At 72.2% G+C, this 115,343-nt stretch carries 97 protein-coding genes, 3 tRNA genes and 5 pseudogenes (2 of these 105 running past the window's edge); 82 read left to right on the forward strand and 23 right to left on the reverse strand.

Annotation, left to right across the window (positions count from 1 at the left end; translation table 11 throughout):
• The 7 genes from ligA to D7M15_RS21775 all read left to right on the forward strand — a co-directional run.
• On the forward strand, positions 1-978 hold the end of the coding sequence (gene ligA, locus D7M15_RS21745; RefSeq protein ID WP_121519035.1) for an NAD-dependent DNA ligase LigA. The gene continues 1,206 nt to the left of window position 1, outside the view; only the last 978 of its 2,184 coding nucleotides appear in the window; its start codon lies off the left edge, out of view; its stop codon occupies positions 976-978.
• A 325-nt stretch (positions 979-1,303) separates the two neighbouring features.
• Positions 1,304-3,406, forward strand: coding sequence for a bifunctional diguanylate cyclase/phosphodiesterase (locus D7M15_RS21750; RefSeq protein ID WP_240649709.1), 2,103 nt, complete (start codon positions 1,304-1,306; stop codon positions 3,404-3,406).
• 249 nt (positions 3,407-3,655) lie between these two features.
• Complete coding sequence (gene gatC, locus D7M15_RS21755; RefSeq protein WP_121519037.1) at positions 3,656-3,952, forward strand: Asp-tRNA(Asn)/Glu-tRNA(Gln) amidotransferase subunit GatC; 297 nt, start codon at positions 3,656-3,658, stop codon at positions 3,950-3,952.
• Positions 3,949-5,451 carry an Asp-tRNA(Asn)/Glu-tRNA(Gln) amidotransferase subunit GatA gene (gene gatA, locus D7M15_RS21760; RefSeq protein ID WP_206337402.1) on the forward strand — a complete coding sequence of 501 codons (1,503 nt, stop codon included), beginning with the start codon at positions 3,949-3,951 and terminating at the stop codon, positions 5,449-5,451. Before gatC ends, gatA begins: the two co-directional genes overlap by 4 nt.
• Positions 5,448-5,702, forward strand: coding sequence for a hypothetical protein (locus tag D7M15_RS21765; protein WP_121519038.1), 255 nt, complete (start codon positions 5,448-5,450; stop codon positions 5,700-5,702). Before gatA ends, D7M15_RS21765 begins: the two co-directional genes overlap by 4 nt.
• 15 nt (positions 5,703-5,717) lie before the next feature.
• Positions 5,718-7,226 carry an Asp-tRNA(Asn)/Glu-tRNA(Gln) amidotransferase subunit GatB gene (gatB, locus tag D7M15_RS21770; protein WP_121519039.1) on the forward strand — a complete coding sequence of 503 codons (1,509 nt, stop codon included), beginning with the start codon at positions 5,718-5,720 and terminating at the stop codon, positions 7,224-7,226.
• Positions 7,227-7,509: 283 nt separating this feature from the next.
• Positions 7,510-8,805 carry an ATP-binding protein gene (locus D7M15_RS21775; protein WP_127201782.1) on the forward strand — a complete coding sequence of 432 codons (1,296 nt, stop codon included), beginning with the start codon at positions 7,510-7,512 and terminating at the stop codon, positions 8,803-8,805.
• A 54-nt stretch (positions 8,806-8,859) separates the two neighbouring features.
• Here D7M15_RS21775 and D7M15_RS21780 read toward each other — a convergent pair whose 3' ends face one another.
• On the reverse strand, positions 8,860-10,020 hold the full coding sequence (locus D7M15_RS21780) for a PQQ-dependent sugar dehydrogenase (RefSeq protein ID WP_121521197.1): 1,161 nt from the start codon (positions 10,018-10,020) through the stop codon (positions 8,860-8,862).
• A 180-nt stretch (positions 10,021-10,200) separates the two neighbouring features.
• Positions 10,201-11,208, reverse strand: a complete 1,008-nt coding sequence (locus tag D7M15_RS21785; protein ID WP_121519041.1) for an aldo/keto reductase — start codon at positions 11,206-11,208, stop codon at positions 10,201-10,203.
• Positions 11,209-11,280: 72 nt separating this feature from the next.
• Here D7M15_RS21785 and D7M15_RS21790 point away from each other — a divergent pair, with 72 nt between their 5' ends.
• The 7 genes from D7M15_RS21790 (at position 11,281) to D7M15_RS21820 (ending at position 22,691) form a co-directional block, all read left to right on the forward strand.
• On the forward strand, positions 11,281-12,261 hold the full coding sequence (locus tag D7M15_RS21790; RefSeq protein WP_121519042.1) for a 2-hydroxyacid dehydrogenase: 981 nt from the start codon (positions 11,281-11,283) through the stop codon (positions 12,259-12,261).
• 405 nt (positions 12,262-12,666) lie between these two features.
• Entirely contained in the window at positions 12,667-15,777 is a 3,111-nt protein-coding gene (locus D7M15_RS21795) for an EAL domain-containing protein (RefSeq protein WP_240649417.1), read from the forward strand.
• A 367-nt stretch (positions 15,778-16,144) separates the two neighbouring features.
• Positions 16,145-18,013 carry an acetolactate synthase large subunit gene (locus D7M15_RS21800; RefSeq protein WP_121519043.1) on the forward strand — a complete coding sequence of 623 codons (1,869 nt, stop codon included), beginning with the start codon at positions 16,145-16,147 and terminating at the stop codon, positions 18,011-18,013.
• Positions 18,014-18,032: 19 nt separating this feature from the next.
• Positions 18,033-18,557, forward strand: a complete 525-nt coding sequence (gene ilvN, locus D7M15_RS21805) for an acetolactate synthase small subunit (RefSeq protein WP_121519044.1) — start codon at positions 18,033-18,035, stop codon at positions 18,555-18,557.
• A 118-nt stretch (positions 18,558-18,675) separates the two neighbouring features.
• Complete coding sequence (ilvC, locus tag D7M15_RS21810; RefSeq protein WP_121519045.1) at positions 18,676-19,674, forward strand: ketol-acid reductoisomerase; 999 nt, start codon at positions 18,676-18,678, stop codon at positions 19,672-19,674.
• Between the two features lie 373 nt (positions 19,675-20,047).
• The gene (gene serA / locus D7M15_RS21815; RefSeq protein WP_121519046.1) at positions 20,048-21,637 is read left to right on the forward strand and encodes a phosphoglycerate dehydrogenase; all 1,590 of its coding nucleotides are present in this window, start codon (positions 20,048-20,050) and stop codon (positions 21,635-21,637) included.
• Positions 21,638-21,893: 256 nt separating this feature from the next.
• Positions 21,894-22,691 carry a TetR/AcrR family transcriptional regulator gene (locus D7M15_RS21820; protein ID WP_240649418.1) on the forward strand — a complete coding sequence of 266 codons (798 nt, stop codon included), beginning with the start codon at positions 21,894-21,896 and terminating at the stop codon, positions 22,689-22,691.
• 34 nt (positions 22,692-22,725) lie between these two features.
• Here the strand turns inward: D7M15_RS21820 and D7M15_RS21825 are convergent, their stop codons facing one another.
• A complete protein-coding gene (locus tag D7M15_RS21825) occupies positions 22,726-24,066 on the reverse strand; it encodes a helix-turn-helix domain-containing protein (RefSeq protein ID WP_121519047.1) in 1,341 nt (446 codons plus the stop codon).
• A 167-nt stretch (positions 24,067-24,233) separates the two neighbouring features.
• Here D7M15_RS21825 and D7M15_RS21830 point away from each other — a divergent pair, with 167 nt between their 5' ends.
• The 3 genes from D7M15_RS21830 (at position 24,234) to D7M15_RS28595 (ending at position 27,468) form a co-directional block, all read left to right on the forward strand.
• The gene (locus tag D7M15_RS21830) at positions 24,234-25,160 is read left to right on the forward strand and encodes a proline dehydrogenase family protein (protein ID WP_121519048.1); all 927 of its coding nucleotides are present in this window, start codon (positions 24,234-24,236) and stop codon (positions 25,158-25,160) included.
• A 160-nt stretch (positions 25,161-25,320) separates the two neighbouring features.
• Complete coding sequence (pruA, locus tag D7M15_RS21835; protein ID WP_121519049.1) at positions 25,321-26,952, forward strand: L-glutamate gamma-semialdehyde dehydrogenase; 1,632 nt, start codon at positions 25,321-25,323, stop codon at positions 26,950-26,952.
• 366 nt (positions 26,953-27,318) lie between these two features.
• Positions 27,319-27,468, forward strand: a complete 150-nt coding sequence (locus D7M15_RS28595) for a hypothetical protein (RefSeq protein WP_165906315.1) — start codon at positions 27,319-27,321, stop codon at positions 27,466-27,468.
• 81 nt (positions 27,469-27,549) lie between these two features.
• Here D7M15_RS28595 and D7M15_RS21840 read toward each other — a convergent pair.
• Positions 27,550-29,189 (reverse strand): annotated as a pseudogene (locus D7M15_RS21840) (metallophosphoesterase family protein).
• 140 nt (positions 29,190-29,329) lie between these two features.
• Here D7M15_RS21840 and D7M15_RS21845 point away from each other — a divergent pair.
• Entirely contained in the window at positions 29,330-30,367 is a 1,038-nt protein-coding gene (locus D7M15_RS21845) for a 3-isopropylmalate dehydrogenase (RefSeq protein ID WP_121519050.1), read from the forward strand.
• A gap of 326 nt (positions 30,368-30,693) precedes the next feature.
• The gene (locus tag D7M15_RS21850) at positions 30,694-31,794 is read left to right on the forward strand and encodes a branched-chain amino acid aminotransferase (RefSeq protein ID WP_121519051.1); all 1,101 of its coding nucleotides are present in this window, start codon (positions 30,694-30,696) and stop codon (positions 31,792-31,794) included.
• Positions 31,795-31,869: 75 nt separating this feature from the next.
• Here D7M15_RS21850 and D7M15_RS21855 read toward each other — a convergent pair whose 3' ends face one another.
• The 3 genes from D7M15_RS21855 to D7M15_RS21865 form a co-directional block, all read right to left on the reverse strand.
• On the reverse strand, positions 31,870-32,289 hold the full coding sequence (locus tag D7M15_RS21855) for a hypothetical protein (RefSeq protein ID WP_121519052.1): 420 nt from the start codon (positions 32,287-32,289) through the stop codon (positions 31,870-31,872).
• Between the two features lie 73 nt (positions 32,290-32,362).
• On the reverse strand, positions 32,363-34,159 hold the full coding sequence (locus tag D7M15_RS21860) for an alpha/beta hydrolase (RefSeq protein WP_121519053.1): 1,797 nt from the start codon (positions 34,157-34,159) through the stop codon (positions 32,363-32,365).
• Positions 34,160-34,165: 6 nt separating this feature from the next.
• Complete coding sequence (locus D7M15_RS21865) at positions 34,166-34,684, reverse strand: hypothetical protein (protein ID WP_121519054.1); 519 nt, start codon at positions 34,682-34,684, stop codon at positions 34,166-34,168.
• A gap of 425 nt (positions 34,685-35,109) precedes the next feature.
• Here D7M15_RS21865 and cimA point away from each other — a divergent pair, with 425 nt between their 5' ends.
• The 3 genes from cimA (at position 35,110) to D7M15_RS21880 (ending at position 38,911) form a co-directional block, all read left to right on the forward strand.
• Positions 35,110-36,714: a citramalate synthase gene (gene cimA / locus D7M15_RS21870; protein WP_121521199.1), complete on the forward strand. Its 1,605-nt coding sequence runs from the start codon at positions 35,110-35,112 to the stop codon at positions 36,712-36,714.
• A gap of 324 nt (positions 36,715-37,038) precedes the next feature.
• Entirely contained in the window at positions 37,039-38,604 is a 1,566-nt protein-coding gene (locus D7M15_RS21875) for an acyl-CoA carboxylase subunit beta (RefSeq protein WP_121519055.1), read from the forward strand.
• 103 nt (positions 38,605-38,707) lie between these two features.
• The gene (locus tag D7M15_RS21880; RefSeq protein ID WP_121519056.1) at positions 38,708-38,911 is read left to right on the forward strand and encodes an acyl-CoA carboxylase subunit epsilon; all 204 of its coding nucleotides are present in this window, start codon (positions 38,708-38,710) and stop codon (positions 38,909-38,911) included.
• 129 nt (positions 38,912-39,040) lie between these two features.
• Here D7M15_RS21880 and D7M15_RS21885 read toward each other — a convergent pair whose 3' ends face one another.
• Positions 39,041-39,235: a hypothetical protein gene (locus tag D7M15_RS21885; protein WP_121519057.1), complete on the reverse strand. Its 195-nt coding sequence runs from the start codon at positions 39,233-39,235 to the stop codon at positions 39,041-39,043.
• A gap of 546 nt (positions 39,236-39,781) precedes the next feature.
• On the opposite strand from D7M15_RS21885, the gene D7M15_RS21890 reads away from it, so the two are divergent.
• From D7M15_RS21890 to D7M15_RS21955, 14 genes are all read left to right on the forward strand, one after another.
• Positions 39,782-43,501, forward strand: coding sequence for a nitrate- and nitrite sensing domain-containing protein (locus tag D7M15_RS21890; RefSeq protein ID WP_121519058.1), 3,720 nt, complete (start codon positions 39,782-39,784; stop codon positions 43,499-43,501).
• A gap of 9 nt (positions 43,502-43,510) precedes the next feature.
• Positions 43,511-43,924, forward strand: coding sequence for a roadblock/LC7 domain-containing protein (locus D7M15_RS21895; RefSeq protein WP_121519059.1), 414 nt, complete (start codon positions 43,511-43,513; stop codon positions 43,922-43,924).
• Positions 43,925-43,988: 64 nt separating this feature from the next.
• Positions 43,989-44,402: a DUF742 domain-containing protein gene (locus tag D7M15_RS21900; protein WP_121519060.1), complete on the forward strand. Its 414-nt coding sequence runs from the start codon at positions 43,989-43,991 to the stop codon at positions 44,400-44,402.
• A gap of 25 nt (positions 44,403-44,427) precedes the next feature.
• The gene (locus D7M15_RS21905) at positions 44,428-45,000 is read left to right on the forward strand and encodes an ATP/GTP-binding protein (RefSeq protein ID WP_121521201.1); all 573 of its coding nucleotides are present in this window, start codon (positions 44,428-44,430) and stop codon (positions 44,998-45,000) included.
• Between the two features lie 337 nt (positions 45,001-45,337).
• Positions 45,338-48,757: a nitrate- and nitrite sensing domain-containing protein gene (locus D7M15_RS21910; RefSeq protein ID WP_121519061.1), complete on the forward strand. Its 3,420-nt coding sequence runs from the start codon at positions 45,338-45,340 to the stop codon at positions 48,755-48,757.
• A gap of 10 nt (positions 48,758-48,767) precedes the next feature.
• Positions 48,768-49,181, forward strand: coding sequence for a roadblock/LC7 domain-containing protein (locus tag D7M15_RS21915; protein ID WP_121521203.1), 414 nt, complete (start codon positions 48,768-48,770; stop codon positions 49,179-49,181).
• 132 nt (positions 49,182-49,313) lie between these two features.
• Entirely contained in the window at positions 49,314-50,015 is a 702-nt protein-coding gene (locus tag D7M15_RS21920) for a DUF742 domain-containing protein (RefSeq protein ID WP_121519062.1), read from the forward strand.
• Positions 49,996-50,583 carry an ATP/GTP-binding protein gene (locus D7M15_RS21925; RefSeq protein WP_121519063.1) on the forward strand — a complete coding sequence of 196 codons (588 nt, stop codon included), beginning with the start codon at positions 49,996-49,998 and terminating at the stop codon, positions 50,581-50,583. The genes D7M15_RS21920 and D7M15_RS21925 overlap by 20 nt, the downstream gene beginning before the upstream one ends.
• A gap of 189 nt (positions 50,584-50,772) precedes the next feature.
• The gene (locus tag D7M15_RS21930) at positions 50,773-51,534 is read left to right on the forward strand and encodes a fumarylacetoacetate hydrolase family protein (RefSeq protein ID WP_121519064.1); all 762 of its coding nucleotides are present in this window, start codon (positions 50,773-50,775) and stop codon (positions 51,532-51,534) included.
• Positions 51,527-53,062, forward strand: coding sequence for a glutamate--tRNA ligase (gene gltX / locus D7M15_RS21935; RefSeq protein ID WP_121519065.1), 1,536 nt, complete (start codon positions 51,527-51,529; stop codon positions 53,060-53,062). Before D7M15_RS21930 ends, gltX begins: the two co-directional genes overlap by 8 nt.
• A gap of 191 nt (positions 53,063-53,253) precedes the next feature.
• Positions 53,254-55,137 carry a bifunctional serine/threonine-protein kinase/glutamate ABC transporter substrate-binding protein gene (locus D7M15_RS21940; protein WP_121521205.1) on the forward strand — a complete coding sequence of 628 codons (1,884 nt, stop codon included), beginning with the start codon at positions 53,254-53,256 and terminating at the stop codon, positions 55,135-55,137.
• 199 nt (positions 55,138-55,336) lie between these two features.
• Positions 55,337-55,408 (forward strand) — tRNA-Gln (locus D7M15_RS21945).
• Positions 55,409-55,433: 25 nt separating this feature from the next.
• Positions 55,434-55,506: transfer RNA gene (locus D7M15_RS21950), tRNA-Glu, on the forward strand.
• Positions 55,507-55,530: 24 nt separating this feature from the next.
• Positions 55,531-55,603 (forward strand) — tRNA-Glu (locus D7M15_RS21955).
• Between the two features lie 200 nt (positions 55,604-55,803).
• On the opposite strand, the gene ndgR is transcribed toward D7M15_RS21955, so the two are convergent.
• Positions 55,804-56,535 carry an IclR family transcriptional regulator NdgR gene (gene ndgR / locus D7M15_RS21960; RefSeq protein ID WP_121519066.1) on the reverse strand — a complete coding sequence of 244 codons (732 nt, stop codon included), beginning with the start codon at positions 56,533-56,535 and terminating at the stop codon, positions 55,804-55,806.
• Between the two features lie 155 nt (positions 56,536-56,690).
• Between ndgR and leuC the strand changes: the two genes are divergently transcribed.
• The 4 genes from leuC (at position 56,691) to D7M15_RS21980 (ending at position 59,872) form a co-directional block, all read left to right on the forward strand.
• The gene (gene leuC, locus D7M15_RS21965) at positions 56,691-58,133 is read left to right on the forward strand and encodes a 3-isopropylmalate dehydratase large subunit (protein WP_121519067.1); all 1,443 of its coding nucleotides are present in this window, start codon (positions 56,691-56,693) and stop codon (positions 58,131-58,133) included.
• 5 nt (positions 58,134-58,138) lie between these two features.
• Positions 58,139-58,732 carry a 3-isopropylmalate dehydratase small subunit gene (gene leuD, locus D7M15_RS21970; protein ID WP_121519068.1) on the forward strand — a complete coding sequence of 198 codons (594 nt, stop codon included), beginning with the start codon at positions 58,139-58,141 and terminating at the stop codon, positions 58,730-58,732.
• A 113-nt stretch (positions 58,733-58,845) separates the two neighbouring features.
• The gene (locus D7M15_RS21975; RefSeq protein WP_121519069.1) at positions 58,846-59,133 is read left to right on the forward strand and encodes a hypothetical protein; all 288 of its coding nucleotides are present in this window, start codon (positions 58,846-58,848) and stop codon (positions 59,131-59,133) included.
• Between the two features lie 91 nt (positions 59,134-59,224).
• A complete protein-coding gene (locus D7M15_RS21980; RefSeq protein ID WP_121519070.1) occupies positions 59,225-59,872 on the forward strand; it encodes an HU family DNA-binding protein in 648 nt (215 codons plus the stop codon).
• 288 nt (positions 59,873-60,160) lie between these two features.
• Here the strand turns inward: D7M15_RS21980 and cofC are convergent.
• Positions 60,161-60,829, reverse strand: a pseudogene (cofC, locus tag D7M15_RS21985) (2-phospho-L-lactate guanylyltransferase); the annotation flags it as partial.
• A 129-nt stretch (positions 60,830-60,958) separates the two neighbouring features.
• Between cofC and D7M15_RS21990 the strand changes: the two are divergent.
• The 3 genes from D7M15_RS21990 (at position 60,959) to D7M15_RS22000 (ending at position 64,185) form a co-directional block, all read left to right on the forward strand.
• Positions 60,959-61,843, forward strand: a complete 885-nt coding sequence (locus tag D7M15_RS21990) for a lysophospholipid acyltransferase family protein (protein ID WP_121519072.1) — start codon at positions 60,959-60,961, stop codon at positions 61,841-61,843.
• Positions 61,840-62,841, forward strand: a complete 1,002-nt coding sequence (locus D7M15_RS21995; RefSeq protein WP_121519073.1) for an NAD(P)H-dependent glycerol-3-phosphate dehydrogenase — start codon at positions 61,840-61,842, stop codon at positions 62,839-62,841. The genes D7M15_RS21990 and D7M15_RS21995 overlap by 4 nt, the downstream gene beginning before the upstream one ends.
• Positions 62,842-63,048: 207 nt before the next feature.
• The gene (locus D7M15_RS22000; RefSeq protein WP_121519074.1) at positions 63,049-64,185 is read left to right on the forward strand and encodes a D-alanine--D-alanine ligase family protein; all 1,137 of its coding nucleotides are present in this window, start codon (positions 63,049-63,051) and stop codon (positions 64,183-64,185) included.
• 60 nt (positions 64,186-64,245) lie between these two features.
• Here the strand turns inward: D7M15_RS22000 and D7M15_RS22005 are convergent, their stop codons facing one another.
• Positions 64,246-64,779: a DUF3515 domain-containing protein gene (locus tag D7M15_RS22005; protein ID WP_121519075.1), complete on the reverse strand. Its 534-nt coding sequence runs from the start codon at positions 64,777-64,779 to the stop codon at positions 64,246-64,248.
• A gap of 20 nt (positions 64,780-64,799) precedes the next feature.
• Positions 64,800-65,033, reverse strand: a complete 234-nt coding sequence (locus D7M15_RS22010; protein WP_121519076.1) for an Lrp/AsnC ligand binding domain-containing protein — start codon at positions 65,031-65,033, stop codon at positions 64,800-64,802.
• 137 nt (positions 65,034-65,170) lie between these two features.
• Between D7M15_RS22010 and D7M15_RS22015 the strand changes: the two genes are divergently transcribed.
• Together D7M15_RS22015 and thiD are read left to right on the forward strand one after the other, a co-directional pair.
• Complete coding sequence (locus D7M15_RS22015) at positions 65,171-66,157, forward strand: thiamine-phosphate kinase (RefSeq protein WP_121519077.1); 987 nt, start codon at positions 65,171-65,173, stop codon at positions 66,155-66,157.
• 150 nt (positions 66,158-66,307) lie between these two features.
• Complete coding sequence (gene thiD / locus D7M15_RS22020) at positions 66,308-67,132, forward strand: bifunctional hydroxymethylpyrimidine kinase/phosphomethylpyrimidine kinase (protein WP_121519078.1); 825 nt, start codon at positions 66,308-66,310, stop codon at positions 67,130-67,132.
• Positions 67,133-67,265: 133 nt separating this feature from the next.
• Here thiD and rpmB read toward each other — a convergent pair whose 3' ends face one another.
• A complete protein-coding gene (rpmB, locus tag D7M15_RS22025; protein ID WP_027751466.1) occupies positions 67,266-67,451 on the reverse strand; it encodes a 50S ribosomal protein L28 in 186 nt (61 codons plus the stop codon).
• A 150-nt stretch (positions 67,452-67,601) separates the two neighbouring features.
• Here rpmB and D7M15_RS22030 point away from each other — a divergent pair, with 150 nt between their 5' ends.
• From D7M15_RS22030 to mutM, 9 genes are all read left to right on the forward strand, one after another.
• A complete protein-coding gene (locus tag D7M15_RS22030) occupies positions 67,602-69,425 on the forward strand; it encodes a DAK2 domain-containing protein (RefSeq protein WP_121519079.1) in 1,824 nt (607 codons plus the stop codon).
• A 60-nt stretch (positions 69,426-69,485) separates the two neighbouring features.
• On the forward strand, positions 69,486-71,741 hold the full coding sequence (gene recG / locus D7M15_RS22035) for an ATP-dependent DNA helicase RecG (RefSeq protein ID WP_121519080.1): 2,256 nt from the start codon (positions 69,486-69,488) through the stop codon (positions 71,739-71,741).
• Between the two features lie 106 nt (positions 71,742-71,847).
• A complete protein-coding gene (gene rsmD, locus D7M15_RS22040) occupies positions 71,848-72,444 on the forward strand; it encodes a 16S rRNA (guanine(966)-N(2))-methyltransferase RsmD (protein ID WP_121519081.1) in 597 nt (198 codons plus the stop codon).
• A 26-nt stretch (positions 72,445-72,470) separates the two neighbouring features.
• Positions 72,471-72,950: a pantetheine-phosphate adenylyltransferase gene (coaD, locus tag D7M15_RS22045; protein WP_240649711.1), complete on the forward strand. Its 480-nt coding sequence runs from the start codon at positions 72,471-72,473 to the stop codon at positions 72,948-72,950.
• Positions 72,951-73,010: 60 nt separating this feature from the next.
• The gene (locus D7M15_RS22050; RefSeq protein WP_121519083.1) at positions 73,011-74,201 is read left to right on the forward strand and encodes a cell division initiation protein; all 1,191 of its coding nucleotides are present in this window, start codon (positions 73,011-73,013) and stop codon (positions 74,199-74,201) included.
• A gap of 96 nt (positions 74,202-74,297) precedes the next feature.
• Positions 74,298-74,993: a YceD family protein gene (locus tag D7M15_RS22055; protein ID WP_121521207.1), complete on the forward strand. Its 696-nt coding sequence runs from the start codon at positions 74,298-74,300 to the stop codon at positions 74,991-74,993.
• Positions 74,994-74,995: 2 nt separating this feature from the next.
• A complete protein-coding gene (gene rpmF / locus D7M15_RS22060; protein ID WP_121519084.1) occupies positions 74,996-75,169 on the forward strand; it encodes a 50S ribosomal protein L32 in 174 nt (57 codons plus the stop codon).
• 19 nt (positions 75,170-75,188) lie between these two features.
• On the forward strand, positions 75,189-76,019 hold the full coding sequence (rnc, locus tag D7M15_RS22065; RefSeq protein WP_240649419.1) for a ribonuclease III: 831 nt from the start codon (positions 75,189-75,191) through the stop codon (positions 76,017-76,019).
• 6 nt (positions 76,020-76,025) lie between these two features.
• Entirely contained in the window at positions 76,026-76,961 is a 936-nt protein-coding gene (gene mutM / locus D7M15_RS22070; protein WP_121519085.1) for a bifunctional DNA-formamidopyrimidine glycosylase/DNA-(apurinic or apyrimidinic site) lyase, read from the forward strand.
• On the opposite strand, the gene D7M15_RS22075 is transcribed toward mutM, so the two are convergent.
• The gene (locus tag D7M15_RS22075) at positions 76,879-77,787 is read right to left on the reverse strand and encodes a CAP domain-containing protein (protein ID WP_121519086.1); all 909 of its coding nucleotides are present in this window, start codon (positions 77,785-77,787) and stop codon (positions 76,879-76,881) included. The genes mutM and D7M15_RS22075 overlap by 83 nt on opposite strands.
• A 132-nt stretch (positions 77,788-77,919) precedes the next feature.
• Here D7M15_RS22075 and D7M15_RS22080 point away from each other — a divergent pair, with 132 nt between their 5' ends.
• From D7M15_RS22080 to ftsY, 5 genes are all read left to right on the forward strand, one after another.
• Positions 77,920-78,237, forward strand: coding sequence for an acylphosphatase (locus D7M15_RS22080; protein ID WP_121519087.1), 318 nt, complete (start codon positions 77,920-77,922; stop codon positions 78,235-78,237).
• A 342-nt stretch (positions 78,238-78,579) separates the two neighbouring features.
• A complete protein-coding gene (locus D7M15_RS22085; protein ID WP_121519088.1) occupies positions 78,580-78,789 on the forward strand; it encodes a hypothetical protein in 210 nt (69 codons plus the stop codon).
• A 247-nt stretch (positions 78,790-79,036) separates the two neighbouring features.
• Entirely contained in the window at positions 79,037-82,630 is a 3,594-nt protein-coding gene (smc, locus tag D7M15_RS22090; protein ID WP_121519089.1) for a chromosome segregation protein SMC, read from the forward strand.
• A 257-nt stretch (positions 82,631-82,887) separates the two neighbouring features.
• A complete protein-coding gene (locus D7M15_RS22095) occupies positions 82,888-84,315 on the forward strand; it encodes a sugar porter family MFS transporter (RefSeq protein WP_121519090.1) in 1,428 nt (475 codons plus the stop codon).
• Between the two features lie 93 nt (positions 84,316-84,408).
• On the forward strand, positions 84,409-85,608 hold the full coding sequence (gene ftsY, locus D7M15_RS22100; protein ID WP_121519091.1) for a signal recognition particle-docking protein FtsY: 1,200 nt from the start codon (positions 84,409-84,411) through the stop codon (positions 85,606-85,608).
• Between the two features lie 110 nt (positions 85,609-85,718).
• Here ftsY and D7M15_RS22105 read toward each other — a convergent pair whose 3' ends face one another.
• A complete protein-coding gene (locus D7M15_RS22105; RefSeq protein ID WP_121519092.1) occupies positions 85,719-86,414 on the reverse strand; it encodes a bifunctional DNA primase/polymerase in 696 nt (231 codons plus the stop codon).
• A 262-nt stretch (positions 86,415-86,676) separates the two neighbouring features.
• Here D7M15_RS22105 and D7M15_RS22110 point away from each other — a divergent pair, with 262 nt between their 5' ends.
• The 7 genes from D7M15_RS22110 (at position 86,677) to D7M15_RS22140 (ending at position 95,574) form a co-directional block, all read left to right on the forward strand.
• Positions 86,677-88,320: a hypothetical protein gene (locus D7M15_RS22110; protein WP_121519093.1), complete on the forward strand. Its 1,644-nt coding sequence runs from the start codon at positions 86,677-86,679 to the stop codon at positions 88,318-88,320.
• 168 nt (positions 88,321-88,488) lie between these two features.
• Positions 88,489-89,778: an ammonium transporter gene (locus tag D7M15_RS22115; protein WP_121519094.1), complete on the forward strand. Its 1,290-nt coding sequence runs from the start codon at positions 88,489-88,491 to the stop codon at positions 89,776-89,778.
• The gene (locus tag D7M15_RS22120; RefSeq protein WP_121519095.1) at positions 89,775-90,113 is read left to right on the forward strand and encodes a P-II family nitrogen regulator; all 339 of its coding nucleotides are present in this window, start codon (positions 89,775-89,777) and stop codon (positions 90,111-90,113) included. Before D7M15_RS22115 ends, D7M15_RS22120 begins: the two co-directional genes overlap by 4 nt.
• 1 nt (position 90,114) lies before the next feature.
• The gene (locus tag D7M15_RS22125) at positions 90,115-92,559 is read left to right on the forward strand and encodes a [protein-PII] uridylyltransferase (protein WP_346428822.1); all 2,445 of its coding nucleotides are present in this window, start codon (positions 90,115-90,117) and stop codon (positions 92,557-92,559) included.
• Positions 92,560-92,656: 97 nt separating this feature from the next.
• On the forward strand, positions 92,657-94,213 hold the full coding sequence (ffh, locus tag D7M15_RS22130) for a signal recognition particle protein (protein WP_121519097.1): 1,557 nt from the start codon (positions 92,657-92,659) through the stop codon (positions 94,211-94,213).
• 55 nt (positions 94,214-94,268) lie between these two features.
• Positions 94,269-94,784: a GNAT family protein gene (locus D7M15_RS22135; RefSeq protein ID WP_240649420.1), complete on the forward strand. Its 516-nt coding sequence runs from the start codon at positions 94,269-94,271 to the stop codon at positions 94,782-94,784.
• Between the two features lie 148 nt (positions 94,785-94,932).
• Positions 94,933-95,574: a hypothetical protein gene (locus tag D7M15_RS22140; RefSeq protein WP_121519098.1), complete on the forward strand. Its 642-nt coding sequence runs from the start codon at positions 94,933-94,935 to the stop codon at positions 95,572-95,574.
• 110 nt (positions 95,575-95,684) lie between these two features.
• Here D7M15_RS22140 and D7M15_RS22145 read toward each other — a convergent pair whose 3' ends face one another.
• Positions 95,685-96,587, reverse strand: coding sequence for an SAM-dependent methyltransferase (locus D7M15_RS22145; protein WP_121519099.1), 903 nt, complete (start codon positions 96,585-96,587; stop codon positions 95,685-95,687).
• A 438-nt stretch (positions 96,588-97,025) separates the two neighbouring features.
• On the opposite strand from D7M15_RS22145, the gene D7M15_RS22150 reads away from it, so the two are divergent.
• The 13 genes and pseudogenes from D7M15_RS22150 to D7M15_RS22210 all read left to right on the forward strand — a co-directional run.
• Positions 97,026-97,691 (forward strand): hypothetical protein, encoded by a 666-nt coding sequence (locus D7M15_RS22150; RefSeq protein WP_206337403.1) that lies wholly within the window; start codon positions 97,026-97,028, stop codon positions 97,689-97,691.
• A 243-nt stretch (positions 97,692-97,934) separates the two neighbouring features.
• Positions 97,935-98,387 carry a 30S ribosomal protein S16 gene (gene rpsP, locus D7M15_RS22155; RefSeq protein ID WP_121519101.1) on the forward strand — a complete coding sequence of 151 codons (453 nt, stop codon included), beginning with the start codon at positions 97,935-97,937 and terminating at the stop codon, positions 98,385-98,387.
• Between the two features lie 2 nt (positions 98,388-98,389).
• On the forward strand, positions 98,390-98,629 hold the full coding sequence (locus D7M15_RS22160; protein WP_121519102.1) for an RNA-binding protein: 240 nt from the start codon (positions 98,390-98,392) through the stop codon (positions 98,627-98,629).
• An 85-nt stretch (positions 98,630-98,714) separates the two neighbouring features.
• The gene (gene rimM, locus D7M15_RS22165) at positions 98,715-99,236 is read left to right on the forward strand and encodes a ribosome maturation factor RimM (protein WP_121519103.1); all 522 of its coding nucleotides are present in this window, start codon (positions 98,715-98,717) and stop codon (positions 99,234-99,236) included.
• Positions 99,233-100,138, forward strand: coding sequence for a tRNA (guanosine(37)-N1)-methyltransferase TrmD (trmD, locus tag D7M15_RS22170; protein ID WP_121519104.1), 906 nt, complete (start codon positions 99,233-99,235; stop codon positions 100,136-100,138). Before rimM ends, trmD begins: the two co-directional genes overlap by 4 nt.
• A gap of 131 nt (positions 100,139-100,269) precedes the next feature.
• Complete coding sequence (rplS, locus tag D7M15_RS22175; protein ID WP_121519105.1) at positions 100,270-100,620, forward strand: 50S ribosomal protein L19; 351 nt, start codon at positions 100,270-100,272, stop codon at positions 100,618-100,620.
• A 45-nt stretch (positions 100,621-100,665) separates the two neighbouring features.
• Positions 100,666-101,409: a signal peptidase I gene (gene lepB / locus D7M15_RS22180; protein WP_240649421.1), complete on the forward strand. Its 744-nt coding sequence runs from the start codon at positions 100,666-100,668 to the stop codon at positions 101,407-101,409.
• A gap of 154 nt (positions 101,410-101,563) precedes the next feature.
• Complete coding sequence (gene lepB, locus D7M15_RS22185; protein WP_240649422.1) at positions 101,564-102,556, forward strand: signal peptidase I; 993 nt, start codon at positions 101,564-101,566, stop codon at positions 102,554-102,556.
• The gene (lepB, locus tag D7M15_RS22190; protein ID WP_240649423.1) at positions 102,549-103,376 is read left to right on the forward strand and encodes a signal peptidase I; all 828 of its coding nucleotides are present in this window, start codon (positions 102,549-102,551) and stop codon (positions 103,374-103,376) included. Before lepB (D7M15_RS22185) ends, lepB (D7M15_RS22190) begins: the two co-directional genes overlap by 8 nt.
• 74 nt (positions 103,377-103,450) lie before the next feature.
• Positions 103,451-104,188 carry a signal peptidase I gene (lepB, locus tag D7M15_RS22195; RefSeq protein WP_121519106.1) on the forward strand — a complete coding sequence of 246 codons (738 nt, stop codon included), beginning with the start codon at positions 103,451-103,453 and terminating at the stop codon, positions 104,186-104,188.
• Positions 104,189-104,227: 39 nt separating this feature from the next.
• The gene (locus tag D7M15_RS22200) at positions 104,228-104,551 is read left to right on the forward strand and encodes a DUF2469 domain-containing protein (protein WP_121519107.1); all 324 of its coding nucleotides are present in this window, start codon (positions 104,228-104,230) and stop codon (positions 104,549-104,551) included.
• Between the two features lie 265 nt (positions 104,552-104,816).
• Positions 104,817-105,191, forward strand: coding sequence for a YraN family protein (locus tag D7M15_RS22205; RefSeq protein WP_121519108.1), 375 nt, complete (start codon positions 104,817-104,819; stop codon positions 105,189-105,191).
• Positions 105,191-105,904, forward strand: a pseudogene (locus tag D7M15_RS22210) (magnesium chelatase domain-containing protein); the annotation flags it as partial. The gene D7M15_RS22205 and the pseudogene D7M15_RS22210, both read left to right, overlap by 1 nt.
• A 51-nt stretch (positions 105,905-105,955) precedes the next feature.
• On the opposite strand, the gene D7M15_RS22215 reads toward D7M15_RS22210, so the two are convergent.
• The 4 genes from D7M15_RS22215 to D7M15_RS22230 are packed head-to-tail and all read right to left on the reverse strand — an operon-like array spanning position 105,956 to position 110,783.
• Positions 105,956-106,855, reverse strand: coding sequence for a hypothetical protein (locus tag D7M15_RS22215; RefSeq protein WP_121519109.1), 900 nt, complete (start codon positions 106,853-106,855; stop codon positions 105,956-105,958).
• A gap of 51 nt (positions 106,856-106,906) precedes the next feature.
• A complete protein-coding gene (locus D7M15_RS22220) occupies positions 106,907-109,330 on the reverse strand; it encodes a hypothetical protein (RefSeq protein WP_121519110.1) in 2,424 nt (807 codons plus the stop codon).
• Complete coding sequence (locus D7M15_RS22225; RefSeq protein WP_121519111.1) at positions 109,327-109,659, reverse strand: helix-turn-helix transcriptional regulator; 333 nt, start codon at positions 109,657-109,659, stop codon at positions 109,327-109,329. Before D7M15_RS22225 ends, D7M15_RS22220 begins: the two co-directional genes overlap by 4 nt.
• On the reverse strand, positions 109,656-110,783 hold the full coding sequence (locus D7M15_RS22230; RefSeq protein ID WP_240649424.1) for a tyrosine-type recombinase/integrase: 1,128 nt from the start codon (positions 110,781-110,783) through the stop codon (positions 109,656-109,658). The genes D7M15_RS22225 and D7M15_RS22230 overlap by 4 nt, the downstream gene beginning before the upstream one ends.
• A gap of 169 nt (positions 110,784-110,952) precedes the next feature.
• Between D7M15_RS22230 and D7M15_RS22235 the strand changes: the two are divergent.
• The 3 genes and pseudogenes from D7M15_RS22235 to D7M15_RS22245 all read left to right on the forward strand — a co-directional run.
• Positions 110,953-111,876 (forward strand): annotated as a pseudogene (locus D7M15_RS22235) (ATP-binding protein); the annotation flags it as partial.
• 145 nt (positions 111,877-112,021) lie between these two features.
• A pseudogene (locus D7M15_RS22240) lies at positions 112,022-112,711 on the forward strand (DNA-processing protein DprA); the annotation flags it as partial.
• Positions 112,712-112,965: 254 nt separating this feature from the next.
• Positions 112,966-113,298 carry a hypothetical protein gene (locus tag D7M15_RS22245; RefSeq protein WP_121519113.1) on the forward strand — a complete coding sequence of 111 codons (333 nt, stop codon included), beginning with the start codon at positions 112,966-112,968 and terminating at the stop codon, positions 113,296-113,298.
• Positions 113,299-113,335: 37 nt separating this feature from the next.
• Here the strand turns inward: D7M15_RS22245 and D7M15_RS22250 are convergent, their stop codons facing one another.
• The 3 genes from D7M15_RS22250 to D7M15_RS22260 form a co-directional block, all read right to left on the reverse strand.
• Positions 113,336-114,277 carry a hypothetical protein gene (locus tag D7M15_RS22250; protein WP_121519114.1) on the reverse strand — a complete coding sequence of 314 codons (942 nt, stop codon included), beginning with the start codon at positions 114,275-114,277 and terminating at the stop codon, positions 113,336-113,338.
• Positions 114,274-115,011 carry a TauD/TfdA family dioxygenase gene (locus D7M15_RS22255; protein ID WP_165906316.1) on the reverse strand — a complete coding sequence of 246 codons (738 nt, stop codon included), beginning with the start codon at positions 115,009-115,011 and terminating at the stop codon, positions 114,274-114,276. Before D7M15_RS22255 ends, D7M15_RS22250 begins: the two co-directional genes overlap by 4 nt.
• Before the next feature lie 243 nt (positions 115,012-115,254).
• Positions 115,255-115,343, reverse strand: partial view of a DUF6262 family protein gene (locus tag D7M15_RS22260; RefSeq protein ID WP_240649425.1) — the 3' portion only. It continues 454 nt past the right edge of the window; only the last 89 of its 543 coding nucleotides appear in the window; the start codon falls outside the window, past its right edge; it ends in the stop codon at positions 115,255-115,257.

Genomic DNA, 115,343 nt, shown 5'->3' on the forward strand with positions numbered 1-115,343 from the left:
GACGGCACCGAGCGGGAGTTCGCGATGCCCGCGGAGTGCCCCGACTGCGGCACGGAGCTGCGCCCCATGAAGGAGGGCGACATCGACCTCCGCTGCCCCAACGCCCGCTTCTGCCCGGCCCAGTTGCGCGAGCGGATCTACTACCTGGCGGGGCGCAAGTGCCTGGACATCGAGCACTTCGGGTACGTGGCGGCGACCGCCCTCACCCAGCCGCTCGCCCCGTCCGAGCCGCCGCTGAGGGACGAGAGCCAGCTGTTCGACCTGCTGCTGGAGGAGCTGCTGCCGATCCGCTCGCACGTCCTGGACCAGGACAGCGGTCTGCCCAAGCGCGACCCGGAGACGGGTGAGGAGAAGGTCGTCACCTTCTTCGCCAACAAGGAGGGCGAGCCGAAGAAGAACACCCTCGCCATGCTCGACGCCATCCAGGCCGCCAAGCAGCGGCCACTGGCCCGCGTCATCACCGGGCTGTCGATCCGTCACGTCGGGCCGGTCGCGGCGGAGGCGCTCGTACGGGAGTTCCGCTCCCTCGACCGCATCGCGGCGGCCGACGAGGCCGAACTGGCCGCCGCCGAGGGCGTCGGGCCGACGATCGCCGCGTCCCTGAAGGCGTGGTTCGCGGAGGACTGGCACCGGGAGATCGTGGAGCGCTGGCGCGCCGCCGGGGTCAGGATGGAGGAGGAGCCGCAGGAGGGCGAGGAGGGGCCGCGTCCGCTGGAGGGCGTCAGCGTCGTCGTCACCGGCACGCTCGCCGCGCACACGCGGGACGGCGCGAAGGAGGCGCTCCAGCGGTTGGGCGCGAAAGTGAGCGGAGCGGTCTCGAAGAAGACCGGATTCGTCGTTGTGGGCGAGAACCCTGGCTCGAAATACGACAAGGCAGTCCAGGCGAAAGTGCCGATTCTGGACGATGAGGGTTTCGAGAAGCTCCTCGCGGAGGGCCCGGACGCGGCGCGGGAGGCCGCACTTCAGCCACCCGAATAGCGCCCGGCGGACACTCGTTCGGACGTGTGTGCGCCCGAACGCCCGTACAGGGAACGCCTGGTGGGACCGTACGCCGTCCACCTCCGCGAACGGTCCCCGCGGGCACCTCCCGTACCCGTACGGCGCATAGCAGATGGCGACCCGGGGCCGGTCCGCATTGAGGCAACCCCGGCCGATCGCTGCCCCTGACAGCGACCCCCGCCTACTGTTGACGTGTGAGCCTGTCGTGGCGGCGTCAGGTGCGGACGTGGTGAGAGGGACGGGCATGCAGGAATCCCGCGGTGCCGACGCGACGCCATGGCTGCACCGGCTCGTGTCGGCCAGGATGCCCGGGACACGGGTGGCGATCGTCGCGTTCGCGGCGCTCGCGCTCGCGGCCGGTGCGTACCGAGCGCTCGACCAGCATCGCGCGCTCTTCCCGGACGGCACGGTGGGCTGGTCGTTCGCGGTCCTGACCGGAGTGATCGTCGGCCATCTGGTGACCCTGGGCCGGGACCGGTGGTGGGGCGGCACCGGCTCCGGCGCGGCGCTGACCCTGGCCATCCTCCTGCTGTACGGCTGGATGGCCGCGACGCTGGTGTCGCTCGCGGTCGTGCTGCTCGTCGGCGGCGCGCGCCGCCGACGATGGCGGCAGGCGCTGGTGCACGGCGCGGTCGACATCGTCGGCATCGGCGGCGCGGCGCTGACGCTCGCCGCGTTCGGCACCCGCCCGTCCGTGGAGAGCCCCTGGGAGCCCGGCTCCTGGAGTCTCGCCGCGCTGCCCGAGGTCGGCGCGGCCGCCCTGGCGTACCTGGTGCTGACGCGCACCCTGATCTGGTACGCGTTCGCCGGACCCGCCGCCGCCTTCGCGACGGTGGCGCGCACCGCGCTCGTACGTCAGGCGCTGGTCGCCGTCGCGGTGTTCGGGATCTCGCCGCTGATCGCCGTGGTCGCCGTGCACAAGCCGCTGCTGCTGCCGCTGTTCGCGGTCCCGCTGATCGCCCTCGACTCGACGCTGTGGATCGCGCGGGCGCGGGCGGAGGAGCAGCTGCGCGACCCGCTCACCGGGCTGCCCAACCGGCTGTGGCTGATGGAGCGCGCGTGGTCGGCGCTGGACGACGCGGACCGGGCGGGTACGCGTTCCGCCCTGGTGCTGATCGATCTCGACCGCTTCCGTTCCGTGAACGACACCCTCGGCCATCTCGCGGGCGACCGGCTGCTGTTGCAGATAGCGGACCGGTTGCGCACGGCGCTGCCGCGGGGCGCGGAGGCGGCGCGGCTGGGCGGCGACGAGTTCGCGGTGCTGCTCCCGGCGACGGACTCGACGACGAGCGCGCAGCGCGTCGCCCGTTCCCTGGTCTCCGCCCTCGGCTCGCCCCTGGACCTGGACGGGCTCACGCTCGTACTCGAGGCCAGCGCGGGCGTCGCCGTCTTCCCCGAGCACGCGCTGGAGGCGGAGGGCCTGCTGCGGCGGGCGGACGTCGCGATGTACGAGGCGAAGCGCGACCGTACGGGCGTCGAGGTCTACGAGGCGGCCCGCGACGGCAACACCCCCGACCGGCTCGGCCTCCTGGCCGACCTGCGGCGCGCGCTCGACGCGGGCGAGGTGGAGCTGCACTACCAGCCGAAGGTCGGCTTCGACGGCCGCGTCGCCGGGCTGGAGGCGCTGGTGCGCTGGACGCATCCGGAGCGGGGCAAGGTGCCGCCCGACGAGTTCATCGCGATAGCCGAGACGTCGGGCCTGATGCCGCAGCTGACGGAGTACGTGCTGGAGACGGCGCTCGGCCAGGTCGCCCACTGGCGGCGGAACGGCCTCACGGTGCCCGTCGCAGTGAACGTCTCGCCGCGCGACGTGCACAGCCCCGGCTTCGCCGGTTCCGTCGCGGCCCGGCTGGCGCGACACGGAGTGCCGCCGGGCGCGCTCCAGTTGGAGATCACCGAACACGTCCTGCTGGAGGACCCGCAGCGCGCCGCCGACACCCTGGCGGGGCTCACCGGGCACGGCGTGAAGATGTCGCTGGACGACTTCGGCACCGGCTACTCCTCGCTGGTGCACCTGCGGCGGCTGCCCGTCAGCGAGCTGAAGATCGACCGCTCGTTCGTGGCACGGCTGGCCGTCGACGCCGAGGACGCGGAGATCGTCCGCTGCACCGTCGACCTCGCGCACTCCCTCGGACTCCTCGTGGTCGCCGAGGGCGTGGAGGACGACGAGACCTGGGAGCGCCTGCGCGACCTGGGCTGCGACGCCGTGCAGGGCTGGCTGGTGGCCGCCGCCATGCCCCCGCCGGAGGCGACGGCCTGGCTGCGGTCCCGCGCCGCGGGCCGCGGCACCGTACGGGCCACGACACCGCCCGCCGCCCCCGCGCCCGAGGGGGCGCCCGCCGCGCTGGAGGCCGGACCCGCCGTACCGGCCCCGGCCGAGGAGGGCGCGGACCAGCCGGTGACCTGAGCGCGGCCGGACCTGTGCGCGACCGGCTCCGCCCACCACCGGAACCGCCCCGCCCGCCCCGGTGGCGGCGGGGGCGCACCGGTACGCGTACGGTCCCCGTACGCGTACCGGCCGACCAAACCGTTTCGCGGCCCGCTCCCGCGTCCCCATAGGATTGGCCGGGCACCCGGAGCCGGGACGTCCGCACCGGACGGCCGCGCGCACCGAAGCGCACCGAGAAGAACGCCCGCACTCACCCATGAGGACCGCATGCCTGGCATCACGCGCGAGGAGGTCGCCCACCTCGCACGGCTGGCACGTCTGGAGCTGAAGGCCGAGGAGCTCGACCACTTCGCCGGACAGCTCGACGACATCATCGGCGCAGTCGCCGCCGTGGCGGATGTCGCCGACGAGGACGTACCGCCCACCTCCCACCCGCTGCCGCTGACGAACGTCATGCGCCCCGACGAGGTCCGCCCGAGCCTGACGCCCGAGCAGGCGCTGTCCGGCGCACCGGCCCAGGAGCAGCAGCGTTTCAAGGTGCCGCAGATCCTGGGAGAGGAGTGACCGAGATGAGCGATCTGACGAGGCTCACGGCCGCCGAGACCGCGACGGGCATCGCCTCCGGCGCGTTCTCCGCCGTCGAGGTCACCGAGGCCCACCTGGCCCGTATCGAGGCCGTCGACGAGAAGGTGCACGCCTTCCTGCACGTCGACCGCGAGGGCGCCCTCGCCGCCGCGCGCGCCGTGGACGCCAAGCGCGAACGCGGCGAACGGCTCGGCCCGTTGGCCGGTGTGCCGCTCGCGCTGAAGGACATCTTCACCACCGAGGGCATGCCCACGACGGCCGGTTCGAAGATCCTGGAGGGCTGGGTCCCGCCGTACGACGCGACGGTGACGCGCCGCCTCCGGGAGGCCGACGTGGTCATCCTGGGCAAGACCAACATGGACGAGTTCGCGATGGGCTCCTCCACGGAGAACAGCGCGTACGGCCCGACCGGCAACCCCTGGGACCTCACCCGTATCCCCGGCGGTTCCGGCGGCGGTTCGTCCGCGTCCCTCGCGTCGTTCCAGGCGCCGCTGGCCATCGGCACGGACACCGGCGGCTCCATCCGCCAGCCCGCCGCCGTGACGGGCACGGTCGGCGTCAAGCCGACGTACGGCGGTGTCTCCCGCTACGGCATGGTCGCCTTCTCCTCGTCGCTCGACCAGGCCGGGCCGTGCGCCCGCACGGTGCTGGACGCCGCGCTGCTGCACTCCGTGATCGCCGGGCACGACCCGATGGACTCGACGTCCGTCGACCAGCCCGTCCCGGACGTGGTCGCGGCGGCGCGCGAGGGCGACGTACGCGGTATGCGCGTCGGCGTCGTCAAGGAGTTCCGCGGCGAGGGCTACCAGTCGGGCGTGATGCAGCGCTTCGACGAGTCCGTCGCGCTGCTGCGGGAGCTGGGCGCCGAGGTCGTCGAGGTCTCCTGCCCGTCGTTCACCAAGGCGCTCGCCGCGTACTACCTGATCGCGCCGAGCGAGTGCTCCTCGAACCTGGCGCGCTTCGACGCCATGCGCTACGGCATGCGGATCGGCGACGACGGCACCCGGTCCGCCGAGGACGTCACCGCGATCACCCGCGAGGCGGGCTTCGGGGACGAGGTGAAGCGCCGGGTGATGCTCGGCACGTACGCGCTCAGCTCCGGCTACTACGACGCGTACTACGGCTCCGCCCAGAAGGTGCGCACCCTCATCACCCGTGACTTCGCGCGGGCCTTCGAGAGCGTGGACGTGCTGGTCTCGCCCACCACGCCCACCACCGCCTTCCCGATCGGCGAGCGCGCCGACGACCCGATGGCCATGTACCTCGCGGACCTGTGCACCATCCCGTCCAACCTGGCGGGGAACGCCGCCATGTCGCTGCCGTCCGGGCTCTCCCCGGAGGACGGGCTCCCGGTGGGGTTGCAGATCATCGCCCCCGCCATGGCAGATGACCGGCTCTACCGTGTCGGTGCGGCGGTCGAGGCCGCCCTCCAGGCACGTTGGGGACACCCGTTGATCGAGGAGGCACCGTCGCTGTGAGTGGAAAGCTGGAGAAGGCCAAGGGCTTCAAGAAGTCCCGGGCCGGCATGTACGTGTCCATCGCCACCTCCCTCTTCGGCGTGGTCGGCACGGTGAAGCGCGGCAGGCAGGCCCGCGACGAGGGCGACACGCTGCAACTGCTCGACGTCGCCGTCACGGCCGCCGGTATCGCGACCAGCGTGGCGCTGCTCCTGCGGGAGCTGCGGCGGCTGGACGTGGTGGACGACGTCGTCGACATCCTCGACGACTGAGAGGCGAGAGAATCCGTGACCGTCACTGAACTGGTCTCGTACGAGGACGCGTTGGCCTCCTACGACCCCGTCATGGGCCTGGAGGTCCATGTCGAACTCGGCACCAGGACCAAGATGTTCTGCGGCTGCTCGACCGGCCTCGGGGCCGACGCGAACAGCCAGACGTGCCCCACCTGCCTGGGGCTGCCCGGCTCGCTGCCCGTCGTCAACGCGACCGGCGTCGAGTCCGCGATCCGCATCGGCCTCGCGCTGAACTGCGACATCGCGGAGTGGTGCCGCTTCGCGCGGAAGAACTACTTCTACCCGGACATGCCGAAGAACTTCCAGACGTCGCAGTACGACGAGCCCATCGCGTACGACGGTTACCTGGACGTGCAGTTGGAGGACGGCGAGGTCTTCCGGGTCGCCATCGAGCGCGCCCACATGGAGGAGGACACCGGCAAGTCCACGCACGTCGGCGGCGCCACGGGCCGCATCCAGGGCGCCTCGCACTCGCTGCTGGACTACAACCGGGCGGGCATCCCGCTGATCGAGATCGTCACCCGGCCCATCACCGGCGCGGGCGCCCGCGCGCCCGAGGTGGCGAAGGCGTACGTGGCGGAGCTGCGCGAGCTGATCAAGGCGCTCGGCGTCTCCGAGGCCCGGATGGAGATGGGCCAGATGCGCTGCGACGTGAACCTGTCGCTGCGGCCGCACGGCAGGGAGAAGTTCGGCACCCGTTCGGAGACGAAGAACGTCAACTCCCTGCGTTCCGTGGAGCGCGCGGCCCGGTTCGAGATCCAGCGGCACGCCGCGGTGCTCGACGGCGGCGGCACGATCGTGCAGGAGACCCGCCACTTCCACGAGGAGGACGGCTCCACCACGTCCGGCCGGGTCAAGGAGGAGGCGGAGGACTACCGCTACTTCCCCGAGCCCGACCTCGTACCCGTCGCCCCGTCCCGCGAGTGGGTCGAGGAGCTGCGCGCCGCCCTGCCGGAGCTGCCGCGGCTGCGCCGGAACAGGCTGCGGGAGGAGTGGGGCATCTCGCCGTTCGAGATGCAGTCCGTGCTCAACGCGGGCGCCGTCGGCCTGATCGTCGCCACGACCGACGCGGGCGCCCCCGCCGACCAGGCCCGCAAGTGGTGGATGGGTGAGCTGGCCCGACGCGCCAACGAACACGGCACCGAGCTGGCCGACCTCCCCATCACGCCCGAACAGGTCGCCCGCCTCTGCGCGTTGGTCGCGGAGGGCTCCCTGAACGACAAGCTGGCCCGGCAGGCCATCGAGGGCGTGCTCGCCGGTGAGGGCGGTCCGGACGACGTCGTCGCGAAGCGCGGCCTGAAGGTCGTCTCGGACGAGGGCGCGCTCGGCGCGGCCGTGGACGCGGCCATCGCGGAGAACGCGCCGATCGCGGACAAGATCCGCGGCGGCAAGGTCGCGGCGGCGGGCGCGCTCGTCGGCGCGGTCATGAAGTCCACACGCGGGCAGGCGGACGCGGCGCGCGTACGGGAGTTGATCCTGGAGCGGCTCGGCGTCGAGGGCTGACGCGGACGACACGCGCGGCGCGGCGGGCCCGTACGAGGGCCCGCGCACGTACGCGGGGGAGGGCGGCACCGTTCCGGCGGGGCCGCCCTCCCGGCGTGTGCGGACCGGGTACGGGCGCGGGCCGCGTACGGCTCCCGAACGGCCCGTCCACGACCCCGTGTTCGGCGGCGACGCGGGCGGCCGGGAGTCCGCGTCGGGGACGGGGGTCTCACGGGAGGGTGCCCGTTCCGACTACGGTTGCCCACGGCAGATCCGTACGCAGGCTCGCCGGGGAGGCGGAATCATGATCACCCGTATCGAGATCGACGGGTTCAAGTCCTTCCTGGGCTTCGAACTCGACGTCCACCCGTGCACCGTCCTGGTGGGCGCGAACGGGGCGGGGAAGTCCAACCTGCTGGCCGCACTCGACCTCGTACGGCAGACCGTCGCCACCGGCTTCCCCGTCACGCCCGGCCGGGACGCGCCCCTCGCGCCGCGCCACCTCTTCCACCGGGCCGACGGACGGTCGTCCGCCGTGATGAGCATCAAGGTCGGCATGATCGTCCCGTCCGCCGACGGGCCCCTGCCGATGGTCGTCTGGCTGGAGGTGGAACGGGCCGAGGCGCCGCGCTCGCCCGGCGCCGCCCCGGCGCTGCGCGGCAGCGTGTGGGTCAGCAGCATGGAACGCACCGGTTGGATGCGGCGCTTGGGCCTCCCCGACGAGCTGCGGACGGCGCTCGCGGAGGCGCGCGAGAGCTTCGTACGGCGCACCGGTACGGAGTGGGTGCCCCTCGACGGCACGCAGGCGCCCACGGCGGGCCGCGGCCGACCCGGTGACGGCGAACTCCTCCAGCTCCTGCACCGCGAGTGCGAGACCTGGCAGCCCGTCACCCTCGACCCGGCGGCGATGCGCCGCGCCTCCGGCGGCAGCGAACTGGCCCCGCTGCTCGCCGACGGCGGCAACCTCGCCGCCGTGCTCCACCGGCTCGGCACCGAGCCGGAGCCCGGCCTGGAGGCGGACCTGGCGGCGCTGGTCCCCGAGGCGACCGGCGTACGGGCGCTGTTCGACGACCGGCGCGGCGAGTACGACTTCGACGTGCGCGTCCGCCACCAGGGCTGGACGTCGCCGCCCATGCTGGCGGGCGGCACCCTGCGGGTCCTGGCGCTGCTCGCCGCCTGGCGCGACGACACCCGCGCCGGGCTGCTCGCCGTGGAGGAGCTGGAGAACGGGCTGCACCCGACGACGCTCGCCGCCCTCGTACGGCTGCTGCGGAGCGGCGTCGACGACTGGGCCGACATGCCCGCGCGCGCGGCCCACGTGAGCGGCTTCCGGCAGCTGCTGGCCACCACGCACTCCCCGGCGCTACTGTCGGCGCTGCGGCACGACACGACGGGCAACCTGGTGTTCCTGGAGCAGGCCCCGCCGCCCGGCCACGGCCCCGGCGCGGACACCGGCGACGGCGCGGACGCGCCCAGCGGCCCCACCGTGACGCGGGCGCACCCGCTGCGGGACCGGCGGCCCGGCGAGGACCCCGGCGAGACCGTGTCGAGCGAGCAGGTGCGGCAGCTGCTGGAGCGGATGGGGCAGACGGTCGTCTGACGGCGGGCGCCCGTGCCCGTACGCCGTACGGGCACGGGCGCGGCGCCGTCCCGCTCAGGTCACCTTCACCTTCAGGATGCGGTCGTCCCCCTTCTCCGGGGTGCCGCGCGAGTCCGTCTCGTTCGTCATCACCCACAGCCCGTCGGCGCCGTCCGAGACCACCGCGCGCAGCCGCCCGTACTCGCCCTCCAGGAACGCCTGCGGCTCCGCCACCGGCTTCGCGCCCTTCAGCGGGACGCGCCAGAGGCGCTCCCCGCCGAGACCCGCCAGCCACACCGAGCCCTTCGCCACGGCGATGCCGCTCGGTGAGGCGTCGGACGTGGGCCACTGCTCGACGGGGTCGACGAACCCGCCGCCGTCGCCCTTCTCCGCCTTGCCCTCCGCCTCCGGCCAGCCGTAGTTCCCGCCGGGCCGTACGAGGTTCAGCTCGTCCCAGGTGTCCTGGCCGAACTCCGCCGCCCACAGCCGCTTGTCCGCGTCCCAGTCCAGACCCTGCACGTTGCGGTGCCCGTAGCTGTAGACCACCGAGTCCGACTTCGGGCTGCCGTGCCCGACCGGCTCGCCGTCCGGCGTCATCCGCAGGATCTTGCCGCCCAGGGACTCCTCGTCCTGCGACTGCTCCCGGTCGCCCGCCTCGCCCGTACCCGCGTACAGCATCTTGTCCGGCCCGAACGCGATCCGCCCGCCGTTGTGGATCGCGCCCTTCGGGATGCCCTTGAACACCGTGTCGGGCGCCCCGAGTTGGCTGCCCGGCTCCTTCCCCGCGTCGTACAGCATCCGCACGATGCGGTTGTCCGAGGCCGTCGTCACGTACGCGTACACCATGTCGTCCGTGCCCGCCCGCACGGCGATGCCCAGCAGGCCGCCCTCCCCGCCGGGCGCCGCGCCGGGTACGGAGCCCAGCTCCGTCTTCTTCCCGCTCTTCCCGTCGACCCGCAGGATCCTGCCCGTGTCCCGCGAGGACACCAGCAGGTCGCCGTCCGGCAGCGCGGCCATGCCCCAGGGCGAGTCGAGGCCCGTCGTCACCGTCCGCTCCACCTTCACGGAGCCCTTCGGCGGCGCGCCGGTCGCGTTCCCGTCCGGTTTCCCGGAGGCCGTGCCGTCCGCCGACGGACCGGGTGACCTCTCGCCGGAGCCGTCCCCGGAGCCCCCGTCCGACGAGCAGCCCGCCGCGAACAGCGACCCCGCCACGAGCGCCACCGCGGCCGCCCGCAGGGGCCGTACGGGCCGTACGGACAACGGTTGCCTGAGCACGATCAGCGCCTCCCGAATTCGCCAACACCCCACCGGTACGGGCCGTACCACGTCACCGCGGCCGCACCCGTACCTCCCAGCACACCACACCCGGGGGCCGCGCGGCCCGTACGGACCGGTGCCCGCCGGGGGCGCGGGCCGTCAGTCCCACGAGCCCTGCGCCTCCGGCAGCGCCCCTATCTCCGCCAGGTCGCCCACCGTCAGCAGCAGTTGGGCCGCCCGCGCGTTCTCCACTGCCCACGCCGCCTTCTTCGTCCCCGGCACCGGAACCACGTGCCGCCCCTGCGCCAGCAGCCAGGCCAACGCCACCTGCGCCGGGGTCACGTCCCCGTGCCGCGCGGCGATCCGCCGCAGGCACGCCACTATCGGCTGGTTCGCGGCCATCATCTCGGCGGTGAAGCGCGGGTGCCGCGCCCGCACGTCGTCCGGCTCGAAGCCGCTGCCCGGCGTCAGCGTGCCGGTGAGGAAACCGTTGCCCAACGGCATCGCCGCGAGGAAGCCCACCCCGCGCGTCTCGCACCACGGCAGCAGCGTCTCCAACGCCTCCCGCGACCACACCGACAGCTCCGCCTGCACGCTGCTGACCGGGAACACCTGCTGCACGCGCTCCAGTTGGCGCAGCGTCGTCGCGTGGATCGACGCGTCCGTACGCCGGTCCGCCCGCCGGTCGGCCCGCGCTCCCATGGCGCACAACCCCAGCGCGCGCACCTTCCCGGCCGCGACCAACTCCGCCATCGCGCCCCAGGTCTCCTCCACGGGCACCTCGGGGTCGGGCCGGTGCAGCTGGTAGAGGTCTATCCGGTCGGTCTGGAGCCGCCGCAACGACGCGTCGCACGCCCGCCGCACGTACCCGGGCCGCCCGTTCGCCACGATGTGCTGCTCCCCGGCGAGCAGCCCGCCCTTCGTCGCCACGAACACGTCCGCCCGGCGCTCCCGCAGCACCCGGCCGAGCAGCAGCTCGTTCGTGTACGGGCCGTACATGTCCGCCGTGTCCAGCAGCGTCGTGCCGTGGTCGAGCGCTGCGTGGACCGCCCGCACCGAGGACTCGCCGTCCCGCTGGGACGAGGTGTACCCCCAGCTCATCGGCATGCAGCCGAGCCCGATCGCCCCCACCCCGAGTGCCGCCGCACCGACAGTCCTGCGCTCCACCTGGACGTGCTCCCTCCCGCGAGGCACCCAAAGTAGCGGGTGTCCCCGACAGCCCTCGCATAGCCTCGGGCCATGGCCTCAGTGACATCAGGAACCCCGGGGACCGCCCCCCGTACCGGCGCCGAAGTGTGGCTCCCCGTACCGCCCGACGAGATCGACGGCCTCCCCGACTCCCTCACGTACCGCCACTGGGACGGCGCCGACGACTTCCCCGCCGACCCGGCGGACTGCGCCTTCTACGTCGTCCCGTACATGCGGCCTCCGGAGGTCTGCGTACGCCCCCTGCGGCAGATGACGGGCCTCCGGGTGGTGCAGACTCTCACGGCCGGGGTCGAACACGTCACTCCGGCCCTACCGGATCTGCCCCGGGGCACCCGGTTGTGCAACGCGAAGGGCGTCCACGACGCCAGCACCGCCGAGTTGGCCCTCGCCCTGACGCTCGCCTCGCTGCGCCGCATCCCGGAGTTCGTACGGGCCGAGGGGGAAGGCGAGTGGTTGGCGGGGGTGTATCCGGCGCTCGCCGACCGTACCGTGCTGATCGTCGGCTACGGGGCCATCGGCGCCGCCGTCGAGGACCGGCTGCTCCCGTTCGAGGTGGCGGAGGTGCTGCGCGTCGCACGTACGGCCCGTACGACCGCGCGCGGCGGGGTGCACGCGCTCGCCGAACTACCGCGGCTGCTGCCGTGCGCCGACGTCGTGATCCTCTGCACCCCGCTCACGGAGGAGACGCGGGGCCTGGCGGGGGAGGCTTTCCTCGCCCGGATGAAGGACGGCGCGGTGCTCGTGAACGTCGCGCGAGGAGGGGTCGTGGACACGAACGCGCTGCTCGCGGAGGTGCGTTCGGGGCGGCTGCGCGCGGCCCTCGACGTCACCGACCCCGAACCGCTGCCGCCCGGCCACCCCTTGTGGACGGTTCCGGGCGTACTCGTCAGCCCCCATGTCGGCGGCGCCAGTTCGGCGTTCCTGCCGCGCGCCCGGCGGCTGCTGCGGCGGCAGTTGAACCTGTGGGCCGCGGACGAACCCCTCGGGCATGTGGTTGCCACCGCGGGATGAGTGGGCAGTAATCCTAGTCGTTACGGTCTGTATCGGGGCTATTCCGGTGTGTGACCAACTGGTGTATCGTCCCGACCGGGGAGAAACCAGGACACGAGGGGGGCGACGGGCGAATGCGCGGCCATGGGGCTGCCCATCCAGTGCGGCACGCACCGGGGGGCCTGCACCGCGAACCCGTGCGACGGCCGCCGTCCTGTTGGGGGTGCGATGAGCGTTGAAGGAGCGACTCCGCGACAGAACTGCTGGGGGCGGGCCGACCAGCGGTCGGACGCGCGCGACGGACAGGCCCGGCGGGGCCCGTCCGCGCCGGACGGGGGCCGTACGGGCTCCCGGTTCCGCCTCCCACCGCTCCCCGGGGTCGGGCGGCTCCGGGTCGGCGCCGACGGGCGCGCACGGTCCTGCCCCGTGCCACAGCTGGTGCTCGCCGTGGTCTGCGGCGCGTACGCCACGGGGGCCGCGTTCGGCTGGGGCTCCGAGATGGTCGCGCTCATCATGGGCGACTTCGGGCTGAGCGCCTCGGCGCTGCTCGCCGCCGCCTCCTGCTTCTGGTACGCGAAGACGCACCGCGGCAACCGCTTCCGGCCCGCCTGGTTCCTCTTCGGCCTCTCGTCCGCGATGGCGGGCCTCGGCAACGGCATCTGGGGCTGGTACGAGGTGGTGCTCGGGCGCCCCGTCCCCGTCGCCTCCGCGGCCGACCTGTGCTTCCTGCTGTTCGCGCCGCCCGCGCTGATCGGCCTGCTGGTGCTCGCCAAACGCCCCGTCACCCGGGCGGGTTGGGTCTGCCTCGGGCTGGACGCCTGGCTCATCGGCGGCTCGCTGCTCACCCTGAGCTGGTCCCTGGCCCTGGCGCACACCGACGCCTGGCGCGACGGCAGTCCCGCGCGCGCCGCGCTGAGCCTGGGCTACCCGCTGCTCGACATCGCGCTCGTGAGCATAGCTCTCGTACTGCACTTCCGGAGCACCGGCGCCAGCCGCACCGCGGTCAACACGGCGGTGAGCGCGCTGGCCCTGACGGTGCTCTGCGACGCGCTGTTCACCTTCCCGCTGCTGCACGAGAGCTACACCTCGGGCCACCTGCTGGACGCGGGCTGGTTCGCGGGCTCGCTCATGCTGGCGTGGGCGCCCTGGGTCGGGCGGCGCTCCGGCGCCGAGGCTCCCGAGCAGCCCGTGCCCGCCGAGGCCGGAGCGGACACGCCGCGACCGGAGACGCCGCACCACGGACGTCCGATCGCCAGCTCGCTGGCGGCCCTCACGCCGTACCTCTCGGCCGCCGTCTGCACGCTCGGCATCATCTACAACTCCCTGGACGGCAGCGAGTTGGACCGCGTCGTCCTCTTCACCGGCTGCACGGTGGTGCTGGCCCTCGTCATGCGCCAGGGCATCATGCTCCTCGACAACATCGCGCTGACGCAGGAGTTGGCCCACAAGGAGAACCACTTCCGGTCCCTGGTGCAGGGCTCCAGCGACGTCATCATGATCGCCGCCCCCAGCGGAGCCCTGCGGTACGTCTCGCCCGCCGCCGCCGGGGTCTACGGACGCGACAGCGACTCGCTCATAGGGTCCGAACTGGCCGCCCTCATCCACCCGGAGGACCTCGCGCGGGTCCTGCACGAGGTCCGCCGCTTCCTCGCCGCACCGCCGGGCGCGGGGTCCTCCACCCGTATCGAGTGCCGCTTCCGGCACGGCGCGGGCCACTGGCTCAACGTCGAGTCGACGGTCAACCGCTACCACGGCGGACTGATCTTCAACTGCCGCGACGTCACCGAACGGGTCCGACTCCAGGCGCAGTTGCAGCACAACGCCTCGCACGACGCGATGACCGACCTGCCCAACCGCGCTCTCTTCACCGACCGGGTGCGCAAGGCCCTGTCCGGCCGCCGCGGCGGTGACAGCGAGGCCGCCGTCCTCTTCATCGACCTCGACGGCTTCAAGGCCGTCAACGACACGGTCGGCCACCAGGCGGGCGACGAGCTGCTGATCCAGGCCGCCCAGCGGCTGCGGGAATCCGTACGGGCCGGGGACACCGCCGCGCGGCTCGGCGGCGACGAGTTCGCCGCGCTGATCCTCGGCGACCCGGGCCCGCACCCGGCCGACGAGGCGGCGCGCGAGCACCGTATCCGGGAGATCGCGGACCGGCTGCGACTCCGGCTGTCCGAGCCGTACCGCGTGGCGGGCGCCGAGATGCGCGTCGCCGCCTCCATCGGCATCGCCTTCGCCGAGCCGGGCATCTCCCCGGCCGACCTCCTGCGCAACGCCGACCTGGCGATGTACCGCGCCAAGCAGGCGGGCAAGGCCCGCGTCGAGCTGTACGCGCCGCAGATGCAGACGGACGTGGCCCGTCGGACCGAGCGGGCGGACCAGATGCGGGGCGCGCTGCACCGCGGCGAGTTCGCCCTGCTGCACCAGCCCATCGTGGAGCTGGGCAGCGGCACCGTCACCGGCGTCGCGGCGCAGCCGCGCTGGCGGTCGGCGCAGGGCATCCTCTTCACCCCCGCCGAGTTCCTCCGCACCGACAGCCGCTCCCGAGGTGCCCAACAGGGCGACCGGGCGGGCGAGATGAGCCGCTGGCTGCTGGAGGAGGCCGTCTCCCAGGCCGCCGCCCGGCACCGCGCCGGGATCGACGCGCCGGTGACCGTACGGCTCTCCGCCGGTCGTGTCACCGACCCGTCGCTGGCGCTGAGCCGCGTCGAGGAGCTGCTCGCCCGGCACGCGCTGCCGCCCGGCTCGCTCATCCTGGAGCTGTCCGACAGCGATCCGCGCATACCGCTCGACGAGTTGGAGCAGCGCCTGCACGCGCTGCGGCGCCTGGGCGTACGGATCGCGCTGGACGGCTTCGGCAGCGGGTACGCCGCGATGGCCGCGCTCCGGCGGCTTCCGCTGGACATCCTCTGCCTGGACCGGGGGCTGGTCGACGGCATCGTGGAGTCCGTACGGCTGCGCAAGATCACCGCCGGGCTCCTGCGCATCGCTGGCGACCTGGGCCTGATGTCCATCGCGGACGGGGTGGACCTGCCCGAGCAGGTCACGCTGCTGCGCGCGATGGGCTGCACGCACGGTCAGGGCGCGGCGTTCTCCGGCGCGCTGGACGAGCACCGGCTGCGCCGGGCGCTGGCCCGCGGCGGATACCCGGTTCCCGGCACCGGCCCGGCGGCGGGACCGCTGGCGGGCCCGGTACGGGCGGCGCGGGACCGCAGGGGCGCCGACCGCGCCGCCGCGGAGCGCGTCGCGGCGGACCGGGCGCGGGGCGAGGAGCGCGTACGGGGCGACCGGGCCGCGGCCGAGCGGGTCGGTGCCGAGCGGGTCGGTGCCGGTGTCGGTGCCGACCGCGTCCCGGCGGACCGCGGGCACCCCGACCGGGTGCCGCCGGACCGGGCGGCGGCGGAGCGCAGAGGCGGCGGACGTTCCGTCGTGGTGGCCGGAGGGCTGCCGGTCCGGCGGGGAGGGCTGTCCGGGCCCGACCCCGTGACGCATCCCCCCTTACGCTCAAATGGTGAGACGTCCGTCCCACCAACTTGACACTTCGTGGCCTGCCGGAGGAAGGTCAGTCCCATGCGCACCCGAATTCTCGTACTTGGACAGCGCGTCTGCTGACCGGGACCCCCAAGTCCCGCGTCCCAGCGGCGCGCTCCCCTCGCTTGCCATCCGGCACGGGGGGTTTTTTGTTGCACCAGCACCGGAGCACCACCCGCCGTCCCCACCGCAAAGCAGGCAAAACGGCGCCACGGCAGGACCGCGCCACCGCACCATCCGAAGGCCGCACCACCCGAGCACCGCAGCACCCGAGGACCGCACCACCGCGACACCGCAGCACCGAAAGACCGCGCACCGCGCGCCACTCGCGCGCCACCAGCGTCAACCCTCACTCTCCGAGAAGAGACAGACGATGACCGAGCAGGCCACCGGGGCCCCCAAACCGCAGCCGCGGGCCCGTAGCGGCGGGCACCAGCAACCCGCCACCGTCGAGCAGATGACCGGCGCCCAGTCCCTCATCCGTTCTCTCGAGGAAGTCGGCGCCGACACCGTGTTCGGCATCCCGGGCGGCTCGATCCTGCCCGCGTACGACCCGATGATGGACTCGACCGCCGTCCGCCACGTCCTCGTCCGCCACGAGCAGGGCGCGGGACACGCCGCCACCGGTTACGCGCAGGCCACCGGCCGCGTCGGGGTGTGCATGGCGACCTCCGGCCCCGGCGCCACCAACCTGGTCACGCCCATCGCCGACGCCCACATGGACTCGGTGCCGCTGGTGGCGATCACCGGTCAGGTGGCCTCGCAGGCGATCGGCACGGACGCGTTCCAGGAAGCCGACATCTGCGGCATCACCATGCCGATCACCAAGCACAACTTCCTGGTCACGGACCCCGCCGAGATCCCCCGTACGATCGCGGAGGCGTTCCACATCGCCTCCACCGGCCGCCCCGGCCCGGTCCTCGTGGACATCGCCAAGGACGCGCTCCAGGCCACCACGTCCTTCTCCTGGCCCCCGCAGCAGGACACCCCCGGCTACCGCCCGGTCACCAAGCCGCACGCCAAGCAGATCCGCGAGGCCGCGAAGCTGATCGCGGCGGCCGAACGGCCCGTGCTGTACGTCGGCGGCGGTGTCCTGAAGGCGCGCGCCACCGGCGAGTTGAAGGTCCTGGCCGAGCTGACGCACGCGCCCGTCACCACCACCCTGATGGGCATCGGCGCGTTCCCCGACAGCCACCCGCAGCACCTGGGCATGCCGGGCATGCACGGCACCGTCGCCGCCGTCACCGCCCTCCAGAAGGCGGACCTGATCGTCGCGCTGGGCTCCCGCTTCGACGACCGGGTGACGGGCAAGCTGGACTCGTTCGCCCCGTACGCGAAGGTGGTGCACGCCGACATCGACCCGGCGGAGATCGGCAAGAACCGGGCCGCGGACGTGCCGATCGTCGGTGACGCCCGCGAGGTCATCGCGGACCTGGTCGTCGCGGTCCAGGCGGAGTACGAGTCGCGCCGCGCGGACGGCGCCGCCCCCGACGGCTACCGGGACTGGTGGACGCAGCTGGACCGCTGGCGCGAGACGTACCCGCTGGGTTACGACCTGCCCGACGACGGCTCCCTCTCCCCGCAGCAGGTCATCGAGCGCATCGGCCAACTCGCCCCGGCGGACACGGTGTACGCGGCCGGTGTCGGCCAGCACCAGATGTGGGCGGCGCACTACATCCGCTACGAGCGCCCCGCCACCTGGCTGAACTCCGGCGGCCTCGGCACCATGGGCTACGCGGTGCCCGCCGCGCTCGGCGCCAAGGTGGGCGTGCCGGACCGTACGGTCTGGGCGATCGACGGCGACGGCTGCTTCCAGATGACCAACCAGGAGCTGGTGACCGCCGCGCTGAACAACATCCCGATCAAGGTCGGGATCATCAACAACGGCGCGCTCGGCATGGTCCGGCAGTGGCAGACGCTGTTCTACAACCAGCGCTACTCCAACACCGTCCTGCACGCGGGCCCGGAGGCCGACGGCAAGACGCCGTCGCACGGCACGCGCGTCCCCGACTTCGTGAAGCTGGCGGAGGCGATGGGCTGCGTCGGCATCCGCTGCGAGCACCCGGACCAGCTCGACGCGGTCATCGAGAAGGCCAACTCCATCAACGACCGGCCCGTCGTCGTCGACTTCATCGTCCACGAGGACGCGATGGTCTGGCCGATGGTCGCGGCAGGCACCTCCAACGACGAGGTCATGGCGGCGCGCGGCGTCCGCCCCGACTTCGGCGACGGCGACGACTGAGGATACGGAGACACCACGGATGTCCAAGCACACACTCTCCGTCCTGGTGGAGAACACGCCGGGAATCCTCGCCAGGATCGCGTCACTGTTCTCCCGCCGCGGGTTCAACATCGACTCGCTGGCGGTCGGCGTGACCGAGCACCCCGACATCTCGCGCATCACCATCGTGGTGAACGTCGAGGACCTGCCGCTGGAGCAGGTCACCAAGCAGCTCAACAAGCTGGTGAACGTCCTGAAGATCGTCGAGCTGGAGCCGGGCGGAGCCGTCCAGCGCGAACTCGTCCTGGTGAAGGTCCGCGCGGACAACGCGACCCGCTCCCAGATCGTCGAGATCGTCCAGCTGTTCCGCGCGAAGACCGTCGACGTGTCGCCGGAGGCCGTGACCATCGAGGCCACCGGCGGCAGCGACAAGCTGGAAGCCATGCTCAAGATGCTGGAGCCGTACGGGATCAAGGAACTGGTCCAGTCCGGCACGATCGCCATCGGGCGCGGGGCCCGGTCCATCACCGACCGTTCCCTGCGCGCGCTCGACCGGAGCGCCTGAGACCGCCCGCTCACCCGTACCGCGCCCGCCATACGGTGGGCGGCACCACGTTCGTCCGCGCGCCGAGCCCTTCGAGCACGGACAAGCACCGAGCCAGACAAGCAAGGAGATTCCCGAAGTGGCCGAGCTGTTCTACGACCAAGACGCCGACCTGTCGATCATCCAGAGCCGCAAGGTGGCCGTGCTGGGGTACGGCAGCCAGGGGCACGCGCACGCGCTGTCCCTGCGCGACTCGGGCGTCGATGTGCGGGTGGGTCTGCACGAGGGCTCCGCGTCCCGCGCGCGGGCCGAGGAGCAGGGCCTGCGTGTGGTGACGCCCGCCGAGGCGGTCGCCGAAGCCGACGTGATCATGGTGCTGGTGCCGGACCCGATCCAGGCGAAGGTGTACGAGGAGTCGATCGCCCCCCACCTGAAGGACGGCGACGCGCTGTTCTTCGGCCACGGCCTCAACATCCGCTTCGGTTTCATCAAGCCCTCGACGAACGTCGACGTGTGCATGGTGGCCCCGAAGGGCCCGGGTCACCTGGTGCGCCGCCAGTACGAGGAGGGGCGCGGCGTGCCGTGCATCGCGGCGGTCGAGCAGGACGCGACGGGCAAGGCGTTCCCGTTGGCCCTCTCGTACGCGAAGGCGATCGGCGGCACGCGGGCGGGCGTCATCAAGACGACGTTCACCGAGGAGGCCGAGACCGACCTGTTCGGTGAGCAGGCCGTGCTGTGCGGTGGTACGACGGCGCTGGTGAAGGCCGCCTTCGAGACGCTGGTCGAGGCGGGCTACCAGCCGGAGATCGCGTACTTCGAGTGCCTGCACGAGCTGAAGCTCATCGTGGACCTCATGTACGAGGGCGGCCTGGAGAAGATGCGCTGGTCGGTGTCCGAGACCGCGGAGTGGGGCGACTACGTCACGGGCCCGCGGATCGTGAACGACCAGACCAAGGCCGAGATGCGGCAGGTGCTCGCGGAGATCCAGGACGGTTCGTTCGCGAACAACTGGATGAAGGAGTACAACGCGGGTCTGCCGAAGTACAACGAGTACAAGAAGGCCGACGAGGACCACCTGCTGGAGACCACCGGCAAGAAGCTCCGGAAGCTGATGAGCTGGGTCGACGACGAGCGCTGACGCGCGCACCGGACGGCGGCCCGCCCCGCGCGACCGCCGTCCCGCCGCCCCGGTGCCACCGGCGCCGGGGCGGCGGCGCACGGCGCGTACGAGCGCCGCGCGCACCGGGGGAGCACGCCGCCGGGACGGGCCGTGCGCCCGTGCCCCGGGCCAGGTCACGGACGGGTGACCGGTCCGCCGGAACGGGCGGTGCGCCTCCTCACCGGTGGCTACACTTGCCGGAAACATGCGCGTCACAGGCTCACAGCGTCGTGCGTCTCCACGCGACTGCCAACCGTCCACCGCCTTCGGCCAACGGGACGCGGCCGTCCCTCCTCCCGTGGCTCCGCGCACACGGGCGGTGCCCCCTGGACACGTGAGGACTGAGACCCAAGTGAGCAAGCCCGTAGTACTCATCGCGGAAGAGCTGTCGCCCGCCACGGTGGACGCGCTCGGTCCGGACTTCGAGATCCGCCACTGCAACGGCGCCGACCGTACGGAGCTCCTCGCCGCCGTCGTCGACGTGGACGCCATCCTGGTGCGCAGCGCCACCAAGGTGGACGCCGAGGCCGTCGCGGCGGCCCGCAAGCTGAAGGTCGTCGCCCGCGCGGGCGTCGGCCTCGACAACGTCGACGTGCCCGCCGCCACCAAGGCCGGCGTCATGGTCGTCAACGCGCCCACCTCCAACATCGTGACCGCCGCCGAGCTGGCCTGCGGCCTGCTCGTCGCCACGGCCCGGAACATCCCGCAGGCCAACACGGCGCTGAAGAACGGCGAGTGGAAGCGCAGCAAGTACACCGGCGTGGAGCTGGCCGAGAAGACCCTCGGCGTCGTCGGCCTCGGCCGGATCGGCGTGCTGGTGGCGCAGCGGATGTCGGCCTTCGGCATGAAGGTCGTGGCGTACGACCCGTACGTGCAGCCCGCGCGGGCGGCGCAGATGGGGGTGAAGCTGCTGTCGCTGGACGAGCTGCTGGAGGTCTCCGACTTCATCACCGTCCACCTGCCGAAGACGCCCGAGACGCTGGGCCTGATCGGCGACGAGGCGCTGCACAAGGTCAAGCCGGGCGTCCGCGTGGTGAACGCCGCGCGCGGCGGCATCGTCGACGAGGAGGCGCTGGCGTCGGCGCTCAAGGAGGGCCGCGTCGCGGGCGCGGGCCTGGACGTCTACGCCTCCGAACCGTGCGTGGACTCCCCGCTGTTCGAGTTCGACCAGGTCGTCTGCACCCCGCACCTGGGCGCGTCGACCGGCGAGGCGCAGGAGAAGGCGGGCATCTCGGTGGCCCGTTCCGTGCGCCTGGCGCTGGCCGGTGAGCTGGTGCCGGACGCGGTGAACGTACAGGGCGGCGTGATCGCCGAGGACGTACGCCCGGCGCTGCCGCTGGCGGAGCGCCTGGGCCGGATCTTCACGGCGCTGGCGGGCGAGGTCGCGGTGCGGCTGGACGTCGAGGTGTACGGCGAGATCACGCAGCACGACGTGAAGGTGCTCGAACTCTCCGCGCTGAAGGGCGTGTTCGAGGACGTCGTCGACGAGACCGTGTCGTACGTCAACGCGCCGCTGTTCGCGCAGGAGCGCGGCGTCGAGGTGCGGCTGACCACGTCCAGCGAGTCGCCCGAGCACCGGAACGTGGTGGTCGTACGCGGCACCCTGGGCACCGGCGAGGAGGTGTCGGTCTCCGGCACCCTGAGCGGCCCGCGGAACCAGCAGAAGATCGTCGCGGTCGGTGAGCACGACGTCGACCTGACGCTCGCGGACCACATGGCGTTCCTGCGCTACAGCGACCGGCCGGGTGTCGTCGGCACCGTCGGCCGGGTGCTGGGCGAGGCGGGCATCAACATCGCGGGCATGCAGGTGTCCCGGGCGACCGTGGGCGGCGAGGCGCTGGTGGCGCTCACCGTGGACGACACGATCCCGCAGGCGGTGCTGACGGAGATCGCGGGCGAGGTCGGCGCGACCTCGGCCCGCAGCGTCAACCTGGAGGACTGACCGGGGAGTTCCGGCGCCGGGGGACGGACCGGCGCCGTACGTCCGAGGGCCCGGACCGCGCGGAAGCAGCCGCGCGGTCCGGGCCCTCGCGCGTGCCGCGTTCCGTGCGCGAGGGCGTATGTGGAGGCGGGGCGACCGCTTCGCTCTCACTTCCCCGGGGGCGGATGAATTTCCTCCGCTTGTGGCCTAGCGTCACCGTAGCCGGAGGAAAACCATCCACCTGTGCCTCCGTGCCGGTCGCCAGCGGAGGTGTGGCATGCGTGCGGACGCACAGCAGAACCGCGTACAGATCCTGCGGGCCGCCCGCGAGGTCTTCGCCCACGAGGGCCCGGACGCGCCGCTGGACGAGATCGCCCGGCGCGCGGGCGTCGGCGTGGCGACGCTCTACCGCCGCTTCCCGTCCCGTGACGAGCTGATCCGGGCGGTCGTCGTGGACACCCTGGAGGCGCTGTACGCGGCGGCAGCGCGGGCGGCGGCCGAGGACGGCGACCCGTTCGAGGCGCTGCGGCGCTTCACGCACACGGTGCTCGACCTGCACATCGGCGCGGTGATGCCGTCGCTGGCGGGCCGCTTCGAGACGGAACGGGTGCTGCGGGAGGCGCCCGACGCCGTCGTCCCGTTGCAGCGGCTGATGGCCAGGGCGCAGGAGTCGGCGCTGCTGCGGGCGGACGTGGCGCCGGGGGACGTCGTGTTCATGGTCGTACGGCTGACCCGACCGCTGCCCGGCGGCGGCTTCCCGCAGGACACGGCGCTCGCGCACCGGCAGTTGGAGATCTACGTCGACGGACTACGCCCGTCGGCCGCGTGGCCGCGCCGCGAGAAGCTGCCGGGACCGGCGATCGGCGCGGCCTGGTTCCGGCGCGTCCGCGAGCGGATGGCGGGCGGCACCGGGCCCTGCGTGCCGGAGGGGGACGGCGCGGCGGGCGCCGAGGTGGGCATGACGGGAGCGCGTCCGGCGGGCGCGGTGAACGGGGCGCTGCTGGCCGAACCGGCGCCCGCGCCCGCGTCCGTACCGGCGGGCCCGGCCGACTCCCGCCGCCGCGGGTGCCGTTGACGGCACGCTCCGGCAGCGACCTTACGACGGGGCCCTACGGCGGCCAGGCGTACGTGAGCCGCGCCGCCTTCAGCGCCATGTGCAGCAGCAGCCGGTCGGCGCCCTCGTGCAGGTCGAGGCCGGTCAGCTGCTCCACCCGAGACAGCCGGTAGTAGAGCGTCTGCCGGTGCACGCCCAACTCCGCCGCCGTGCGCCCCGCCTGACCCGCGCGGTCGAGGAACACCTCGGCGGTGACGGCCAGTTCGCGGTGCGCGGGCGTCAGCAGCTTCCGTACGACGGGGTCGGGCGCACCTGGCGCGCCCTCCCGCGCGCCGTCCTCCGTACCGGCGCCGCCCCGGCCCGCCGGGGTCGGGGCGGCGGGCGGGGCGAGTCCGGTGAGCAGCCGGTACGGGCCGACGGACGCCCACTCGGCGACGGGCCCGTAGCGCGGTTCGGCCAGGGCGGCGCGCGCCGAGGCCAGCGCCTCGTGCCAGGCGCCGGGCAGCGCGGCGAGGTCACGCGCGGGCGTACCGATCCCGGCCCCCGCCCCGCCCTCCGCCGCCCCGCCGGGCGCGGCGGACAGCAGCCGTTCGGCGGCCGTCCGCGCGGGGCCGAGGCTGTCGCCCGCGCGCAGCCGCACGAGCGCGGCCAGCGCGGGCGCGTCCCGAACGGGCCCGCGCGGGCCCGTGGTGCCGGGCGGCAGCACGCACCGGGCCAGCACGTTGGGCGGTACGGGCGTCCCCGCCGTACGCCCCGCGTCCGTGCCCGCGCCACCCGTCTCCCCGGCGTCCGTATCCGCGCCGCCCCCACGGTCGCCCCCGCCGCCCGGCCACGGCGCGACCGCCACCAGCGCGAACGGCCCGCCGCCCGCCTGCCCCAGCGCCGTCCGCAACCGGTCCGCCGCCGCCGCGCGGTCCCCGGCCCCGGAGGTGAGCAGCGCCCGCAGCAGCTCGCCCGCCTCCGCGCCCGACCGCGTCTCCGCCGCCAGCAGCGCGCCGATCCGCACGGCGGCGGCCTGCGCCTGCGCGAGCCGTGGGTCGTCGAGGTCGAGGACGCCCTCGTCCAGCAGCCACACGTAGCCGTACACCACGCCCCCGTGCCGTACGGGCAGGCAGATCCGCCCCGTGACGACGCCCGCCGACGGGTCGGGCGGGATGCGGACGGGGCCGGTGGCGCGCGTGATGCCGTAGCTCTCGAACCAGGCGCGGACCGCCGCCGTCGAACGCCGGTGGAGGATCGAGCGCGTACGCACCGGGTCGAGCACCGGCTCGGGGCCGTCGGCGCGGCCCTCGTGCGCGCCGAACGCGATCAGCCCGAAGTCCCGGTTCTCCAGTGTCGCCAGGGTGTCGAGCAGGACGGAGATCTCGTCGACCAACGACTGGTAGTCCTCGCGCATACGCTCCTCGCCCCCGCCCGTTCCGTACTCGCTCCCCATTCTCATACACATGTCTGAGATACGGCACACGGATGCGTGACAGCTGTCGATGGCAGCGGGGCGGCGCTGTCCCTAGGTTTCACGGAGGCTCACCCCGTCGTCCGACCCCGTTTCCGCTGGAGGTGCCCGTGCTGGGTCCCGTGCTCCTCGCCGCCGCGCGCAGCGACGCGATCCGTCGCGCCGTCTCGGCCGCGCCCGTCACCCGGCCGGTGGTCGACCGCTTCGTCGCGGGCGAGCACCTCGACGAGTCGCTGCCCGCCGTCCGCGCCCTCACCGACCAGGGGTTGGACGTTACCCTCGACCACCTCGGCGAGGACATCACCGACCGTTCCGAGGCGCTCCGCAACCGCGACGCGTACCTGGCGCTCACCGACGCCCTCTCCGCCCAGGGGCTCGGCCCGCGCGCGGAGATGTCCGTGAAGCTCTCCGCCTTCGGGCAGGCGCTGCCGAACGGGCACGACATCGCGTACGCGAACGTGCTCCCCGTCGTCGAGCAGGCCGCCGCCGCGGGCACCACCGTGACCCTCGACATGGAGGACCACACCACGGTCGACTCCACCCTCGCCATCCTCGCGGAGCTGCGGAAGCGCTTCCCGCAAACCGGCGCCGTCGTGCAGTCGTACCTGCACCGGACCGAGGACGACTGCCGTGCGCTGGCGGGGGAGGGCTCGCGGGTGCGGCTGGTGAAGGGCGCGTACGACGAGCCCGCCACCGTCGCCTTCCAGCGCAAGCGCGACGTGGACCGCGCGTACGTGCGCTGCCTGGGCATCCTGATGACCGGGGACGGCTACCCGATGGTCGGTTCGCACGACCCGCGGATCGTCGCGATCGCACAGGAGCTGGCGCGGCGCGCGGGGCGGAAGCCGGACGGGTACGAGTTCCAGATGCTGTACGGCATCCGGGCCGCCGAGCAGCTGCGCCTCGTGGCGGAGGGGCACCGTATGCGGGTATACGTCCCGTACGGCACGGACTGGTACGGCTACTTCATGCGCCGCCTCGCGGAGCGCCCCGCCAACACGGCGTTCTTCCTGCGCTCCCTGGCCACCCGGGGCTGAGCGGCCCACCATTGCAGTCGGTCGGCCGGAGAACCCGGCCGCGCCACCCGGAGCGGCGCACCGCCGCGCGTTCCGGACCGCCGTACGACGAGCCCGCCGTACGACCCGAACCGCCGAACCCGAACCGCCGCAACCGAACCGCGAAGGAGACACGGCCGCCATGGACGCTGTGACCCAGGTCCCCGCCCCGTACAACGAGCCGGTGCACACCTACGCCCCCGGCAGCGCCGAGCGCGCGCGTCTGGAGGCGAAGCTCAAGGAGCTGGCCGAGAACCCGGTCGACCTGCCCATGACGATCGACGGCGTGAAGCGCATGGGCGGCGGCGCGCGCGTCGACGTCGTGCAGCCGCACGACCACAAGGCGGTCCTCGGCACGTTCGCCACCGCCACCCGGCAGGACGCGCAGGACGCCATCGACGCCGCGCTCGCGGCCGCGCCCGCCTGGCGCGCGCTCTCCTTCGACGACCGCGCCGCGATCATCCTCAAGGCCGCCGAGCTGCTGGCCGGTCCGTGGCGCGAGACCATCGCCGCGTCCACGATGCTCGGCCAGTCGAAGACCGCGCAGCAGGCGGAGATCGACGCCCCCTGCGAACTGGTCGACTTCTGGCGCTTCAACGTCCACTTCGCCCGCGAACTGATGGAGGAGCAGCCGCTCGTCCAGCCCCAGGGCGTCTGGAACCGGATGGACCACCGGCCGCTCGAGGGCTTCGTCTACGCGATCACGCCGTTCAACTTCACGGCCATCGCGGGCAACCTCCCCACCGCCCCCGCCCTCATGGGCAACGTGGTGGTGTGGAAGCCGTCCCCGACGCAGACCCACTCCGCCGTACTGCTCATGGAGATGCTGGAGGAGGCCGGTCTGCCCAAGGGCGTGATCAACCTCGTCACCGGTGACGGCAAGGAGGTCTCCGAGGTCGCGCTGCCCCACCCGGACCTGGCGGGCGTGCACTTCACCGGTTCCACGGCCACGTTCCAGCACCTGTGGCGGACGGTCGGCGAGAACATCGCGCGCTACAAGGCGTACCCGCGTCTCGTCGGCGAGACCGGCGGCAAGGACTTCATCGTCGCCCACCCGACCGCCGACCCGGCCCTGCTGAAGACGGCGATCACGCGCGGCGCCTTCGAGTACCAGGGCCAGAAGTGCTCCGCCGCCTCCCGCGCCTACATCCCGCGCTCCCTGTGGGAGGGCGGGCTCAAGGAGGAGCTGGCCGCCGAGGTCGACGGGCTGACGATGGGCGACGTGAGCGACCTGTCGCACTTCATCGGCGCCGTCATCGACGACCGCGCGTTCGCCAAGAACAAGGCCGCGATCGACCGCGCCGCGTCCGACCCGACGTGCGAGATCGTCGCGGGCGGCACGTACGACGACTCCGTCGGGTACTTCGTCCGGCCGACCGTGATCAGCTGCACGGACGCCGAGAACGAGGTCTTCAAGCTGGAGTACTTCGGCCCGATCATCGCCGTCCTGGTGTACGAGGACGGGGAGTTCGACGCGATGCTGGAGCAGATGGAGTCGGCTTCCGCGTACGCGCTGACCGGCGCCGTCATCGCCCGTGACCGGCAGGTGCTGGCGGCCGCGTCGGAGAAGCTCCGCTTCGCGGCGGGCAACTTCTACCTGAACGACCGGCCGACCGGCTCGATCGTCGGGCAGCAGCCGTTCGGCGGCGCGCGCGCCTCGGGCACCAACGACAAGGCGGGTTCGAAGTTCAACCTGCTGCGCTGGATGTCCCCGCGCGCCATCAAGGAGACGCAGGTCGCCCCGACCGACTACCGCTACCCGCACATGGGCTGACCGCGTCGCGGGTACGTCCCGCGCTCCGCGGCACCACTGAGGCCCGGCACCCGCTCATCGGCGGGCGCCGGGCCTCAGGCGTGCGCCCCGAAGGGTGCGCGGTGCCGGGTCCGTGACCGTGGTCACAGTGGAGAACCGCAGGTGGGAAGGGGTGCCGTCTCAAATGCTAGGAAGGCCAAGTAAAAGCGAGACATCGGCGCCCACGGCTCTTACCTTGGAATGAGCCGAACGTCTCGCTCCATCGGGCGACTGGCGGACGCGGCACCGTGCGATCGAGCAGGCGACCCCTGCGGCACCGGAGCCCCCGCCCCTTCCGGCGCGTTGAATCCCCCATTTCTCGCACTGTCCTGAAGGAGCTGCTGAACCATGGACGAGACCGCCCGCCGCCGCACCCGTCACGCCGCCCGCCGCAACACCCGCCCCGCCGACCCGCGGAACGCGGACCGGCGCAACGCCGCGGCCGCCCTCCAGCGCGCCCTGGACCGCCGCGACAACGGCGGCTCGACCGGGCACTGACCCGGCCCGCGCCCGTCGCGCCCGTACGGGTACGACGCACGCGCCCGGCGTCCCGTACGGGCCCAGCCCGTCGGCACGCGCTCAGCCCGTCGGCCGGCGCTCGACCGTGAAGTGGTCGACGCGTCGGCCGCTCTGCGCGAGCGCCGTCACCTCCAGCCGCGGGGCCCGCCCCGACGTCCCCGGCCGGGACTCGACGGCCAGGAACGAGAAGCCGGTGTAGCGCACCCGCGACCACTCGACCTCCTCCGTCACCTGCTCGCCCGTCCCCGCCCAGCGGAACGACGGCACGCTGTCGCGCTCCTTCTCGTGCCCCTCGTAGCTGTCGGGCACGGGGAAGTCGTACAGCTTCTTGCCCGCCCCGCCCGCCGTCACGTACACCGTGCCGTCCCGCGCCGGGTCCGTGGTGCCGCCGGGGGGCAGCTTCCGCGTCGCCCGGTGGCCGCGTACGGGGTCGGTGCGCTCGTAGACGTGGTTGTGTCCGTTGATCACCAGGTCCACCCGGTGCTTCTCGAACAGCGGCACCCACTCCTCGCGGACGCCGCCCTCGGAGGCGTGCGTGCTCGTCGAGTAGGCGCAGTGGTGGAAGAAGACGACGACGAAGTCGACGTCCCCGTCCCCGCGCAGCTCGCGCAGCCGCCGGGCCAGCCAGCGGGTCTGGGCGCCGTCCGTGTAGCCCCTGTTGGCGGGGATCTCGTACGACACGTCGTTCGCGTCGAGCGCGACGACGGCGACGTTGCCGTAGCGGAACGAGTAGACGCCCGGCGCCTTCTGCGGGTCCGGGCCGTTGGCCGGGAGGGACCAGCGGGCGGACTGGCCGCCGTAGCCCTCGGGGAGTACCACGCCTCCATGTCGTGGTTCCCGGTCGTCACCATCCACGGCACGCGCGCCGCGACCGGCTCGGTCTGCGCGAGGAACTGGTCCCACACGCGGGCGTCGTACGTGTCCTCCCGCTCGCCGTGGCCCGACTCGTCCGCGTAGCAGATGTCACCGGCGTGCAGGTGGAACGACGGGTTCTGCCCCAGCAGCAACTGGTCGTTGGCCAGCGCCTCGTAGCTCACGCCCTGGTCGCCGAAGGCCGTGAAGACGAACGGCTCGTCCGCCCCGTCCGGCGCCGTCGTGAACGAGCCGAGCGTGCCGAGGCGGTCGGCCGCCGTCGGGTCGAAGCCGTCGTGGCCGACGCCGTAGTAGTACGTCGTCCCCGGCCGCAGCCCGTCGAACGCCGCGTGCAGATGGAACTGCGTGACCTCCGGCAGCTTCCGCGACAGCGCGGGCGTGTGCAGCTTCCGCACCTCCGCCTCGATCCTCCGGTCCAGCTCCCAGGGGCGGAGGCCGATCCGGACGTACGGATTCCGTACGGCGAGGGGGACCTGCCACGCCACCCGCATCCGGGTGCGCGGGTCGTCGCCGAACGCGAGACGGCGCCCGAAGGGGGCCACCAGCGAGCCGTCCACCCGTACCGGCGACAGCGCGGCCGGAGCCGTACCGCCCCCGCCCGTACCGCCCCCGCCCGTACCGCCCCCGCCGTCCGACCCGTCGGAGGTGCAGCCCGCCAGTCCCGCACCGGCCGTGCCCGCGCCCGCCACGGCGAGGCCGCCGGCGCGCAGCAGGCCGCGCCGGGACACGCCGCGTGACGACAGCCGCGCGCGCAGGTACTCGTGCTGCTCCGCCATGCTCATCCGCGCCGCCAACCGGTCCGGAATCCCCATCCGCGGTGTCTCCATGGGAGAAAGCTCGCAGCGCACGGCAACTCCCCGGCGTCGTCGGCGCGTACACGCGGTGAACCACACCCGACCGGCACACGCTCGTCCGCATCGTGGACGTACTTGTGTCACCCCCTGGGACCGGGAGTACGCTCCGCCGCATGGCGCGCAACATCGATCTCGCAGTGATCCCCGGTGACGGCATCGGCCAGGAAGTGGTGGCGCAGGGGCTCAAGGTCCTCTCCGCGGTCCTTCCCCAGGACGTGAAGCTGGAGACCCGGCAGTACGACCTCGGCGCCCGCCGCTGGCACGAGACCGGGGAGACCCTGCCCGACGCGGAGCTGGAGCGGCTCAAGGAGCACGACGCGATCCTGCTCGGCGCCATCGGTGACCCGTCCGTACCCTCCGGCGTACTCGAACGCGGCCTGCTGCTGAAGCTCCGCTTCGCCTTCGACCACTACGTCAACCTGCGCCCCTCGAAGCTGTTCCCCAACACGGCCACCCCGCTGGAGGGCCGCCCGGACATCGACTTCGTCGTCGTCCGCGAGGGCACCGAGGGCCCCTACGTCGGCAACGGCGGCAGCCTCCGCACCGGCACCCCCGCCGAGGTGGCCACCGAGGTCAGCCTCAACACGGCGTACGGCGTGGAGCGCGTCGTGCGCGACGCGTACGAGCGGGCCAAGGCGCGCCCGCGCCGGAAGCTCACCCTCGTGCACAAGAACAACGTCCTGGTGCACGCCGGTCACCTGTGGAAGAACCTCTTCGACCAGGTCGGCCGCGAGTACCCCGAGGTCACCACGGACTACCTGCACGTCGACGCCGCGACGATCTTCTTCGTCACCGACCCGGCCCGCTTCGACGTGATCGTCACCGACAACCTCTTCGGCGACATCCTCACCGACCTCGCCGCCGCCGTCACCGGCGGCATCGGCCTCGCCGCGTCCGGGAACATCAACCCCACGGGCGACTTCCCCTCGATGTTCGAGCCGGTGCACGGCTCCGCGCCGGACATCGCGGGCACCGGCAAGGCCGACCCCACCGCGACCATCCTCTCCGTCGCCCTGCTGCTGCGGCACCTCGGCCACGAGCCGGAGGCCACCCGTGTCGAGGACGCCGTCTCCGCCGACCTGGCGGAGCGGCCCGCGAACCGTACGACGGACGAGACCGGCGACGCGATCGCCGTACGGGTGGCCGGCTAGGAAGTGCCCGGGGAGCCGCCGCGCTCCTCCCGCACCCGCCGCGCCCGGCCCGCCGTACCCCCGCCCCCCGTGGGGGCGCGGCGGGCGGCGGCGCCGTGGGCGCCCATCACCCGACACCCGACCGCCGCCGTCGCCCGTACCCGGGTCGCTGGGCAACCGGGCGGTTGGGTGTCACCATCTATGCAGGACCGCCACCCGCGTCCGTCCCGCGGTCCGGCACACGCCACAATCGACGTGGGCCACCTCGCGGGGGGAAGCTCGGACGTCCTAGTAACGCCGGGACGGCGCGGCGCGGTCCGACACGACACTCAGCGAAGGACGCGCTCATGACGACCCGAATCGACTTCGACCTCAAGCCCTCGGCACAGCCGCTGTCCGCCGCGGAGCGCGAGGCGGTGCTGGCCGACCCGGGATTCGGCCGCCACTTCACCGACCACATGGTCACCATCAAGTGGACCGAGGGCCGCGGCTGGCACGACGCGCAGCTCCAGCCGTACGCGCCGCTCCAGATCGATCCGGCCAACATGACGCTGCACTACGCGCAGACGATCTTCGAGGGGCTGAAGGCGTACCGGCAGCCCGACGGCTCCGTCGCCACCTTCCGGCCCGACGCCAACGCCCGCCGCTTCCAGCGCTCCGCCCACCGCCTGGCCATGCCCGAACTGCCCGTCGAGACCTTCGTCGAGGCGTGCGACCTGCTGGTCTCCACCGACCGCGAGTGGGTGCCCAGCCAGGGCGAACAGTCCCTCTACCTGCGGCCGTTCATGTTCGCCACGGAGGTCGGCCTGGGGGTCCGGCCGTCCAACGAGTACCTGTTCATGGTCATCGCCTCCCCGGCGGGCGCGTACTTCCCGCAGGGCGTCAAGCCCGTCTCCGTCTGGCTCTCCGAGGAGTACGTGCGCGCCGCGCCCGGCGGCATGGGCGAGGCGAAGACTGGCGGCAACTACGCCGCGTCGCTCGTCGCCCAGGCCGAGGCCGCCGCGCAGGGCTGCGACCAGGTCGTCTGGCTCGACGCGCTGGAACGCCGCTACATCGAGGAGATGGGCGGCATGAACCTCTACCTCGTGCGCGGCACGGGCGACGACGTCACCATCGTCACCCCCCAACTCACCGGCACCCTCCTCCCGGGCATCACCCGCGACTCCCTGCTGAGGATCGCGGAGGACCTCGGCTACGGCACGGAGGAGGCGCGCGTCTCCACCGACGACTGGCAGTCGGGCAACGCGGACGGCACCCTCACCGAGGTCTTCGCCTGCGGCACGGCGGCGGTCATCACCCCGGTCGGGCATGTGAAGTCGGCACGCGCGGAGTGGACCGTCGGCGACGGCGAGACGGGCCCGGTGACGAAGCGCCTCCGCGACGCGCTCCTCGCCATCCAGACGGGCCAGGCCCCGGACCCGTACGCCTGGATGCACCGCCTGACCTGACCCGAACCCCGCCGCCCCCGGCCCGTGCCCCGCGCGGACCACGAACGGGCCGGGGACGGGGGCGCGTTGCGGCCGTCATGCCTGCTGGTAACAGGCGGACACGACGGTGACCTCGATCAGGGACGTCTTGTCGCTCTCCTCGCTCTCGGCCAGCAACCTGACGTCCACCGAGTTCTTCCCGTCGGCCGAGTCCGCGACGATCTGCGGGGTTCTCGCCCGACTCCCGTCCGGGCCGTCCTTGACGATCTTCCAGCCCCGACGCGGAAGTTGCTCCCGCAGCCGCTCCATCGCCCCGGCCAGGTCCTTGACCGGCGCACCGTGGAGGCTCCAGGCGTGACGGGCTTGACGGACATCGTTCTCGTCCGGATAGCCCGCACACGGGACCGTTGCCGCCCCGGGCTCGGTGGCCTTTCCCTTGACCGCCAGTAGATCGAAGATCTCACTCGAGGCGTGCTCGACCTGTGCGGTGAACTCCTTCTCATCGCCAACCTGCACTTTCGGTCCTTCCTCCTGCCCGCATCCTGAGAGAACCACGGCTGCCGCGAGTATCGCCATCGCGGTTGTTCTGCTACTCAAGCTCTGCCCTGTCGTCTCGCCCCGTGATGACCGCCGCCTGATTCCTCAGGCTGAGTGATTCCTCGTTCCAGAAACCGCTGTGGTCGGGGGAGTCGGACCGCATGACGTTGCCCCCGAATCGCTCATCCGTCGGAATGATGAAGTCATCCCCGTGTCCGGCGGCCCGCCCGCCCAGTCGTACGGCGTGGTCGTCCCACGCGCCACCCATCGCCCACACGTGTTCCGCACCGATACCCAGGTCCGCGGCGTGGTCCTGCTGAACGCCCGGACTGCCGACGAACAGCATGTCATCGGCCAGGGGCTTGTCCTTCCAGCTCCCTCCGTACGCCGCTTCGCCGATCGTCGTGGACCCGTAGCTGTGGCCGATCACGGTCGTGTGCGCGCCGCCGGTGCGGCCGTCGGAGCCGTCGTGTGCCACACCCGTTCCCTCGAGGAACGAACGCAGGCGCGGCCCCCCGTTCTCGGCGCGCGACCCTTGCGCCGCTTCACGAATCCCGTCAGGAGCGTCGTAGTCGAACCAGAGCACCGTGGAGATCTTCGTGTCCGGTGACATCCTGTTGCTCTCGGTCCAGAGGCGCTCACCGCGTTCGATGTTTCCACCGATCTGGCCCAGGTCCGTTCCTGTGCCGGGGACGAACACCGCTGTGTGGTCGGCGTGATCGGGGTTGCCGTTGGCGAGGATCACCTTGCCGTTCCCCTCGCCGGTGGCGTCGAATCCGAGCAGGTACGCCGGGGGGAGCCCGTCGTTCCCGGTCGCGGCGAAGCGTTCGTCGATGTGGGAGATACCTCGGAGGTTGCGTTCGAGACGATCCTTCCTGGACCCGTACTTCTCCTCCCACTCCCGCACCCGTTCCCGCTGCTCCCGCCAGCCTTGCGCGTCGGAGCCGCCTGGATGGGCGTACAGACCGGGCTTCGGTGGGATGGAGGCCAGTTCCAGCTGGTAGTGGCCCTTCTTCTCCGCGAGCACCGCGCGGTTGGCCTCGTCGCGAACGTCGGCGGGCACTCCGTCCAGCGCGCCGACGGACGCGGGGTACAGGGAGACGTAGTCGGCCTGCTCCTGTGCGCTCAGCCCCTTCCACCACGCGGCGTTGTCCTCGGGGTCCCGTCCCCGGGGAATGTCGCTCTCGTCGAGGTACGGGGTCGCGACCTTCTGTACGGCGCCCTGGTCCCCGTGCACATCGGCCCAGTCCGCGGCACTCACGGTCAGGTCGTTCTGCGCCTTCAACCGGCGGAGCTTCGGTGCCCACCGCTCGTCGGCTTCGGCGGCGTCCGCGAGAGCGCGGCCGATGCGGTCCGCGAACGTCTGCGCCTCGACCCGTTTCGCCTCGGGGTCGGCCAGCGGCACCCAACTGTCCTGGGAGGTCACGCCTTTCTGGCCGAGGAACGGGTTCTCCTCGGACCTCCAGCTGACCGAGCCGTCGGTTCCGTCGACCGTGAACCCCGCGTTCCGAGCTTCCAGTTCAGCCGTTCGGAGCTTCTTCTTCGCGGCCCGCAGTTCCGCGGCGAACGCGTTCAGGGCGGCGCTGATCAGGCCGCACTCCACCTGCGTGTAGTGCAGGCTGTCGGTCAGGCGGGTCAGCCGAGCACGGGCGGCGGAGGCGCCCTCGCCGACCAAGCCCTCGCTCTTGTCCACCGACGACGCTGCCGGATCGGGGAACGTCTTGGCCACGATCTGGTGGGCGAGGCGGTCCTTGGACACCCGTGCGGCGGTGCTCACCGCGTGGTAGCCGTCGGCCGCCTGCTCGAACTCGGCGGGCTTCACCTGCCGCAGCGTTCTGTACGAGAGCACTTCCGGTCACCGTTCCCGGGACGAGTGGCCGCCGGAAGGGTCGTTGCCGACCGGCCTGGTCTCCTCGGCTCGGAATGCCCGCTTGATCTCTTGCTCGTTCCGGTAGTGGTCGCTGCCGGCCTTCTCCAGCTTGCCCGTCAACTCGACGCACTCACGGACGATCAGGTCCAGGTAGCGGTTCCAGGACCTGTGGACGGCCAGCTGCGCCGAGCCCGTACGCAGTTCTGTCACGGCAATGTCCTTCGCGCGCAGGCCCGCCTGGTTCTCGTCCAGTTCGGTCGCCCCCTTCCTGAGGGTGCTCCGCACTCCGCTCAGCCCTTCCGAGGCGCCGCTCCACAGTGTGGTGTCGGATCTCAGCCCGCCACCCGAACCGCCCTTCTCGTGCCAGGAGGGAGGATCGGGCCTCCCCGCCGAGGCGAGTGAGGTCCGCGCGTCCCCACGCTCGGCGTCCCCGTCCTCCGCACCGCCACCGTCGCCGCCCGTGCCGACGAACGTCGAGATCGCCGAGTGGCGCTCGTCTCCCATGCTGGTTTCTCCGTGGTTGTTCGAGTCCGTCACTCCTGGACGCATTCTGGTGGCGCAGCGTACTGGGCGCGTGAGTACGTGTACTCAGACCGTGACGCGCGCCCGCGCCTTCCGCATCGTGAGACGCCCCCGCGTACGCCGTGCCGCGCGTGCCACACTCCGTGCGTGCTCTCGTTCGCCATGATTATTGGTGACAGCGCGCCGGTCCGCAGTGACCGCTGAGCCGCACTCAACCCGAGCGGCAGCGGAACACCGTGTCCCAGACCCGCGCGCAGACCTCTCGCACCCGCGAGGGGTTTTTTCGTTTTCCGGGCCACCGAGCCGGAGGGCGGGGGCGCGCGGTACGAAGGGGGCAAGTGGAGCCGAGTCTTCCGGACGTGGTCGAGTCGTCCGGACTACCGCTCACCGACAGGAGCCAGACCACCATGACGACGGACGTCCCCGGCGACGACTTCCATGTCTTCGACACGACTCTCCGCGACGGCGCCCAGCGTGAGGGCATCAACCTCAGCGTCGCGGACAAGCTGGCCATCGCCCGCCACCTGGACGACTTCGGCGTCGGCTACATCGAGGGCGGCTGGCCGGGCGCCAACCCCCGCGACACCGAGTTCTTCCGCCGGGCGCAGGCCGAGATCGACTTCCGCGCCGCGCGGCTCGTCGCGTTCGGCGCCACCCGCAGGGCGGGCGTACGGGCGGCGGACGACCCGCAGGTCGTCGCGCTCGCCGACGCGGGGGCGCCCGTGGTGACGATCGTCGCCAAGTCGCACGACCGGCACGTCGAACTGGCCCTGCGCACCACCCTCGACGAGAACCTGCGCATGGTCCACGACACCGTCATGTACCTGCGGGAGCGCGGCCGCCGCGTGTTCGTCGACTGCGAGCACTTCTTCGACGGCTACCAGGCGAACGCCTCGTACGCGAAGGACGTCGTACGCACCGCCCACGACGCGGGCGCCGAGGTCGTCGTCCTCTGCGACACCAACGGCGGGATGCTCCCCGCCCAGGTGCAGGCCGTCGTACGGACCGTCGCGGGCGACACCGGCGCCCGCATCGGCATCCACGCGCAGGACGACACGGGCTGCGCGGTCGCCAACACCCTGTCGGCCGTGGACGCGGGCGCCACCCACGTGCAGTGCACGGCGAACGGCTACGGCGAGCGCGTCGGCAACGCCAACCTCTTCCCCGTCGTCGCCGCCCTCCAGCTCAAGTACGGCCGCAAGGTGGTCCCCGACGCCGCCCTGGCCGAGATGACGCGCATCTCGCACGCCATCGCCGAGGTCGTGAACCTCACCCCCTCCACCCACCAGCCGTATGTCGGCACCTCCGCGTTCGCGCACAAGGCGGGGTTGCACGCCTCGGCGATCAAGGTCGACCCCGACCTGTACCAGCACATCGACCCCGAGCGCGTCGGCAACTCCATGCGGATGCTCGTCTCCGACATGGCGGGCCGCGCCTCCGTGGAACTCAAGGGCAGGGAGCTGGGGTACGACCTGACCGGCGACCGCGAACTCGTCGGCCGCGTCGTGGAACGCGTCAAGGCGCAGGAACTGCGCGGCTACTCGTACGAGGCGGCCGACGCCTCCTTCGAGCTGCTGCTCCGCGACGAGGTGCGGGGCGGGGACGCGCCGCGCTTCTTCCGGGTGGAGTCGTGGCGGGCGATCGTCGAGGAACGCCCGGACGGGACGCACGCGAACGAGGCGACCGTACGGCTGTGGGCCAAGGGCGAGCGCGTCGTCGCGACGGGCGAGGGGAACGGCCCGGTCAACGCGCTGGACCGGGCGTTGCGCGGGGGACTGGAGCCGGTCTTCCCGGAGTTGGCGCGGCTGGAGCTGGTCGACTACAAGGTGCGCATCCTGGCGGGCACGCACGGCACGGAGTCCACGACGCGGGTGCTGGTGTCGACGGGCGACGGCAGTTCGGAGTGGTCGACGGTAGGGGTCGCGGAGAACGTGATCGCCGCCTCCTGGCAGGCGCTGGACGACGCGTACACCTTCGGTCTGCTGCGCGCCGGGCTGACGCCGGAGCAGTAGGGGCGGCGGGGGCGGTGCCCGGCGTACGGGCGCCGGGCACCGCCCGATACGGTGGAGTGCGGGCGTGGTGCCGGTGCGCGGGGAGCGCGCAGGATACGGCAGTCACCGTCGATACGGGGTGGGAGCACGCAGATTGCAGGTAGCTGCACACTCTTTGGGGTAACGCTGTGGAAACCCGACAGCTGACCACCCCGACTCTGTGAGGGACCCCTATACCGAACCCCTAGAAAACTGCGGTTCTGTCCAGCGCGGCCATGAAACCGCGACGGAGACTGTGCGGATCTGACGAGGGCAGGAGGGCCCCCCGTTTCGTAGGGTCTATACATGACCGATCTGTCTCAGGACTCCCGCGGCCGAGTGGCCGAGCTGCACGACATCCGTGCGCAGGCCCGTCGCGGGCCGAGCGAGAAGGCCACCGAGGCGCAGCACGCCAAGGGCAAGCTCACCGTGCCGGAGCGGATCGACCTGCTCCTGGACGAGGGGACCTTCCACGAGGTCGGGGGGCTCCGACGGCACCGCGCCACCGGCTTCGGGCTGGAGAGCAAGCGGCCGTACACCGACGGCGTGGTGACCGGCTGGGGCAAGGTGCACGGCCGGACCGTCTTCGTCTACGCGCACGACTTCCGTATCTTCGGCGGTGCGCTGGGGGAGGCGCACGCGGCGAAGATCCACAAGATCATGGACATGGCCATCTCGGCCGGTGCCCCGCTGATCTCGCTCAACGACGGCGCGGGCGCCCGTATCCAGGAGGGCGTCGCCGCCCTCGCCGGCTACGGCGGCATCTTCCAGCGCAACACCCGCGCGTCCGGCGTCATCCCGCAGATCTCCGTGATGCTCGGCCCGTGCGCGGGCGGCGCGGCCTACTCGCCGGCGCTGACCGACTTCGTGTTCATGGTCCGTGAGACCTCGCAGATGTTCATCACGGGCCCGGACGTCGTCCAGGCCGTCACCGGCGCCGAGGTCACGCAGAACGGACTGGGCGGCGCGGACGTCCACGCCGGGACCTCCGGCGTGGCCCACTTCGCCTACGACGACGAGGAGTCGTGCCTGGAGGAGGTGCGCTACCTCCTCTCGATGCTCCCGGCCAACAACCGCGAGAACCCGCCGGTCGTGGAGACCGAGGACCCCTCCGACCGGAGGAACGAATCGCTCCTGGACCTCGTTCCCGTCGACGGCAACCGGCCGTACGACATCCACAAGGTCATCGAGGAGATCGTCGACGACGGCGAGATGCTGGAGGTCCACGAGCGGTGGGCCACCAACATCGTGTGCGTCCTGGCGCGCATGGGCGGCCAGGTCGTGGGCTTCGTCGCCAGCCAGCCGCAGTCGCTGGCCGGCGTGCTGGACATCGAGGCGTCGGAGAAGGCCGCGCGCTTCGTGCAGATGTGCGACGCGTTCAACATCCCGATCCTCACGCTGCTGGACGTGCCGGGCTTCCTGCCAGGAGTCGACCAGGAGCACGGCGGCATCATCCGCCACGGCGCGAAGCTGCTGTACGCGTACTGCAACGCGACGGTGCCGCGCGTCTCGCTCGTGCTGCGGAAGGCGTACGGCGGTGCGTACATCGTCATGGACTCGCAGTCCATCGGCGCCGACGTGACGCTGGCGTGGCCGACCAACGAGATCGCGGTGATGGGCGCCGAGGGCGCCGCGAACGTCATCTTCCGCAGGCAGATCGCCGCCGCCGACGACCCGGAGGCGATGCGGACGCACATGGTCAAGGAGTACAAGGCGGAGCTGATGCACCCCTACTACGCCGCGGAACGCGGTCTGGTGGAGGACGTCATCGACCCGGCCGAGACCCGGGCCGCGCTGATCTCCGCCCTCGGGATGCTCGCCACCAAGCACGCGGACCTGCCGTCGCGGAAGCACGGCAACCCGCCGCAGTGACCCGCGCGCCGCACCACACGGACGCGCCGCACCACACGCACGACGCACGAGGCACGACCGACCCGCACCACCGACCGAACGACCGACAGACGGGGAAATCGCAATGAGTGCTCCCGCACCGCACTTCGTACGGGTGGAGAAGGGGCAGGCCAGCCCCGAGGAACTGGCCGCCGTCACCGCCATCCTGCTCGCCCGCGCGGCCACCCAGCCGGCGCACGACGTGGCCGGCAGGGGCCGCAGCAAGGCCGGATGGCGACGCCTGGAGCGTTCGCCGGGCTTCAGCGCGGCGCACAGCTGGCGGCACTGACACCACCGGACAGCCGTGACGGCGGAGGGCCCGCACACCTTCGGGTGTGCGGGCCCTCCGCCGTCGAATGCCGGTACGCGGTCCGGCGGCGGGCCGATACCCCGGACGGGGGTGTCGGCCCGCGGTGTCTCAGACGCTGCCGGGAAGGTCCACGAGGACGGTACGGCGCGGGTTCGCGGTCTGCGGGGGAAGCTGCGCGGCGCTGCCGGGGGTGCCGCTGACGGGCTCGGCGGGGCGCTCTGTAAGATCGTCGGCATCCTTGAGATGCGCGAGGGTGGTGCGCTGCGGGTTGGCGGTGTTGCGCATGATCATGGTGGTCTTCACGAGGCAGATTCCCCAGCGGGTCGCTTGTCGTTTCCGGGTAGCGTGTAAACCTTGAGGGTAGGCGCGTCATTCCCAGGGATCATGTGACTTAGGCAACTGAATGCGTGTGAGTTTCCTCACTCAGTGATCGCGGAAGCGGCAAATGGCGCACCCGGTACCCTATGGGAAATCGAACATTCAGCCCGAAAGGGGCACCCGTGCGGACCGGGAATCCGGTCGAATCGACGCACCTGTCCAGGACACTCGTACGGGTACGTCCCGTATCGCGGGCAATTTTTTCGACAGCACGTGACCCGGCGTCTGCGTAGCGTCACGCCCGTCACAGGGTTATCCACAGCCCTTGTTGGAGATCCGGCACTGTGCTGGAATTCCACGGACCGCCGAGGACAACAGCCGGCGCGCAGAGGGCGCACTGAAGCGCCACACGGTGGTCACAGGGGACGCGCCGGTCACTCACGAACGCCCAGGGGGCCCGGGACCCCCATGACTCGATACCGTCCCACCGCCGCGCGCGGAGGGACGCCTGGTCCAGAGGTTGCGACGCTAGTGCAGGGACGTTTCAAGAGGAATGGCAGCACGGTGGGGGACCCGGAGCTGCGCGGCTCGACCGACCGTGGCTCCTCTCCTCAGCGTGCCCAGGGGAGCGGCAGCGGGACGAACGCCGCCGCCGCGGACTCCGCCGGCACCACGAGCGGTCCCCCCGGTGACGACACGGGAGCCACGAAGGCCCGGAGCGCCCCGCCCGGCCAGGGGTCCCGGCTCGCCCTGCGCAACTGGCGGATCAGCACCCGTCTGGTGTCCCTGCTCGCGCTGCCCGTGGTCGCCGCGACCACCCTCGGCGGCCTGCGGATCAACGACTCGCTGAACGACGTCGAGCAGCTCGACAACATGAAGCTCCTCACCGAGATGACGGAGCACGCCACGGAGCTGGCCGCGGCGCTCCAGGAGGAGCGCGACAAGTCGGCCGGACCGCTGATCCAGACGGGCAACGAGAAGGACGACTCGGTCGTCGGCGCCCGTGAGGACACCGACCGGGTCCGCCAGGCGTTCAACGAGGCCACCGGCGACATCAACGCCGACGACGCGGTGATGTCCGGCGTGCAGACCACCGTCGTCGACATCACCCGCCAGCTGAACAACATCAAGGAGATCCGCGAGGACGCGTACGACAACCCGGAGTACACCTCGCAGACCGTCGACCGGTACAGCCGGCTGATCGAGTCGCTGCTCGGCCTCTCGCTCGACATGGCGCAGGCCACCAGCAACACCGAGATGATCCAGAGCACGCGTGCCCTCGCCGCGTTCTCCTCCGCCAAGGAGTTCGCCTCCGTCCAGCGCGCGATCATCAGCGCCGGCCTCGCCCGCAAGGACGGCGCCGAGCTGTCCCAGACGGACCGGCTCTACGCGAGTACGGCCATGGCGAGCGAGGACGCCAAGCTCACCACGTTCGGGCAGATCAACGGCGAGGGCGCCGCCGAGCTGCTGAAGCCCCTCGAGGGCGGCATCGTCAACATCACCGCGGCGGACACGTACCGCGACCGCGTGCTGAAGTCCGAGGACGGCATCCGGAGCGAGGAGCGCTCCTACCTGGACTGGTACGACCAGGACAAGAGCAAGATCGAGGAGATGGGCAAGATCGAGGCCACGCTGCTCTCCGAGATGGAGCAGCAGGCCCGCAAGCTCCGTTCGGAGGCGCAGCGCGACGCGATCCTCAACGGCGCGGTCATCTTCCTCGTCCTCGGCATCTCGCTCGTCGGCGCGTTCGTCGTGGCCCGTTCCATGGTCCGCTCGCTGCGCCGCCTCCAGGACACCGCGCAGGAGGTCGCCCGCCAGCGGCTGCCCGAGCTGGTCCGCCAGATGTCCGAGTCCGACCCGCAGGACGTGGACACCTCGGTCGAGTCGGTCGGTGTCCACAGCCGGGACGAGATCGGCAAGGTGGCGTCGGCGTTCGACGACGTGCACCGCGAGGCCGTACGGCTCGCGGGCGAGCAGGCGCTGCTGCGCGGCAACGTCAACGCGATGTTCACCAACCTCTCCCGCCGCAGCCAGGGCCTCATCCAGCGTCAGCTGTCGCTCATCTCCGAGCTGGAGTCCCGCGAGGCCGACCCGGACCAGCTGTCGTCCCTCTTCAAGCTCGACCACCTCGCGACCCGTATGCGCCGGAACGGCGAGAACCTCCTCGTCCTCGCGGGCGAGGAGCCGGGCCGTCGCTGGACGCGGCCCGTGCCGCTCGTCGACGTGCTGCGCGCGGCGGCGTCCGAGGTGGAGCAGTACGAGCGCATCGAGCTCAGCTCGGTGCCGAGCACCGAGGTCGCGGGCCGCGTCGTCAACGACCTCGTGCACCTGCTGGCCGAGTTGCTGGAGAACGCCACGTCGTTCTCCTCGCCGCAGACCAAGGTGAAGGTCACCGGCCACGCCCTGCCCGACGGGCGGGTGCTCGTCGAGATCCACGACACCGGCATCGGCCTCTCGCCCGAGGACCTGTCCGCGATCAACGAGCGGCTGGCGAACCCGCCGACGGTGGACGTCTCCGTCTCCCGCCGCATGGGTCTCTTCGTGGTCGGCCGCCTGTCGCTGCGGCACGGCATCCGGATACAGCTCAGGCCGTCCGACTCCGGCGGTACGACCGCGCTGGTCATGCTGCCCGTAGACGTCGCCCAGGGCGGCGCGCAGGGCCCCAAGGGCAAGCCGGGCGCAGCCGCCGGTGGCGCCCCCGCGGGCGCCCCCAAGGGCACCGGCCTCGCGGCCGCGCTCCAGCGCGAGCCGCGCGGCGGCGTCGGCCAGACCTCACGCCTCGGCGCAGTGACGCCGCGCGGCCAGGTCGGCGGCGGGAGCAAGCGCCCCGCGCTGCCCGGCAGCGGCGGCGGGAGCGGCGAGGAGAAGCCGCAGCAGCCGCAGCAGCCGCAGACCACGCCGGGCGCGGGCCTGCCCGTGCGGCCCCGGGGCGGCGCCCCGGCCGGTGCCGACAGCGGTTCCACGCCCACCGACTTCTTCGGCAACGGCGCCCCGCCGCGCCCTCTCGGCTCGCCTCCCTCGGCCCCCGGCAAGGGCCCGCAGCCCCAGCGCCCGGCGGCCCTGCCCGTACGCGGCGGCGGCCCCGTCGGGGAGCTGCCCGCGTCGACGCCGGGCGGTCCCGGCGACACCGGGGAGTTCCCGCAGCCGACGCAGCCGCAGGGCGGCGCGGGCTCCGGCCCCGGTGACACGGGTGAGTTCCCGCAGCTTCCGCAGGCCCCGCAGCAGCCCGCGCAGCCGCAGTACGGCGGCCCGGGAGACACCGGCGAGTTCCCCCAGGCGCCGTACCCGCAGCAGCAGCCCGCGCAGGCGTACCAGCAGCAGCCCGGCGGTCCGGGGGACACCGCGGAGTTCGCGCGGCCCGACTTCGGCGGTCTGCCGCCCGCTGGTGTCCAGGGCGGCCCGGCCGGTCCGGGCACGGGCGAGCAGCGTCCCAGCTGGGCGACCGGCGACGAGGCGCCGCGCGGCCACGAGGACACGGTCAGCGGCGAGTACCCGCAGCCGGGGTACGGCCGGCAGGGTCCCGGCCAGCCGCCCCAGGGCCAGGGGTACCCGGCGCAGCCGCAGCAGGGCGGCCAGGACCAGGGCGAGCGGGGGCCCGGCGGGTACGCCCAGCCGGACCCGTACGCCGCGCAGACCACCGGCGAGTACGGGTTGCCGCAACTGCCGCAGAACGACGCGGACTTCGGGATACCCGCGGTCCCGCCCGCCGCGGCCGACACGCCGACGCCCATCTTCGAGTCGATGGGGTCGAACTGGTTCCGCGGCACTCCCGCGGCCGAGCCGCGGCAGAGCCCCAACGGCGACGGTTCCCCGCAGCGCGAGCCGGACCCCCTGACCGACCCGCTTCCCGACGTCACCGCCGCGTCCTCGCTGCCGCAGCGTCCGGTCGGGCGCCCCGCGGAGGGCAACGGGAACGGCAACGGCAACGGGAACGGTGCCGGAGGCACCCGGGAGGTCCCGGCCGCGACGTGGGGAGCGTCTCCGAACGACGAGCGCTGGCGGCAGGCGGAGCAGCTGCGCCAGCCCGCCGCGGGCGGTGTCACCACTTCCGGCCTGCCGCGCCGGGTACCGCGCGCCAACCTGGTGGCGGGCACCGCGCAGCAGCAGTCGACGGCCCAGACCGGGCCGCAGGTCTCGCGCGCGCCCGACGATGTGCGTGGGCGACTGACCAATCTCCGCCGTGGTATCCGGCAGGGCCGACAGGCCACTGACGGCCATGGCATTGGCCCCACTTACCAGCAGGAGCGTTAGTTGAGTCCGATGAGCCAGGCGGCGCAGAACCTGAACTGGTTGATCACCAACTTCGTGGACAACACTCCGGGTGTGTCGCACACGGTGGTGGTCTCCGCCGACGGACTGCTTCTTGCGATGTCCGAGGGTTTCCCGCGTGATCGGGCCGATCAGTTGGCGGCTGTCGCGTCGGGGTTGACCTCGCTCACCGCGGGGGCGTCACGGATCTTCGAGGGTGGTCTGGTGAACCAGACGGTGGTGGAGATGGAGCGTGGGTTCCTCTTCATCATGTCTATTTCGGATGGTTCGTCGTTGGCCGTGCTCGCGCATCCGGAGGCCGATATCGGTCTTGTCGGTTATGAGATGGCGCTTCTCGTGGACCGCGCGGGGACGGTGCTGACGCCCGACCTCCGCGCCGAACTGCAAGGAAGCATCCTCAACTGACCGCCAGCTCCCCCCACATGAGCACCCCAGTCCACTCAGACCTCATGCTTCGCACGGAGGAGCCATGACCCCGCCGCCCGCCTCGCCCGGCCCGTACGGTGCCTCGAACCACCACGCACCGTACGGGGCTGAGGGCGACCAGCCGCTGGTGCGGCCGTACGCCATGACCGGTGGCCGGACCCGTCCGCGTTACCAGCTGGCGATCGAGGCGCTGGTGAGCACCAGTGCCGATCCGATGCACCTGCAGGGGCTGCTTCCCGAGCACCAGCGGATATGCCACCTGTGCCGCGAGGTCAAGTCGGTCGCGGAGGTCTCGGCGCTGCTGGCCATCCCCCTGGGCGTGGCCCGGATTCTCGTCGCCGACCTCGCCGAGGCCGGGATGGTGGCCATCCACCAGCCCGGCGGCGGTGCCGAGCCCGGCGGCGCCCCAGATGTGACCTTGCTTGAAAGGGTGCTCAGTGGACTTCGCAAGCTCTAGCCCGCAGACGGGGCAGACGAGTCAGATGGGGTACGGGGCGCCGACGCCCCGTGCCGCCACCTCGGCCAAGATTGTGGTGGCTGGTGGGTTCGGCGTGGGTAAGACGACTTTCGTCGGTGCGGTTTCGGAGATCAATCCGCTGCGTACCGAGGCGGTGATGACGTCGGCGTCGGCGGGGATCGATGATCTGACGCATACGGCGGACAAGACCACGACGACGGTGGCGATGGACTTCGGTCGTATCACGTTGGATCAGGATCTGATTCTGTATCTGTTCGGTACGCCGGGTCAGGATCGTTTCTGGTTCATGTGGGACGACTTGGTGCGTGGTGCCATCGGTGCGGTGGTGTTGGTGGATACGCGTCGGTTGGCGGATTGTTTTCCGGCGGTGGACTACTTCGAGAACAGTGGTCTGCCGTTCGTGATCGCTTTGAACGGGTTCGACGGGCATCAGCCGTATACGCCGGAGGAGGTGCGTGAGGCGTTGCAGATCGGTCCTGACGCGCCGATCATCATCACGGACGCGCGGCATCGGGCGGATGCGAAGAGCGCGTTGATCACCCTCGTCGAACACGCGCTGCTCGCACGTCTCAAGTGATTCGGCTGATCTTCAACCGCCCCCGCCCGTAAGGTACTTGCTGCGGGGCGTCGTCATCTCTGCCATGCTGCCCCGAGTGCTTCATAACATTTCGATACGCGATTTGCACGAGACCAACACGGGCGGCGAGCGGAACACCTCACTCTGCACACGGTTCTATGGTGCTTTGTCGGTTTAGAACGGGCAATGCACGCAATATCGATACTCGCCTGCCATAAATTCCTCGGCACGTCAAGAGTTTGGAAAGAGGTGCCGTGGCGTGCTGGAATTCGGAGAACTCAGCAGTAGCCGCGACCCGACCTGAGTCGGGGCCGAGCGCCGAGAGGTGAGTAGTCGAGTGAGGCGTAGCAGTACGGGCTCTGCCCCGCAGGCGCGTGACGGATCGCGGGGGAACTTCACCCCGCCGTCGCGAGCCGGCGCGGGGCGGGTGGACATGCCCGAGCCGCCCGCCGGCAGCGGTGGCGGCAGCCGTTTAGCGGTACGCAACTGGCGGGTGCCGACCCGTCTGAACGCGATCCTGCTCATCCCCGTGCTCGTCGCGCTCGTCTTCGGCGGCTTCCGCGTGCAGCACACCGTCGACACCTGGAACGACGCCGAGGACGCCCGCCACGTCGCGGAACTCGTCGAGGCGGCGGCCGACTACGCCCACGCCCTGCTCGACGAGCGGGACCGCAGCGCGGAGCCGTTCCTCGCGGGCGATCGCGAAAGCCAACAGGTGAAGGACCTGCGCGCGGCCACGGATCAGGCCAAGCGACGGTTCGACGACCGCGTCGGCGAGATCCCCGACAAGGCGGGCATCCAGCGCAGACTCGCCGCCCTCCGCAAGGCCGAGCCGAGCCTCGGCCCGCTCCGCGCGGCCGCGTACACCGACGAGTTGAGCGGTGCGCAGACGGAGGAGGGGTACGTCCGCATCCAGCACCCGCTGATGGAGTTCGCGAACGAACTCGGCCTGGGCACCGGCAACGTCACCTCCTACGGCCGCTCCGTGTACGCCATCTCCCTCGCGAAGTCCGCCGAGTCCCTCCAGCGTTCCCTCGGCACGCACCTCCTGCTCGACCCCGGCCCGTCACCGGCCGCGAAGAAGAAGCAGCTCACGGCGTTCGCCTCGTACGCCTACCTGGAGAACATCGCGCTGGAGGAGTACATTTCCGGCGCCCGCCCGCAGGACGCCGAGCTGCTGCGCCGCGAGCTGCGTGAGGCGGAGCAGCGCGGCCAGGCGAAGACCGAGGCGGCGCGCGAGAAGGCGAAGGCCGACGACGAGCCGTTCGTCTCCCCGCCGCCCATGAAGGAGATGGTCACGGCCATCGGCAGCGGCGCGGGGGAGAGCAGCCTGAAGCCGCGGGGCGTCACGTCCGAGTCGTGGTTCGCCGCCGCGACGGGCAAGTTCGACGCGTACCGCGCGGTCGAGAAGGAGCTGACGGGCGACGCCGTACGGGAGACCGAGCAGATCTCCGCGGACGCCCGCCGGGACACGTTCGTCAACGCCGCGGTCGTCCTGGCCGCGCTGCTGCTGGCGTTCCTCGTCGCCGGGATGATGGCCCGTTCCATGGGGCGGGCCATGCGTACGCTCCGCGGGGCCGCGCTGGAGGTGGCCGAGCAGCGACTGCCGTCCCTCGTCGACCAGCTCTCGCGGACCGACCCGGGCCGCGTCGACACCCAGGTCCGGCCGATCCCGATAGACAGCCGGGACGAGATCGGGGAGGTCGCCCGCGCCTTCGACCACGTGCACCGCGAGGCGGTACGGCTCGCGGCCGAGCAGGCACTGCTGCGCGGCAACGTGAACGCGATCTTCACCAACCTCTCCAGCCGCAACCAGGGGCTCATCGAGCGCCAACTCGCCCTCATCTCCGAGCTGGAGAACAACGAGGCCGACCCGGACCAGCTCCAGAACCTCTTCCGGATGGACCACCTGGCGACGCGCATGCGCCGCAACGGGGAGAACCTGCTCGTCCTCGCGGGCGAGGAGTCGGGCCACCGGTGGAACCGGCCCGTACCGCTCATCGACACCCTGCGGGCCGCCTCCTCCGAGGTGGAGCACTACGAGCGCATCGAGCTGTCGCCGGTCCCGGAGAACGAGATCCACGGCGCCGCCGTGACCGACCTCGTGCACCTGCTGGCCGAGCTGTTGGAGAACGCCACGTCGTTCTCCTCGCCGCAGACCAAGGTGCAGGTCACCGCGACACGGCTGCCGGACGGCCGCGTGATGATCGAGATCCACGACAAGGGCATCGGTCTGACCGCCGAGGACTTCGCGGACATCAACCACAAGCTGGCGAACCCGCCGACGGTGGACGCCGCCATCTCCCAGCGCATGGGCCTCTTCGTGGTCGGCCGCCTGGCCAACCGGCACGGCATCCGCGTCCAGCTGCGGCCCTCGGGCGAGCAGGCGGGCACCACCTCGCTCGTCATGCTGCCGGAGGAGATCACGCGCGGCGGCGGCGGCGACGCGCAGCCCGCCGAGGAGCAGTTCACGGTCTCCCGGATCGTCCCGGACCAGCCGAACGACCCGCAGACGCCCGCCAGGGGCATCCCGCGGTCCGCGGCCGAGCTGGGCTTCGACGACTCCCGCTACGGCGCCGAGGCGCCCGCGCCCACCGGGCCGCCCGCGCCGGGGAACCTCGACCCGGTCGGGCGCTCGCTCCAGCGCGACGGGCGCCGGGCGGCGCTGGAGGCGCAGCAGCAGGAGCCGTCGCGGCAGCAGGGCGAGCAGAGTGGACAGGCGCAGCCGGGCCACCAGATCCAGCCAGTTCAGCAGGGTCAGCCCGGCCTGCCGGAGGGCCAGGGCCAGTACCAGGGCCAGCTGTCGCACCAGGCGTACCCGCAGCGGTACCCCGGGCCGGACCAGCTTCAGGGGCAACCGCGGGGCCCGGTGCCGCCGCAGGGAGTCCCGCAGCAGCCGCACCCCCCGCAGCAACCCGCGCCGTACGGGTACGACCCGGCGGCCCGGCCCGGCCACCCGCAGGGCTACCCGCAGCCGGGCCACGACGCCCAGCAGCAGGGCTGGGACCCCTGGCAGGCACGGGCGGCCCAGCCCGCCCCCGACGCCGGTGTCAGCCCCCAGCTGCCGCCCGGCGCCGCGACCCCGCAGCCCGACGCCGGAGCCGTCCCGTACGACCCCGCGAGCGGTTACCAGCAGCCCGGATACCCCGCGGACGACTACGCCGGGGCACCCTCCTCGTACGGTGCGCAGCCACCCCAGCCGTCACAAGCGGAATCAGCCGGGAACGTTCCCGACGCCACCCGTGACCGCGTAGGCTTCGACCGTCTGGGCCCCTCCCCGAGCAGCGTTCGCGCCACGACCGGCGCGGGACTGCCTCAGCGGGAGCCCGGACGGCAGCAGCCGGAAGGGGGTCCGAATGCCCAGCAGCAGCCACAAGCGGAACCTCCTGGGGCCGTGCCGTCCGGGCCGCCTCAGCTACCGCGCCAGACAGGTCCGGACCAGCGGGAATCCGTTGATCCGGGGTGGCAGTCGGCCAATGACGAACGGTGGAACCGGGCCAGCAGGCTGCGGCAACCGGAAGCCGGTGGCGTCACCCTGTCCGGCCTGCCGCGACGCGTGCCCCGTGCCAACCTGGTCGAGGGTGCCGCGGAGCAGCAGGCGGCGGGCGGTGCCCAGGTTTCGAGGGCGCCGGAGGATGTCCGTGGGAGGCTGAGTAACCTGCACCGCGGCATCCGCAGAGGACGCACCGCGGGCGAGAACACCCAGAATGACAGACAGGGCTACGGCCCCGGCAGCACCTACGATCAGGAGCGTTAGTGTGAGCCCGATGAGCCAGGCGGCGCAGAACCTGAACTGGTTGATCACCAACTTCGTGGACAACACTCCGGGTGTGTCGCACACGGTGGTGGTCTCCGCCGACGGACTGCTTCTTGCGATGTCCGAGGGTTTCCCGCGTGATCGGGCCGATCAGTTGGCGGCTGTCGCGTCGGGGTTGACCTCGCTCACCGCGGGGGCGTCGCGGATCTTCGAGGGTGGTCTGGTGAACCAGACGGTGGTGGAGATGGAGCGTGGGTTCCTCTTCATCATGTCTATTTCGGATGGTTCGTCGTTGGCCGTGCTCGCGCATCCGGAGGCCGATATCGGTCTTGTCGGTTATGAGATGGCGCTTCTCGTGGACCGCGCGGGGACGGTGCTGACGCCCGACCTCCGCGCCGAACTCCAGGGAACCCTTCTCAACTAGGGCGCAAACATGAGACAGGCCGTGCGCATTGCGTCTCCGCCCCATTAGGGTGCGGGGACGTGGTGTCCGCTCGGATGCTGAGGCAGTAACTGGCAAGTGTGGCCCACGAGTCCGTGAGTCGGAGGAGGAAACGTGACAACGCCCCCAGGCGGTCCGTCGTACGGAAGTGGCCGCGACCAGCAGCACTCCCAGGGTGCACCCCTGAAGCGCTTCAACTTCCCCTCCGCGCCCAGCGAGCACGTGCACGGTGGACGGTCGCAGGAGTCATCTCCCCAGCCGTCGCCCGGTTCACACGCGCAGTCCTCACAGCACTACCAGCCGGGGCCGTTCCCGCAGTCGGGACAGTCCCAGGATGGGCAACAGCCGTACTCGCAGGGTGAGTCGGCGCCACAGTCCCGGTCGCACCAGTCGTCCTCGTCCTCGCGCATCCAGCCGGCGCAGCCGCCCCGGCCCCGCTCGGAGCAGGGCGGTTCGGAAGGCCGGGGCGAGCCGCAGCAGTTGGTGCGGCCGTACGCCATGACGGGTGGCCGGACCCGTCCGCGTTACCAGCTCGCCATCGAGGCACTGGTGAGCACGACCGCGGAGTTCGCCCAGCTCGGGGGTCAACTGCCCGAGCACCAGCGGATCTGCCGGTTGTGCTACGAGATCAAATCGGTCGCCGAAATCTCGGCGCTCCTCTCCATTCCGCTCGGCGTCGCCCGGATTCTCGTCGCCGACCTGGCCGAGGCCGGACTCGTCGCCATCCACCAGCCCGGTGGTGACGAGTCCACCGCCGACGGCCAGCCAGACGTGACACTGCTCGAAAGGGTGCTCAGTGGACTTCGCAAGCTCTAGCGGCGGCGGTGCGGCTGCCCGCTCCACGACCTCGGCCAAGATTGTGGTGGCTGGTGGGTTCGGCGTGGGTAAGACGACTTTCGTCGGTGCGGTTTCGGAGATCAATCCGCTGCGTACCGAGGCGGTGATGACGTCGGCGTCGGCGGGGATCGATGATCTGACGCATACGGCGGACAAGACCACGACGACGGTGGCGATGGACTTCGGTCGTATCACGTTGGATCAGGATCTGATTCTGTATCTGTTCGGTACGCCGGGTCAGGATCGTTTCTGGTTCATGTGGGACGACTTGGTGCGTGGTGCCATCGGTGCGGTGGTGTTGGTGGATACGCGTCGGTTGGCGGATTGTTTTCCGGCGGTGGACTACTTCGAGAACAGTGGTCTGCCGTTCGTGATCGCGTTGAACGGGTTCGACGGGCATCAGCCGTATACGCCGGAGGAGGTGCGTGAGGCGTTGCAGATCGGTCCTGACGCGCCGATCATCATCACGGACGCGCGGCATCGGGCGGATGCGAAGAGCGCGTTGATCACCCTCGTCGAACACGCGCTGATGGCGCGCCTCCGGTAGTCCCCGTTCCGTACGGGCCCGCGCGGCCCGTACGGCCCGGTCCGAGCCCGTCCGGCGTCGCCGGGCGGGCTTGATCCCCTCCCGGGTCCGATCGCCTACGCTGTGCGGGGCTCCCACCGCCCGCGTGCCGGCAGCTTCAGCTCAGCCCGGCCGCACCGTCAGCGTCAGCAGGCCAGAAGGAAACATCCCGTGCGCATCGCCAGATTCTCCCTGGACGGAACCGTCGGCTTCGGCGTCGTCGACGGCGACGAACTCGACATCATCAGGGGCCACCCCTTCGCGGGCGTCGAGCGTACGGACCGCCGTATCCCGCTGGAGAAGGTGCGGCTGCTGCCGCCCGTCCTGCCCAGCAAGGTCATCGGCATCGGCCGCAACTACGCCGAGCACGCACGGGAGTTGGGCAACGAGGTCCCGGACGTCCCGGTGGCGTTCCTCAAGCCGTCCACGTCCGTGGCCGGTCCTGGCGACCCCATCGCGTACCCGGCGTTCTCCTCCGAGGTGCACCACGAGGCCGAACTGGCCGTCGTCATCGGCCGCATGTGCAAGGAGGTGCCCCGCGCCCGCGTGCACGAGGTCGTCCTCGGCTACACCTGCGCCAACGACGTCACCGCACGGGACGTGCAGCGCGCCGAGAACCAGTGGTCGCGGGCGAAGGGCTTCGACACGTCCTGCCCGCTCGGCCCCTGGGTCGAGACCGAACTGGACCCGGCGGACCTGGCGGTGCAGTGCACGGTCAACGGCGAGCAGCGCCAGCTGGGCCGCACCAGCGAGATGGTGCGCTCCGTCGAGGACCTGGTCGTGCACCTCTCCGAGGCGATGACGCTGCTTCCCGGGGACGTCGTCCTCACGGGCACCCCCGCGGGGGTGGGCCCGCTCCACGTCGGCGACGAGGTCGCCGTCACCATCGAAGGCATCGGCACTCTCACCAACAAGGTGATCAAGCGTGACTAACGCGACCCCCGTCCGCGTACGGTTCTGTCCCTCCCCGACCGGCAACCCGCATGTCGGGCTGGTCCGGACCGCCCTGTTCAACTGGGCGTTCGCCCGGCACCACGGCGGTTCCCTGGTGCTCCGCATCGAGGACACGGACGCGGCCCGCGACTCCGAGGAGTCGTACGACCAGCTGCTCGACTCCCTCCGCTGGCTCGGCCTGGACTGGGACGAGGGCCCGGAGGCGTACGCCGCCGACGCGGAGGGTACGGACGGCGGCGCCGTCGGCCCGCACGCCCCGTACCGCCAGTCCCAGCGCATGGACGTCTACCGGGACGTCGCGGAGCGCCTCCGCGCGGCCGGTCACGCCTACCGCTGCTTCTGCACCCCCGCCGAGCTGGAGGAGCGCCGCGAGGCGGCGCGCAAGGCGGGCCGGGCCTCCGGGTACGACGGCGCGTGCCGCGACCTGGACGCGGCGCGGATCGCGGCGTACGAGGCCGAGGGCCGTACGTCCATCGTCCGCTTCCGGATGCCGGACGAGCCGATCACCTTCACCGACCTGGTGCGCGGCGAGCTGACGTTCGCCCCGGAGAACGTCACGGACTACGGCATCGTGCGCGCGAACGGCGCCCCCCTCTACACCCTGGTCAACCCGGTCGACGACGCGCTGATGGAGATCACGCACGTCCTCCGCGGCGAGGACCTGCTGTCGTCCACGCCCCGGCAGATCGCGCTGTACCGCGCGCTCGCGGAGATCGGCGTCGGCAAGGGCGCGACGCCGGAGTTCGGTCACCTGCCGTACGTGATGGGGGAGGGCAACAAGAAGCTCTCCAAGCGCGACCCGGAGTCCTCGCTCAACCTCTACCGCGAGCGCGGCTTCCTCCCGCAGGGCCTCCTCAACTACCTCTCCCTGCTGGGCTGGTCGCTGTCCGAGGACCGGGACATCTTCTCGATGGACGAGCTGGTGGCCGCCTTCGACGTCGCGGACGTGAACGCCAACCCGGCGCGCTTCGACCTGAAGAAGTGCGAGGCCATCAACGCCGCGCACCTGCGCGAGCTGCCCGTCGCGGAGTTCGCGGCGGCCTGCGCGCCCTGGCTGGCGGCACCGTACGCGACCTGGGCGGCGGAGGACTTCGACCAGGCCGCGTTCGACGAGCTGGCCCCGCTGGCGCAGACGCGGCTGACCGTACTGGCCGACATCACGCAGAACGTCGACTTCCTCTTCCTGCCCGAGCCCGTCGCGGACGAGGCGTCCTGGCAGAAGGCGATGAAGCCGGGCGCCGCCGACGTGCTGCGGTCCATCCACTCCCGGCTGGCCGAGCTGGACGGCGGGTCGTGGCGCGCGGAGCCCCTCAAGGAGGCCGTCCTGGCCGCCGGGGAGGCGCACGGCCTGAAGCTCGGCAAGGCGCAGGCGCCGCTCCGCGTCGCGGTGACGGGCCGTACGGTCGGGCTGCCGCTGTTCGAGTCGCTGGAGGTCCTCGGCCGCGAGCGCACGCTGCTCCGGGTGGACGCGACGCTGGCCAAACTGGCGGCGCAGCCCGGGAGTTGAGCCCCGCGGTCGCCGTACCGGCGACACCCCCACCCCGTACCTGTGGCAGAGTCTGGCCGAGCGCCACGGCGGTCCGCGCGGGTGCGCGGGCGGGGAGGCCGGCGGGCGCCGACGCGTGAGGGGGCGGGGCGCGGGTGTCGCGGACGATCGACGGCCGGTTCACTCTGTTGGACCGGCTCGGGGGCGGCGGTATGGGCCTGGTGTGGCGGGCCCGCGACGAGGTGCTGCACCGCGAGGTGGCCCTCAAGGAGGTCCGCCCGCCGGGCCCGGACCTGGCCGAGCACGACCCGGAGGCGGCCCGCACCCTGCGGGAACGGGTGCTGCGCGAGGCCCGCGCGTTGGCGCGGGTCGACCATCCCCACGTCGTCACGATCCACCACATCGTGGACGGCGGCGAGGGCACGTACCCCTGGCTGGTGATGGAGCTGGTCCGCGGCGGTTCGCTCCAGGACCGGTTCGCGCGGGGGCGGTTGTCGCCCGCCGAGGCCGCCGAGCTGGGGCGCGGGGTCCTCGCCGGGCTGCGCGCGGCGCACGCGGCCGACATCCAGCACCGGGATATCAAGCCCGGCAACATCCTGCTGCGGCCCGACGGGCGGCCCGTCCTGACGGACTTCGGCATCGCCGCCGTCCAGGGCGCCACCGCCCTCACGGTCTCCGGGTCGGTCATCGGCACCCCCGACTACATGGCGCCGGAACGGGTGTCGGGCGAGGAGGGCGGCCCGGTCGCCGACCTGTGGTCGCTGGCCCTGACCCTGTACGTCGCCGTCGAGGGCCACCATCCGCTGCGTCGCGGTAACACCCTCGCCACGCTCGCCGCCGTCCTCAGCGAGGACGTACCGCCGTCGGGCCGGGCGGGGCCGCTCGCGAAGGCGCTGTCGGCGGTGCTCGTACGGGACCCGGCGGAGCGCCCCGACGCGGCGGCGCTGGACCGGCTGCTGGCGGAGGCGGAACGGCTGGCCCTGGCCGGTACGGGCACGGGTGCGGGTACGGGTGACAAGGCCGGGGCGGACGGGACGCCCGGTACGGCGGGGGCGGGCGGGGCGCCGCCCTCGGTGACGTCGTACTCGCCCGCGCCACCGCGCCCCGCCTCCCCGCCCGTACCCGCTCCGTCCCACGCGACGCCGTACGGTCCCACGCCGCCGCTCCACGCGCCGTACCCGGCTGCCCCCGGACCGTCCACCCCCGGCCCGCCCGCGCCCGCCGCACGGCGCGGCAGGCGCCTCGGGGCGTACGCGGCCGGGGCTGGGGCCGTGGCGCTCGTGGGCGCCCTCCTCTGGACGCTGCTCCCCGACGGCGGCAGCGGTGGCGGCGACGGCGGGAACGGCGCCGAGGCGGACGGTGAGACGACGGGCGACGGCTCCGGGAAGGTCGAGAAGCTCACCATCGGCGTGAAGAGCGACCAGCCGGGCATCGGCCTCAAGGCGCCCGACGGCACGTACTCCGGTTTCGACGTGGACACCGCCACGTACCTCGCCGAGGCCCTCGGCCGCGGCCCCGAGGACATCGAGTGGCGCGAGGTGAGCGCCGCCCGGCGCGAGGACATGATCCAGAACGGGCAGGTGGACTTCGTCGTGGCCACGTACCTGATGAACGACAGCCGTTCCCGCCAGGTGGACTTCGTCGGCCCGTACCTCGTCGCGCACCAGGACGTGCTGCTGCGCGCCGACGAGTCGGACATCGACGACGCCCAGGACCTGAACGGCAGGCCCGTCTGCGGCATCACCGGGAGCACGCCCGCGCGGAACCTCAAGACGAACGTCGCCCCGCAGGCCGAGGTGGTCGAGCGGAGCACGTACACCGAGTGCGTCGCCGCCCTGAAGTCCGGCACGGTCGACGCCGTCACGACGGACGACGCGATCCTCGCGGGCTACGCGGCGACGGAGCCGCCCGGGACGTACAAGCTGGGCGGCTTCGGGCTGAGCGACGAGCGCTACGGGATCGGGCTGCCGAAGAACAGCCCGTACAAGGAGGACCTCACCGCCGCGCTGAAGAAGATGACGACGGACGGGACATGGGCGAAGGCGCTGAGGAGGAACCTGCCCGCGCTGCCCGTGGAGCCGCCCACGGTGGAGTGACGGGACCGCCGCCGCACCCGCCCGCCACCTGCGCGGCGGGGGCGGCGCGGGGGTGGTGAGGGGCGCCCGGGAACCCGTTTTGGAGCGGGCAGCGCGATCGGGTAATGTTCTTCCTGTCGCCGAACGGGACGGGCCCACAGGGCCGGGACACCGGGAGGCGGTCACCCAGACGGAATCCCCGACAGGGGTTGTGTTTTGGTGGGCTATGGTGTAATTGGCAGCACGACTGATTCTGGTTCAGTTAGTCTAGGTTCGAGTCCTGGTAGCCCAGCGCGATCTCGCTTCACAAGATCGATGCCCCCGTTGTGTAGCGGCCTAGCACGCCGCCCTCTCAAGGCGGTAGCGCCGGTTCGAATCCGGTCGGGGGTACTGGTTCCTCGGAACCTCGCTAGGGCCCCCGTTGTGTAGCGGCCTAGCACGCCGCCCTCTCAAGGCGGTAGCGCCGGTTCGAATCCGGTCGGGGGTACGCGATCGAGTACAACAGGAGCCCTCCTCACGGCAGTCGCCGGAGGAGGGCTTCTTCGTGTCCGCGCCCGTGGGCCGTACGGCCGGTGCGGCCGCAAGTGCCGTACGGGCGCTGTGAGTTCGGCCACGACGGACGGTACGGGCGTCACCGTACGCCGGGGGCCGCCGTACGGGGCCGGGCGCCACGTCCGCTCCGTGCGCTCATATCCCCCCGCCGCGCCGCAGCGACTCGCTGAGCCGCGCCGCCGCGTCCACGATGGCCTGCGCGTGCATGCGCCCCGGGTGCCGCGTCAGCCGCTCGATGGGGCCGGAGACGGAGACGGCCGCCACCACGCGGTTCGACGGGCCGCGTACGGGCGCGGAGACGGACGCGACGCCCGGCTCCCGCTCACCGATGGACTGGGCCCAGCCCCGGCGCCGTACGCCGGAGAGCGCCGTCGCCGTGAACCGGGCGCCCTGGAGGCCGCGGTGCAGCCGCTCCGGCTCCTCCCACGCCATCAGGATCTGCGCGGCGGAACCGGCCTTCATCGGCAGCGTGCTGCCGACGGGCACCGTGTCCCGCAGCCCGGAGAGCCGTTCGGCGGCGGCGACGCAGATCCGCATCTCGCCCTGCCGCCGGTAGAGCTGCGCGCTCTCGCCCGTCACGTCCCGCAGGTGCGTGAGGACCGGGCCCGCCGAGGCGAGCAGCCTGTCCTCGCCCGCGGCGGCGGCCAGTTCGGCCAGCCGCGGGCCCAGGATGAAACGTCCCTGCATGTCCCGCGCCACCATGCGGTGGTGCTCCAGGGCGACCGCGAGCCGGTGGGCCGTCGGGCGGGCCAGACCCGTGGCGCCGACCAGTCCGGCGAGCGTCGCCGGACCGGACTCCAGGGCGCTGAGAACCAGGGCCGCCTTGTCGAGAACACCCACTCCGCTCGACACACCAGTGTTGTCCATGCGTCGATACTCGCGTCTCAGAGTGTGAAACGCAAGTTCACTTCCGGCCCGCACCCGCCAGTCTGGGGTCAGGGCCGCCACCCGGGAAGCGGAAGTACGAGTGGCGGCGAAGCTCCGAGCAGAGGGCGGCGACGTTGCCGTCCGAAGGGATTCCGATGGGACGGACACTTGCGGAGAAGGTCTGGGACGACCACGTCGTCCGACGGGTGGAAGGCGAGCCCGACCTCCTCTTCATCGACCTGCACCTGCTCCACGAGGTGACCAGCCCCCAGGCGTTCGACGGTCTCCGCAAGGCGGGCCGCCCGGTGCGCCGTACGGATCTCACGATCGCGACCGAGGACCACAACACCCCGACCCTCGACATCGACAAGCCCATCGCCGACCCCGTCTCCCGCGTGCAGCTGGAGACCCTCCGCAAGAACTGCGCGGACTTCGGCGTACGGCTGCACCCGCTGGGCGACGTCGAGCAGGGCGTCGTGCACGTCGTCGGACCGCAGCTGGGGCTGACGCAGCCCGGTACGACGGTCGTCTGCGGCGACAGCCACACCTCCACGCACGGGGCATTCGGCGCCCTCGCGTTCGGCATCGGCACCAGCCAGGTCGAGCACGTGCTGGCCACGCAGACGCTGCCGCTCGCGCCGTTCCGCACCATGGCGATCACCGTCAACGGCGAACTGCCCGACGACGTCACCGCCAAGGACCTGATCCTCGCGATCATCGCCAGGATCGGCACCGGCGGCGGCCAGGGCTACGTGCTGGAGTACCGCGGCGAGGCCATCGAGAAACTGTCGATGGAAGCGCGCATGACCATCTGCAACATGTCCATCGAGGCGGGCGCGCGCGCCGGGATGATCGCCCCCGACCGTACGACCTTCGACTACCTGGAGGGCCGCGACCACGCCCCGACGGGCGCCGACTGGGACGAGGCCGTCGCGTACTGGCAGACGCTGCGCACCGACGACGACGCCGTCTTCGACCACGAGGTCGTCATCGAGGCCGCCGAGCTGGCGCCGTTCGTCACCTGGGGCACCAACCCGGGGCAGGGCGCGCCGCTGTCCGCGTCCGTGCCGGACCCGGCCGCGTTCGCGGACGCGGGCGAGCAGCTGGCCGCCGAGAAGGCCCTGGAGTACATGGGGTTGACCGCGGGCAAGCCGCTGCGCGAGATCACCGTCGACACCGTCTTCGTCGGCTCCTGCACCAACGGCCGCATCGAGGACCTGCGCTCCGCCGCGTCCGTCGTCGAGGGCCGCCGGATCGCGGACGGCGTACGGATGCTGGTCGTACCCGGCTCCGTACGGGTCGCGCTCCAGGCCGTCGAGGAGGGCCTGGACAAGGTGTTCACCGAGGCGGGCGCCGAGTGGCGGCACGCGGGCTGCTCGATGTGTCTGGGCATGAACCCCGACCAGCTCAAGCCGAAGGAACGCGCCGCGTCCACCTCCAATCGCAACTTCGAGGGCAGGCAGGGCAAGGGCGGCCGTACGCACCTCGTCTCGCCGCAGGTCGCCGCCGCCACCGCGGTGCTGGGGCGGCTGGCGTCACCGGCCGACCTGTCGACCGGTCCCGGAAATCCGAGCAGCCGCGAGACCGTGGGGGTCTGAGGAACATGGAAGCGTTCACCACGCACACCGGCCGGATCGTCCCGCTGCGGCGCAGCAACGTCGACACCGACCAGATCATCCCCGCGCACTGGCTGAAGAAGGTCACGCGCGACGGCTTCGAGGACGGCCTCTTCGAGGCGTGGCGCAAGGACCCGGAGTTCGTGCTCAACCAGCCGCGGTTCGCGGGCGCCGACGTCCTCGTCGCGGACACCGACTTCGGCACCGGCTCGTCGCGCGAGCACGCCGTGTGGGCGTTGCAGAACTACGGCTTCAAGGCGGTGATCTCGCCCCGCTTCGCGGACATCTTCCGCGGCAACTCCCTGAAGAACGGCCTCCTCACGGTCGTCCTGCCGGACGAGACCGTACGCGCCCTGTGGGAGCTGGCGGAGAGCGACCCGACCGCCGAGGTGACCGTCGACCTCGTCCGCTGCAAGGTCCTCGCGCCGGGCGTCGACGCGGACTTCACCCTGGACGAGAACGCGCGTTGGCGGCTCCTGGAGGGCCTGGACGACATCGGTCTCACCCTGTCGAACGAAGACGCCATCGCTGATTACGAGGCGCGCCGCCCCTCGTTCAAACCGCGGACACAGGCGGCCTGACAAGGGAGTTTCCCGCCACGGAGACGCCGCGCCCCCGGTCCTCGGACAGGGGGCGCGGCGCTTTGTTGGGCGCTCCCGAGGTGACAACTCACCTCAGATGGCACAATCGGTGCATGGAACGCGACGGTCAACTCGATCTCTACGACCGCGTCGCCGCCCGCTTGAAAGACGCACACGCGCGAGTGCGCACGTTGCAAGTCCCGGAGAGCGTACGGGTGGCGCTGACGCGGAAGCTGCTCGTGATCACGGCTGCCGCCAAACACGACCCGGCCGACGCCGTACGGCGTCTGGACCGGCTGATGGCCGACATCGACGAGGAGCGGTTACCCGGCAGACGAGGGGGTCCGGGTGCCGACGGATCTCCTTGCGCGCCGACTTCGTTGCGGCACAAGGGTGATTAGCCCGTTTCGTGTTTGATTTGCGGTATATATCTGCCTACCGTGCGAAAAAGCTTGAACACATTCGTTCCGGCAATGCTCCGAAGGGGAAGACGTGAACAAGGCGCAGCTCGTTGAAGCAATTTCCGATCAGCTCGGTGGACGTCAGCAGGCCGCGGACGCGGTCGACGTCGTACTGGACGCGATTGTCCGCGCGGTGTGCGCGGGCGAGCGGGTGTCGGTCACCGGCTTCGGTTCCTTCGAGAAGGTCGACCGGCCCGCCCGCTACGCGCGCAACCCGCAGACCGGCGAGCGCGTACGGGTCAAGAAGACCTCCGTGCCGCGCTTCCGCGCGGGCCAGGGATTCAAGGACCTGGTCAGCGGCGCGAAGAAGCTCCCGCGGAACGACGTGGCGGTCAAGAAGGCGCCCAAGGGAAGCCTTTCGGGCGGCGGCACGGCCACGAAGAAGGCCGCCACCAAGAAGGCCGCGGCGAAGAAGGCCCCGGCGAAGGCGGTCGCGGCGAAGAAGACCACCGCCAAGAAGACGGTCGCGAAGAAGACCCCCGCCAAGAAGACCACCGCCACGAAGAAGACGGCGGCGAAGAAGACCACCGCGAAGAAGAGCGCGGCGAAGAAGACGACGTCGAAGAAGGCCGCCGCCAAGAAGGCGCCGGCCAAGAAGAGCACCGCCAAGAAGGCGCCCGGCCGGAAGTCGGCGGCGCGCAGCAGGACCGCCAAGAAGACGACCGCCCGCAAGCGTTAGGGCGACGGCCGTACGACACGACGCCGGGCCGGGCTCCCCTCGGGGAGGCCGGCCCGCGGGCGTGTCCGGGCTCTTCGCGAGGGGAGCCCGTCAGAACGTCTGGAGCGTGACGAGCGTGACCCGGCGGCCGTCACCCTCGCCCTCCACCTCGATCCGTACGCGCTGCCCCGGCCGCAGCAGCCGCAGCCCGCCCGCGTCGAACGCCGGGGCGTCGAACGGCAACGGGGTCCCGTCGTCCAGGAGGACGCTGCCGGAACGGGTGTCGGGGTCGTACGTGTACGAGGTCGCCTGCATGGCCAGCAGCGTACGCGCCGCCGCTGCCGCCGAGCAGGCCCCCACTCCCAGCGCGAGCGCCGCCCGCAGGTCGGCCTCCGTGTCGACGTCCTGGCGCGCGCCCGGCACGTCCGCCAGGCCCAGTTCCACGGCGCCGGACGCCAGATGGCGGGCGCGGGAGCCCGGGCCGAAGCGCGGCGCGAGGAGGCGCCCCGGACCCGCGGCCAGCAGCGTCGTGCCGGTGCCCGCGGCGTCCGCGAGGAACGCCCGCGGATGGCCCGCCGCGGCGGCCAGTACCCGCGTCAGCTCCTCGGGCCGCAGCGCGGGCAGGTCCGCGTTGAGCGCCGCGACCGGTGCGCCGGGGGCCACCTCCCGTACGGCCGCGGCCCCGTGGGCGAGCGCCGCGTTCAGGCCGCCCGACGGGACGTCCGGGACGACACGGGCGCCCAGCGCGGCCAGCTCGGCCGCCGCACGCGGATCGTCCGTCACCACCGCCACACCCGCCACGGCGGTCGACGCGACGGCCGCGCTCACCGTGTCCTGGGCGAAGGCGAGGGCGAGGCCCGTACGGCGCGGGTCGTCCGCGTACGCCGCGAGTCGGCTCTTGGCGCGCGCCAGCGGTTTCAGCGGAATGACCAGGCGCCAGCGGGGCGGCGGGAAGCCCGGTGTCTCGTCTTGTCGCATCGGCCCCATTGTCGTCAGCACCCACCGCGCGCCCACGGCACCGGGGTTACGGTGTCCACGACAGCCGAGGTCCGCCGGGAGCGCCGTACGGCTGCGCGCAGCCACCACGCGAGAGGAGATGAGGTCACGGTGTCCCGCCGCAGAATCGGCTTCTGGTACCGCCTCGGAGTGGTAATAGCCAAACCCCCGCTGGTGCTCTTCTTCAAGCGGGACTGGCGCGGAATGGAGCACATTCCGGCCGACGGCGGCTTTCTCGCGGTGATCAATCACAACTCCTATCTCGACCCGTTCTCGTACGCCCACTTCCAGTACAACAGCGGGCGGCTGCCACGCTTCCTGGCGAAGGCGGGTCTCTTCGAGAGCGGCTTCGTCGGGGCGATGATGCGCAACACCGGGCAGATCCCCGTGTACCGCGATTCCGCCGACGCCAACGGCGCTTTCCGCGCCGCCGTACGGGCCGTGCGGGACGGCGAGTGCGTCGCGTTCTACCCCGAGGGCACCCTCACCCGCGACCCGCGGCTGTGGCCGATGGAGGGCAAGACCGGCGCCGCCCGGGTCGCGCTGCTCACCGGGGCGCCGGTGATCCCCGTCGCGCAGTGGGGCGCCCACCGCGCCCTGCCGCCGTACGCGGGCCTCACACGGCTGCGGCTGCTGCCGCGCAGGACGTTGACGGTGAGCGCGGGGCCGCCGGTGGACCTGTCGGCGTTCCAGGTGCCGGAACGCGACGCGGCGGAACGGGACGGCGCCGAGCGGAGCGGCGAGGTGCTGAGCGCCGAGGTGCTGCACGCCGCCACGGACGCCATCATGGACGCGCTCACCCGGCAGCTCGCGGACATCCGCGGCGAGGCCGCGCCTGCCGAAAGGTTCGGCCAACGGGAGCGCGGCGCCGCCGGGGAGCCCGGGGCGCCGGACACGGGGACCACGCCCGCCGGGCGGGCGCAGGACACCGCGCCCACGCGGCGCGAGCAGCGGAACGAACCGGCCGCACAGGCCGACGAACAGGAGAACGCGTGACGCGAGCCGCCGTCTTCGGCACCGGTTCCTGGGGCACCGCCTTCGCGGTGGTACTGGCCGACGCGGGGTGCGAGGTGACGGTGTGGGGCCGTCGACCCGAGATCGTCGACACCCTCAACACCACCCGCGCCAACCCCGACTACCTCCCCGGGGCCCGGCTCCCCGACGGCGTACGGGCCACCGCGGACCCGGCGGAGGCGGCGCGCGGCGCGGAGTTCACGGTGCTCGCCGTCCCCTCGCAGACGCTGCGCGGCAACCTGGAGCGCTGGGTGCCGCTGCTGCACCCCGACACCGTCCTGGTGTCGCTGATGAAGGGCGTGGAACTGGGCACGGCCGAGCGCATGAGCGAGGTCATCGCGGAGGTCACCGGCGCCGGTCCGGACCGCGTCGCCGTCCTCAGCGGCCCCAACCTCGCCAAGGAGATCGCCGCGCGGCAGCCCGCCGCGTCCGTCGTCGCCTGCCGGGACGAGGCGGTGGCGCGGCGGTTGCAGGCGGCGTGCCACACGCCGTACTTCCGCCCGTACACCAACACCGACGTCGTCGGCTGCGAGTTGGGCGGCGCGGTGAAGAACGTCATCGCGCTCGCCGTCGGCATCGCGGACGGCATGGGCCTCGGCGACAACGCGAAGGCGTCGCTGATCACCCGCGGGCTCGCCGAGACCACCCGGCTCGGGCTGGAGATGGGCGCCGACGCGCAGACGTTCGCGGGGCTGGCGGGGATGGGCGACCTGGTCGCCACCTGCTCGTCGCCGCTGTCGCGGAACCACACGTTCGGTACGAACCTGGGCCGCGGGATGACGCTGGAGGAGACCGTCGGGGTGACCCGGCAGACCGCCGAGGGCGTCAAGTCCTGCCAGTCCGTGCTGGACCTGGCGCGGCGGCACGGTGTGGAGATGCCGATCACGGAGACGGTCGTCGGCATCGTCCACGAGGGCACGCCGCCGCTCGTCGCGCTCAAGGAGCTGATGTCGCGCAGCGCGAAGGCGGAGGGCGTCTGAGCCGCCGCGTCCGCTCGCACGGCGCCCGGCCCGTCCGCGTCGCGCCTGACGCGCCGTCAGGAGTACGGCCCCCGTGGTGCGTACGGGCAACGGCCGTACGCGCGGGGCCCACGGTGCGGCGGTGCCGCGCGGCCGGGCGGCGCGGGCCGGAAAACTCCGGCCCGAGGGCTCCCGGACACCCGGGGGCGAAGCGGTAGAGTCTCCGCGATGAGCAGCCACGACCACAGCCACAAGCCCCGCGTCGCCGTCGTCTTCGGCGGCCGCAGCTCCGAGCACGCGATCTCCGTGTTGACCGCCGGTGCCGTGCTGCGCGCCATCGATCGGGAGAGGTACGAGGTGCTGCCCATCGGCATCACCTCGGAGGGCCGTTGGGCGCTGACGGCCGACGCCCCGGAGCGCATGGCCATCGAGGACCGCAGACTGCCGAGCGTGGCCGAGCTGGCCGAGTCCGACACCGGCGGCGTGCTGCTGCCCCTCGACCCGGCCGACCGCGAGATCACCGTCACCGAGCCCGGCCAGGTGCCGAAGGCGCTCGGCGAGGTCGACGTGGTCTTCCCGGTGCTGCACGGCCCGTACGGCGAGGATGGCACGCTCCAGGGCCTGCTGGAGCTGTCGGGCGTGCCCTACGTCGGGGCGGGCGTGCTGGCGTCCGCCGTCGGCATGGACAAGGAGTACATGAAGCGGGTGTTCGCGTCGTTCGGCCTGCCCGTCGGGCCGTACGTCGTGATCCGCCCCCGCGGGTGGGAGCAGGACCCGGGCGCCGTACGCCGGAGGATCGTCGACTTCGCCGGGGAGCACGGCTGGCCGCTGTTCGTGAAGCCGTCGCGGGCCGGTTCGTCCATGGGCATCACCAAGGTCGACGGGCTCGCCGGACTGGACGAGGCCGTCGAGGAGGCCCGCCGCCACGACCCGAAGATCATCGTCGAGTCGCTGCTGCGCGGGCGCGAGATCGAGTGCGGTGTGCTGGAGTTCGAGGACGGGCCGCGCGCGAGCGTGCCCGCCGAGATCCCGCCGGTCCAGGACCACGCGTTCTACGACTTCGAGGCGAAGTACATCGACTCCGCCCGTGGCATCGTCCCCGCCCCCGTGACGCCGGAACAGATGGAGCGCGTACGGGAGTTGGCCGTACGGGCCTTCGACGCGCTGTCCTGCGAGGGGCTCGCGCGCGTGGACTTCTTCCTCGGTGAGGACGGCGAGTTCGTCATCAACGAGATCAACACGATGCCCGGCTTCACCCCCATCTCGATGTACCCGCGGATGTGGGAGGAGACCGGCATCGGCTACGCCGAGCTGGTCGACCGGCTGATCGCGTCGGCACTGCGCCGCGAGACCGGCCTGCGCTGACCGTACGCGCACGCGTACGCCCGCACGTGGCGGCGTCGGCTCCGGGAGGGGCGGGCGCCGTCAGTCGTCGGCGGGGGCGGGCGGGGGAGTGCCGAGCGGCAGCGCGGACCGTACGGCCGCCGCGAGGTCGGTGAGCGCGCCGACCTCGGGCGCGTACGCGTCGGGCACCGTCACCTCCAGGAACGCGGCGCGGTCCGTGGTGGTGAACCGGTAGCCCCCGGCGCGCTGTTCGATGAGCCAGGAGACCCCGTTCACCTCCGCCGCGTCGGACGTGGGGTTGTAATGTTCACTCCCAGGCGTGAGCACCTCGGGCCGCGGCACTCCGCAGCGCAGCCCGATGGTGGGATCGCCCCACGCGGCGGTGAAGTCCGACGCGGGATCGGGCTCCGTACGCTCCTGCCCGTTCACGCGCTCGGGCAGCTTCCCGTGCAGGGCGCGGCAGACCGCGGCGGCCCGCCCGGAGGGGCTGGGGGCCGCCGGTCCCGCACCGCCGTCCGACGGCGAGCAGCCCGCCGCCGCGACCACGACCGCCGTGCAGACGGCGAGCGGAAGCGGGAGCGGCGGGCGTGCCGCGCGGCGGCGTGCGGAACTCACCGAGCGAGCATACGGGGGCGCTACAGATGGACCACGGGGCAGGTCAGGGTGCGGGTGATGCCCTCCACCTGCTGGACCTTGGCGACGACGAGACGCCCGAGGTCGTCCACGGTGTCGGCCTGCGCGCGCACGATCACGTCGTACGGGCCGGTCACGTCCTCCGCCTGCATCACCCCCGGGATCTTGGTGATGAGTTCGGCGACGGTCGAGGCCTTGCCGACCTCGGTCTGGATCAGGATGTACGCCTGTACCACGGAACCTCCAGGGCGGCCACGAGGATCATGGGGGGAAGGGGGACGCTACGGTACCGCGTCCCCGCCCGTGCCGGGGAGACCCGCGGGGGCGGCGGGAACGCCGGGTTGACGATGTCGGATCGTGAAGGGGCTTATCGATGCTGAGTTCTTCCGGGGGACGCTCCCACACCCCCAGCACCGTGGGGGAGTTGGGGGAGTTCGGGCTCATCCGGGAGCTGACCGCCCGGCTCACCACCACGTCCGCGGTACGCGTCGGGCCCGGCGACGACGCGGCGGTGGTGAGCGCGCCCGACCGCCGGGTGGTCGCCAGCACGGACGTCCTCGTCGAGGGGCGGCACTTCCGCCGCGACTGGTCCACCGCGTACGACGTGGGGCGGAAGGCCGCCGCGCAGAACATGGCGGACATCGCGGCGATGGGCGCCGTGCCGACCGCGCTCCTCCTCGGCCTCGTCGTACCGGCCGAACTCGCCGTGAACTGGCCCTCGGAGCTGATGGACGGCATCCGCGACGAGGCGCGGGTCGCCGCCGCCGCGGTCGTCGGCGGCGACGTCGTACGCGGCGACACGATCACCGTGGCGATCACCGCGCTCGGGGACATGCGCAACCAGGAGCCCGTCACGCGCTCCGGCGCGCGCCCCGGCGACGCGGTCGCCGTCACCGGCTGGCTCGGCTGGTCCGCGGCCGGGCACACGGTCCTCTCCCGCGGCTTCCGCTCCCCGCGCGCCTTCGTGGAGGCCCACCGGCGGCCCGAACCGCCGTACCACGCGGGCCCGGCCGCCGCCGCCCTCGGCGCGACGGCCATGACCGACGTGAGCGACGGCCTCGTCGCGGACCTCGGCCACATCGCCGAGTGCAGCAAGGTCCGGATCGACGTGCGTTCCGCCGAACTCGACGTGCCCGCCCAGATGTACGACATCGGCCAGGCTGTCGGCGTCGACCCCCTCCAGTGGGTGCTGACGGGCGGCGAGGACCACGCGATCGTGGCCACCTTCCCGGCCGAGCAGAAGCTCCCCGCGCGCTGGCGCACCATCGGTGAGGTGCTGGCGCCCTCGGCGCTGCCGCACGTCACGGTGGACGGGGCGCCCTGGGACAAGGCCGGGGGCTGGAACCACTTCCGGGACTAGGCGATGTCCGGACTCCCGTACGGGGGCGGCGACTTGGGGCCCGTGACGGTGTCGCGCGGGCGTACGCGCGGGGGCGCGCGCCGGAGGTCCGGAACCGGCGGGCGCGGGGCGCCCGTACGCGCACGCGCGCCGCGCCGTAGATTCGTGCGCATGCCGACACCACCACGTGTGCTGACCGTCGCCGGTTCCGACTCCGGTGGCGGCGCCGGCGTCCAGGCCGACCTCAAGACGATGCTCGCGCTCGGCACGCACGGCATGAGCGTGCTCACGGCGGTCACCGCGCAGAACTCCCTCGGCGTGCAGGGTGCCTGGGAGCTGCCCGCGGAGGCCGTACGGGCGCAGTACCGCAGCGTCGTCGACGACATCGGCACCCAGGCCGTCAAGACCGGGATGCTCTCCTCCGCCGTCCTCGTCGAGACCGTCGCGGAACTCCTCGCGGAGACCGCGGTGCCCGTCGTCGTGGACCCCGTCGGCGTCTCCAAGCACGGCGACGCGCTGCTGGCCGCCGACGCGCTCGACGCCGTACGCGGCCGCCTGCTGCCGCTGGCCACCGTGGCCACTCCCAACCTCGACGAGGTCGCCCAACTCACCGGCGTACGCGTACGGGAGGAGGCGGACCTGCGGCGGGCGGCCGAGGCGGTCCTCGCGTACGGGCCGCGCTGGGCGCTGATCAAGGGCGGCCATCTGCCGCCGTCCGCCGGGCCGTCGGGGAGCGGCGGCGGCGAGGCGGTGGACCTGCTCACGGACGGCACCGAGGAGCACTGGCTGCGCGCGCCCCGGCACGACAACCGGCACACGCACGGCACCGGCTGCACGCTGGCCGCCGCCGTCGCGGCCGGGCTCGCGCACGGGCGGGCGGTGCCGCAGGCGGTGGCGGCGGCGAAGGAGTACGTGACCGGGGCGATCGCCGCGGGCTTCCCGCTGGGCGCGGGCATCGGCCCGGTCGGTCACGGCTGGCGGCTACGGCCCGCCTGAGGGGCGCCGTACGGCGTGCGCCGGGGCGGGGCGTGCGCCGGACTGCGGCGGGTGGGCGCGTGGGCATGCGAAAAGCCGGTCCGCCCGAGGGAGGACCGGCTTCACGGCAGCCAGTGAGGTGGCCGCGCTGACGTCAGCGCGAGACCTTGCCGGCCTTGATGCACGAGGTGCAGGCGTTGAGCCGCTTCGGCGTCCCGCCGACCACGGCACGAACGCGCTGGATGTTCGGGTTCCAGCGGCGCGGGGTGCGGCGGTGCGAGTGGGAAATGCTGTTGCCGAAGCCCGGCCCCTTGCCGCAGACGTCGCAGTTGGCAGCCACGGGATACTCCAAAGACTTCAGATGCGCTTACGGTAAATCCCGGCGTCGCTGGATCATGAGTGACCGGCACAGCCAGGGAGAGGTTCTGCCCGATTCGCACCGGGCAACCGGAGCAGCATACAACGGCCTCTCTCGAACAGCGAAACCAGCATGATCCCCACCCGTCCCAGGAGGACCCACGTGCCGCAACCGCTCGATCCCGCCGCGGTGCGGTCCTGGTGCGCGCTGGCTCTCGACGCGCTCGCGCGGGGGCGCGCGGAGATCGACACGATCAACGTCTTCCCCGTCGCGGACGGCGACACCGGCACCAACATGCACCGCACCGTCGAGGCCGCCGCCACCGCCCTGGAACGCCTGCCCGCCGCGCCCCGTACGGACCGTGCCGGTACGGATGCGGCGGGCGGGGACCGTACGGCCGCCGGGGACCGTACGGCCACCGCGGAGGCCCTCCGCGCCATGGCGCGCGGCGCGTTGGTCGGCGCCTGCGGCAACTCCGGCACGATCCTCGCCCAGTTGCTGCGCGGGATGGCGGAGGCGTACGGCGCGGAGGACGACCCCGGGACGGCGACGGCACCCGCGCGGGACGGTGCGGCGACGGCCGACGCGGAGCTGCTGCGGCGGGCGTTGCGCCGGGCCGCGGAGTCGGCGTACGCGGCGGTGGCCCGCCCGGTGGCGGGCACCATGCTGACCGTCGCGACGGCCGCGGCGGAGTCGGCCGCGCGCGCGGACGGCGACACCGCCGCGGTGGCGCGCGCGGCGTACGCCGGGGCGGGGGAGGCGCTGGCGGCGACGACCGGGCAGCTCGACGTGCTGGCGCGCGCGGGCGTGGTGGACGCGGGCGGGCGCGGCCTGGTGGCGGTGCTCGGCGCGCTGTACGCGGCGCTCGCCGGGGAGGGGCGTCCGCCCGCGCCCACGCGGGCGGACGCACCGGCGCCCGCGCCGGCGGCCGGGGCGCCCACGGGGGGTGAACGGGAGCCGCGCGCGCCGGAGTTCGAGGTGATGTACCTCCTCGACGCCGAGGACGACGCCGTACGCGTCCTCCGCACGCGGCTGGACGCCCTCGGGGACTCGCTGGTCGTCGTCGGCGGCGACGGCCTGTGGAACGTCCACGTGCACACCGGCGACGCGGGCGCCGCCGTCGAGGCGGGCATCGAGGCGGGCCGCCCGCACCGGGTCCGCGTCACCCACCTCGCCGCCGCCCACGGACGACCCGGGCCGGCGCCCGTACCCGCGCCGTGCGCCGCCCCGACCCGTACCGCCCCGGCCCACCCCGCGCCGGACGCCGCCCCGGACGCTCCCGCAGCGCCGCCGCCCCGCGCCGTCGTGGCCGTCGTCGGCGGCGACGGACTCGCCGGGCTGTGCGCCGAGGCGGGCGCGACGGTCGTACGGTCCGGGGGCGGGCCCGGCGGCGTGGACGCCGCCGCCCTCGCCGACGCGGTCCTGCGGACGCGCCCGACCGAGGCCGTCCTCCTCCCCAACGACCCCGACCTCCAGCACACCGCCGCCGACGCCGCCGAACGGCTGCGCGCCGCGGGCGTACGGACCGCCGTGATCCCCACCCGCGCCGCCGTGCAGGGCCTCGCCGCCCTCGCCATGCACGAGCCGGACCGCCGCTTCGACGAGGACGTCGTGGCCATGACCTCCGCCGCCGGTGCCACCCGCTACGGCGAGGTCACCGTCGCGGAACGCCGTTCCTGGACGACCGCGGGCGTCTGCCAGGCCGGGGACGTGCTGGGCCTGGTCGAGGGCGACGTGGCGGTGATCGGCGACGACGTGTCCCGTACGGCGGCGGACGTGCTGGAACGGATGCTCGCCGCGGGCGGCGAACTGGTCACGCTCGTGCTGGGCGCGGACGCGCCGGACGGGCTCGCGGAGGGCCTCCGGGAACGCGTACGCAGCGGGCACCTGGCCGTCGACACCGTCGTCTACGAGGGGCACCAGCGGCCGGGCCGCCTGCTGATCGGCGTCGAGTGACGGCCGTACGCCGCCGGGCAGCGTCCCGTGCCGCGTCGTCGGCGCCACGGTGTCCGAGCCATGGTGTGCAATGGGTGCGTGCCCTCGCTCGACGAACCACTGAAGAAGGTCCTCGGCGGCAACACCGCGAAGGTGATGGCCGACCACCTCGACCTGCACACGGTCGGTGACCTGCTGCACCACTACCCGCGCCGGTACGCCGAGCGCGGTGAGCTGACGCGCCTCGCGGACCTGCCGCCGGACGAGCACGTGACCGTGGTGGCGCGGGTCGCGGACGCCCGCGTGCTCGCGTTCAACCGGGGGCGCGGGCAGCGCCTCGAGGTGACCCTGACCGACGGCAGTGGACGGCTCCAACTGGTCTTCTTCGGTCGCGGCGTGCACGCCCACAAGACGAAGCTGCTGCCCGGCCGCCGCGGCATGTTCGCGGGCAAGGTCGGCACGTTCAACCGGAAGCTCCAGCTCGCCCACCCCGAGTACAAGCTGCTCGACGACGAGACCGGCCAGGAGACCGTCGAGCGGTTCGCGAGCGAGCTGCTGCCGCTCTACCCCGCGTGCAGGCAGTTGGAGTCCTGGAACATCGAGCAGGCCGTCGACACCGTCCTCACCTCCATGGAGGCCACCGGCTGGACCGCGGTGACCGACCCGCTGCCGCGGTCCATGCGCGAGGAACGCGACCTGGTGCCGCTGCCCGACGCGCTGCGCAAGGTGCACCGGCCGCGTACGAAGGCGGACATCGCCGCCGCCCGCGACCGGCTGAAGTGGGACGAGGCGTTCGTCCTCCAGGTCGCCCTCGCCCGCCGCCGCGCCGCCGAGACCGAACTGCCCGCCGTGGCGCGGAAACCGGCCGTGGACGGGCTGCTGGACGCGTTCGACGCGCGGCTGCCGTTCACCCTCACCGACGGCCAACGGCGCGTCACCGACGAGATCTTCACCGACCTCGCCACCGAACACCCCATGCACCGGCTGCTCCAGGGCGAGGTCGGCTCCGGCAAGACGCTCGTCGCGCTGCGCGCCATGCTCGCCGTCGTCGACGCGGGCGGCCAGGCCGCCCTGCTCGCGCCCACCGAGGTGCTGGCCCAGCAGCACCACCGGTCCATCACCGGGCTGATGGGCGAGCTGGCCGAGGGCGGCATGCTGGGCGGCGCGGAGCACGCCACGAAGGTGGTGCTGCTCACCGGCTCGATGGGCGTCGCCGCCCGCAGACAGCCGCTGCTGGACCTGGCGACGGGCGAGGCCGGGATCGTCATCGGCACGCACGCGCTGATCGAGGACAAGGTGCGCTTCCACGACCTGGGGCTGGTCGTGGTGGACGAGCAGCACCGCTTCGGGGTCGAGCAGCGCGACGCGCTGCGCTCCAAGGGCAAGCAGCCGCCGCACCTGCTGGTGATGACGGCGACGCCCATCCCGCGCACCGTCGCCATGACCGTCTTCGGCGACCTGGAGACGTCCGTCCTCGACCAGCTCCCCGCGGGCCGTTCCCCGATCGCCAGCCATCTGGTGCCCGCCGCCGACAAGCCGCACTTCCTGGCCCGCACCTGGGAGCGCGTACGGGAGGAGGCGGAGGCCGGGCACCAGGCGTACGTCGTGTGCCCCCGCATCGGGGACGAGGACGGCGCCGGTACGGGCGACGGCGGTACGGGCGGGGGGGCGCGCGACCCGGAGGACGGCCCGGACGGCGGGAGCGGCCCGGACGCCGACAAACGGCCGCCGCTCGCCGTCCTCGACATCGCCCGCGAGCTGGCGGCGGGCCCGCTGGCCGCGCTCCGCGTCGAACCGCTGCACGGCCGCATGCCGCCGGAGGCGAAGGACGAGGTGATGCGCCGCTTCACGGCCGGTGAGGTGGACGTGCTGGTCGCCACCACCGTGATCGAGGTGGGGGTCGACGTGCCCAACGCCACCGTCATGGTGATCATGGACGCCGACCGGTTCGGCGTCTCCCAACTGCACCAGCTGCGCGGCCGGGTCGGCCGCGGCGCCGCCCCCGGCCTGTGCCTGCTGGTCACGGAGATGCCCGAGGCGGCGCCCGCGCGGACGCGCCTGGGTGCCGTCGCCGGGACGCTCGACGGCTTCGAGCTGTCCCGTATCGACCTGGAACAGCGCCGCGAGGGCGACGTCCTCGGGCAGGCCCAGTCCGGCGTCCGCTCCTCGCTGCGCATGCTGTCGGTCCTCGACGACGAGGACGTCATCGTCGCCGCCCGAGCCGAGGCCACCGCGCTGGTGGCCGACGACCCGGGCCTGACCCGCGTCCCGGAGCTGCGTACGGCGCTGGAAGCGCTGCTGGACAAGGAGCGCGAGGAGTACCTGGACAAGGGCTGACCGGAAGCGGCCCGTAGGGCGCGGGACCCGCCCGCGGGACACGCCATATCGTGGGGGTCCGGCGGCCGTACGGCACCGCCGTATCCGGACGGAGGACCCGAAGCCCATGACCCGCGTGATCGCCGGCGCGGCCGGTGGACGACGGCTGGCGGTGCCGCCGGGCACCGGCACCCGGCCCACCTCGGACCGCGCGCGCGAAGGACTGTTCTCCAGCTGGGAGTCGCAGCTGGGCGGCGCGGGCGGCTGGCGGGGGCTGCGCGTCCTCGACCTGTACGGCGGCTCCGGCGCCGTCGGCCTGGAGGCCCTGTCGCGCGGCGCCGCCCACGTCCTGCTCGTGGAGGCCGACGCCCGCGCGGCCCGCGTCATCCGGGAGAACGTCCGCGCCCTCGGCCTCCCCGGCGCCGAGGTGCGCTCCGCGCGCGCGGAGCAGACCGTACGCGGCACCGCCCCGGACGCCCCGTACGACCTGGTGTTCCTCGACCCGCCCTACGCCGTGCCGGACGACGAGGTGCGCGAGATACTGCTCACACTCCGCTCGGATGGCTGGCTGTCCCGGTCGGCACTCGCCACCGTGGAGCGCAGCACCCGGGGGGGCGAATTCCGCTGGCCGCGAGGCTTCGAGGGACTCCGCTCCCGCCGGTACGGGGAGGGCACCCTCTGGTACGGCCGTACGGTCGCACAGGAGGCGGCCCCCGAGTCATGAAGAGTTCAGAGAGCGAGGAGACGCCAGTGCGTCGCGCGGTCTGTCCCGGTTCCTTCGATCCGATCACCAACGGCCATCTCGACATCATCGGACGCGCCTCCAGGCTGTACGACGAGGTGTACGTCGCCGTGATGATCAACAAGTCCAAGCAGGGACTCTTCACCGTCGACGAACGCATCGACCTGATCCGCGAGGTCACCGGCTCGTACGGGAACGTGCGCGTCGAGTCGTTCCACGGCCTCCTCGTCGACTTCTGCAAGCAGCGCGACATCCCCGCGATCGTCAAGGGCCTGCGGGCCGTCAGCGACTTCGACTACGAACTCCAGATGGCCCAGATGAACATCGGTCTCTCCGGCGTCGAGACGCTGTTCGTACCGACCAACCCGACGTACTCCTTCCTCTCCTCCAGCCTGGTCAAGGAGGTCGCCGCCTGGGGCGGCGACGTCACCCACCTCGTACCGCCGGCCGTGCTGGAGCGGCTGACAGAACGCGTCGCCGCCCGCTGACCGTCCCGGCCCGCCGCATCAGGTGTCGGTGCACGGGCGGCGGGCCGTACAGTCACACCCGTGGACGTACAGCAGAGACTCGACGAGATCGTGGCGACCGTCGACGGCGCCCGCTCGATGCCCATGTCGGCCTCCTGCGTGGTGAACCGGGGCGAACTGCTCGCGATGCTCCAGGAGGTGCGCGACGCCCTGCCCGACTCCCTCGCGCAGGCGCAGGAACTGCTCGGCGGACGCGAGCAGATGGTCGCGGAGGCGCAGCAGGAGGCCCGGCGCATCATCGAGGAGGCGCAGGCCGAGCGCGGCTCCCTGGTCTCCGGCACGGAGGTCGCCCGCCACAGCCAGGGCGAGGCCGACCGCATCCTGGCCGAGGCCCGCCGCGAGGCGGAGGCGATCCGGGCGGAGGCCGACGAGTACGTCGACAGCAAGCTCGCCAACTTCGAGGTCGTGCTGAGCAAGACCGTCGGCTCCGTCGACCGGGGCCGCGAGAAGCTGCTCGGCAGCGGCCGCGGCGCCGACCAGTACGACGAGCAGTACGCGGAGGACGCCCCCGAGCGCACCGCCGACCCGGCCGAGCTGCGGCAGCGCGCGGACGCGTACGTGGACGCGCGCCTCGCCTCCGTCTCCGCCGTGCTCGCCAAGACCCTGGAAGCCGTCGGACGCGGGCGGCAGAAGCTCCTCGGCCACGACCCGGCCGCCGACCTCGGCGCCCACATGGACGCCCAGGACGAGGCCGCGGCCGCCGCCGGACGGCTCCCGCACACCAGCGACGCCGACTACCTCGCCGGACTGGCCGCGGACATGCCCGCGCAGCGCCGGGAGACGCCGGCCCCCGTGCCGCAGCCCGCCGCGCCCCCGGTCCCCCCGCAGCCGGAGCTGCCGCCGCAGCCCGCGGCCGACCCGTACTACGCGCAACCGGCCGCCCAGGGCTACGACCCGCAGACCGGGCAGCACGACCCGTACTACGGGCAGCAGCAGGACGCCTACCAGGACGCGTACTACGCCCAGCAGTTGCAGGCCCAGCAGGACGCCTACTACGCGCAGCAGGCCGGGCAGGGCTACGACCCGCAGGCCCAGCAGTACGACCCGCAGCACCAGCCGCACCAGGACTACGCGCGGCCGTACTTCACGGGCCAGCAGCAGGAGCCGCAGCAGCAGCCCGCCGCGCTCGACGAGACCAGCTTCTTCGACACGAGCATGATCGACCTGGAGCAGGTGCGGCAGTACGAGGAGCGGTACGACCAGGGCCGCTGACGTCCGCGGCGGGTCCCGTACGGCGGTCCGGGCACCGGATTGGGCGAGCGGCGAACCGTCCAGTATCCTGGCGGTTCGGTCGCGGCCAGCTCCGCGATGCGCGCTGCCCGGACAGCGTCCCGGCAGCCATGTGACGCCCGTAGAAAGCAGGAAGCCCTGAACGCCCCCTTGGACCACCGTTCCCCTCTCGTGTTCGACACACGCGAGCTGGGCAGGCGGCCTGGTGCGATGAAGAAGCTTTCCCGCACGGTGCCCGCGCCGAAGGACCTCGGTGTCGAGTTCATCGGGGTTCCGGAGGACGCGACCGTGCAGCTGGAGCTCCGCCTGGAGTCGGTCATGGAAGGTGTGCTCGTCACCGGCACCGGCCGTGCGCCGCTGCGGGGGGAGTGCGTAAGGTGTCTGGAACCGCTCCGGCAGGAATGCGAAGCGGAATTCCAGGAGATGTTCTCCTACCCCGACGCCGACGCCTGGAGCCGCCCCACGGCGGAGCCCGGCGACGACGCCGAGGAGGAGGAGACCCTCTTCCTCGAGGCCGATCTCTTCGACCTCGAGCCCGTGCTGCGGGACGCGGTCGTGCTGTCGCTCCCGCTCCAGCCGGTGTGCCGGGAGGACTGCCCGGGACTGTGCCCCGACTGCGGGGTACGGCTCGCGGACGACCCGGAGCACCGGCACGACGACGCCGTCGACATCCGTTGGGCGGCACTGCAGGAACTCGCCGGGACCATCCCGGACGGCGAGAAGGACGATCAGGCCGGCGCCGCACCCGACGCCGACGAGAAGCAGGAGAAGTAGCCGTGGCTGTTCCGAAGCGGAAGATGTCGCGCAGCAACACGCGCCACCGCCGGTCGCAGTGGAAGGCTGTGGCCCCGAACCTGGTGAAGTGCGAGCGCTGCCAGGAGCCGAGGCTCCAGCACACCGCGTGCCCGAACTGCGGCACCTACAACAAGCGTCAGGTCCTCGAGGTCTGATCGGCGGGTGACACGCTCCATGGCAGACGCCACCACGCCTGGTACGCCGCCTCGCCCCAGCGAGGTCGCACCGACGGCATCGGCGGAACTGGTGGACGCGGCCTCGTCGCACACGTTGCTGGAAGGGCGGCTCGGGTACCAGCTTGAGTCCGCCCTTCTGGTGCGTGCGCTGACGCATCGCTCGTTCGCGTACGAGAACGGCGGGCTGCCCACCAACGAGCGGCTGGAATTCCTCGGGGACTCCGTCCTCGGTCTGGTCGTCACCGACACGCTCTACCGCATCCACCCCGACCTGCCCGAGGGGCAGCTCGCCAAGTTGCGCGCCGCGGTCGTCAACTCGCGTGCCCTCGCCGAGGTCGCGCGCGGACTCGACCTGGGCGCGTTCATCCGGCTCGGCCGGGGCGAGGAGGGGACCGGTGGCCGTGACAAGGCGTCGATCCTCGCGGACACGCTGGAAGCGGTGATCGGCGCGGTCTACCTCGACCAGGGCCTGGACGCCGCCTCCGAGCTGGTGCACCGGCTCTTCGACCCGCTCATCGAGAAGTCGTCCAGCCTGGGCGCCGGCCTGGACTGGAAGACCAGCCTCCAGGAGCTGACGGCGGCCGAGACCCTGGGCGTGCCCGAGTACGTGGTCACCGAGACCGGTCCGGACCACGAGAAGGTCTTCACTGCTGCCGCCCGCGTCGGTGGTGTCTCGTACGGCACCGGCACCGGCCGTAGCAAGAAGGAAGCCGAGCAGCAGGCGGCCGAGGCGGCGTACCGCGGCATCCGCGCGGAGGCCGCCAAGGCGTCGGACACGTCCGGCCCCGGCGGGGCCGACGGCGACTCCGCCGACACCGTCGACGCGTAGCCGCCCATGCCCGAGCTGCCCGAGGTGGAAGTGGTCCGGCGGGGTCTGGAGCGCTGGGTCAGCGGCCGTACGGTCGGCCGGGTGGAGGTGCTGCACCCGCGGGCCGTACGCCGGCACACCGCCGGGGCCGCGGACTTCGCCGCCGGGCTGGCCGGGCACGCGTTCGGTCCGGCGCGGCGGCGTGGCAAGTACCTGTGGCTGCCGCTCGCCGACACCGGCACGTCCGTCTTGGCGCACCTGGGCATGAGCGGGCAGCTGCTCGTCCAGCCCGGGTCCGCTCCGGACGAGAAGCACCTGCGGATCAGGATCGCCTTCGACGACGCGCTCGGCACCGAGCTGCGCTTCGTCGACCAGCGCACCTTCGGCGGCCTCTCGTCGCACCCGGAGAGCCCCGGGAGCGACGAGGCGCTGCCCGACGTGATCGGCCACATCGCGCGGGACCCGCTGGACCCGGCCTTCGACGAGGCCGCGTTCCACACCGCGCTGCGCCGCCGCCGTACGACGCTGAAGCGGGCGCTCCTCGACCAGTCGCTGATCAGCGGCGTCGGCAACATCTACGCCGACGAGGCGCTGTGGCGCGCCCGACTCCACTACGACCGCCCGACGGCCGGGCTCACCCCCGCCCGTAGCACCGAACTGCTGGGCCACGTCCGGGACGTGATGTCGGCGGCGCTGGCCGTCGGCGGCACCAGCTTCGACAGCCTGTACGTGAACGTGAACGGCGAGTCGGGCTACTTCTCCCGCTCCCTGGACGCGTACGGGCGCGAGGACGAGCCCTGCCGCCGGTGCGGCACGCCGATGCGCCGCCGCCCGTGGATGAACCGCTCCAGTTACTTCTGTCCGCGCTGCCAGCGGCCGTTCAGAAGCCGAAGTTCTGGGTCCACCACGGACCGCCCTCCGCGAAGTGGGCTCCCACGCCCATCGTCCGGTAGTCGCAGTTGAGGATGTTCGCGCGGTGGCCCGGGCTGTCCATCCAGGAGTCCATCACCGACTGGGCGTTGGCCTGACCGCGTGCGATGTTCTCGCCGCCGAGGTTGGTGATCCCGGCCTCCTTGGCGCGGTCCCAGGGGCTCTTTCCGTCAGGTGTCTCGTGGGAGAAGAAGCCGCGTACGGCCATGTCCAGGCTGTAGGCCCCGGCGAACTCCGCGAGCTTCGGGTCGGACGTCACCGGCTGGCAACCCGCCTGGGCGCGCTCCTGGTTGACGAGCTTGACCACCTGGGCCTCGGCCGCCGACTCCTCGCCGCTGCCGCCGGACGACGGGTCCGACTGGGGCGTACCGGTGCTCGTCGGCTTCCCCTGGCCACCGCCGCCGCCGGGGCCCCGGTCGTCGTCGGCCCGGCCGCCGCTCGGCTTGCTCGTCTCGCGGGTCGGGGTGGGGGCGGCGGACGACTTGCGTTCCTTCGGCTTCTCGGAGGGCTTCGCGGACGGTGACTTCTTCCGCTTCGCCTCCTCGCTGGGCGTTCCGGAGGCGGACGCGGACGGGGTCCGCGACACCGGGGCGCTCTGCGTCGCGAGGTCCGAGGGGCCGCCCGCGCGTACGCGTTCGGCGGGGTCGCGGGAGTCACCGACGGTGTATCCGCCGCCGGGCCCCGGTATCAGTCCGGAGGCGACAGCCACGGCGCCCATCGCGACCGCCGCCGACGCGCCGAGCAGTCCGGTGCGTACGGGTGCCGCTGCCCGCCTGCGGTGCGCGCGGTGTCGACCGGCCTCCGGCAGGTAGACGAGAGGCTCGGAAGGTGCGGGGGTGGCTCGGCGATGGCGGCCCATCTCGGCATTCCTCACATGCTCGACAGCGGAGTGATTCACCCGTGCGAGTGATTCCGGTTGACGCCGGAGACTACGGCATGGAGAGGTGGCCCGACCCTCCGGTTGAGAAATTGTCCCGATAGTGTGCATGTCATGTGTGCGAGTACGCGTCCCGACGCCGCCGACGACCCCGACCAGCCCGTCCGGTTGACCGCGTGGGTGCGCGGCCGGGTGCAGGGCGTCGGCTTCCGCTGGTTCACCCGCGCCACGGCGCTGCGGGTGGGCGGGATCGAGGGGTTCGCCGTGAACCTGCGGGACGGGAGGGTGCAGATCGTGGCCGAGGGGAGCCGGGCGCGGTGTGACGTACTCCTCGATTGGCTCCGTACGGGCGACACCCCGGGGCGGGTCGACGGCGTCACGGAGATCTGGGACGAGCCGCGCGGAGGCTACGACGGGTTCGCCATCCGGTGATCGTCCGGAGGCCCTCCCGTGAAGGGGGTGCTGGTCAGCCGGTATGTGGATACTGGTTGCCAATTCTCGCCGCCCGTGCAAGGCTGCCGTCACAAGTGATCTACGCCCCCCTCCGGCGGGCGGCCGCATCCGGCGCCACGAGGCGCCGTCGAGGCAGGGCCGCGCGGGCTACCGGGGCGTGATCGTGTTGACCGTCCATCCGTTTGGTGAGACGCTTCTAGTACCCCGCGCACCTCTAAGGTCTGCTCTCTGAGAACCGCATGTGGAGCAGTCACCGAGGGTGCGAATCCCTCACGACCCACACCGTTACGGTCGGTCACTCATTGTGGAGGACCATCCATCATGGCAAAGGCGCTTCTCGGTTACGTCGGCGGCTCCGACCCCCGAGTTCTCGTCGAGATGCGACGGCTTCAGCAGCGCGTGCAGGACCTCGAATCCGAGCTGGTTCGGATGCAGTCCGAGAACGACGCGCTGTCGGCTGCCGCGGCACGGCACAGCGACTCGTTGCTGGACAGCATCGACGTACCCACGGCAGAGCCTGCTCTCACCTGACCTCGCCCCACAAGGGACGGTCGGGCGTTCGCGACGCCAACCGCTTCGGCACATCAAGGGACGCTCCGGCGTCCCTTTCGTCGTTTCCCCCTGCCGCCCGCCTTCGCCCGGAGGCCGTCCTCGCGTTGCTTACCGTCTGATGTGCCCGGCACTCTCCGTGTCAAAACCCCGAAGATGATCCGGCGCGCGCTTACCGGCCAGCGCGGGGACGGCGGCCTGACGGCGACGCGCGGTAGAGTCCGACGGCGTGCATCTCAAGAGCCTGACCCTGCGCGGGTTCAAGTCCTTCGCCTCCGCCACCACGCTGCGCTTCGAGCCCGGCATCACGTGCGTGGTCGGCCCCAACGGCTCCGGCAAGTCGAACGTGGTCGACGCCCTGTCGTGGGTGATGGGCGAGCAGGGTGCCAAGTCGCTGCGCGGCGGCAAGATGGAGGACGTCATCTTCGCCGGTACGACGGGCCGCCCGCCCCTCGGCCGCGCCGAGGTGTCGCTGACGATCGACAACGCGGACGGCGCGCTGCCCATCGACTACGCCGAAGTCACCCTCACCCGCATCATGTTCCGCAACGGCGGCAGTGAGTACCAGCTCAACGGCGACACCTGCCGCCTGCTCGACATCCAGGAGCTGCTGTCCGACTCCGGCATCGGCCGCGAGATGCACGTCATCGTCGGCCAGGGCCAGTTGGACTCCGTCCTGCACGCCGACCCCACCGGCCGCCGCGCGTTCATCGAGGAGGCGGCGGGCGTACTCAAGCACCGCAAGCGCAAGGAGAAGGCGCTGCGGAAGCTGGACGCGATGCAGGCGAACCTCGCGCGCGTACAGGACCTGACCGACGAACTGCGCCGCCAGCTCAAGCCGTTGGGCCGCCAGGCCGCCGTCGCCCGCCGGGCGCAGGTCATCCAGGCCGACCTGCGCGACGCGCGGCTGCGGCTCGTCGCCGACGACCTGGTGTCGCTGCGGGAGGCGCTGCGGACCGAGGTCGCGGACGAGGCGGCGCTGAAGGAGCGCAAGGAGGCCGCCGAGGCCCGGCTGAAGGAGGCGCTGCGCCGCGAGGCCGAACTGGAGCAGCAAGTGCGGACGTTGGCACCGCGGCTCCAGCGCGCGCAGCAGACGTGGTACGAGCTGTCGCAGCTCGCGGAGCGCGTACGCGGCACCGTCAGCCTCGCGGACGCCCGGGTCAAGAGCGCGTCGGCCCGGCCCGAGGAGGAGCGGCGCGGGCGCGATCCGGAGGACATGGAACGGGAAGCGGCGCGCGTACGGGAGCAGGAGGCCGAGTTGGAGGCCGCCATCGAGGCGGCCACCCGGGCCCTGGACGACACCGTGTCCCACCGCGCCGAGCTGGAACGCCGGTTGGAGGACGAGGAGCGCCGCCTCCGGGACGCGGCCCGCGCCGAGGCGGAGCGCCGGGAGAGCCTGGCGCGGTTGCAGGGCAAGGCCAACGCCGCGCGCGGCCGGGCCTCTTCGGCGCAGGCCGAGATCGACCGGCTGGCCGCGAGCCGCGCGGACGCGGAGGGGCGCGCGGCGACCGCGCAGCAGGAGTACGAGGCGCTGCGGGCCGAGGTCGACGGGCTCGACGCGGGGGACGAGGCGCTGGCCGGGCGGCACGACGCCGCCAAGGCCGCGCTGGCCGACGCGGAACGGGCCCTGGCCGCCGCGGGCGAGGCGGCCACCACCGCCGAGCGGGAGCGGGCCGCCACCTCCGCGCGGCACGACGCGCTCGCCCTCGGTCTGCGCCGCAAGGACGGCACGGGCGCCCTCCTCGGCGCCCGCGACCAGCTCACCGGCCTGCTCGGCCCGGCCGCCGAACTCCTCACCGTGGCGCCGGGGTACGAGGTCCCCGTCGCCGCCGCGCTCGGCGCCGCCGCCGACGCGCTCGCCGTCGCGGACACCGGTACCGCCGCCGACGCGCTCCGCCTCCTGCGCAAGCAGGACGGCGGCCGCGCGGCCCTGCTGCTCGGCGCGCCCGAGGACGCCGTGGCGGCGGACGGGCGGCCGGAACGGGCGGAAGCGGGCGCCCCATCGGACCGTACGGGCGACCGCCGCACCGCCGCCGGGCTCGTCACCGGGCCCGCGCACCTGATGCCCGCCGTACGGCGGCTGCTGCGCGACGTCGTGGTCGTCGGCACCCTGGAGGACGCGGAGCGGCTTCTCGCCGCGGAGCCCGGTTCGGTGGCGGTCACCGCCGAAGGGGACCTGCTCGGCGTCCACTTCGCGCAGGGCGGCTCCGCCGGCGCGCCCAGCATGCTGGAGGCGCAGGCAGCCGTCGACGAGGCGGCGGCGGAGCTGGAGGAGCTGGCCACGCGCTGCGCCGACACCGCGCGGGACCGCGTACGGGCCAAGGAGCAGCGGGGCGAGGCGGCCGCGCTGGTCGAGGAGTTGGGCGCGCGGCGCAGCGCGGCGGACCGGGAGAAGTCGAAGGTCGCGGGGGAGCTGGGCCGCCTCGGCGGCCAGGCGCGGGCCGCCGCGGGCGAGGTGGAGCGCTCGGCGGCGGCGGTCACGCGGGCGCGGGAGGCGCTCGTACGGGCCACGGAGGAGGCCGAGGAGCTGGCCGAACGGCTCGCCGTGGCCGAGGAGGCGCAGGAGGAGGAGGTCGAGCCGGACACCGGCGTACGGGACCGGCTCGCGGCCGACGGCGCCAACGCCCGGCAGACGGAGATGGAGGCGCGGCTCCAGGTCCGTACGCACGAGGAGCGTGCCAAGGGCCTCGCCGGGCGGGCGGATTCGCTGGACCGGGGGGCGCGCGCCGAACGCGAGGCGCGGGCGCGCGCCGAGCGCCGCCGCGCCCGTATGCGCCACGAGGCGGAGGTCGCGGCGGCGGTGGCGCACGGTACGCGGCAGCTGCTCGCGCACGTCGAGGCGTCGTTGGCGCGGGCGCAGGAGGAGCGGGAGCGGGCCGAGGAGGCGAAGACCGAGCGGGAACGGGCGCTGGTCGTGGAGCGCGACGAGGGGCGCGCGTTGAAGGAGGAGCTGGACAAGCTCACCGACTCGGTCCACCGCGGCGAGGTGCTGGGCGCCGAGAAGCGGATGCGGATCGAGCAGTTGGAGACGAAGGCGCTGGAGGAGCTGGGCGTCGAACCCGCCGGTCTGATCGGCGAGTACGGCCCGGACCAGCCGGTGCCGCCGTCCCCGCCCGCGGAGGGCGAGGAGCTGCCGGAGGACCCGCAACATCCGCGCAACCTGCCGGTCCCGTTCGTACGGGCCGAACAGGAGCGGCGGCTGAAGGCGGCGGAACGGGCGTACCAGAAGCTGGGGAAGATCAACCCGTTGGCGCTGGAGGAGTTCGCGGCGCTGGAGGAGCGGCACCAGTTCCTCAGCGAGCAGTTGGAGGACCTCAAGAAGACGCGGGCCGACCTCCTCCAGGTGGTGAAGGAGGTCGACGAGCGGGTCGAGCAGGTCTTCACGCAGGCGTACCACGACACGGCGCGCGAGTTCGAGGGCGTCTTCTCGCGGCTGTTCCCCGGGGGCGAGGGCAGGCTCGTCCTGACCGACCCGGACGACATGCTGGCCACCGGCGTCGACGTGGAGGCCCGTCCGCCGGGCAAGAAGGTGAAACGGCTGTCGCTGCTCTCGGGCGGCGAGCGGTCGTTGACGGCGGTGGCGCTGCTGGTGTCGATCTTCAAGGCGCGGCCGAGCCCGTTCTACGTGATGGACGAGGTCGAGGCGGCGCTGGACGACACCAACCTCCAGCGGCTGATCCGGATCATGGAGGAGCTGAAGGACAGCTCCCAGCTGATCGTCATCACGCACCAGAAGCGGACGATGGAGGTCGGGGACGCGCTCTACGGCGTGTCCATGCAGGGCGACGGCGTCTCGAAGGTCATCAGCCAGCGGCTGGGCTGAGCGACGCGGTCACGTCCGCTGCACCGAACCGACATCACTTCACGGCATCAACACAACGTCTGCTCCCCGTACGGGAGTCCGGCTCCGGGCGGTCCTGGTGCGACTATTGACTTCGACACTTGAACGAATAAGGTCTGTCGGGTCGCTCTTACCTTCAACTGGTGACAAGCGGGCCTCCCGTGGTGCCGCACGTCCACCGGGCGGAGGTGACACGTCCCCCACCCCGGCGACGATGCCGGGCACCGCAGGAGCACCCCTTGACCAGCACCGCACCCCCGGACCCGGAGGCCGCGCGCGCCGCCCGGCCGCAGCAGCTCCGCCACGTCGTCTTCATCACCGCCGCGGCCGCCATGGGCGGCTTCCTCTTCGGCTACGACAGCTCCGTCATCAACGGCGCCGTCGAGGCCATCCGGCACCGGTACGACATCGGCTCGGAAGCCCTCGCCCAGGTGATCGCCGCCGCCCTGATCGGCTGCGCCATCGGCGCCGCGACGGCCGGACGCCTCGCCGACCGCGTCGGCCGCATCCGCGTCATGCAGCTCGCCTCCGTCATCTTCACCTTCAGCGCCGTCGGCTCGGCCGTCCCCTTCTCCCTCTGGGACCTCGCCCTGTGGCGCGTCGTCGGCGGCATCGCCATCGGCATGGCGTCGGTGATCGCCCCCGCGTACATCGCGGAGGTCGCGCCCCCCGCGTACCGCGGCCGCCTCGCCTCCTTCCAGCAGGCCGCCATCGTCATCGGCATCGCCGTCTCACAGCTGGTGAACTGGGGCATCCTCCACCTCGCGGACGGCGACCAGCGCGGCACCATCGCCGGGCTGGAGGCCTGGCAGTGGATGCTCGGCGTGATGGTCGTGCCCGCCGTGCTGTACGGGCTGCTGTCCTTCGCCATCCCCGAATCGCCCCGTTACCTCATCGCGGTGGGCCGCACCGACGAGGCCAAGCAGGTGCTCGCCCAGGTCGAGGGGACGGACCACGACCCCGACGAGCGCGTCGCGGAGATCGAGCGCGCGCTGGACAGCGAGCACAAGCCGACGCTGAAGGACCTCGCGAGCAGCCGCTACGGCCTGCTGCCGGTCGTCTGGATCGGCATCGGCCTCTCCGTCTTCCAGCAGCTCGTCGGCATCAACGTGATCTTCTACTACAGCTCGTCGCTGTGGCAGTCCGTCGGCGTCGACCCGTCCGGCTCGTTCTTCTACAGCTTCACGACGTCGATCATCAACATCGTCGGCACCGTGATCGCCGTCCTCCTCGTGGACCGGATCGGCCGCAGGCCCCTCGTCCTCGCCGGTTCCGCGGGCATGGCCGTCTCGCTGGGTCTCGCCGCGTGGGCCTTCTCGTACAAGTCCGGTACGGGCACCGACATCGAGCTGCCCGAACTCCAGGGGAACGTGGCGCTCGTCTCCGCCCACGCCTTCGTCCTCTTCTTCGCGCTCTCGTGGGGCGTGGTCGTGTGGGTGCTGCTGGGCGAGATGTTCCCGAACCGCATCCGGGCGGCCGCGCTCGGCGTCGCCGCCGCCGCGCAGTGGGTCGCCAACTGGCTGGTCACCGTGAGCTTCCCGAGCCTGTCCGACTGGAACCTCTCGGGCGCGTACGTGATCTACACGGTCTTCGCCCTGCTCTCGATCCCGTTCATCCTGAAATGGGTGCCGGAGACCAAGGGCAAGGCGTTGGAGGAGATGGGCTGACTCCCCGCCGCCCACTCCTCGCACGGATACTGCCCCGGCTCGACCCGAGCCGGGGCAGTACGCGCGCCCGGCACTGGAATACTGGGCCGCGTTATGGACATCGTCATCCTTGCTGTAGTCATCGCCGTGGCCGCGTTCCTCGGGATCTGCGCGCTCGTGATCACCGGTCGCAGGAAGAAGACCCGGGAATCGCGCGCCGCGGCCACGCCCGCCGCCACGACCACCGCGCCCCCCGCCGAACCGCAGGTCGGCGAGGACGCGGATACCGCGCTGGAGGAGCCGCGCAGAACGATCGAAGAGGTCGATCTGCCGGACACCACGACCGCACCCGCCCCCGCCGCACCCGAGATCGAGGTGCCGGAGCCCGCGGCCGGTCGCCTCGTACGGCTCCGCGCGCGGCTCTCGCGCTCGCAGAACTCGCTGGGCAAGGGCCTGCTGACGCTGCTCTCCCGGGAACGTCTGGACGACGAGACGTGGGAGGAGGTCGAGGACATCCTGCTCACCGCCGACGTCGGCGTCGCCCCCACCGAGGAGCTGGTGACGGCGCTGCGCGAGCGGGTACGGGTGCTCGGCACGCGTACGCCGGACGAGTTGCGCACCCTCCTGCGCGAGGAGCTGCTCACGCTCGTCGGGCCCGACCTCGACCGCACCGTGCACACCGAGACCCGCGGCGCCGAGGACCGGCCCGGGGTCGTGCTCGTCGTCGGTGTCAACGGCACCGGCAAGACCACCACCACCGGCAAGCTCGGCCGCGTCCTCGTGGCCGACGGCAGGTCCGTGGTCCTCGGCGCCGCCGACACCTTCCGCGCCGCCGCCGCCGACCAGCTCCAGACCTGGGGCGAGCGGGTGGGCGCCCGTACGGTGCGCGGCCCCGAGGGCGGCGACCCGGCCTCGGTCGCGTTCGACGCGGTCAAGGAGGGTACGGAGGCGGGTGCCGACGTCGTCCTCATCGACACCGCGGGCCGCCTGCACACCAAGACCGGGCTCATGGACGAGCTGGGCAAGGTCAAGCGCGTCGTGGAGAAGCACGGCCCGGTCGACGAGGTGCTGCTGGTCCTGGACGCCACCACCGGGCAGAACGGCCTGGTCCAGGCGCGGGTGTTCGCGGAGGTCGTGGACATCACCGGAATCGTGCTGACGAAGCTCGACGGCACCGCCAAGGGCGGCATCGTCGTGGCCGTGCAGCGTGAACTGGGCGTGCCCGTCAAGCTGGTGGGCCTCGGTGAGGGCGCGGACGACCTGGCGCCGTTCGAGCCGCAGGCGTTCGTGGACGCGCTGATCGACGACGAGTGAGCGACTTACGAAGCGCGCGCGTACGGCGTGCGCACGCGCCACCGGCGTACGGACGACGGGCGGCGGGGCGGCCTACGGGCCCCCTCCCGCGCGTCGGCGCCGTACGGGGGTCAGGCCGCCGAACGGTGGCAGACGTACGCGAGCGTGCCCAACAGCAGCCTGGCCTCCGGCGGGTGGGCCGCCCCGGCCGGGGTCGGCGGGCGCAGCCAGTGCACCGGGCCGAGACCGCCGAGGTCGGACGGCGGCGCCGTGATGTGGTCGCCGGGACCGAGGCAGCGCAGGTCGAGGCAGGAGTCGTCCCAGCCCATGCGGTAGAGCAGCCGGGGGAGTTCGGCGGCGGCGCCCGGCGCCACCAGGAACCACGCCCGGCCGTGCGGGGTGGCCGCGACGGGCCCCAGCGGCAGGCCCATGCGTTCCATCCGGCCGAGCGCGTGCCGCCCGGCGGCCTCGGGCACCTCGATCACGTCGAAGGTGCGGCCGACCGGCAGCAGCAGCGCGGCACCCGGCACACGCGCCCAGGCCTCGGTGGCCTCGCCGAGGGTGGCGCCCGCGGGCACCTCCAGCGCCGGGTCCAGCGGGTGGGCGCCGGGGGAGGCGCAGCGGTCCGCGCCGCACGAGCATCTCGTACGCCCTCCGGTGCGCGCCGCGCGTGCGCCGGGCACGACGGCCCAGCCCCACAACCCGGCGTACTCCGCGACTGCCGTGTGCTCCGACGCCCGGCTGCGGCGCCGGGACCCCGGGCGCAGCTCGCGCAGGTCCCGGATGTCCCGGATGCCACTGCCGAGGGCGCCGATCGTGAACCCCATGTTCCCTCCAACGGGTCCCGCGTGCCGATGGTTACGACGGGACTGCGGACCGTGACCGACGCGGGTCAGGCGTATCGGCTCGTCCCCGGTGTCAAGTCAATCGTGGGACGCGACGGAAAGGTTCATCCGATGGGGTGGCGAATGGTGGCGATTGTTCAAACGCCGTCGCGGGGGCGGTGACCGTGGGGTTACTTTCGGTACACACAGCGGCGAGAAGCCCAGTGCACGCGTACGCCGGGGGGACGGCGCGGGGCGGGGCCGGATGGGGGCGTCACGCGTGAGCGGCAACGGCGACAGCGGTGTCGGCGCGCCCGAGAAGCGCCCGAACGAGCAGCTGGGTTCGTGGTTCGTCCGGAGCGGATGGTCGAAGGGCGAGCTGGCCCGGCAGGTGAACCGGCGGGCGCGCCAGCTCGGCGCCCACCACGTCAGCACGGACACCTCGCGCGTACGGCGCTGGCTGGACGGCGAGCAGCCGCGCGAGCCCATACCGCGCATCCTGTCGGAGCTGTTCTCGGAGCGCTTCGGCTGCGTCGTCGCCGTCGAGGACCTGGGGCTGCGCCCGGCGCGCACCTCCCCGGCGGCCTCCGGCGTGGACCTGCCCTGGGCGGGGCCGCAGACGGTGACGCTGATCAGCGAGTTCTCGCGCAGCGACCTGATGCTGGGGCGCCGCGGCTTCCTCGGCACCTCCCTGACCATGGCCGCCGGGCAGGCGCTGATCGAGCCCATGCAGCGCTGGCTGGTGCCCACCCCGACGGCCCCCGTCGCGCCGGACGCCGCTCCCGCCCCGCCCACGGACCCCGGCGCCGTGCCGCCCGCCCCCGCGTCGGGCCCGCCGCCCGGGGTGGAGACGGCCGCGCCGTTCCCGACCCGGGACGCGGGGCCGCGCGCCGGCGGGAACGCGGGCGGCGCGCGACGTACGGCCCGGCTGTCCGTACCGGAGCTGGAGCTGCTGGAGCAGACCACCGTGATGTTCCGCCGCTGGGACGCGGCGTGCGGCGGCGGCCTGCGCCGCAAGGCCGTCGTCGGGCAGCTGCACGAGGTGACGGAGCTGCTCCAGGACAGCCACTCCGCGGAGATCACCCGCCGCCTCTTCGGCGTGACCGCCGAACTGGCCGAGCTGGCGGGCTGGATGACGTACGACATCGGCATGCAGCCCACCGCGCAGAAGTACTTCGTGCTGGCGCTGCACGCGGCGAAGGAGGCCGGGGACCGGCCGCTCGGCTCGTACGTGCTCTCGGACATGAGCCGCCAGATGATCCATCTCGGCCGCCCCGAGGACGCGTTGGAGCTGATCCACCTCGCGCAGTACGGCAGCCGCGAGGGCGCCACCGCCCGTACGCAGGCGATGCTGCACGCGGTGGAGGCGCGGGCGTACGCGAACATGGGCCAGCCCGGCAAGTGCAAGCGGGCCGTACGGATGGCAGAGGACACCTTCGAGGACATCGACGGCTTCGCCCCGGAGCCGGACTGGATCCGCTTCTTCTCCGCCGCCGAACTGCACGCGGAGAACGCCCACTCGTACCGCGACCTGGCGTACTCCGCGGGCCGCAGCCCCACGTACGCCTCGCTGGCGGAGCCCGCGATGGAGCGCGCCATCGAGCTGTACCGGCGGGAGGTGGCCGAGTCGGCGGCGGAGGGTGGCGGCCACCAGCGGTCGTACGCGCTGAACCTCATCGGCATGGCCAGCGTGCACCTCCTCCAGAAGGACCCGGAGCGGTGCGCCTCACGTGCGTCGGAGGCGATGGACGTGGCCCGACGGCTGCGCTCGGAGCGGGTCAACAACCGCATCCGCCGGACGGCGGCGACGGCGGCCCGCGACTTCGGGCAGGTGCCCGCGGTGGCGCGGCTGACCGAGCGGCTCAGCCGTGAGCTGCCCGACGAGGAGGACTCCGCGCTGGCGGGCTGAGGGGCCCGCGAGCGTTCGTTCACCGAGGCGTAACAACGTCCGCGCGTTCGTCACCGCGGCGAAACGCCCCTCGGCGCCCGTGGAAACGGGGGCTCGGGATTCTGTGGCGCATTCCGGCCCATCAGATCCTGCCCCGGGCGGGTCTCCGACTCCGAGGGAGACGTCACATTGAACGGCGCGGACACCGCCTTCGTACTGATCAGCGCAGCGCTGGTCATGGTGATGACGCCCGGCCTCGCCTTCTTCTACGGCGGCATGGTCCGGGTCAAGAGCGCACTCAACATGCTCATGATGTCCTTCGTCTCGCTGGGCATCGTCAGCGTCCTGTGGGTGCTGTACGGCTACTCGCTCGCCTTCGGCTCCGACAACGGCGGAGTCATCGGCAACTTCGACCACATCGGCCTCAAGGGCATCGACGCCACCACGCTGACCGGCGGTGACGAGGGCATCCCCGTCTTCGCGTTCGTCACGTTCCAGCTGATGTTCGCCGTCCTGACGCCCGCCCTGATGAGCGGGGCGCTCGCGGACCGGGTGAAGTTCAGCTCCTGGGCGCTGTTCATCACGCTCTGGGTGACCTTCGTGTACTTCCCCGTCGCGCACTGGGTGTGGGCCGAGGGCGGCTGGCTGTTCGAGCTGGAGGTCATCGACTTCGCGGGCGGCACCGCCGTCCACATCAACGCGGGTGTCGGCGCCCTCGCCGCCGTCCTCGTCGTCGGCCGCCGCATCGGCTTCCGCAAGGACGTGATGCGCCCGCACAGCCTGCCGCTGGTGATGCTCGGCACGGCGCTGCTGTGGTTCGGCTGGTTCGGCTTCAACGCGGGCTCCGCCCTCGCCGCCGACGGCACCGCCGCCACCATGGCGCTCAACACGCAGGTCGCCACCGGCGCCGCGATGCTCGGCTGGCTCGCGTACGAACGCGTACGGCACGGCGCGTTCACCACCCTCGGCGCCGCGTCCGGCGCGGTCGCCGGACTGGTCGCGATCACGCCGTCCGGCGCGCACGTCAACGCCATGGGCGCCGTCCTGATCGGCGTCGTCGCGGGGGCCCTCTGCTCCTGGGCGGTCAGCCTCAAGTTCAAGCTGGGCTACGACGACTCGCTCGACGTGGTCGGCGTGCACCTCGTCGGCGGTGTCGTGGGCACCCTGCTCGTCGGCGTCCTCGCCGTCGACGGGGTGGGCGGCGCCGGGCAGTTGGGGAAGCAGGCGGTGGGCGCGTTCTCGGTGATGGCGTTCTCGTTCGTGGTCTCCTGGCTGCTGGCCCGGCTCGTCCAGGCCACCGTCGGCTTCCGCGCCGGGGAGGACGAGGAGGTGACCGGCCTCGACCAGGCGTTCCACGCGGAGACGGCGTACGACTCCAGCGCCTCCGGCGGCTCGTCCGCCACCCGCGGCACGGGCACGGTGGGTGTCACGGGGGCGGCGGGGACCACGGGTACGAAGACCAGGAAGGTGGAAGCGTGAAGCTCATCACGGCGGTGATTAAGCCGCACCGGCTCGACGAGGTCAAGGAAGCGCTCCAGGCGTTCGGCGTGCAGGGCCTCACGGTGACCGAGGCGAGCGGCTACGGGCGGCAGCGCGGCCACACCGAGGTCTACCGGGGCGCGGAGTACACCGTCGACCTCGTACCCAAGGTGCGCATCGAGGTCCTCGTCGAGGACGAGGACGCGGAGCAGCTGATCGAGGTGGTCGTCAAGGCGTCCCGCACCGGCAAGATCGGCGACGGCAAGGTGTGGAGCCTGCCGGTCGACACGGCCGTACGGGTCCGGACGGGCGAGCGTGGCCCGGACGCCCTCTGACGTGGCGCCCCGCGACTACGCGACGGCCCGGCGCCGCCTCCTGCGCGGCGGCGCCCGGTCGGGCCCGGCCCGCCGCGCAGAGCTGTCCCGGCTGACCGACCACTGGCTGGCCGGGCTGTTCGGCGGGGCGCCGCCGGGCACGGCCCTGGTCGCCACCGGCGGGTACGGGCGCGGGGAGCTGTCCCCGCGCAGCGACCTCGACCTGCTGCTTCTGCACGACGGGAGCCTCGCGCCGGACGAACTGGCGGGGCTCGCGGACCGCGTCTGGTACCCGGTGTGGGACCTCGGCGTCGCCCTCGACCACTCCGTACGGAGCCCGGCCGAGGTGCGCCGGGCCGCCGACGACGACCTGCGGGTGCAGCTCGGCCTGCTCGACGCCCGGCACCTCGCCGGGGACCCCGCGCTGACCACCGCGCTGCGCTCCGACGTACTCGCCCGATGGCGCGCGCAGGCCACCCGCCGCCTGCCCGAGCTGCACGAGCTGTGCCGCGAACGGGCCGCGCGCCACGGCGAGTTGCGGTTCCTGCTGGAGCCGGACCTGAAGGAGGCGCGCGGCGGGCTGCGGGACGCCACCGCGCTCCGCGCCGTCGCCGCCTCCTGGCTGGCGGACGCCCCGCGCGAGGGCCTGGAGCAGGCCCGCCGCTCCCTCCTCGACGTCCGCGACGCCCTCCAGCTGGCCACCGGCCGGGCGGGCGACCGGCTGTCGCTGCACGACCAGGACCAGGTCGCGGCGGACCTCGGACTGGCCGACGCGGACGAACTGCTGCGCCGGGTCTACGAGGCGGCGCGCACCCTCGCGTACGCCGGGGACGTCACCTGGCGCGAGGTCGGCCGCGTCGTACGCGCCCGCTCCGGGCGGCAGCGGCTGCGCGGCCTGCTCGGCGGCACTCGTACCGGCGGCGCGCGCCAGGAGCGTACGCCCCTCGCGGACGGCGTCGTCGCACACGACGGCGAGGCCGCCCTCGCCCGTACCGCGCGCCCCGAACGCGACGCCGTACTGCCGCTGCGCGCCGCCGCCGCGGCGGCCCAGGCCGGAGTGCCGCTGGCACCGTCGGCCGTACGGCGGCTGGCGCGGGCGGCGCCGCCGCTGCCCGTGCCGTGGCCCGCCGCGGCACGGCAGGAGTTCGTACGTCTCCTCGGCGCGGGCCGCGCGACGGTGCCCGTGTGGGAGGCGCTGGAGGACGCCGGGCTGGTCGGCGCGCTGCTGCCGGACTGGGAACGCGTACTGTGCCGCCCGCAGCGCAACGCCGTGCACACCTGGACCGTGGACCGGCACCTGATCGAGACCGCCGTACGCGCCGCCGCCCTCACCCGCCGGGTGCACCGCCCCGACCTGCTGCTCGTCGGCGCGCTGCTGCACGACATCGGCAAGGGCTGGCCCGGCGACCACTCCGTGGTCGGCGCCGCCGCCGCGCGGGACACCGCCGCCCGGATGGGCTTCGGCGCGGCGGACGCGGACGTGCTCGGCACGCTCGTACGCCACCACCTGCTGCTCGTCGACACCGCGACCCGCCGCGACCTGGACGACCCGGCGACCGTCGCGGCGGTGGCCGAGGCGGTCGGCGGCCCCGGCACGCTGGAGCTGCTGCACGCCCTCACCGAGGCCGACGCCCTCGCCACCGGCCCCGCCGCGTGGTCCGCGTGGCGCGCCGGGCTCGTCGCCGACCTGGTGAAGCGCACCGCGGCGGTGCTCCGGGGCGGCGACCCCGAGGAGCGGGCCGCCGCGTACGCGCCGACGCCGGAGGCGGACCGGCTGGTCCGGGACGCCCGGCACGCCGACGGCCCGGCGCTCGTCCTGCGCGCGGAGGACGACGACGCCGGAGAGGCGGGGGAGCCCGAAGCGGCGGGCGCGGAGCTGCTGGTGGCCCTGGGCGAACGGCCGGGCGTCCTGCCCGCGGTGGCGGGCGTACTCGCCCTGCACCGGCTCACCGTGCGCGCCGCCGAACTGCGTCGGCTCCCCGCGCACCCGGAGCCCGGGGCGGCGGACGGCACGGGTGGAGGCGACGAGCCGCCCGTGCTGCTGCTGAGCTGGCGGATCGCCGCCGAGTACGGCGCCCTGCCCGACCCGGCACGGTTGCGGGCCGACCTCGTACGCGCCCTCGACGGCACCCTGGACGTCGCCGCCCGCCTCGCGGAGCGCGAGCAGGCGTACCGCGGGCCCCGCGACCGTACGTCCGGCGCGCCGCCCGCGCGCGTGACCGTCGCGCCCACCGGGTCGCGGCTGGCCACCGTCATCGAGGTGCGCGCGCAGGACGCGCCGGGGCTGCTGTTCCGCGTGGCCCGTACGCTGGAGCACGCACACGTGACGGTGCGCAGCGCGCACGTCAGCACCCTCGGGGCCAACGCCGTCGACGCCTTCTACGTCACCGGCCCCGAGAGCGCCCCGCTGCCCCCGGCGGAAGCCTCCGAGCTGGTACGGGAGCTGGAACGGGCGCTCACCGGCTGACGGCCGACTCACGAGGAGGGCCGCTCGCGCCGCCGGGCGGATACCCTTGGGGGTCGACCGCCCGCACGACCTCCGACCCGAAGGACCCGCGACCGCCGTGTTCGACACTCTCTCCGATCGCCTCGCAGCGACCTTCAAGAACCTCCGGGGCAAGGGCCGCCTCACCGAGGCGGACATCGACGCCACGGCGCGCGAGATCCGTATCGCCCTGCTGGAGGCGGACGTCGCGCTGTCCGTCGTCCGGGCCTTCATCAGGCAGGTCAAGGAGCGCGCCCTCGGCGCCGAGGTCTCGCAGGCCCTGAACCCGGCCCAGCAGGTCGTCAAGATCGTCAACGAGGAGCTGGTCGGCATCCTCGGCGGCGAGACCCGCCGCCTCCGGTTCGCCAAGAACCCGCCGACGGTGATCATGCTCGCCGGCCTCCAGGGCGCGGGCAAGACGACCCTGGCCGGCAAGCTCGGCCGCTGGCTCCAGCAGCAGGGCCACACCCCGCTGCTCGTCGCCTGCGACCTCCAGCGCCCGAACGCGGTCAACCAGCTGTCCGTCGTGGCCGAGCGCGCGGGCGTCGCGGTCTACGCGCCGGAGCCGGGCAACGGCGTCGGCGACCCGGTCCGGGTCGCCCGCGACTCCGTGGCCCACGCCCGCGAGAAGCAGTACGACGTGGTCGTCGTCGACACCGCGGGCCGCCTCGGCATCGACCAGGAACTGATGCGGCAGGCCGCGGACATCCGGGACGCGGTGAGCCCGGACGAGATCCTCTTCGTCGTCGACGCCATGATCGGCCAGGACGCCGTCACCACGGCCGAGGCGTTCCGGGACGGCGTGGGCTTCGACGGCGTGGTGCTGTCGAAGCTCGACGGCGACGCGCGCGGCGGCGCCGCCCTGTCGGTCGCCCAGGTCACCGGCAAGCAGATCATGTTCGCCTCGAACGGCGAGAAGCTGGACGACTTCGACGCGTTCCACCCGGACCGCATGGCGTCCCGCATCCTCGGCATGGGCGACATGCTCACGCTGATCGAGAAGGCCGAGCAGACCTTCAGCCAGCAAGAGGCCGAGCAGATGGCGGCCAAACTGGCGAAGGGGCCCAAGGAGTTCACGCTCGACGACTTCCTGGCGCAGATGGAGCAGGTCCGCAAGATGGGCTCGCTCTCCAAGCTGCTCGGGATGATGCCGGGCATGGGCCAGATGAAGGACCAGATCAACAACCTGGACGAGCGCGACGTCGACCGTACGGCCGCCATCATCAAGTCCATGACGCCCGCCGAGCGCGCCGAGCCCACCCTGATCAACGGGTCCCGCAGGGCGCGTATCGCCAAGGGCTCCGGCGTGGACGTGAGCGCCGTCAAGAACCTGGTGGAGCGCTTCTTCGAGGCGCGCAAGATGATGTCCAAGATGGCCCAGGGCGGCGGCATGCCGGGAATGCCCGGGATGCCGGGCATGGGTGGTGCCGCGCGCAAGAAGGGCAAGCAGCAGAAGAAGGCCAAGGGCAAGCGCCAGTCGGGGAACCCGATGAAGCGCCAGCAGGAGGAGAAGGCCGCCGCCGAGCGGCGCGCGGCCGGTCCGTCCGGCGGCGCGTTCGGGCTGCCGGGCGCGGGCCAGGACGCGGGGGACTTCGAACTGCCGAAGGAGTTCCGGGACATCCTCCCGCCGAAGTGACCGCGTGGCGGGCCGCCGTACGCGCGGCGGCCCGCGCCGGGGGATGATGTGCGCCATGCGCGTATACATCCGCCCCCCGCGGCCCGAGGACGAACGGGCGTACAGCGAGGCCGTAGTGCGATCGGCCGACCACCTCGGCCCGTGGAACCCGGTGGAGCCGGACGGACTGCCCGAGTTGGTGCTGCGGCAGGGCACGGCACTGCGCTCCTTCATGATCTTCGACCACGAGGACGACGGGCTGGTCGGCCGCGTCAACGTCGCCAACATCGTCCGCGGCCGCTTCCGCAACGCCTCGCTCGGCTACGACAGTTACGTCCCGTACGCGGGCACCGGCCGGATGACCGAGGGGCTGCGGCTGATCGTCGACCGGTGCTTCGCCGCCGGGCCGGACGGCCTCGGCCTGCACCGGCTGGAGATCAACGTGCAGCCGGAGAACGAGCGTTCCCTCGCGATGGCCAAGCGCCTCGGCTTCCGGCACGAGGGTTACTCCCCGCGGATGCTCCACCTCAACGGCGACTGGCGCGACCACGAGCGCTTCGCCCTCACGGCGGAGGAGTGGCCCGGCGCCTGAACGGGGGCCGGACGGACGGGTGGGACGGTCGGCGCGTACGGGGGCACGCACGTACGGGCCTCTCAACAGGCCCTTGTTTACGGCGCGTTGGAGCGGTCACTCGTGGGATGAGAAGCCGGACCCCCGACAGAGCCGGAGGCGGACAGCCGTGTCCACAGTCCTGATCGTCCTACTGGTCGTCGTCGCCGCCCTCGCCATCGCGGGCGCGCTCTACGCGAGGCGGAGTCGCGGAGGCGTCGGCGGACGCACCCTGCGGCAGCGCTTCGGCCCCGAGTACGAGCGGGTGCTCGCCCGCCACAACGGCGACCCCAAGGCCACCGAACGGGAACTCCGCGCCCGCGTCGACCAGTACGGCGAACTCACGCCGACCCCGCTGCCCGTCGGCAGCCACGAGGCGTACCTCTCCCGCTGGACCGTCGTGCAGGAGCGCTTCGTCGCCTCACCGCAGCAGGCGGTGACCGAGGCGGAGGCCCTCCTCGGCCAGCTCGCGGCCGACCGCGGGTTCCCGGCCGCCGGGCAGCACGACCGACAGTCCGAGGCGCTGTCCGTGCACCACCCGTTCCAGGTCGACGGGCACCGGCTGCTGCACGCGGCGACGCTCGGCGAGATGACCACCGAGCAGCTGCGTGAGGCGATGGTGCGCGGCCGCGCGCTGTACGACGCGCTCCTCGGAGAGGGCGCGGGCGCGGCCCCGGGTACGCCGGGCATCGCCGCACCCCGTACGTCCGAGGGCCCGCTCGGCGGGACCGGCCCCGGCGGCGCGTCGCGGATCACCGGCGAACGGAAGTAGACCAGCCGCGCGTACGGGCACCCCGTACGCCCGGCCGCGAGTGCCCGACGGGCGCGTCCCCCCTCCGTGGACGCGCCCGTCGGGTGTGTCCGCGGGCGCGTCTTCCGGGATCAGGTGCGGGCGATGACGTAGCGGAAGAGGTTCGGCATCCACACCGTCCCGTCGGGACGCAGGTGCGGACGGAGGGCGTCGGTCAGCTCCCGGCACACGTCCACCTCACCGGTGACGCGTACGGCGTCGTCGTACAGGCCGGTCGACAGCAGTCCGCGTACGGCGCTGTCCATGTCCGCGTAGGTGAACGGGCACGCCACCCGCCCCGAACCGTCCGGCCGCAGCCCGGAACGGCGCGCCAGCTCCTCCAGGTCGTCCCGGCCACCGGGCCGCGGCCGGACGCCGGCCTCCCCGGTGGTGCCGGAGGGCGGACCCGACAGGCGCGCGGCCACGTCCAGCGCGGCGGCGGCGCCGCACCGCTCCGGCGGGCCCCAGCCCGCCAGCACGACGGGCGTGCCGCGGTCCAACGAGGCGGCGGTGCGGGCCAGTTCGGCGGACTCCGCGAGCGCGTCGAAGGCGGTCACCACGTCCGGGCGCGGACCGCGCGGGGGGAGCACGGCGTCCGCGTCCTCCGCCCCGTCCGGCCGCTCCCGGCCGTCCGCGCGCGCGGCGTGCGCCGTACCGGTCGTGCTCCCGTCCGTGCCCGCCGCCCCGTCCGTCGCCCGTCGTACGAGCCGCGCGTCGCCCCGGGGGGTCTCCTCGGGGCGCGGCAGCAACAGCGCGCGGGCGAGGTCGAGCCGGCTGGCGTCGCTGTCCACCCCCGTGACGGTCGCCCCCCGCGCGGCCGCGAGCAGCAGCGCCAGCCCGGAGCCGCAGCCCAGACCCAGCAGCCGCGTACCGGCCCCGACGTCGAGACGGTCGTACACCGCCTCGTAGAGCGGCACGAGCATTCGTTCCTGGAGTTCGGCCCAGTCGCGGGCACGCTGTGGGAGGTCGGTTTCCTGTACGAGCGTGGATGTCATCGAGCGCCCCAATCCGCTGCCGATGTGTCGCCGTCTGGGGCGCCGCGGCACGCCGGGCGCACCCGGGCGGTACACAGCGGGCCGACAACGGTCCGGTACGCGAATTGATGCTAAACCGATCATTTCGCCCCGGCATCCGCGTCGCGGGCGGCGCGTGCCGTCGTACCCCCGCGTGCCCCGCGTGCGCGGGGCGCCCGTACGGCGCGGGGGTGCTTCTGAGAGGGTGTGCACCCCGGCGTGGCGTGGAGTCCCGTACGAGGGCGGCCGGTCGCGGCGGGTGTGCGCCGTACGGGTCACTGGCGGCGGCGCCGCTCGTACGTGGCGGCCCGGTGGTACGCCCCGGGATGGGGCGGGTGTGCGACTTCTCCGCAGATCTGCGTACCCGACCGTGTCCAGGACCATCGGAGTGAACTGACCGGTACGTGCAAAATATTTGGGATGGCCCGGAATCGGAACACCAGAGGGTCCCCGCTCGTTGTAAGCGACGTGAGCACGACACCAGTCCTCGCCGCCGAGCTGGCAGCCGCCTGGGCCGATATTCAACGGCACCACACCGAGCTTCCGGACCTGGCCGCGCCCGAATCGCTGATCGGAGAGTCGTCGTCCGCATGTGGCGCCGAGCTCTCATTCGAACGCCTGCTGCACGAGGCCGTCCACGGGATCGCCGCCGCCCGCGGCATCCGCGACACCTCCCGCGCGGGCCGCTACCACAACCGTCGTTTCCTCGCGATCGCGGAGGAGTTGGGCCTGGACCACGCCGACGAGCCACACCCCAGCAGCGGCTTCTCCCTCGTCACGCTGGCCCCGGAGACGAGAACGCGTTACCGCCCCACGATCGAGCGTCTCCAGCGCGCCCTCAAGGCCCACACCGTGGCCGCCACCGCCACCGACACCCGCCGCAGCTTCCGCGGCCCGGCCGCGCGGCACGGCTCCTCCGGGGGCGGCGTCCGCGTCAAGGCCGTCTGCGACTGCGGGCGCAACGTCCGCGTCGTCCCGTCCGTCCTGGAGCAGGCGCCCATCATGTGCGGGGCGTGCCTCAAGCCGTTCCGCATCCCGGAGCCGACGGGAGGCAGTACGGCGGAACCGCTGGCGGTCGCGGGCTGAGCCGACCGGAGGGGAGCGGTGCGCGGGCGCCAGTGGCGCGCGCGGGCCGTGGGGGAGGGGCCGGGGAGACCGGCCGCGTTCTGCCGACCGGGTGAGGTGTGGCATCATGTGCGGTTGTACTCGACAGTCGCACAGGACCCCTCTCTCCTCCGGCTGACGCGTCCATTCGGGCACTCGGGTACCACAACCCCACGTGGCTTTCCCTCGTGCCCAACCACGTCAAGACCAGGAGACACCACACCCGTGGCAGTCAAGATCAAGCTGAAGCGACTGGGCAAGATCCGTTCGCCTCACTACCGCATCATCGTCGCCGACTCCCGTACCCGCCGTGACGGCCGGGCCATCGAGGAGATCGGGCTGTACCACCCGGTGCAGAACCCCTCGCGCATCGAGGTCGACTCCGAGCGTGTCCAGTACTGGCTGGGTGTCGGCGCGCAGCCGACCGAGCCGGTCGCGGCCATCCTCAAGGTCACCGGTGACTGGCAGAAGTTCAAGGGCCTCCCGGCTCCCGAGCCGATGAAGCTGCCGGAGCCGAAGGCCGACAAGAAGGCGCTGTTCGAGGCCGCCTCCAAGGACGCCGCCGACGGCCCGAAGGGTGAGGCGATCACCCCCAAGGCCAAGAAGGCCGACAAGAAGGCGGACGAGGCCGAGCAGGCCGACTCCGACAAGGCCGCCACCGAGTCGACCGGAGCCTGAGGATGCTCGAGGAAGCCCTCGAGCACTTGGTGAAGGGCATCGTCGACAACCCCGACGAGGTGCAGGTCGCCGCGCGCAACCTGCGTCGGGGGCGGGTCATCGAGGTCCGGGTGCACCCCGACGACCTCGGCAAGGTGATCGGCCGCAACGGCCGCACCGCGCGCTCCCTGCGCACCGTCGTGGGAGCACTCGGCGGCCGTGGCGTCCGCGTCGACTTCGTCGACGTCGACCAGGTCCGCTGAACCGCAGCAGGCAGTACCGGCAGCGGCCGGGGGTGGCTTCGGCCTCCCTCGGCCGCTGCCGGTCTTTGTGAAGGGGAACGAGCAAGTGCAGCTGGTAGTCGCGCGTATCGGCCGCGCCCACGGCATCAAGGGCGAGGTCACGGTGGAGGTGCGCACCGACGAGCCGGAGGTGCGCCTCGGCCCCGGCGCGGTCCTCGCCACCGAGCCCGCCGCCACCGGCCCGCTCACCATCGAGAGCGGTCGCGTCCAGAGCGGACGGCTGGTGCTGCGCTTCGCCGGGGTGCGGGACCGTACGGCCGCCGAGGCCCTGCGCAACACGCTGCTGATCGCGGAGGTCGATCCGGAGGAACGGCCGGAGGACCCCGAGGAGTTCTACGACCACCAGCTGGCCGACCTGGACGTCGTCACGCGCGACGGGCGCGAGATCGGCCGTATCGCGGAGGTCGCCCACCTCCCCGGGCAGGACGTACTGGTCGTGCGCCGACCCGGCGGTGACGAGGTGCTCGTGCCGTTCGTCGAGCAGATCGTGCCGGAGATCGACCTCGTGGCCCAGCGCGTCGTCGTCGACCCGCCGCCCGGCCTCCTCGACGAGGACGGCCCCGCATGAGGATCGACGTCGTCACGATCTTCCCGGAGTACCTGGAACCGCTGAACGTCTCACTCGTCGGCAAGGCGCGCGCCCGTGGCCAGCTCGACGTGCGCGTGCACGACCTGCGGGAGTGGACGCACGACCGGCACCACACGGTCGACGACACCCCGTACGGCGGCGGCCCCGGCATGGTGATGAAGCCCGAGCCCTGGGGCGAGGCGCTGGACGCGGTCCTCGCCTCCGGCGCTGCGGCGCCCGACGGCGTCGCGGACGGCGCGGGTGCCGAGGGCGGGGCCGAAGACGCCGGGCCGGTGCTCGTCGTGCCCACGCCCAGCGGACGCCCGTTCACCCAGCGGCTGGCGGTCGAACTCGCCGCGAAACCCTGGCTGGTGTTCACCCCCGCCCGTTACGAGGGCATCGACCGCAGGGTCATCGACGAGTACGGCGACCGGCTGGACGTCCGCGAGGTCTCCGTCGGCGACTACGTGCTGGCGGGTGGCGAGGCCCCCGTCCTCGTCATGGTCGAGGCCGTCGCGCGGCTGCTGCCCGGGGTGCTCGGCAACGCCGAGTCGCACCGCGACGACTCGTTCGCGCCGGGCGCGATGGACGGCCTGCTGGAGGGCCCCGTCTACACCAAGCCGCCCGAGTGGCGCGGGCGCGGCATCCCCGAGGTGCTGCTGAGCGGTCACCACGGCCGTATCGCCCGCTGGCGCCGGGACCAGGCCCTGGCCCGTACGAGCGCCAACCGCCCCGACCTGATCGAGGGCTCCGACCCCGCCGCGCTCGACAAGCACGACCGGGCCGCCCTCGCCGCGCTGGGCTGGCAGCCGGTGGACGGCTCCGCCGGACCCGCCGCTTCCGGTGGGAACGCCCCTGGGCAGGGCCGATTTGGGCGTAGGGGCGAGCCCGTGGAAGAATAGGCCGCTGCCTCACGTCCGGCGCGCGCCCCTGCCACAGGGGGACCGACGCCCGCTCGGAGCGGTGGCCCCTCATCCAGCAACACGACACTTCCGCTGATGACCTGTGGCATCGGCGAGGAAAGCAGACGGACATGTCCCACCTTCTCGACGGCGTCGACTCCGCTTCCCTGCGGGACGACATCCCCCCGTTCCGCCCCGGTGACACGGTCAACGTCCACGTACGCGTGGTCGAGGGCAACCGCTCCCGTGTGCAGCAGTTCAAGGGCGTCGTCATCCGCCGTCAGGGCTCCGGCATCCGCGAGACCTTCACGGTCCGCAAGGTCAGCTTCAGCGTCGGCGTGGAGCGCACCTTCCCCGTGCACACCCCGGTGGTCGAGAAGATCGAGGTCGTGACCCGCGGCGACGTCCGCCGTGCCAAGCTCTACTACCTCCGTGACCTGCGCGGCAAGGCCGCGAAGATCAAGGAGAAGCGCGAGAACTGATCTCCTGTCGGGCGTTCGGGGGCGGCTGGCTAAGCTCTCGGTCCGATGCACAACGACGAAGCGCCGTACGAGTACGACGGCATGGAGCGCGACCGCTCACCGGTCCCGGAGGAGGGACGGCGACGCCGGTCGCGCTCCCTTCGTTTGGGGGTGCCCGCGGTCGCCGTGCTGGTGGCGCCCTTGCTGGTCAGCGCTTTCGTGGTGCAGCCTTTTCTGATTCCGAGTTCCTCGATGGAGCCGACCCTGCGGGTGGGCGATCGTGTACTGGTCAACAAACTGGCCTATCGTTTCGGCAACCATCCGGAGCGCGGAGACGTTGTCGTCTTTGACGGCACCGGATCGTTCGCAGCCGAGGAGGAGTCGCAGGGGAACCCACTGACCGGCCTGCTGCACGAGGCCGGTGCCGCGGTGGGCCTGGTGGAACCGTCGGAGACCGACTACGTGAAGCGCGTCATCGGAGTCGGCGGGGACAGCGTGAGGTGCTGCGACAAGCGGGGGAGGATCGAGGTGAACGGCGTGCCGGTGGAGGAGGACTACCTGCGTCGCGGGGACGAGCCGTCGACCGTGCCGTTCGACATCGCGGTGCCCGGCGGGCGGCTGTGGGTGATGGGCGACCACCGTTCCGACTCCAGCGACTCCCGCGACCACCTCGGCAGCCCCGGCGGCGGCACCGTCCCGGTGGACCGGGTGATCGGCCGGGCCGACTGGATCGGCTGGCCCGTGGGCCGCTGGGAATCCGTCCGTTCCTCCGCCGCGGGGGAAGGCGCGGGGACGGTCGGCCATGGGTAACCACGGCCGGTCGTACGGACACCACCGGCGGCCCGAGGGAAGCCCCCCGCCACCGCCGGACGAGGCCCCGGCCACGCCGCTGCGCGGGCCCGGGGAGGGCCGCGCGGCGCGACGCCGTGCCGCGAAGCGCATCGAGCGGCGCAGGCGCCTGTCGATGACGAAGGAGATACCCATCCTCATCGGGGTGGCGCTCCTCATCGCGCTGGTCCTGAAGACGTTCCTGGTGCAGGCGTTCGTGATCCCGTCGGGCTCGATGGAGCAGACGATCCGGATCGGTGACCGGGTGCTCGTGGACAAGCTCACACCGTGGTTCGGATCGAAACCGGAACGCGGTGACGTGGTCGTCTTCAAGGACCCCGGCGGCTGGCTGGAGAACGAGCAGAACACGACGGTGAACGACCCTGTCGGCATCAAGCAGGGCAAGGAGTTCCTCACGTTCATCGGTCTGCTGCCCTCGGACGACGAGCAGGACCTGATCAAGCGCGTGGTCGCGGTCGGCGGTGACACGGTGAAGTGCTGCGGCAAGGACGGCCGGGTGACGGTGAACGGCGAGCCGCTCGACGAGCCGTACCTCCATCCGGACAACGAGCCGTCCAAGATGCGCTTCGAGGTGAACGTGCCGATCGGTCGCGTCTTCGTGATGGGCGACCACCGTTCCAACTCCGCCGACTCCCGGTACCACCTGGACGACAAGGGCCGGGGCACCGTTCCCGAGGACAAGATCGTCGGGCGTGCCGTCGTCATCGCGTGGCCCTTCGACCACTGGCAGGGCCTGGAGGAACGGGAGACGTACGCCTCCGTGCCGGACGCGAAGGGCGCCCCGACTGCGGCGGAGGGTCTCGGGGACAATCGGATGCTTCAGCTCCCGACTCCTGCGGAACTCCCGCTCGTTATGGGAGTGGTGGGCTTTTCCCGGTGGTGGGACAGGCAACAGCGCAGTGTGAGGAGTGGGTGTGGGGGACGTGGCGGTGGGCGCGCGGTCCGGTTCGGGCGACACGGAAGGGCCGAGGGGGACCGGGGAACAGACGCCGGGCGGTCCGCCCGCGCCGCGCGAGGAGCACGTACCCGGAGGTTCGGCGGGTGGGGCCGGGGAACCGGGCCGCGCGGACGTGCTGGGCGTGCCGGGCGAGACGGGCAGCGTGACTGAGCCCGCGCCGGAGCGGCAGGGGGGACACGCGAAGCCGAAGCAGGCGCGCTCCTTCTGGAAGGAGCTTCCGCTGCTGATCGGCGTCGCGTTGGTGCTGGCCCTGGTCATCAAGACGTTCCTGCTCCAGGCGTTCTCCATCCCGTCGAACTCGATGCAGGACACCCTGCAGATCGGCGACCGGGTGCTGGTGGACAAGCTGAGCCCCTGGTGGGGCGCGGAGCCGAAGCGCGGCGAGGTCGTCGTCTTCCACGACCCGGGCGGCTGGCTGCCCGAGCAGGACACCGAGCAGAACGTGGTGCAGAGCGCCTTCAGCTTCATCGGCCTGATGCCGTCGGCGGACGAGAAGGACCTGATCAAGCGCGTCATCGGGGTCGGCGGCGACACGGTGGAGTGCGAGAAGGGCGGCCCCGTCAAGGTCAACGGGAAGTCCCTGGACGAGCCGTACCTCTTCCCCGGCAACGCCGCCTGTGACGACAAGCCGTTCGGTCCCGTCGAGGTCCCGGACGGGAAGATGTGGGTGATGGGCGACCACCGCGAGGACTCGCTCGACTCCCGCTACCACCAGGAGACCGACGGCGGCATGGTGGACGTCGACAAGGCCGTCGGCCGTGCCATCGTCGTGGCCTGGCCGATCGACCGCATGGGGCCGCTGCCGGTGCCCGACACGTTCGAGCAGGACGGCTTGGCGGGCGGCGTCGCGAGCGCCACCCCGGCCGCACTCGGCCTCGTGGGCGCGGTCCCGCTGGTCCTGTGGCGACGTGGGCGCCGTGAGGACGCGGTGACGGGCGAGTCCGCCGGTCAGCAGTCGATCAAGGGCTGACGGATTCCGTACGCCCCGGTAAGGTGCGCCCGGACCTTCCCCAGGTTCTTGCGGCGACACCCGGGAGCACACGTATGGGCAAAGCAGGACGTACGGGCGACGGCGTACCGGGCAGCGCACGGGGGAACGCGCTGTCCGGTCTCGCGGTGGCGCTCGGCTGCGTGCTCTTCCTCGGCGGTTTCGTCTGGGGCGCCATCGCCTACCAGCCCTACACGGTGCCGACCGAGTCGATGCACCCCACGGTGAAGGCCGGCGACCGCGTACTGGCGGAGCGCATAGACGGCGGTGACGTGCGACGCGGCGACGTCGTCGTCTTCGAGGACTCCCTCTGGGGCGACCTGCCGATGATGAAGCGGGTCATCGGGGTCGGCGGCGACAAGGTCGTCTGTTGCGACAAGGCGGGCAGGCTCAGCGTGAACGGCCGCCCGGTCGCGGAGCCGTATCTGCGCGGCGGCGGACCGGCGTCCTCCACGGGCTTCGACGAGACGGTCCCCGACGACGGGCTGTTCCTGCTCGGCGACTACCGGCAGGGCTCCCAGGACTCCCGCGTACGCCTCCAGGGCGACGACTGGGCCGTCCCGCGTTCGGCGGTGAACGCACGGGTCGACGCGACCGCGTGGCCGGTGGGCAGCCTCGGCGCGGTGGACCGGCCGGACGCGTTCGCGGACCTGCCCGGCGGGGTGTCCGACCCCGGGCCGCTGCTTCTGCTGCTGGTCGCGATCGTGGCGGGTGCCGCGCTGATCATGGGCGGTGCGGCGTATGGGCCGATCGTGCGACGCCGGGCGAGGGCTGCACGTGCTCGTCTGGGCTGACGCACAATGGGGGGACGCACGGCTGAAGGGGAACATGCCATGAGCGCCGAGGACCTCGAAAAGTACGAGACCGAGATGGAGCTGAAGCTCTATCGCGAGTACCGCGATGTGGTCGGCCTCTTCAAGTACGTGATCGAGACGGAACGGCGCTTCTATCTCACCAACGACTACGAGATGCAGGTGCACTCGGTCCAGGGTGAGGTCTTCTTCGAGGTGTCCATGGCTGACGCCTGGGTCTGGGACATGTACCGACCGGCACGCTTCGTCAAGCAGGTGCGGGTACTCACGTTCAAGGACGTGAACGTCGAGGAACTGAACAAGAACGAACTCGACCTCCCCGAGGACTCCGGCTTCAAGGGCTGAGCGGCGACCCGGCGCCCGTACGCGCGCGGCTTTGGGCCGGGCCCGGCGTCGGTGCCCGACGGGCCGCTTACGACGCGCGCGGCTTCATGCCCCCACGCGGCTCCACGGACTGAACGACGGTGGCCGCCGTACGTCACTGCCGCGTCGCGCCGCTGACCCTCGCGGGTGACGGACTTCTCCACAACCGGCGAGTTGTCCACCGGAATCGAGCAAGATCATCCGGGTGTCGCCTCCGCCGCCAGAGTCGGTGGCGGAGGTGGTACCCATGAATGCCCGAGGAGCACTCGGCCGCTACGGCGAGGACCTGGCCGCCCGCAGGCTGCGCGAGACCGGCATGGCCGTTCTGGAACGGAACTGGCGCTGTGCCGACGGCGAGGTCGACATCATCGCCAGGGACCGGGACTCGCTGGTGATCTGCGAGGTGAAGACGCGCCGCGCGGGTGTCTACGAACACCCGATGGCGGCGCTCACCCCGAACAAGGCCGCCCGGCTGCGCCGGCTGGCGGCGCGCTGGCTGCACGAACGCTGGCTGGCGCGGTACGGCCGCCCGCCCACCGGAGGGGTCCGGATCGACCTGGTCGGCGTGGTCCTGCCGGTCCGGGGCGCGCCCCGCGTGGAGCACGTACGGGGGGTGGCGTGATGGCGTTCGCGCGCACGTGCTCGGTCGCACTGGTGGGTGTGGAGGGCGTCGTGGTCGAGGTCCAGGCGGATCTCGAACCGGGCGTCGCGGCGTTCACCCTGGTGGGGCTCCCCGACAAGAGCCTCGTGGAGAGCCGGGACCGCGTGCGGGCGGCGGTGGTCAACGCGGGCGCGGAGTGGCCGCAGAAGAAGCTCACGGTGGGACTGAGCCCGGCCTCCGTGCCCAAGAGCGGCAGCGGTTTCGACCTGAGTGTCGCCTGCGCCGTCCTCGCGGCGGCGGAACGCATCGACCCCCGGGCCATCGCCGACCTGATGATGATCGGTGAGCTGGGGCTCGACGGACGGGTCCGCCATGTCCGCGGCATCCTGCCCGCCGTGCTGGCGGCGGCGGACGCCGGTTACCGGCAGGTCGTCGTCCCGGAGCAGGCGGTCGCGGAGGCGTCGCTCGTACCGGACATGGCCGTCCTCGGGGTGCGGAGCCTGCGGCAGCTGATCGCGCTGCTCACCGACGAACCGGTGCCGGACGAGACCGGGCCGGACGAGGGGAGCGGGGAAGGGCCGGGTGCGCCGGGCCGTCGTGAGGCGGTCCTCGGCGGGTTCCTGGTGCCGGGTTCGGGGCGCGCCGTGACGGCCGGGGGCGAACGGCACCTGGACCTGGCGGACGTCGCGGGACAGGCCGGGGCGCGCAAGGCGCTGGAGGTGGCGGCGGCGGGTATTGGTAACTACGGCTAACGGACGTTGGGGAATACCTCGGATCCGGAGGGATCACCTGCCTCGATACATGTCCTCGTCGGGCTCCCAATCGGAGTAGTACTCGTCGAGCGTCATGTCGATGGGAACCTCATCAGCAAGACCTCCCAGCTCCTCGTCGCCATCGAGGTCAAGGCCGCAGGCGGAGCAGGTGAAGGCGTAGGGAGCGAAGTAGACGCCTTCATCAGGAGGCAGGGCGTGGGTCTCCCCAATGAGATCGCCGCGTGACCCGCAAGCGGGGCATAGCGCTTCCTCGACGTGTTCCCCGTGGTTGGGTGACGGCTGTGGCTGAGTGATCGTGGCCAGCACAGCTTCTCGTTCATGTGGAGCCAAGTGAGCGTAACGCTGCTCGAAGACCGCTTGCGCTTTGGCAAATTTGCTCGCCAGAGCGATGCGAGCTTCCTCGACATGCTTGGCGATCAGTATCTCGTGAAGTTGCCCGTAGCCGCCCCAGTAGGTTTTCGGGTCGATCTGTAGCTCTGTGAGTAGGGGGTCAATCACCCGGAGGCATGTCGTGAAGACCGTCTGGACCTCAGCAACGTCGTGGATGCCGAGATGTGCAACACCGTTGCGTGCGACGGCGACCGGCAGGAAGGTCTTAGCGTCGATGGGCATCTGCTTCCGCAGGAGCCCGTGCACTCGCGCGTGCGCCTCGACGACGCCGATGGTCTTGGCTCGGCTGAGGTCGAGGGAGGCAAGGGTGCCGTGGCCTGTCGCATGAAGCAGTGAGTTGAAGTCCTTGCCCTCGACGATCAACGCTGGGTGCAGGCTTGCGAGGTATGCCTTGAGTAGGTGCTCTGCCGCGACCCCGGCGTGATGGACCGCGAAGTCGTATGACTCCGACCCCTGAGAGAAGGCAGCCAGCGCCCCAGACATCCACCGTTGCGACGAGATCTTGAGTTGTTTGGGTTGCATGTGCTGGACCCTAGGCCGATTCGGCCATGAGGCGGGTCGACTTTTTCGACCTCAGCCCCGTGGGTGCGGCCGTTCCTGAAGTTCTGCCGCGTATCGGGCCCAGTGGCCGCCTTCCTGAGTCCAGGCAGTGGCAGTCTCGGGGCTGATGCCCAGTAGCTCGACGAGGATTGCCGCCGGCAGCTGGGCGGAGAGGTTCATCAGTGCGGAGGTCCGGCCCGGACGTGAGTAGATGGCCAGGCGCTTCAGCCGTTTCCCGAGGTGGTAGCTGCTGAGGGGCTGGCCGGTAAGGGCACCCGGGAAGAGCCAGGGTGAGTCCGCCGTCGTGCCGATCGTGGCGTGTCCTCGTCGCCGCGCGACGAGCTGCCGGGCGAGCTTGTCGACGGGATCAGGCAGCAGCAGGGGCGTGTCACCCAGTATCAGCGACGTCCGCGCCCCTTCAACGATCACCGCCGTGACCGGCAGCTGTGAGACCACCGTGAGGGGCTGGGCATAGAGCAGGACGAGGAGCCCGGCGAACCGATCCTCGATGGCGAGGTCGGCGTCGTGCATCAGGCGACGGCTGACTTCCCAACGCTCGTCTTCGTCCGTCGGCCGGACAGGGCTCAGCTTCTCGCGGGCCGGAATCTCCAGGTCCTTGCCGATGTGCCCGTTCTTGCGGCACCACTCGACGAAACCGCGGGCGTCGTAGCGGGTAGTGGACCCGCCATCGATCCACTCGTCCAGGTGAGCTTTGGTGCAGTGCTGGAGGTCGGTGCCATGTTCGCGCAGCCAAACCAGGAGGGCGACGGCGGCGCGGACGCTGGCCCGGACGGCTGTCGCCTGGGGCGAGGTGACAGGACGCTTCGCCGCCTTGCGCCGAAGGCGCCGTAGGTGATGCCAGGTCGCGAAGCGTCGGACGAGCTTGCGTTCGCCGTCGTCCGGGACGGCCTCGGTCGCCGAGATGATCCACTGCTCCAGGGCCGTGAACCGTTCGTCGCGGGCAGGCAGGACTTCAGCCGTGACGAGGGCGGCCCGCAGGAAGGCCACGGACTTGTTCGGCAGCAGTGTGTCCAGGCCCTCGTGGGTGGGCAGGCAGGTGCCGTCGGCGAGGGCGTCGAGAATCGTGCGGGCACTGGGCCGCTCCAGCCAGCTCAGCCCGGCCTTTGCTCCGCCGACGACCAAGACGTCGTGGACCGGCTGAAGGCCAGGGCGCATGATGCCATCGCGGGAAAGCGCTTGACGGACCTGCTGGTCGCGGACGCAGCTGTGGCAGCGGCCGTAGCTGTGCAGGTACTCGACCGTCCCGCAGAGCCGGCAAGGGTTGAAGGAGATCGGGTTCTTCTGCCAACAGGTCTCGCAAAGGTGACCGTCCTCGGTCCGAGCCGCAGCGTACTTGTCCTTGCCGCAGCCGATGCAGGTCCGGCGGGCGCGTGAGCAGGTGTCGCAGCGGGGCATCCCGGTCGCGGCCCGGTAGCAGCGTCGTGGTCCCTTGCCGCAGAACGAGCAGGTCCGCAGGGTGGGCCGGAAGCAAGCGCGGCAGAGAGCCCCGTCCTTGGTCCGTCGCCCGACGGGGCGGACCCGATCGCAGAGGACGCAGGTGACCACCCGGTCGGCCTCGTGGCGCAGGCAGCCCGAACAGAGCGGTGTCCCGTCTGGGCGGCGGGTCGCGATCGCCCGCTCCTTGCCGCAGTGTCCGCAGGGCGCGGAATTGGACTTTCGATAGCACGTCAGGCAGCAGCGACGATCGTCCAATACGTAGGAGAGCGGCCGGATCTCGCCGCAGCCGTGGCAGGCCGGCGCGGTGACGGCGACGCCAGCGCCGGTGAGCGCGGTGATCAGCCGGGCAGCCCGCGCGGACCCCGTGGCGCCCTCCCCGGTCAGTAGGCTCGGGGTGTCCTCGATCTCCCAGAGAAGCCGGAACATCAGATAGACGTTGCCGACCGGCGCGACGGACTCGACGGCCCGGCGGACAGCCATGGGATCGGCGTCTTGGGCGACGGTGGTGACGGCCGCGCTGATCATGGCGACTGGGTCGCCATCGGGCAACCGCCAGCAGTCACGGCAGATCGCCTCGCCGGTGCGGGTGCGGCGGTAGATGCGGGCTGGCCGGGAGCATTCGACACAACTCAGCGACGCAGCACGGTTCTTATGATGACAGGGCTGGCAGATGCGTCTACCGTCGGCTCGCAGGCTGGTTAGCTTCTTCGCGCTGCCGCATTCGGCGCAGCGAGGCAGAACGGCCCGGCGGGAGCCGTGCGCGAGCAGTGCCCGGATGAAGTCACCGATCACGGCCGGGCCCTCGGGGCGACCAGAGACCAGCAGATCCGGGTCCTCGGTGAGGGCGCGGGCCAGGCGGCGGCGCTTGCTGCGGGACACGGCGGCCTCGGCGACCGCCTGACGTACGACTTCCTCGGTCAGGTCCGGCTCGATGCTGGCCATGACGGAGACGACGGTGTCGTCCGGTTCGGGCAGCGGAACGGGAAGTTCAGTGGTCATTTCTCCGGGCCGGTGATGCGTGCTCGCTTCGGGCGGAAACTGCCGATGCCCGCCTCGGTGCCGTCGGCCGTGCGCTTGGAACGGGTGGCCCTGGCGGAGGCGATCGGCTTGATCAGGTCGTCCATGGGGCAGCCGAAGATGTCGATCAGGGCCATCAGGACCTTGAGGCTAAGCCGTTCCGGCTTCTCCGTCACCAGCCGGTAGACCTGGCTGGTGGAGAGTGTCACCCCGCGTTCGGCCAGCAGTGGCTGCAGAGCCGCAGTGGTGAACATGCCCTGCTCAGCCATGATTTCGCGCAGCCGCCAGGTGTAGTCCAACTTGGCCGTCATCCGGTGTCTCCCATGTCCGAGTCCCGCTCGAAGGCCCGGTCCAAGGCCTTGCGCATCATTGTGTTCATGAAGTCGCCGCTGACCGCCGTGTAGATGGCGGTCGTGCTGGCATAGCGGTGTCCGACCTGGTCCTGAACGAATTTCGGGTCGCCGCCGTCCTCGATCTGGTGCGTGACGTGGCTGTGGCGAAGCGAGTGCGGAGTCAATTCGGGGGCTAGGCCGATCGCGTCGCGGTAGGTGGTGAAACGGTCGTTGACCTCGCGTGGCTGTAGGCGGCCCCCGCGTTCGGTTACCCACAAGGCCGGGTGGTCCGGCACGCCGAACCGTGGCCGGATGTTGACCACGTAGTCCTCGACGGCTTCCACCGTCCACGGCATCACGCTGGCGACGTTCCGTCGCCGCGGCGGAGAACCCTTGGTCGCCTTGCCCCAGCGGACCTGCAACATCCCGTACCGGCCCAGCTCGGGCGCCGCAGCGTTGCGGTGGAAGTCGACCAGGTCGAGCTTGCAGCCCTCATTCCTCCGCAGGCCCCACCCGTAGAGCACCTTGAACAGCGTGGCGTCGCGGTAGGCCGCCAAGGCACCCTTGCGGCGGCTGCGGGCAGCTACGTCGATCCGGTCGTCGCAGTAATCGAAGAACTTCTGCAGCTCCTCCCGGGTGAACGGCCGCCTCTCGCCCTGCCCCTCGTAGTCGGTCAAGTGCTGGACGGTGTTCCACTCATGACAGATTTGCACCGGGTGAGTGCCGAACCGCTTCTCGCACTCGGCCGCCCACTCGTAGGCCGGGCTGGTCAGGAAGTTGCAGAACAGCCGCACCGTTAGCTGGTAGGACCGCAGCGTCGAGTGTGCGATCCCCTTCTCGCTGATCAGGGACACCATCCACTCGTCCATGTGCGAGGCGGTCCAGTTCCACGGGTACTCGTTCGTGAACCTGGCAAACCGGCGCAGTTGCCCGTCGCGGCCCTTGATGGTCTTCCTGTCGAGCCGGCGGCCGCCCCGCTGTTGCTTGGCGAACCCGCTGAGCATTGCCTCGAACACCGCGTCGTCGGGACGCAGAAGAGCAACCCCGTCCAACAGCTCTAGTCGAGCCGCACCCACAATGGGCGGTCTTGCGCCGTTCGACACCCTGTACATCCTTCCCGTCAAGTGCACGAATCTTGCATTAGGCGGGAAGTGTTCAGCAAACCAGCAGGCCACAGGCTTGGCGTACGGCGATGGACAGGGGGAGGGTTGTCCGAGATCAGCGACTTGAAGCCCTTTCGGATCGTGCATTAGATGCAATACCGCGCAGTTCCGGCACCACCTGTTCCTGAGCGGGCCGCCGGGTGCCGGCAAGACGATGTTGGCGGAGCGGCTGCCGGGGTTGCTCCCGCCGCTGAGCCGCGCGGAGGCGTTGGAGGTGACGGCGGTGCACTCGGTCGCGGGGACCCTGCCGCCCGGCCACCCGCTCGTGGAGCGGCCGCCGTACTGCGCGCCGCACCACTCCGCGACCATGGCCGCGCTCATCGGCGGCGGCTCCGGACTGCCCCACCCCGGCGCCGTCTCCGTGGCACACCACGGGGTGCTCTTTCTGGACGAGGCCGCCGAATGCAGCGGGCGGGTGCTGGACGCGATGCGGCAACCGCTCGAATCGGGACACGTGGTGGTGGCGCGGGCCAGCGGGATGATGCGGCTCCCCGCACGCTTCCTGCTGGTGCTCGCGGCCAACCCCTGTCCCTGCGGACGGCACGGTCTGAGCGCGGCGGGGTGCGAGTGCCGTCCGTCCTCGATCAGGCGCTACCGGGCCCGGCTCTCCGGGCCGCTGCTGGACCGCGTCGACCTGCGGGTGACCGTCCAGCCGCTCACCCGTTCCGAGCTGTCGGCGCTGGAGGGCTCGGCGGAGTCCACCGCGACGGTCGCCGCGCGGGTGCGCGAGGCGCGGGAGCGGGCGGCGGCGCGGTACGAGGGCACCGGCTGGACCACGAACAGCGAAGTGCCGGGGCACGCGCTCCGCAAACGATGGCCGGTGGTGACCGGTGCCTTGCGCGCCGCCGAGGAGGACATGGAACGGGGCATGCTCACCGCCCGTGGACTGGACCGGGTGCTGCGCGTCGCGTGGACGGTGGCGGACCTCGCGGGCCACGGCCGACCCACGGCCGCCGACGTCGGGTGCGCGCTGGAGCTGCGTACGGGCGTCGCGCGGGGGAGCACTCTCTCGGGGGTCGGCCGTGCGCGGTGAACGGGAGCCGGTGGCAGCGGCGTCGGACGGCGCGGCCGGGACGACCAGCGAGCCGTCCGTCGACGCAGGAGCGGTGGTGAGAGCGGAGGAACCGTGGTCGGCGGAGCCGGTGGAGACGGTGGCGGTGACCGGGCCGGGCGGGGGCATCCCGGGGCCGGGCGTCCCGTACGGCGAACGGCTGGCGCGCGTCGCGCTCGCGCGGGTCACCGAGCCCGGCGACGAACTGGTCGGCCGCTGGCTGACGGAGCGCGGTCCGGAGGAAGTCCTTCGCGCCCTCCGGGGCGGCGGAGGGCGGTTGGACGGTGCGTCTCCACAACGCTGGGAGGGCTTCCGACTGCGGGCACGCGACCTCCCGCACCCGGAGGCGGACCTCGCGACGGCCGAGGACACGGGCTGCCGCTTCGTCTGCCCCGGCGACCCGGAGTGGCCCGCGCAGCTCGACGACCTCGGCACGGGACGACCGGTCGGGCTCTGGGTGCGCGGCGCACCCTCGCTGCGGTTCTGGGCGCTCCGTTCCGTCGCGCTCGTCGGGGCCCGAGCCTGCACGGACTACGGCGTGCACATGGCCGCCACCCTGTCCGCCGGGCTGGCCGAACGCGGCTGGACGGTCGTGTCGGGCGCCGCCTACGGCGTGGACGGCGCCGCGCACCGGGGCGCGCTCGGAGTCGACGGCGCGACCGTCGGCGTACTGGCCTGTGGAGTGGACGTCGCCTACCCACGCGGACACGAGCGGCTGATCCGGAGCATCGGGGAGCACGGACTGCTGCTCGCGGAGCTGCCAGCGGGCGCCCACCCCACGCGCAGCCGCTTCGTCCAGCGGAACCGCGTGATCGCTCCTTCTGTTGGGGTCGCGTGCTTCTGAGGGTTGCGGAAGTCTCAATACGTGCAGCTCAGTGGCCGATTGAGGGGAATCCTATCGAGTGCAACAGGTGTCGTGCAAGGGACGCAGTTGGGCTGTGGACGGCTGTCGTCGTGTTGCGGAAGCGGCCAGTTCTGCCGCCGACGCATCCGACTGTGGCTGCCCGTGGCCTCATTTGATGTCAGGTGATTGCCTGACAGGTGCGGGCTGGGTCCTGTAGATCTGTGCGGGTGAATGACGACACACCCAGCGACCCCACCTCCGAGGACGGCGAGCCCGTCTCTTTCACCAAGGCCGCGAAGAACCTGATCAAGAAGCACAAGCCGACGATCCTCACCGTTGGCGCCCTGGGACTGGCCGCCGTCTTCGTGGCCGTCAGGCACACCATGGAGCAAAGCACCGCTCGGGACGCCGAGGACTTCGGGTCGGTCGCCGGCCCTGGGGCAGTGCACGAGCCACACCAACCCTCCGTCAGGCACTCGGTGGTCGGGCACAAGAGGACGCTCGCCGATGGGCGCGTCATTTCTGTTTCGGGTTATGAACGGGGCGTCGCCGCGGCGTAAAGCGCGAGAGCGACGAGAGGCCAGCGAACATGCTCAGTTAGTCATTTCCGTACTCTGGCTCTTGAGCGATGTCGTCGATGTCGCCCTCAACATCGAATTCAGTGTCCATTCCTGCCTGCCTGATTAGGTCGTAGCTGTTCAAGACCAACTGGCAGGCGGGGCAGCTGAAGTATTCGGCGCCGATGGTCAAAGTCACCGAGACGTCCTCTAGATATTCATAGTATTCCTCGTCTTGCCCGGAGTCGGCGCTGGGCCGGTAATTAACATCCTGGCCGAGTTCTTCCTCGCCTTCGATGAGTCCAGCCGACTCGCAGGCCGGGCAGGTCGCGGCCTCGCTGTGCGACATCTGAGCCGATAGGTACTGCCCAGTCTTCCACTCCGCAGCGACTTTCGCGGGGAGGGTTCCGTCGAGCCACTGCTGTCGACGCTGTTTGGCCCGCTCGATCAGTGCTTCGGTGCGCTGTTCAAGATTCTTGGCGTTCTGTTCGAGATATTTGGTGACCGTAAATTCGCGATCTCCGCCTACCAGTTCTTCCACGTCACGATCAAGAGCTGTGACTAGGATGGCAGCCTGCGCCCAGTATCTGGGCCACCAGGCGTGCGATGGGATCGCCATGAAGCCAGTACCGCTGCTGTGGAGATACTCATTCCGGCCATGAATGATCTTCATTGCTTCTGCCTGATCAAAGGGCTTGAACGCTTTGTGGCAGCGGGCCATCAGGGTCTTCGCGCGCACAGAAGTGAACTTGGCGTCGCCCTTGACGAGTCCGCTCGCAATGAGGAGGTTGGTGCCTTCTTCGTTCGGCTCCGCGATCAAGAGCGGTGAGACGCGTGCGAGGGCGGCTTTGGCCAAAAGCTCAAGTGCCAGGGCCGCCCATAGAGCCTGCTCGTCAAACGACCTGGTGTCGTCGTCCATGGCACGGTTGAGGAAGAGCTTCGCCTTGGTCCAGAGGGCTTCGTGGTCGAAGGGCCCGGTCATGATGCCTCGCGTTTCAGGTGAAAACTGACTCGCTGGATCTCTCGCTGAGGCTCTTGCGTTGCCGAGGCTCGAGCGTGGAGGACCCGACGATTGTCGATCAAGAGCACTTGGCCAGGCTCGCCCCATATGTGCTCATCGGCATATTTTGCAACGTCAACGAAATATTGCACCGTCTGTCGTGCTCGCGCATCGCAGGGCTGCATGCATCCCGGGTCGTAGCGGAAGCGGCCGCCCGAGTAGGCAGTGCCGAAGCAACTCTCGGCGCCACTGCTGATCAGAAAAACGCCGTGGCGCACGTGCTCCGGCAGTTGGGTCCTGGCGCGGCCGTAGCGCGGCCTGTTCCAAAGGCGCGTTGGCGTTGTGCTCGTGGTCGCGCACGTGAGGACCACGATGTCGGGGGGTTTCGACAGATGTGCGCCGTCGGTGTGCAGAGGCTGGGCGTCCCTGCCGTAGCGTGCGCTCAGGGAATTTGGCTCCGCCTCGGCCGGGTCGACCGGTCTCAAAGTGCTGACCGCTGGGCCACCACGACGCGTTGGCACCTCGACCCACCCGAGCACCGCGGCGTCCATTTGCACCTGCGCAAGGGTTCCCTGGCCTGCCGCCCACCCCGTAGCCCTGCTCTCGTCAAGCAGGTCTTCCAGCATCCGTGACATGCCGCAGTATGTACCGATGCTCCCCGCCAGTGCGACTGCCTTAAGGATTTCGCCCGCGCTGTGCGACTGGATGTTCTGCATGCACCGCCGGCCAACGATTAGGCCGATGTCGTCCTGGCAGCGTTCTGATCTTGCTCGCGTCGTCATCGCGCGAAAGCGCCAACTGGCGGCTGGCCGGCCCGGTGCCGGGCAGGAACTGGATGTGATCCGTCCCATCCGCGACGAAGTCGCCACCCGAAGGGGGAGGAACCGGGCAGGAGACACGGATTAGCGCCGGCGACATGATCGGCAAGTGAACAGGGGTCAGGGGGCGGCGGCCGGTGTTCAGCCCTGCTGATTCAGCACCCGGGTCAGTTCCCGGTTGGCTGCCCGCGCCGCCTCCAGGTCCTCTAGGGCTTCCTCCAGCTTGAGTT

The organism is Streptomyces sp. Z26 (genome assembly GCF_003665095.1).
Taxonomy (GTDB): Bacteria; Actinomycetota; Actinomycetes; order Streptomycetales; family Streptomycetaceae; genus Streptomyces; species Streptomyces phytohabitans.

What these genes read in the sequence shown, in the direction of transcription:
- D7M15_RS21975 (WP_121519069.1), top strand. Translation starts at nt 58,846, where the DNA reads ATGGAACGCGACGGTCAACTCGATCTCTACGACCGCGTCGCCGCCCGC.
- D7M15_RS21880 (WP_121519056.1), top strand. Translation starts at nt 38,708, where the DNA reads ATGAGTGCTCCCGCACCGCACTTCGTACGGGTGGAGAAGGGGCAGGCC.
- D7M15_RS22145 (WP_121519099.1), bottom strand. Translation starts at nt 96,587, where the DNA reads ATGACATCCACGCTCGTACAGGAAACCGACCTCCCACAGCGTGCCCGC.
- pruA (WP_121519049.1), top strand. Translation starts at nt 25,321, where the DNA reads ATGGACGCTGTGACCCAGGTCCCCGCCCCGTACAACGAGCCGGTGCAC.
- rsmD (WP_121519081.1), top strand. Translation starts at nt 71,848, where the DNA reads ATGACCCGCGTGATCGCCGGCGCGGCCGGTGGACGACGGCTGGCGGTG.
- trmD (WP_121519104.1), top strand. Translation starts at nt 99,233, where the DNA reads ATGAGGATCGACGTCGTCACGATCTTCCCGGAGTACCTGGAACCGCTG.
- D7M15_RS22075 (WP_121519086.1), bottom strand. Translation starts at nt 77,787, where the DNA reads ATGGGCCGCCATCGCCGAGCCACCCCCGCACCTTCCGAGCCTCTCGTC.
- D7M15_RS22255 (WP_165906316.1), bottom strand. Translation starts at nt 115,011, where the DNA reads ATGCAGAACATCCAGTCGCACAGCGCGGGCGAAATCCTTAAGGCAGTC.
- D7M15_RS22085 (WP_121519088.1), top strand. Translation starts at nt 78,580, where the DNA reads ATGGCAAAGGCGCTTCTCGGTTACGTCGGCGGCTCCGACCCCCGAGTT.
- ndgR (WP_121519066.1), bottom strand. Translation starts at nt 56,535, where the DNA reads ATGGACAACACTGGTGTGTCGAGCGGAGTGGGTGTTCTCGACAAGGCG.
- D7M15_RS21750 (WP_240649709.1), top strand. Translation starts at nt 1,304, where the DNA reads ATGCCCGGGACACGGGTGGCGATCGTCGCGTTCGCGGCGCTCGCGCTC.
- D7M15_RS21845 (WP_121519050.1), top strand. Translation starts at nt 29,330, where the DNA reads ATGGCGCGCAACATCGATCTCGCAGTGATCCCCGGTGACGGCATCGGC.
- D7M15_RS22110 (WP_121519093.1), top strand. Translation starts at nt 86,677, where the DNA reads ATGGGGGCGTCACGCGTGAGCGGCAACGGCGACAGCGGTGTCGGCGCG.
- D7M15_RS28595 (WP_165906315.1), top strand. Translation starts at nt 27,319, where the DNA reads ATGGACGAGACCGCCCGCCGCCGCACCCGTCACGCCGCCCGCCGCAAC.
- lepB (WP_240649422.1), top strand. Translation starts at nt 101,564, where the DNA reads ATGACGAAGGAGATACCCATCCTCATCGGGGTGGCGCTCCTCATCGCG.
- D7M15_RS22000 (WP_121519074.1), top strand. Translation starts at nt 63,049, where the DNA reads ATGAGCAGCCACGACCACAGCCACAAGCCCCGCGTCGCCGTCGTCTTC.
- ftsY (WP_121519091.1), top strand. Translation starts at nt 84,409, where the DNA reads ATGGACATCGTCATCCTTGCTGTAGTCATCGCCGTGGCCGCGTTCCTC.
- D7M15_RS21875 (WP_121519055.1), top strand. Translation starts at nt 37,039, where the DNA reads ATGACCGATCTGTCTCAGGACTCCCGCGGCCGAGTGGCCGAGCTGCAC.
- leuD (WP_121519068.1), top strand. Translation starts at nt 58,139, where the DNA reads ATGGAAGCGTTCACCACGCACACCGGCCGGATCGTCCCGCTGCGGCGC.
- D7M15_RS21895 (WP_121519059.1), top strand. Translation starts at nt 43,511, where the DNA reads ATGAGCCAGGCGGCGCAGAACCTGAACTGGTTGATCACCAACTTCGTG.
- D7M15_RS22200 (WP_121519107.1), top strand. Translation starts at nt 104,228, where the DNA reads ATGAGCGCCGAGGACCTCGAAAAGTACGAGACCGAGATGGAGCTGAAG.
- D7M15_RS22015 (WP_121519077.1), top strand. Translation starts at nt 65,171, where the DNA reads ATGCTGAGTTCTTCCGGGGGACGCTCCCACACCCCCAGCACCGTGGGG.
- thiD (WP_121519078.1), top strand. Translation starts at nt 66,308, where the DNA reads ATGCCGACACCACCACGTGTGCTGACCGTCGCCGGTTCCGACTCCGGT.
- D7M15_RS22205 (WP_121519108.1), top strand. Translation starts at nt 104,817, where the DNA reads ATGAATGCCCGAGGAGCACTCGGCCGCTACGGCGAGGACCTGGCCGCC.
- rnc (WP_240649419.1), top strand. Translation starts at nt 75,189, where the DNA reads ATGGCAGACGCCACCACGCCTGGTACGCCGCCTCGCCCCAGCGAGGTC.
- D7M15_RS22135 (WP_240649420.1), top strand. Translation starts at nt 94,269, where the DNA reads ATGCGCGTATACATCCGCCCCCCGCGGCCCGAGGACGAACGGGCGTAC.
- D7M15_RS22080 (WP_121519087.1), top strand. Translation starts at nt 77,920, where the DNA reads ATGTGTGCGAGTACGCGTCCCGACGCCGCCGACGACCCCGACCAGCCC.
- rplS (WP_121519105.1), top strand. Translation starts at nt 100,270, where the DNA reads ATGTCCCACCTTCTCGACGGCGTCGACTCCGCTTCCCTGCGGGACGAC.
- D7M15_RS22055 (WP_121521207.1), top strand. Translation starts at nt 74,298, where the DNA reads ATGCGCGCTGCCCGGACAGCGTCCCGGCAGCCATGTGACGCCCGTAGA.
- lepB (WP_240649421.1), top strand. Translation starts at nt 100,666, where the DNA reads ATGCACAACGACGAAGCGCCGTACGAGTACGACGGCATGGAGCGCGAC.
- D7M15_RS22150 (WP_206337403.1), top strand. Translation starts at nt 97,026, where the DNA reads ATGGCCCGGAATCGGAACACCAGAGGGTCCCCGCTCGTTGTAAGCGAC.
- mutM (WP_121519085.1), top strand. Translation starts at nt 76,026, where the DNA reads ATGCCCGAGCTGCCCGAGGTGGAAGTGGTCCGGCGGGGTCTGGAGCGC.
- D7M15_RS21790 (WP_121519042.1), top strand. Translation starts at nt 11,281, where the DNA reads ATGGCCTCAGTGACATCAGGAACCCCGGGGACCGCCCCCCGTACCGGC.
- D7M15_RS22225 (WP_121519111.1), bottom strand. Translation starts at nt 109,659, where the DNA reads ATGACGGCCAAGTTGGACTACACCTGGCGGCTGCGCGAAATCATGGCT.
- recG (WP_121519080.1), top strand. Translation starts at nt 69,486, where the DNA reads ATGGTGTGCAATGGGTGCGTGCCCTCGCTCGACGAACCACTGAAGAAG.
- D7M15_RS22220 (WP_121519110.1), bottom strand. Translation starts at nt 109,330, where the DNA reads ATGACCACTGAACTTCCCGTTCCGCTGCCCGAACCGGACGACACCGTC.
- D7M15_RS21775 (WP_127201782.1), top strand. Translation starts at nt 7,510, where the DNA reads ATGATCACCCGTATCGAGATCGACGGGTTCAAGTCCTTCCTGGGCTTC.
- D7M15_RS21825 (WP_121519047.1), bottom strand. Translation starts at nt 24,066, where the DNA reads ATGCGCGAGGACTACCAGTCGTTGGTCGACGAGATCTCCGTCCTGCTC.
- D7M15_RS21820 (WP_240649418.1), top strand. Translation starts at nt 21,894, where the DNA reads ATGCGTGCGGACGCACAGCAGAACCGCGTACAGATCCTGCGGGCCGCC.
- D7M15_RS22215 (WP_121519109.1), bottom strand. Translation starts at nt 106,855, where the DNA reads ATGCAACCCAAACAACTCAAGATCTCGTCGCAACGGTGGATGTCTGGG.
- D7M15_RS21865 (WP_121519054.1), bottom strand. Translation starts at nt 34,684, where the DNA reads ATGGGAGACGAGCGCCACTCGGCGATCTCGACGTTCGTCGGCACGGGC.
- D7M15_RS22250 (WP_121519114.1), bottom strand. Translation starts at nt 114,277, where the DNA reads ATGACCGGGCCCTTCGACCACGAAGCCCTCTGGACCAAGGCGAAGCTC.
- gatC (WP_121519037.1), top strand. Translation starts at nt 3,656, where the DNA reads ATGCCTGGCATCACGCGCGAGGAGGTCGCCCACCTCGCACGGCTGGCA.
- D7M15_RS22105 (WP_121519092.1), bottom strand. Translation starts at nt 86,414, where the DNA reads ATGGGGTTCACGATCGGCGCCCTCGGCAGTGGCATCCGGGACATCCGG.
- D7M15_RS22160 (WP_121519102.1), top strand. Translation starts at nt 98,390, where the DNA reads ATGCTCGAGGAAGCCCTCGAGCACTTGGTGAAGGGCATCGTCGACAAC.
- D7M15_RS21850 (WP_121519051.1), top strand. Translation starts at nt 30,694, where the DNA reads ATGACGACCCGAATCGACTTCGACCTCAAGCCCTCGGCACAGCCGCTG.
- ilvN (WP_121519044.1), top strand. Translation starts at nt 18,033, where the DNA reads ATGTCCAAGCACACACTCTCCGTCCTGGTGGAGAACACGCCGGGAATC.
- leuC (WP_121519067.1), top strand. Translation starts at nt 56,691, where the DNA reads ATGGGACGGACACTTGCGGAGAAGGTCTGGGACGACCACGTCGTCCGA.
- D7M15_RS22030 (WP_121519079.1), top strand. Translation starts at nt 67,602, where the DNA reads ATGATCCCCACCCGTCCCAGGAGGACCCACGTGCCGCAACCGCTCGAT.
- D7M15_RS21905 (WP_121521201.1), top strand. Translation starts at nt 44,428, where the DNA reads ATGGGGTACGGGGCGCCGACGCCCCGTGCCGCCACCTCGGCCAAGATT.
- D7M15_RS21800 (WP_121519043.1), top strand. Translation starts at nt 16,145, where the DNA reads ATGACCGAGCAGGCCACCGGGGCCCCCAAACCGCAGCCGCGGGCCCGT.
- lepB (WP_121519106.1), top strand. Translation starts at nt 103,451, where the DNA reads ATGGGCAAAGCAGGACGTACGGGCGACGGCGTACCGGGCAGCGCACGG.
- D7M15_RS21900 (WP_121519060.1), top strand. Translation starts at nt 43,989, where the DNA reads ATGACCCCGCCGCCCGCCTCGCCCGGCCCGTACGGTGCCTCGAACCAC.
- cimA (WP_121521199.1), top strand. Translation starts at nt 35,110, where the DNA reads ATGACGACGGACGTCCCCGGCGACGACTTCCATGTCTTCGACACGACT.
- D7M15_RS21940 (WP_121521205.1), top strand. Translation starts at nt 53,254, where the DNA reads ATGGGCCTGGTGTGGCGGGCCCGCGACGAGGTGCTGCACCGCGAGGTG.
- D7M15_RS21915 (WP_121521203.1), top strand. Translation starts at nt 48,768, where the DNA reads ATGAGCCAGGCGGCGCAGAACCTGAACTGGTTGATCACCAACTTCGTG.